This is a genomic window from Holdemania sp. 1001095H_141210_F2 (assembly GCF_015558105.1).
In the GTDB taxonomy this organism is placed as follows: Bacteria; Bacillota_I; Bacilli_A; order Erysipelotrichales; family Erysipelotrichaceae; genus Holdemania.
On record NZ_JADNPO010000003.1, the window covers coordinates 57,672 to 173,014 of the forward strand.

Genomic DNA, 115,343 nt, shown 5'->3' on the forward strand with positions numbered 1-115,343 from the left:
TTCGAAATGGTCAGCGAAGATCAGTCTTCGTTCTCCGCCGGTGCGAAGGACGAGGTGCTGCAGATGTTCGACTTGTTTGATCACATGCTCGCCCAGTCCGTAAGAGTTTATGAATCGCAGGATTACACACTGTATTCCGCGCTGCTGGAAGATGAGAATTACATGGACTTGCTGGAATACAAGGCCCGGCAGAATCACTTCGACCGGATGAGCCGCCAGGAGTGCAGTTCGGCTGTCGCGGGTTCCGTGTTCTGCGATATTCTGGGCAACCTGGAGCGAATGGCGGATCATACGTGCAATATCGCCCGCTGCGCGATTGAATCAACCGGCATGGAAGCGGCAGAGAAACATTAAAGAAGAAGCTGTCCGGATCGTTTGCGGGTTTGCGGCAGGGCGGCGCTTGTCTTGGGACTGAATGCGGAAAAGCACTACATCGGCGAGCTGGATGATTGACGTGCGCCAACCGCTCAGGTACAATGAAGCCAGAAAGAAGGTTTGGGCAATGGAAAAAGTAAAAGTTTGCTGGATCATTCCGACCGAGGCTTCCCTGCAAGAGACAATTCAGGCGGCTTGTCCGCAGGCGGAGATTGATTTCTGCGAACGCAACGAGCTGGATGAAGCGCGGCTTGCGGAAGCTGAAGTTGTGATCGGAAATCTTCCCAACCGCTGGCTGCCTCAGGCGAAGGCGCTGCGCTGGCTGCATCTGGAAAGCGCTGGCGCTGAGCAATATGTAAAGGAAGAAGGATTGGCCCAGGATGTCCTGCTGACCAATTCGACCGGTGCTTACGGACCGGCGATTGCGGAGCACATGCTGGCAGGAGTGCTGTCGATCTATAAAAAATTAAATCTCTACCGGGAAAATCAGAAGCTGCGGGTGTGGAAAAATGAAGGAAAGGTTCGTTCGTTGAAAGGATCGTCAGTGCTGATCGTCGGTTTGGGCGACATCGGCCGGGAATTTGGCTGGCGGATGAAGGCGTTAGGGTGTACTGTAACGGGCGTGAAGCGAACCCCGGGCGGTTGTCCGGATTATGTTGACCGGCTGGTGCTGATGGATCAGATCGAGGAAGAACTGCCGCAAGCAGATATCGTCGCGCTGTGTCTGCCAAGCACGCCGGAAACCCGGCACTTCTTCGATCAGCGGCGGCTGGCGCTGACGCGTCGGGATTGTGTTCTCGTCAACGTTGGCCGAGGCGTTACGGTGGATACGCCGGCGTTGTGCGCGCTGCTGGATCAGGGACACTTCGGCGGGCTGGTTCTGGACGTCGTGGATCCGGAGCCGCTGCCAATGAATAATCCGTTATGGGGTTATGACCGCGTGATTCTGACGCCGCATGTCTCAGGCAACTACAACCAACAGAGCACCTACGACACGGTGATCGCGATGGCGCTGGAAAATTTGCAGCGGTATCTGGACAGACAGCCGCTGAAATACCGGGTTGACCGTCAGAGCGGCTACCGAATTTCCAACAATGGCGAATAATTTGACGGAATGCGGTTTATGCTATATACTGTTATAGCATAACAACTGGGGTTGTCATGGTTTCGACAGGTCTAAGTTGGATTCAGACTGCAGTGGGGCGGCTGCCTAACAGCCAACAAAAAATAACTGGAAAATCTTTTTTAGCTAATCTGTTCGGTGGAAACCGTCAGGTTGCTTTCGCTGCTTAATATCTCGGCATAGAGATTGCAGCTGCTGCCGGTGATTCTTTCTTCAGGTTGCCGGACAGTATCAGAAATGAAGGATAAGGAGATTCGGCGTCTGGACGGATTTCCCGACAATCAACAGACAAACTCAGATCGTTTTGTCCGTTAACATATCTGTTTTATAAGCAAACGGAATAAACTGTAGATGTCTGAATGGGGACTATTCCTGGACCGGGGTTCGACTCCCCGCAGCTCCACCAAAAGTCGAACAGCCGAGCGCATGCGCCCGGTTTTTTATTTTTATCCCTACAATTCTAAAACCGGTGGTTTTATGGCGAAACACAGTTCCCAAAGAGGGAAGGGTGCCGGCTTGAGCTTATTTTTCAGAAGTGGTATACTATACTAAACCACTAGGAAAACGGTGAAATTATGAATGATGAAGTCTATGTCACACGCCAGCTGGATCAATTTGAATCAATTACTCAGGCTTTGGAAGCCCGAGGTTTTCATTACGTCTATCCGATTCTGGATCAGTCGGTGATCGAAGCAAATAAGCTGATCAGCGAACAGCTTCAGATCCCGATCGCCACCCGGATCTTCAGCTATCGAAAACTGCGGATCGTGGAAGGCAAACCGCGGTCAGTCGAACAGGTCTATATCGAATATGAAAAAGTCCGCGGAATCGAAACGCTGCCGCTGGAAAACCGGTCGCTGTACCGTGTCCTGCGCGAACAATTCGGCTATGATATTTGCCGGAATGAAGAGGAAATCCGGATCGTGCATGCCAGCGAGGAAGAAGCGCAGCTGCTGCAGGTGGAAGACGACGCCGAGATTCTGATGAGCACCGGTCTGACTTATCTGGATTCGATGAAACCGCTGGAATATTTTCAGATCGTTGCAATCCCCAGCTTTTTCAAGTTCAGGAGCGTGACGACGGTATGAGTATGGAAAAAGCAGTCTATGTGCAGCTGATGGAAAACATTCTGGAGAAAATCCGCACCGGCGAATACCGCGTGGGCGAGAAAATCATGTCGGAACGGCAGATGGCGCAGCAATACGGAATCAACCGCCTGACGGTGCGCAGCGCGATCAAAAAACTGGTGGAAGAAGGAACGCTGGTCTCGATCCAGGGCAAAGGCACCTTTGTCAGCCGGCTGCCAAAAAATGAAAAAAAAGTAACGTTCGGTGATAATGAAAACGTCAGCTTAAGCCGCAATCTGGTGCAGAGCGGTTTCCAGTCCACCCGGACGGTGCTGTCGTTTAAGCAAATTGAAAACCAGGGAGCAACCCGTGATTACTTTCCCGACAGTCCGCAGCTGTATGAATTGATCCGGCTTTCCCGGATCGACAATCAGCCCTATGCCCTGCAGATCTGTTACTTTCCCGTCTCGCTGTTTAAGCAGCCGGAGCGGTTTAACTTCGGAGAAGGTTCCTTATATACCTATATGGAGCTGCAGGGGCATATGCCCAAGACCATCATCTCGGATATGGAAGTCCAGGAAATCCCGGCCGCCTATCGGCAGGTGATGGAGGCGGATCCGAAAAAGCAGGTCTTCGCTTACCAATATTTCGGATTTGACGAACAGCATCGTTTAGTTGAGTTTACGAAAGCCTATTATATGCCGGAATATACGTCGTTTAAATATGTAACAAAGAAATAGTGTGAATTTCACACTTTTTTTATTGCAATCCGGGGATAGAAGGTGTATAAAATAATTAAGTGGTATAGTAACTATACCAGATGAATAAACTGGTATAGTTACAACAGTCTTGTAAGGAGGAGGAAAAATCATTATGTCTGCATTGCAAGCTGCTTTGATCGGCGTTGTCGCAGCCTTGTCCGTTTTGGAAGGCGGATGGCTGGGAGAATGCAAACTCCGCGAACCGGTGGTCACCGGTTTTCTGGTCGGTTTGATTTTAGGGAATGTGAAGGAAGGGCTGATCATCGGCGCTCAGCTGGAACTGATCTGGATGGGGACGGCTTCAATCGGTCCGACGGCCGGTTTGAGCATCGGCACCGGCGGGACGATCGGCACCGCAGTTGCGCTGTCAACCGGCTCGGGCATCGAAGTCGCGATGGCCTTCGGCGTTCCAGTTTCCATTCTGATGCAATTTTTACAAACGTTGGTGGATACGGCGTATTCCGGACCGATGCACACCGTCGATAAACTGATCGACGAGGGCGGCAAGGATAAGCAGATCATCTGGATTCACTGGTTATGCGGAATCCTGACCTTCCTGATCTATCTTAGTCTGACATTCGTGGCCTTATACTTCGGCAATGAAGCGATCAACGTGATCGTCAACAATCTGCCGGCCTGGATGACCAATGGTCTGAATGCGGTTGCCAAAGTTCTGCCGGCGCTGGGCTTCGCCTTGTTGATGAACCTGTTATTGGAACAGGACCTGATTCCTTATCTGATTATCGGCTTCGCGCTGACCGCCTGGTTAGGCATGTCGATGATCGGCGTGGCCGCGGTTTCCGTCGCGCTGGCCTGGATTATCTACCTGCTGAAACGGGATCAGCTCAATTCAGCATCTGAACCGGAAGAGGAGGAATTGTAAATGACAACGTCGATGCAGGACAATCCGCGCAAGCTGTCCAAAAAAGAATTCAATCAAATCTACTGGCGTTCCTTTACGCTGTTAGGCTCCTTCAACTACGAACGTATGGAAGGCTTGGGCTTCCTGTACGCGATGATGCCGAGCTTGAAGCGGATCTGGAAGGATGATCCGGAAGGCTACAAGGCCGCGCTTCATCGTCATATCGCTGCTTTCAATATGACGGTTGCCCCTTCGCCGTTTGTCATGGGCATCGCGGTCGCAATGGAAGAGCTGGCGCATGATAACGAGAACTTCGATGTCGAATCGATCAACGCCGTCAAGGTTTCCCTGATGGGACCGTTGTCCGGGATCGGCGATACGTTCTTCTGGGGAATTTTCAAAGTCATCGCCTGTTCATTAGGCGTCAGCTTCGCCAGTCAGGGCAGTATTCTCGGCCCGATCATTCTGCTTCTGGCCTTCAACATTCCGAACTTTCTGACCCGGTATTACTGCCTGAAGATCGGCTACAACAACGGCAGCAAGCTGCTTGAGAACCTGCAGCAATCCGGCAAGATGCAGCTGTTCACCTATTGCGCCGGAATTGTCGGCGTCGCTGCGATCGGCTGTATGATCGCCGCCTGGATTGGTCTGGAATGCCCGATCGCCTTCACGATCTCCGGCAGCGAAGTTGTCGTTCAGCAATATCTCGACGAAATCTGTCCGCAGCTGCTTTCGTTAGGCGCAACGCTGTTGATCTACCGGCTGCTGAAAAAGAAAATCAGCATCATGAAGCTGATCCTGATCATCGTCGTCGTGGCGTTTATCTGCGGCGTGTTCGGCATTTTGGCATAAGGAGGAAACTGCATGGCGATTGTTGAAGTAAGAATTGACGACCGGCTGATCCATGGGCAGGTCTGCGGCTACTGGGTACCGCATCACAGCGTGGAAAAAATCGTCGTGATCGACGATAAAATCGCAAAGGACGAAATGCGCAAGACAGCGCTGAAATTCGGCTGTCCGGCGAAAGTGAAGCTGTCGATTCTGGACGCGCTGACGGCTTCCGACAAGCTGAAGCGCAATCTTGACAAAGGCAGCCGCGTAATGCTGCTGGCGGCGGGGCCGGAACCGTTGTTAAAGATGGTGGAGGACGGTTATGCGATCAAACAGATCACCGTTGGCAATTTGTCCGGCAAGCCGGGTTATCAACATGTGAAAAAGACATTGTATCTCTCCGACGCCGATATTGACAACTTCAAACGGCTGGCGGATCACGGCGTTAAGCTGCTGGTTCAGATGGTGCCGGATGATGTGCCGGAGGATCTGGCGGAAATCGTTCGAAAACTGTAGAAAGGAACTGGGAAGAAACTATGGAAAAACCAACGGTATTAGGTTATATGAAAGATCAGCCGCGGGCGTTAAGAGCTGCCTTTGCACGCCGCGCGGAGTTTGTGGAGCCCTTCCGTCAGTTGTTTGTGCAGCTGCCGATCAAAAAAGTGCTGTTTTTCGGTTCCGGGACCTCCTATAACGCTTCGCAGATTGCCGCCTATGAATTTAAGCATCTGTGCAAACTGGAGGCGCAGGGTCATTATCCGACGGTGTTTGCCCATTATGAACAAGCCGATTGGACCGGCATGCTGAAAAAAGAAGAAATTCTGTTTGTCGGCATCAGCCAGTCCGGGACTTCGATTTCAACGATTGAGGTCATGGACAAGGCCCGCCGCGAAGGCTATCCGACCGTGGCGTTGACGGAGAACCTTGACAGCGAGATCACCCGGCATGTCGATCATGTCATCCATCTGTTATGCGGCAAGGAAGAAACGCCGCCGGAAACCCGCGGATATACGGTTACACTGCTGCAGCTGTATCTGTGGGCACTGGCCGCCGCCGAGGTTCGCGGCACGCTGACCGCTCAGAAAATCAGTCAGGCGCTGGCGGAAACCGAAACGTTTGTCAATCAGTTTGATCAGGTGATAACAGAGAGTGAAGCCTGGTATGACCGCAACGCGACGACGATTGTCAACAGCGACCGAATCTACGTGCTGGGCTATGGCATCGACTATGGTTCAGCTTTAGAGGGCATGCTGAAGATCGGCGAAATGCTGCGGCTGCCGACGATCGGCTATGAAATTGAGGAATATTCGCATGGACCGACGATGGCGATCACACCGAAACAGACCATCCTGATGCTGGGGTCGGATGAAGCAGAGTGGAACCGTTGTTTACAGTTCCGGGAAGCGTTTCGCAAATACACCGACCGCGTGCATCTGATCACGGTCAAGGAGGCCCCGTCGGATAAGCGGGATCTGGTATTCAGCGTCAAAGCAAACAAATATCTGGCGCCGATCATGCTGACAGTTCCTTTCCAGTTTGTCGCCGCCAAGGGGGCGAAGGATACCAACATTGATACGAATGTAAATCCGTTTAAAGAAGAGCTGGCGCATCTGCCTGAAGAATAAACCGGGAGAAAAAAATGAGCACAGGAATTATTGTGATGGGACATGGTCATTTCGCCACCGGCATCACCTCGGCGCTGGAATTGATCATGGGTTCTCAGCCGGCCTATGAAGCGCTTGATTTTCCGGCAGAATCGGATAAGGAAGATTTGAAAAAGCGGCTGAGTGCAGCGTTGGAAAGACTGGAAAAGCAGGATCAAATCATCATTCTGACCGATCTGTTCAGCGGCACGCCGTTTAACGTGGCGATGGAAGCCGTGGCTGAGAAGCCAGGTCTGAAATTGTATTATGGCTTAAATCTGGGAATGTTGATGGAACTGATTTCGCGCCGGATGTTTCAAGGCGATGCCAAACTGAGCGAAGGCCTGATCGAGATCGGCCGGCAGCAGGTCGGCTTGTTTGATCCGGAAGCGATGGAGGCTTATACGGAAACCGGCGAGGATGAATTATAGGAAAAAATGAGTCAGGATTCCGGCATCTTGTTAACAATGATCGGGATCATTGCTTTGAGCCGGAAAGGGTGAGGGAATCCACAGCCTGAAATTATCCACAAATAGAAAAATACCAGGATCTTCTTCCTTATCCAGGAAGGAGGCCCTGGTATTTTTTATGGAAACGGAAAGTTTCACTCAATTCCAGCCTGCTTTTGCAAGGCCTGAGTAACGATGGAATCACAGAGATTCTGAAGATCGGGGAACAGCCGCTGTTTGTTATAACCCATGTTGTCCAGGAAACCAAGCGTTTCCCGGCGTTCTTTATCCGACAGCTGGATCGAAATGCAGCGGGCGCGGCGGCGAATTTCTTCTGCGGCTTCATCACCTTCAATGGAAGAGGGGATGGAGAACAACCCGGCCTGGGCGATCAGCCGGGCATTGCTAAAGCTGCCGTTGTAGATGATCAAGCCTTGGGGATGAGGATCGTCAGCGGCGATCTTCAGTGCGTTTAACGCGGCGTTTCGTTTCTGAACTAAAGAAAGAAACCGGGCTTTATCGCGAAGCAGCTTCAGGAATGCGGCATATTCCTCAATAAACTCCGGATCTGCTTCCTTCATTGGCGAATAACAGCGGTGAATGATAATTTGTTCCCTGAGCGGCAGCACGAATAATTCATACTCCCCGTTGTCGGGCTGCTTATTTTCCGCCAGCGCAAAGTATAGCGCGGTAAAGGGATTACAGGTCCAGTCGATCAGCCGGGTCGGGATGCCGTAATGCTGGGCACAGGCAACATAATCGAGCGTTTCCATCGTGCCGGATAACAGGTTGGAGGCCTGCTGACGGAAAGCATGAAGCAGTGCGAATTCCTGATCTTTTAGATTGACAAGGGTCTGTGTTTCCCGGTCGTATTTGCGGCAGATCGAAGGATTTAATTCAATCCGCCGGCTGACGCCGCGGAAGATATACTGATCGCTGCGGGTAAGCCGGATCAGATCGTTAATGAGTGACTTTGAGCTCGTATATTGTTCTTTGATCGGCGATTCGTTCATAAACATGTCCCTCCTGACTGATCGGCGACGGGTTTTTGTTTTCTTTAAGTCTATCATAAAACGAAGCGAGAGCGCTGACAAGCAAAACTGCTGAAGGGGATAAGCGTAAGGAAAGAAACGAAGGCAGCCTTTGTTGAAATGCCTGCCGTTTCTGAACGGGGATTGCTTTTAAGAAGAAGGCGGTGGGGACAAGCGCTGCGAATGAAAGAGGCAAGGGGAAGCTGGAAAATCGGAAAACTGCGGGAAATCAGTCTCAGCGTCCGATTAAACGCTTGACGAAATGCGCTTCCCATTGTAAAATAATAACGTTACGTGCCCATGGCGCAATTGGATAGCGCATTTGATTCCGATTCAAAAGGTTGCAGGTTCGAGTCCTGTTGGGCGCACCATTCGAAAATCAAGTTGGAGAGCTGACCTTGATTCATGCGGGAAACCGAAATGAAAGAGGCTGGTTCTCCAATTTTTTATTTTGCGCTTTTCCTGGCATTTGAAACGTTTTTCCAGCGATCAAAAGGCAGCCGCGAATCAATCGGAACTGATGAAAATTGAACCATGGCCAAAGAGCGTGGAATAGCGCATTAATCAGTTCCCAATGGCGAAGAAACATCAACTTATCCCAAAGAGCGGCTGAATTTATGCTATACTAAGGCAGAAAGAGAAGAAGACGAGGTTGAATGATGGATCGAAATTACGCAAAAGTAATCATTTCGCAAGAGGGCGAAAAATGGCTGGATAAAGGACAGATGTGGATGTACCGCAATAACCTGATCAGAATTGAGGGACATCCGGAAAACGGAGCGCCGGTGGATATTGCAACGGAAGGCGGCCGCTATCTGGGAACTGGTTTTTACTCGGAAACCAGTCATATCGTCGTGCGGATTCTGACGAAAAATCCGCAGGCAGTGATCGACCGGGATTTTTTCAGACAGCGGATCCAGTTTGCTTATGCTTTCCGAAAAACGGTGGAAGCGGCGAATCTTACCAACTGCCGCCTGATTTTCGGCGAGGCAGATCAGCTGCCGGGTTTGACGGTGGATCGGTATAACGACATACTCGTCACACAGATCAGCGCTTACGGTATGGAAAAGATTAAACCGATGATCTACGACTTGTTGTTGGAGACGCTGCGTCAGGAGGGCCAGACGATTCAGGGAATCTATGAACGCAATGATATACAGGTTCGAAGCAAGGAAGGCTTACCGATGGAAAAGGGTTTCTGGGGCGGCGTGTCACTGCCGACGACGACGGTGATCCAGGAAAACGGCCTGAAATTAAATGTGGATATTGAAAACGGACAGAAGACCGGCTACTTCCTGGATCAAAAGTCAAATCGGATGCTGCTGCGGCAGATGGCGCATGATCAGCGGGTGCTGGACTGTTTCAGCCATACCGGCGGATTTGCCTTAAACGCGGCCTATGGCAAGGCTCAAAGCGTCGTCGCGGTCGACGTCTCCCAGACGGCGTTGGATCAGGGCCGGGCGAATGCTAAACTGAATCATCTGGAAGACCGGATTCAATTTGTGAAAGCCGACGTTTTTGAATATCTGGATCAATGTAAAATTGGGCAATACGATATCATCGTGCTGGATCCGCCGGCGTTCACCAAGTCCCGGAAAACGATCCATCAGGCGTATGCCGGATATAAACGGATCAATTATCAGGCGATGAAGCTGCTTCAAAACGGCGGCTATCTGATCACCTGCAGCTGTTCGCGGTTCATGGAAATCGACAATTTTGAAAAGATGCTGCGGGAAGCGGCGCAGGAAGCCGGCGTGACGCTGAAGCAGGTTTCTGTTACCCAGCAGAATCATGATCACCCGATTCTCTGGACGATGGAGGAGACCTCTTATCTTAAATTTTATATTTTTCAGATCGTTCAGGCTTAAGCGGGCAGGCGTGGAAAGAAAGGCTCAATGAAGCAGAGCGTGGGGAATATCGTAATGGAGCAAACCGCAGTTATGGAGCAGGAAAACTTACTTCTGCAAAATCTGGATCAGCTGCATACGACGGTGATGGGCGTCGAGCGGATCCGCAGAAACTTGCAAATCAATGAGGAAGATGTCGTCGTCTGGTGCCGCAAGTTGATCGCGTCGCCGCAGGCTGTGATTCAGCGCAGGGGGAAAAACTGGTATGTGTTGACGGGAGATTGCCGAATTACAATCAATGCGCACAGTTACACCATGATCACAGCCCATCGTGAGAAATTGGAATAATCGTTTTTTCCATGCAGGCAGGGTCAGCGTGAAATCCCTTGCCGGCGTTGTTTTTGTTCGCTATAATGAGGATAAAGCATGACGCTAAAGAAAGTTGGGGCATAATCCAGATGGCAGAGTTTATGGTGACGGTCAATATCGTTGTTCAATTTTTTTTGAAATACATTTTCGATATTGTAGAAATTGTTTTATTAATCATGATTTACCGCTTATTAAAAAAGAAATCAGGCTGACGCCGCAAACAGGCATTCGGATAACGTTGATGAACAGCATTCCGGATGCCTGTTTGAATATACGATATCCGCATTTCAGGAAAGGAGGGAACAAGCATGGAAAGACCTGTTTTAAATCGATCGCTGGACGCGGCGACGTTTAGGAATCATTATTATCTGAAAGAAGAATTAGTCCGTTTTTGCCGGGCATCGGGATTGCCAGCGGCGGGCGGAAAATCAGAACTGACGGAGAGAATTGCCTGTTTTTTAGAAGGCAAACCTGTTGAGATCATGAAGGTGAGGAAAATCAAGCCGAAGACCGCCGGCACACTGAGGGAAGAAATGTCAATCGAATCTCCGTTTGTCTGTTCCGAAAAACACCGGGCTTTTTTCAAAGCGAAGATCGGGCCGTCGTTTTCGTTTAACGTCGCGTTTCAGAAATGGCTGAAAAGTAATGCGGGCAAAACGTATGGCGACGCGATTCAAGCTTATGCCCAGATTCTTGTTGAGAAAAAAACAAAGCAAACTCCGATTGATCCGCAGTTCGAATACAATACCTATATCCGCACCTTCTTCGCCGAGAATCCGGGCTGCAGCTTGAATGAAGCCATTTGCTGCTGGAAATGGAAGAAAAGCAAAGCCGGCAGTCATCGTTATGATCCCGCGGATCTGATCGCACTGGAAGGGGAAAAGAGGTTAAAATAAGATGGGAGAAAAAACACTGGAAAGTGCGCTGAATGAGATCAATTCGATCCTGCGGCGGTGTGAGAAAATCCAGCCCCAATTTGCCAGGGGCAGCGCGCATTAAAGTTTATTGGAAAATCGAATAGCGGCGCTGCGGATTGCCAAGCTGCTGCTTCAACAGGAACAACAGAAGGAACAAGCGGATCAGCCGAGGCAGATCTCCTCAGAATTAACTGCCATAACCTGTCCATCTGTGGTATTGAGTTGGGAAGAGCTTGAAAAAGCATTGGCTCCAATCGGTTCCATCCTTCATAAATGCCGTGCGGCGCAGGTGAAGCACGAAGAAGCTTCCGCAACTTTTCGCCGGCTGCAAAAGCAGATTGACGTGATGGTTCTGGCGGAGGCGTTAATTCGCAAGGAACTCAACATGAAAATGACCGGCAAGCCAGCGAAAGGTTCATAAGTTAAATCATGAGCTTGTGCGGACTGAATCAGAATGAGTAAAGATTAGGGCTATCGCGTGAAGCAAAGCAGGCTGGATAAGCGGATTGCTTGAAAATCATCCTGTTTTGAAACAAAAATAATGTTTTTCAGAAAGGTTGATTGGAATTCGTTTTGAATCCGGTCTTTCCTTCACACTTTTTCTGAAATTCTGCTAGAATGTTAAAGAAGCTGTTTTTAGAAAATAGGAAATCAGGGAGCAGGGGGAGTACTACAATGATAGAAGACTTTCGTCTGGTAATTTGCGATATCGACAGCACGTTAATTACTTCTGATCGAATTTTAACAGAACATGCAAAGGACGTCATCAATCGGCTGCATGCCCATGGCGTTTATTTTGGCATTGCATCGGGACGATCCATTGATCAGCAGCTGCATAAGCAGGCGCGGGACTGGGGATTTGATTTCGATTTTGAAGTGTTGATCGGAATGAATGGCTCTGAATTGTGGGATGGAGTCCACCAGAAACGGCATGATTATTACAAATTGAAAAGGGAATGGATCAAGGAGATTCTGGAATTGATGGCCCCGTTTGATTTAAACCCATTTATGTATGTCAAAGATAAAATGATGTGTCTGCGGGTCGATGAAGCGACGGAGCGATCGTCGAAGAAAAACCGTACGGATCTGATCGTTGTGGACGATATTTCCGAGTTTTATGCGGAAGAAAATGCGAAGATCATGTTTCGAATGCCGGAGGAACTGATGGCGGAGGTCGTCGACTATGTCGGTAAGCATCCTTCATCGCACTTCAAGGCGTTTAAGACGCAGACGACAATGCTGGAATTTACTGATCAGCGGGTTTCCAAAGCGGTAGCGCTGGAACATTATTGCGAAATGAATCAGTTACCGTTAAGCAAAGTGATCGCATTTGGAGATATGAGCAATGATAACGAAATGCTGGAATGCAGCGGCTGGGGCGTATGTATGGCTAACGGCGGCGCGGATACCAAGGCGATTGCGGATGAGATAACGGAAAAAACAAACGATGAGGACGGGTTTGCGGAATATATGGAAAAGCATTTCTTGAGGCCGCGCGGCTGGTGAACGAGAAATGCACCGGGCAATCCGCAGCCGCGAAATTGCGAAGATTGCCGGAAAACAGCAGGCGAGCAGAAGAAAATCGGACGTTTCTGATCTGTACTGTCTCTTGGCTGGCGCTGTGAGTTCAGCGCGGCAAGAGAGGCGTGCAGAACAGGCGCCTGTTCTGCGGGCGGAGCTGTTTAAGAAGGAACATCATTTTGAGGGATGAAGGTGGGGCACGAGAGTTTATAAAATCGTTGGAAAGCAGGCGGAAAAAGAAATAAATCAAGCGCTGAATGCAACCTTTTTAAGATTAGGGCTTGAAATCTTTTTGTCAATTTGTTAATATTTATAAGCAATGGGGTTGTAGCTCACCTGGGAGAGCGCTACACTGGCAGTGTAGAGGTAGTCGGTTCGAGCCCGATCAGCTCCACCATGAAAAAAACAGAGATATCCGGACGATTGGGGAAGACCGAAGCGTAAGGATATCTTTTTTGTTGTCCTTTTCTTTTTCACGGCGAGTGATTGATTCGCTTCCCAGGCAACTGCCGGTGTTGACGGTTCAGGAAAACCGGTTTATTCTTAAATCAGAAGACGCAGAAGAGCGCAGGATAAGATCATTGGAAATGATGGAATATTGAACAGGGATGAAAGCCTGCATTGGACTGGACTGAAATAGTAGAGGAAATCCATCGGCGGGGATCGCGGCAGGAGTTGTATTTTTGTTCGGCAGAAAATTTCCCGATCTGTTCTCGCTGCCGCTTCTTAAAAAACGGGAGGTCTTGCCATGCAATCAAAATGGACTGAAAACGATCTGTTTCTTTTCCAACATCTGATTCCTGACGACGTAGATTTAGATTATGCCGTTTCACAAAGCCATGAGAATCAGTTCCCGGAACATGAAGTCTCCAAGACGCAGGGTATGTTCTTATCCCTGCTCATCAGGATAAGCCAATCGAAACGGGTTTTGGAATTGGGGACGCTTGCGGGATACAGCGCCATTTGGATGGCAAAGGCCGTTCCTGATGATGGAAAAGTGGTCAGTCTGGAATGTGATCGGGAGAAATTTGAATTAGCTTCCCGGAATATTGCGCACGCCGGGCTTCAGAATAAAGTAGAGCTGCTTTGCGGGCCGGCTGCTCAATCGCTGCAGAATTTGATCGACGAAGGGACAGAACCATTTGACTTCATTTTTATTGATGCGGACAAACCGAATAATCCGCTGTATTTGCAGCTTTGCCTGCAGCTGAGTCATCCGGGAACCGTTATTTTCGGAGATAATGTTATCCGTGATGGCAAACTGTGCGAAAAGACAAGCGAAGATCCGAAGGTGAAGGGTGTCAGACAGTATATTGAAGATTTGGGAATGTCAGACCGTCTGGATTCCACGGCGTTGCAAACAGTAGGCATTAAAGGATATGATGGTTTCACTCTGACATTGGTTAAGTCTTGATCGGAAAAGCGCTGGGATAAAGCGGAAAGGCAAGATTCTGTCCTGCCAGGAATACTTTATCAAAAAAGCGGATAAATTGAGAGGTAAAGGACAACGCTGAAAAGATAAATCAGAAGAAGGAAGCGAAGCTGTCGTGAATGCGGCAGCTTTTCTTTTAGGGGATCGGGATTGTGCAGCGTTCAAAATGAGGATGGGTCAACAATGATCAACGCATCCTTTAATAATCCAATACTCTCAGTACGTTTTTTCGCATTCCTTTTATCAAAGTAGAGTAACAAGTTTCCTTCCACCCCTGAAAAACAATCTCTTTGTTCAATAAAAAACCTCTTCCCCATAAATCTCAATGTGGGAAAAAGGTTCATTCGTCATTCCTTTTTTGTTAATCCATTTTTGCCTTATTAAAACAAGGGGCCGAGGATTCAGCGGATAGGAAAATCTTGAAGAAGCTTGCCTGCGACTTCTTTTTATTTTGAACTCAGAAGATGCCTTTCAACCCAATCTGCGACGCCGTCTTCATCGTTGGATAACGCAAGATCGTCGGCGCAGGATTTTAATTCATCAGCGGCATTGCCCATCACGACGGCATGGCCGGCAGCTTTCAGAATGTCCAGGTCATTGTAATCGTCGCCAAAGGCGATAACGTCGCAGAGCTCAATGTTGAGATGAGCGCATAAATCCATTAAGCCGGTGAGCTTGGATACCTTACTGTTGAGAATCGCAAAATAATTGGGATCCTTGGCGTTATCGACCAACTTGCAATGATAGGCTTCAAGATCCAGCTGCCTGATCATTTCCGGAAGTTGAGTAACAATGGAAATCTTGGCGATCTCAACGGTGTCGATCGTCGTATAATCGGTATATTCGTGGACATGATCGCCGGTGACCAGACTGCGGTTATTGGTCAGAATCACATCGGGATAAGTGACGTTGACATGGGTGTCAGGAAGGGTCAGCAGCTCGCGGATCAGTGCTTCCGCCTTGTCAGCTTCAACCCCGTATTTGCTGAGTGTCTGATCATGATAAATTGTCTTTGCGCCGTTTAATGAAATGATCCCGTCAGCTTCGATCGCCTCCATGTATTCTTTAGCGCGCATGACGGCTCGGCCGGTCGCCACAATCACCTGATGATCGGTTTCTGTTTTCAGTCTGTGGAAAATTTCCCGGGTCATTGCGGATACGGTCTTGTCGGTGTGAAGCAGTGTCTGATCTAAATCAATCGCCAGTAATTTCATCATTGAAGCCTCCTGTTTTCATTAATGATAGTATAGCACTAAAAAAGGAAAAGGGTTGATTGCGAACAAACAGAGGACAAATAAAGAACAATGGTCTCAGCATGGTTGCGGCAAACAAAGTTTTTTAGAGCGAACAGCCATAAAAAAACTGGAAGAAATGCGCTCAGGCACATCTTCCAGCTTTAGTGGACAGCGATTGTTTTTACGCAGCGTCGGATTGAAGGGTGCAATGCCCATAGAACGGCGTCAGGCCCCACATCTCAACACCCTGGACTGCAGTGCTCTTTAAGCCCGGCGTGTTGTAATTGAATAAGGGAATCAGGTAGACGTTCTCTTCGATCAGATAACGTTCAGCGTCATGCAAAGCGTTCATGTATTCCGTATGATCGACCAGATATCCCGCTTCATCAACCATTTTATCATAAATCGGATCGTCCACGGAGGCTACGATCTGCTGACCAGTCGTCCACAAATTGAGGAACTGGGAAGGATCATCCCCGGCGCTGTATCCATAACGGGAGGTTTCAAAATCGCCATTGTCAACCTGATTGTAGAAGACGCCGGATTCCACGACCTGCAGCTCACATTGAATCCCGGCTTTTTCCCACATCTGCTGCAGAATCTGCGCCACGTCAGCGTGCAGCTGGCTTTGCGAATACTTGTAAACAATTTTTAACGGATGACTTTCATCATAACCCGCTCTGGCTAATAAAGCTTTGGCTTCGTCCAGGTTGTATTCCAGATATTTTTCTCTGGCGTCCTGTTCCTTGCGGAAATCGCCCTCAGCCCCGGCTAAGCCTTCCGGAACATAACCATGCAGAACGCGGTAGTATTCCTCGCTGCCGACAGCGCTGACCAAGGCATCCTTGTCGATGGAAAGGGCTAAGGCCCGGCGGACGTCGACATTTTTTAAATAGTCAGGACCGGTAGAGCCGGAATTTAAAGCGATGAAATAACTGGAGATTTGTGGGATTTTCCAGATTTCTTCCGGATTTGGATACCCTTCGGCAATCGTCGCGGTTATGTTGAGCGCCATATCAATTTCGTTGTTTTTAAACGCCAGGGACTGCGCGTCGGAATCGGCCATGACCAGGAATGTGATCCGCGGCATCGTGATGCTATCAGCGTCATAGTAGTTGTCGTTCTTCACAACGACGGCTTTTTCATTTTCATTGCATTCTTCCAGCGTGTACGGACCGACAGTCGGATAACCGGGCTTGAAGGCCCATAGCGATTCGTGGGCGTCGGCGATGTCAGCGCGCAGCGGCCGCCAGACATAGTTTGTCAGCATTTGTGGGAACCAGGCGCAGGGCTTGATCAGTTTGAGAACCAATGTCTGATCATCAGGCGTGCTGACGCCTTCAATTTCAATCTGCGTCGGATCCAGATCCATGTTGCCGGCGATTTCTTCAGCGCCGGCCAGATAGGTCATTGGGTAGTAAATCGACCAGGAATTGTCGGCGCCGTAGGTGAGATTCCGCAGGATTCCATATTTGAAATCGGCGGATGTCAGCGGCTGACCGTCGCTCCACACAACGCCGTCGCGCAGAGTGAACGTGTAGGTCAGCCCATCGTCAGAAAGAGTATAATCCTGGCACAGATCGTTGATGATCTGATTGCTGTCGTCAGCTCGAAACAGACCGGCGGTCAAATGACGCAGTACGTAATCATTGACTGTTTCCTGGGTTAAGCCTGGATCTAAGGTTGTGATCTGACCTCCGATCGCGACGACCAGTCCCTCATCTGAAGCCCGGTTTCCCTGAGCGGCGTTTTGCGACGAACAGGCCGCGGTGAACAGCAGCATGATGGAGCATAGAAGGGTAAATACTTTCTTCATCTTTTCTTCCTCCTCAGAATTGACTCTGATAAACAAAAACCGCGTACTATTACATACGCGGTGAATTACCGTTTTCTATGCAATAGCGCCTCTTCATTGAATGAAGGAGTGCTGCGGGTATTTCCTGCAGCCCCATAACCAACTTCTGCCGAAGCCTGTTATTCGGCGGTGGTTGCCTTTCTGAAAAGATCATCGCCCGCCGGCTCCCCTTTCGTACTCATCTGCACCGCTACCTCTACATGTTTTTGTTGTATGTTATAAGTCTATCCGTTATTCGTGAAAAGTCAAGCGATTAAAAACGATTTCCAGAAATTAAAATGAAAATTTTGTTATTTTATGAAAATTAAAGAAAATTATTTTCATGGAATAAAATGCAAGGCGGGCAGGGATTGAAACGGCCGGGATGATAAAGAACCGGCACGAAGTTAAGCGTTCCTTTAGCACACAGGGGATAACGCAAGCTGAGCGGCGGGGATCAGCAAAATGGAAAAAATAAAAAAGCTCCGCAATCCGGAGCTTTGATGACCATGGAGCAGATGAGCGGAATTGAACCGCCGTGTCGACCTTGGCAAGGTCGCGTTCTACCATTGAACTACATCTGCACAACTTGTGGAGCGGGTGAGGAGAATCGAACTCCCGTAGCAACCTTGGGAAGGTTGTGTTCTGCCATTGAACTACACCCGCGCATTCTGATTTCCAAGTGCTCATTTATTATAGCATAATTTGAAAAAAATGAAGTCCTGAATTTAAAAAAAAATAAAAAAAATTTTGCCGCGGTCTGGCAGAACAGATCAACGCAGAAATGTGAATGAATCCTTGTTTATCACATTGTGAAGGCAAAAAACATAAAAAAAGGCAGATTTATGAAAATAAACAGAGATTTTCATAAAAATTCTAAAAAAAACGGAAAAAAGTAAAAATATTTTGATTTTTCGTGGGGCTTTTTTAAAAATACCGCAATATTACTAATGTAAGCGAAAGGAGAGTGTTTATGAAAGAGATATTTCAAGAATACGGAGGATTAATCATCGCGGTAATTCTGGTCGGCCTGTTGATAGCTTACATCACAATGGCCGACACTGGATTCGCGGCGCAGCTGACCAGCGGCATCAGTAAGACCGTCGGGAACTTGCTGGATTTAGGGCAGCACTACACACCGTCGGTATCGTAACCGACAGAAGGAAAGCGGCCGCGCTTTCCTTTCTTTTCATCAATGTGAAGGAGGAATATGAATGAGTCAATCCGTCAAGATTTACGGCCTGATTTTCCTGGCCTGTATCTGTCTGTTATTGTTTCTGGATTTTGACCGCAAGCTGATTATGGAAGATTCGCTGTTTGAGAGTGTGCGGACGACGCAGTTATCCGTGATGGACGAAGCGCTGAACCGCGGAGACCTGATCGTAAACAACCGTTTGTCGGTGAATAAAAACCGGGTGATGCGGTTGTGGAATGCAAAGATCGCGCAGAATCACAGCACGCTGTCGCAGCTGGAAGTTCGCTTTGTCGATATTCATGAAGATCCGGCCGCGATTGCCGTGGCGGTGCGGGAATCGGGGAAAGCAGCGATGAGCGCACAGATGGATTCGCAATATGACAACGTGGTGATCGTTGAAAGAAACGAGGAGACAGAATGAAAAAAATAAAGCTTTCCCCTTCTTTTCTTCAGCGCTACCGGCTGCTTTTAACGCTGATTCTGACGTTGGCGGTGGGCTTATGCGGTTATAAAGTGTATGAAACGACCGTACAGGCGGCCATTGATCCGATTTTGGTTCCCGTTGCGGCGCGATATCTGAAATCCGGCACGGTGATTCAACGGGAGGATATTCAGTTGATCGAGGTTCCGCGGCCGGTAGTGCTGGAAGGCGTTGAAAAAGATCCGGAACAATTAATCGGTCAGGCAGTCGACACCTATAATTCGGTTGCGGAAGGCGCCTTGTTCTATGAAGAACTGTTGATAGCGAAAGATGAGCTTCATGATGTGTCGGCGTTTCCGCTGCTGGAGAATGAAGCGGCGGTGACGATCGACGCGGACATCAAGACATCTTACGCCAATTCCATCCTGCCGGGACATCAGATTGATCTTTATTTTCAGGGCTACGCGACACAGGCAGACGAATCGGAAAAACGCGTGCTGTATGGGCAGCTGGTATCGCAGGCGCGGGTGATCGCGGTTCGCGACAGTACGGGTAAGAATATCGACGCCCAGTCGGATAAGGCCACCAGCGTCATCGTTGTCGCCCTCTCGTACGAAGACGCGGATCTGGTCCAGCGGGCAAAGTTTTTCGGCACGGTGCTGCCGATGGTAACCTATGGATCGCTGAATCCGGAAAGTCAGGCTGAGGATTTCTATGACATTGCGAAAATGCGTGAACTGCTTTATCAGAAAACGATTGACGTCAGTCTGGTCAAAGAGGTGAGGGAGGATGAATGATGCGCGGATCTTTGACAAAATTGACTTCGGTGTGCTCAGCGATCTTCTAATTCAGGAAGATATCCGCGATATCAACTGTCTGAATCACAACGAAATCTGGGTGACTTCCAATCATCATGGGCATTACCGTCTGATGGACCGATCGATTCAGGAAACGGAGATCAACCGCATTGCCAATCAGGTTGCCAATAAGATGGAAAAAGAATTCAACCCCGGCAGCCCCTGTCTGGAAGGCGATATTCATGACGCCGATCTCGATTTGCGCGTCAGCGCGATTCATGAGGAACTTTCGGTCAGCGGCGTGACGTTGGCGCTGCGCAAGGTATCCCGCGCCAGTATTCTGAGCGAGGACTATTTAGTGGAAAGCGGCTTTATCACCCGTTCGGCACTGCAGTTTCTGATCCGCTGTATCCGCTATCGGTGCAACATCATTTTTGTCGGTGAAACCGGCAGCGGCAAAACTGAATTCTTAAAATTTCTGGCGACCTATATTCCCGTCGATCAGAGAATTGTGACGATTGAAGATTCGCTGGAATTCAATATTAAGGAAATCCATCCTGAAGCTTCATGCAGCGCGTTCCGGGTGCGTCCGGGCTTTGATTATTCAGCGATCATCGCGATGGCGCTGCGTCAGAACGTCAACTGGATTCTGCTTCAGGAAGCCCGCGGAAAAGAAGTCGACGATTTGCTGGACGCGATGTCGACCGGACATACCGTGCTGACAACGATGCATACCCGCGGAGCGGATACCGTTACCACCCGCATCAAGCAGATGATGAAAAACGACGCGGAGTCGATGAGCTCGCTTGAAATGCGTGTGTATTCCCTGGTCGATCTGGTCGTTCATCTGAAAAAGGAAACGGGTAAGGACGGAATTGTCCGCAGCGTCGACGAAATCATCGAGTATCTCTATGACCCGAAAACCCGGCAATGTACCCAGCATGTTCTCTACCGGGCCCGCACCGGCCGGCTGAACCGCTGTTCACCCGAATTGCAGCGCCGTCTGGGAATGACGGAAAGCAGGGAGAAGAAATCATGCGCGGAATGAAAATTCTGTTTCTGACGCTGGGCTTTTGTTACAGTGCCCTCGCATTCAAACTGGACTGCCATGACTGGCAGGCTGTTTTGGACAGCCGGGTGATGCGGAAGCTGAACGATATTTCCTATTTTGGATTAATCCGCCGGATTGAAATCCTGGGCGGACATTATCCGGCTGGTCAATATGCAAGTCAGGCGGCAATTTTAGGAACTCTGTGCGGCTTGCTCTGCTACGCCACGACAGAGCACTGGGTCTATTCGGCGATCATCGCGTCCCTGGCGATCTTCTTTCTGCCTTCATTTTTCTATATGAATCTGAAGCGCTTAGCCCAGGAAAAAGAAGAAAAGGAAATGTTGACGTATGTATCGACCGCGATTCTTTACATCCGGGAAGATAAAAACAGTCTGCGGATTCTGAAAGACTGCGCGGCGTTGGTGGAAGCGCCGTTAAAAAAGGATCTTGAGCTTTGCGTGCGGCAGATCGAAGCCAATTCGGATTTTGCCCAGGCGCTGGATGATTTGGAAAAGAAGTACGAATATTCGCAGGTCCGTAATCTTCATTTATTGTTAAAAGGCAAAAAGATTGAAGGCGGACGCAACGAACAGCTTGTCGATTATCTGTTTGACAACACCGAGGAAAGTGAACTGCTGATCAACGATTACCGGCAGAAGAAAGCTGCCGGACGTTCCGTATTTTACTTTATGATGATTTTGAATCTGCTGGCGGCGCTGGTCATGAAAAAGATGTTTCATTCCTCCATGTATGTCAATCTGGCGACGGAGTCCTTTCGCTTCTGCATTTTTCTGTTTTACCTGCTGAACGCTGCGACGCTGTTTCTGTATGAATTCTGGTGCAGCCGCAACGACAAGCTGGAATAGAGGTGAGTTTATGGGATTGATGTTGGCGCTGATGCAGCTGAGTGCACTGAGCTTGTGGGGCCTGTGGGCCTATCAAGCGGGTCCGTTCGCTGCGGAAACAGCGGCGTTATTAGACCGCTGGATGGAATCCGACTACGCATTTTATTGTGAAAAAACAGGAAAGGGACAACCGCGCGCCCGCATGCTTAAACGGATATTGTACGCGTTTGCCGCCGGATTGTTCATGCTGGCGATCAAGAAAGGCACGCTGGATACATTTTCACTGATCTGCGCCGTTCTGGCGGCCACCGCCGTCTACCTTGGCGATCGCCTGCGGTTAAAGATGATCTATATCCAACTGCTGGGACAGGCTAAAAAAGAATTTCCTTACTATTTGAATCATCTGGCGATCCTGATTCAAAACAATCCGGTGCCCAACGCGATTGAAAAATCAATCCGTGAAGCGCCGGCGATCTTTCAGGAAGATCTGCGGGTTTTGGCGCGGGAAATCCATACCCAGGGATCTGATCTGAAGCCCTATTTGAAGTTTGCCCAGCGGTTTTCTCAAATTGACGATATCGGACGGATTATGCGGACGTTGTTCAGTCTGTCGATCACTTCCGAGAATCGTGAGCTGATCTTAACGGCGTTTTCTAAAATCGCGAATGAAAAGATCCAGGGCGCACGCCGCATTGAGCTGCAGCGCCGGATTGAAAAACAGAATATGATTCCTTACGTTCTGTTTCTGTGGCTGGGCTTTGTGATTTTGAATATGATCGCTTCGATCCGGTTTTTCTAAACAAAAAGGAGGAGAAATATGGGTAAGGGCGTGGAAATTTTCGGCGGCTTATTTGTGTTCACATTCTGCGTGTTGTTAATTCCGCAGATGCTGGCTTTTGCCGTCGGCTATAAAACAATCAATGAGCTGACAAGCTCAATGGTGGAAATCATTGAAGTCCACGAGGGTCTGACAGAACCGGCCAAACAGGAAATTGAAGTTTGGAAGCAGCGGGTTCCGGAAGTGACGGTGGAAACGGAAAGACAGCCGCAGAATGAGCGGTGTACCTACAAAGTAACGGGGAAGCTTCAGATTGAAATCGCCCTGATCGGTTTGAAAACCGAGCTGAAGGCGTCAAAAACAACGAAGCGGGTGATCTATTGAAAACGCGGAGATGTTTGTGCTTGCTGATGCTGATCAATCTGGTTTTAAGTATGGCAGCCATCCGGGCGGATTGTACAGTCATGTTATTTTATTCCGTAAAGGATTGGGTCGCCCATCAGGATTTCTGGGACAGCGAATTTACTGCCGATCAACAGATGACGATCAATTCCCAACAAATTACGGCGCAGTTTAACGCGCTGGGGACTTTTTCCTATCCCAAGCGAACAAGCTGGGAAGTGCTGGCCGGATTAAAAACGCTGACTGTCAGCGGAAATGAAAATCCGGACGATCCCAATTTTATCTCAGCCCATTTCGGGCGGCCAATAAAGATCGGCGACTTGCAGCTTGAGGTTCAGGGATGGAACGGCAGGGGCGAAGTCATGGAAAAGACAGTCTGGATCAACGCAGAAATGAACTGGGTTGACGGCCGGGCGGAGCTGACGGCTGGCGAAGAGGTGCTGAGCACGAAAGAGAAGCGGATTGCCTTAAATCTGGAAGACCGCGAGGTAAGCAATCTTTATGTCATGTTTAACGACAGCGGGCCGCAGTGTCACTATGAGTTAAACTATTTTCAGATTCCGGATTACGCCGTGCAGGAACATGTTCGCTGGACGCCGGAAAAAATTGAAAATACAGATATTCGTCAGGTCACGGTTTGTCTGGACGGCGGAACTTTCGAGCCTGATGGTACACAGGGGATATGGAAAAAAGAGAGTGCCGGTATTTTTACTCCGTCGACCTCATTGCTCGCACGGCAGGAAGCGGAAATTCAGAATCAATCTGATTTCTACGACTATGGCCGCGGGGGATCCATTCCAGCCTACGCCAATCCGGAGGTCGTAAAAGGGCTCGACAGCTACTCCAGCCAGATCAGCGGCTGGTATACTGAAGAACAGGGCGGCGGTTTTCGTTACCGCTATTACTCATACGGCTCAAAAGGAAAAGCCTGGCCCTGGATTGAAACCAGTCCGGGCTGGGGCGTTCAGTATGCAGCGAATCCGGTATATTGGGCTCAGCAGGGAAATTTGCCGCATCAGATCTGGTCGAGCGATGACGCCGGCTGGTGTCAGCATACAACCGGCAGCCGCAGCACGCCGTGTTACAAGTATGAAGGACACAGTACCAATGCCCGGCTGAATTCATACGACGTCACCGTCGTTACCTATAAAAATCTGTATGATCCGCAAGAACACTGGATTGCGGATGCCCGGTACACGCTGCTGAATGTTCTTACCCAACAGCGGCAGGATTTGGGAAACGGGGACGGTTCTGCGTTTTTCTATTCGCTGGATCAGTCCGGCCAGTGGCAGATCGAAGCGCAGTTACAGGATGAAGCTGGAAACAGGGCGACTGTGACGTCAAACGTTTTTTTGATTGACAATACCGCGCCATCCGCACACTTGGATCCCCAGGGTGATGAAACGTGGCATAACCAGCCGATGGCGGTTGAGGTTTCCCCTTATGATGAACATTCCGGCGTAAAACGCTGGCGCTGGGCTTTATCCGTTGACGGCGGTCTGCATTACGGCCGCTGCAGCGAATGGCTGCAGGCGCAGCCAGCGACGCTGACGCTGGGAGAAAATGGTCTGAACAGGATCAAAGTGGAAGTTGAAGACTTTGCGGGCAACCGCAGTGTAACCCTTTCGGATCTGTACAAAATTGATCGCCTGCCGCCCCAGAGTGAGCGCAGCTGGATTGAAGACGAAGCGGGAACGATTCTTGCGGATGGGGATCAGGTATATTCAAACTGGGTTAATGGAACGGCCCGACTTACAGTCCATACCGGTAAAGTCGAAGATCGGCCCGCGGTGTTTAACAGCGGTGTTCAAACGGTACAAGCCGCAACTTCGCAAGGTGAAATTGCATTGACTGAGCAGGACGAAATCTGGTCGGCGCCGTTGGCCAACGACAAAGAAGGACGTCAGACGCTGACGCTGGCCGCCTGCGATTATGCGGATAACTGCGCCGGGCTGGCAGAATTGGAATGGCGCGCGGATCTGCACGGCCCTGCGATCAGCTGGACGCTGACGCCGCAGGACTGGACGAATACAGATGTTTTGGTTCAGGTTCAGGCGAAGGACGAGCTGAGCGGAGTGAAGCACCTGAGCGTTCCGCAGAAAACTGGAGATGGGCCTGCCGCTCAGTTTACCGTCAGTGAAAATGGTACTTATTCCGTATCCTCGGAAGATCATGCGGGAAATAGCACGACGGTCGCTATTCCGGTCGGCAATATTGACAAGCAATCCCCATGGGCCTTGTTTGATCCGCCAGAAGCTGAAACCGAGGAAGATAAAATAGCTGTTTTGATTACGCCGCAGGACGATTTGAGCGGTGTTAAGCGCTGGCGTTACCGCCTCACCTATGACGAAGGTCAATCCTATATTAAAACTTCGTCCTGGTTTGATCACGATACTCCGCAGACAATCGAACTGACAATGGCGGGAAAATGCAAAATTGTCGTGGAACTCGTCGATCGGGCAGGCAATGAGGGGACCTCCGTTTCCGGTTACTTTCAGCTTAACGAAGGTGACTCGGCGGCCGGTCAGTTGTTTGTTCCCGCAGCGCATCCAGATGAAACTGAATACGCAATGCTGCATGCTCTTTGCGATGGCTGCAATCCCCAAAAGCAGCAGACGGTGACCGTCTGGCTGCAGGATGAGGTGATTTTTGAACAACAGCTGCCGGCGCTGCCGGAACAGACGATCAGAATTCCGTTTATGCTGAACGATGAAACGGCGATCATGCGGGCCCGGGTTGATTATGAACTGGACAAAGACCCGGACGATAATGAACTTCGTGTTAACATCGGCACAATATCCCGTCAGTTTCAACAAACCGGGGAAGAACAGCTTGAGTTTAACGGAGCGGTCATGTTCACCATAAATCAGAAGGAGGAACAGAAGAATTACGCGGAAACGTTGACATTGATCAGTCCTTTGCCCCAGTCAGACTATTTTGCGGGGGAAGGGATCGAAGCGGGGATTCAATATCATTATGTCAATGAATGCGCCGCGGTTGTAAACTGGGCCTGCAAAGCTGATACCACGCTGATCAATGCGAAAGCAAAGGCAATTTTTGATCAGGGCGCAGAGCCGGTACGCGAAAAATACGCGGTGGGCGCACATTACGAAATTCCGTTTGAAAGACAGGGCGACAGTCTGGTATTGCCGATGATGTGGGCAAGCCAGTATGAAGGCTGGATCAACGACGAACCCGTTTTCGAGAAGCTGGACGCTGACGATCAGATTCTGGAAGCCGGCCGGCGATGGTATACCGATCCGCTGAAGGAACCAGACGATTTGTTTTATACGCTGCAGGGTGAGAAAATGGCGGTCAATGAATTTTCGTTTAAAATGCTGCGAACCGCGGTTATTGACAGCCGGATGAAAGATCAGTATCGAATTAAATTTGCGAATCCGCAGGATGCGCAGACATTTGATACGCCGTTGTGGCGGCCGTATCTCGACTGGTTTGCTCAGCTGGCGGGAAAAACTGCGCTGGCCGCTGCTAATCTGAATGGAGCGGAGGCGGAAAGATCGCTGCCTGAAGAACAATGAAGCATGTACCCGATTTTGAAACAGAACGAATTAAAAGCGAGCCCAGCTCGCTTTTAATAGCGTTTAATAATTTTAATGGTGACGGAACATTTGCGATATGATCCGGTTTCGTCATTACATCCGGTCGGCTGTGTCCGTTCAATACACTCTTTGCGTTTTTGAAAGATAATCGTTCTTGGACGGCAGGTGGAATCACAATCATCCGGGCAGGAATCTCCGCCGTCGCCACAATCACAGTCGTTACCGCAATCGCAGTCATTACCACAATCACAGTCGCAATCACAGTCACAATCGCAATCACAGTCACAGTCGCAGTCACAATCATTCCCACCGCCGTTATCATCGTCGCCGCATCCCTTATCACAATCACATCCGCAGCCGCAGCCGCAACCCTGATTTCCGCATCCGCAGCCCTGATTCCCTCCGCAGTTGCCATTGTCGCATCGGCAGCCATCGTCGCAGTCGTCTTCGCAACAATGATATACGACTTCGTTTTCTGCCTGGATCTGATCTTCCGGCGTATCCCAGCCGTTGTCGTCGAATAGAATCCGCGGCTGTGTTCTTTCCTTTCGCTGATGCACTTTAATGTTGAGTTGTTCCATAGGCTAATCCTCCCTTGTTCAGTATCAGTGTATTCCGGCTTCGACAAGAAGTTCCAAAATAATCTTGAGAACAAAAAGAAGATTCAGAAACTCAGCGGATTTTAAGAGTTCTGCCGTTTAAAGCGGGGAAACACCCTGCCTGGATACCAGTGAAAAATCCGCACGGGGCGCTGAGAAAAAGATACAATCTGATTGCGGTTTTGCATTTAACTGAGCCGCTGGAATAAAATGAAAAGGAGATCTCAATCGTCTTGTCTGAATAAAAGAATGAGGAAACAAGATTACGGAAATGAAATGGTTTTGGGAATTTACAATTTATGAAAAAATATTTCATAATTTTTTCTTCCTGAGCAGGAAAAATCAGGGTAAGAAGTAAAAGCGGAGATGGGATCAGCAATGTTTCAAAATGGTAAAACTCGGAATAAAAAGGCAGAAATCCGTTGTCGTTGATATCTGTCTATTCATTATGAATAAAAATGAAAAAGTTTACAGAAAATGAAAATGTTTTGTTTTTTGCTTGACAACCCGTTCTCTGCGCTGTAAACTGAGGTTAATCAAAATCAATGAACAGAAGAGTAGTCATGAATGTGGCCGAAAGCGAGCGAACGAGGGTGGAAGGTTCGCGGCTAACGCATGATGAAGCGCATCTGGGAGATGGAATTCTGAATAAAATAGGAATTCACGTGTTTCCGCGTTAAGGATTGAGGGGGTTGGCTGTTGAAGCCGGCAACTAGAATGGTACCGCGATCAATCGTTTCTAGACATCTGGAAACGATTTTTTTATGATCACAGATTCAGTCTATTGCGGCAGTTATCAGCATACCCTGCTCCAGCGGAGATCAACTCCGCGGTTAAACCAGAAAAGGAAGGGAAAGTAAATGAAGAAGCTAGGAATTATTCTCTGTGCGGCTATGCTGATGCTGGTCAGCGCATGCTCCAGCGGCAACGGCGGCGGTTCGGCAACGACAAGCACAGGCGCCGATCCGGAGAATCTGAAAGTTGCAATCGGCGGCCAGATTACGACCTTGGACCCAGGTTTGAGTACCGAAACAGTCAACAACTACGTTCTGCGTCATACGACGGCAGGTCTGTTCCGTCAGGATGAGGAAAACAACATCGTCAACGATTTGTGCGACAGTTATACCGTTTCCGACGACGGTCTGACGTACACCTTCAAATTAAAGGAAGGCGTTGTCTGGAGCGACGATCAGCCGCTGTCGTCAAAAGATTTTGAATATGCCATTCTGCGCAATCTGACTTACGGAGCGGAGAATTCATGGGCAGTCTACTACCCGAGCTCTTATTTGAAAGGCGCGGAAGAAATTCTGGCCGACGACACCTTTGATCCGGAAAATGACACGATCGAAGGCATTGAAACGCCGGATGATCAGACGCTGGTTCTGAACTTGAAGAAACCGTGCGCCTGGTTCCCGCAGATGCTGACCAATAACGTGTGGAAGCCGCTGCGCGCTGATTTTGCAACCCAGCATGACTCCTTATGGGCATTGAAACCGGGTTATCCATCAGTCGGTGCTTATGTTTTGAAAGAATGCAATGAAAATGAAAAAGCAATCGTTGTGAAAAACGATAAATACTACGATGCGGATTCCGTAACAATGCCGCAGATCACATTCCTGGTCATGAGCGATACCGACGCGCAGGCGCTGGCGTTCAAGAACAATGAGATTGATATTGCCCTTTCTATCACTCCGACATTGGCAGAAACTTATTCCAATCCGGGCGAAATCTGGAATAAACCAGATGTTTCCAACTACTTCCTGGCGATCAATTCCGGCTCTACCGGTCCGGAAACAATGCAGAATGTCGATGTTCGCCGCGCATTAGCCCTGGCGATTGATAAAGACGCGCTGGTCAGCGCTGTCGGCAGTTCTGAATATTACAAAGTTCTTAACGGCTATATTCCGGAAGGTTTAGCCGGAGCAGAAGGGGATTTCCGTCTGGAAGAAGACGCAAAGGAAAAATATCTGGAATATGATCCGGAAGAAGCGAAAGCCCTGTTAGCCAAAGCTGGTTATGATGAAAGCAATCCGCTGAAGTTAACCTACAAATATTCGCAAACCCAGCTGCATGCCGATGTTGCGCAGATCCTGCAGCAGATGTGGCAGAACGTGGGCATTGATTGCGAACTGACCGTTGTTGAATCCGGCGTCTTCTATGATCAGATTGATAACGGCGACTTTGAAATCTGCCGTTATGGCTACAGCGCGGGCGATGATCCGTCGCAGTATCTGAGCTTGTGGACAACTGGTCAGCAGGTCGTTGCGGCCGTTGACGATCCGACGTATGACAAGATGGTCGATGAAGCGGGCTATCTGGTCGATCACACGGAATACATGAATGCCCTGCATGCCGCTGAGCATTATCTGGTTCAGGAAATGGTTTACGTTATTCCGCTGTTTAACTACAACACTCCGTGTCTGTTAAAAACAAACGTCAAGGGCGTTCAGATGTGGGGATTGAATCCGTATTTCGGCAGCGTAACTGTCGAAGCTGCGGCTGAGTAATCCAAAAAGAAGCGAGGATGGAGAGCTCCATCCTTCTTCTTTTTAACCGTTGGTCAACCTGCGGCTGAAACTGAATGCAGTATTGCAGGACAGGATAAGCGGCTGATCTAAAATCGCATCCTTGAAGTTCAGTTTTTCGTATAAGGTCAGTCAGAATCGGAAAAGAAAACGGAACCTCTCCCAAGTCTTTGAAAAATAAATGAAAATATTTTCATGAAAATTCACAAAATATTTCATGAAAGTGTTGACATTTATTCTCACGGGTGTAAAATTAAAAACAATCCAGAAAGAGAATGGGGGATTCTATATGAGAAAGTGGATAGCCTTAGTTTGTTCCTGTATGCTTCTGCTTGCGGGCTGCAGTACAAAGGAAGAGGGAACCGCAGGTTCCGGCCAGACGCCGACCAACGATTCGGCAGAAACCAACGAGCTGACCGTAGCGGTCGGCGCGCAGTTTACAACGTTGGATCCGGCGTTGAATTCCGAACTCATCAACGGGTATGTTATGCAGCATACTTACAGTACTTTGTTCACCAAGGACGAGGACAATAACCTGATTGAGGATTTAGCGGAAAGCTGTGATATCAGCGAAGATGGTCTGACCTACACCGTTAAATTGAAAGAAGGTATTCAATGGAGCGACGGGGTTCCATTAACCGCCGAGCATTTCCGTTACGGAATTGTCCGCGCGCTGACTTATGGCGCTGAAAACGCCTGGTCGATTTACAATCTGGTCACTTATCTGGACGGTGCCGCCGCTTATGAAAGCGACGATACTCAGGATGCGGAAACCTTGCAGATTCCGGGGGTTCAGGCCGTTGACGATACGACGCTGGTATTCCAGCTGACTAAACCATGCGCTTTCTTCAAAGCCCTGCTGAACTCATATGCCTTTATGCCGGTCCGCGCTGATTTCGCGCCGCAGCATGATTCCACCTGGTCCTTCGCGCCGGGCTATCCGAGCGTCGGTCCGTACATTCTGGAAGAATGCAATGAAAACGACAAGATTGTCGTTACAAAGAATGAAAACTATTACCGTGCTGATGAGATCACGCTGGATAAGATTACATTCCAGGTCATGACAGATATGGATGCTCAGGCGCTGGCGTTTAAGAACAATGATATCGACATCGCGCTGCGCGTCAATTCTTCTTTGCCGTTAACTTACGAAAATAAAGAAGAATTGTGGAAAGTTGAAAGTCCGTCCAACTATTTCCTGGTTATCAACAGCGGTCCGACAGGCCCGGAATGGATGAAAGATGTCCGAGTCCGCCGCGCACTGGCTTTAGCGATTGATAAAGAAGCGATGGTTACCGCGGTTGGCGATCCTTCCTATTACGTTCCGTTAGACGGCTATGTGCCAAACGGTTTGAAAGGGGCGGAAAAGGATTTCCGTACGGAAAGCGACGAGAAAGAAAAATTCCTGCAATACGACCCGGAAGAAGCCAGGAGACTGCTGAAAGAAGCAGGTTATGACGAAACAAATCCGCTGAAGATTACTTATAAGTATTCCCAGACGACGCTGCATGCTGACGTTGCGGCCGTTCTGCAGGGAATGTGGAAAGCGATCGGCGTTGAATGTGATTTGGAAGTTGTTGAATCCGGCGTTTATTACAATCAGATCTTCAACGGCGACTTTGAAATTGCCCGTTATGGTTATACAGCCAGTGACGATCCATCTCAGTTTCTGACGTTGTGGACGACGACGCAGCAGCAGACACCGGCGGTGGATGATCCGGAATATGACAAGATGATGGACGCCGCAACCTACATTGTCGATTATACAGAATATATGGAAGCGCTCCATGATATCGAACATTATTTGGTTCAGGAACAGGTTTATCTCATTCCGCTGTTCAATTACGGCGATCCGATGTTAAAGAAAACCTACGTTAAAAACACGACGCATGTCGGAGCAACGCCATTCTACGGCTATTGCACGATCGAAAAGTAACGACTCTTCAGAGGTCTGGCTGTCCAGACCTCTTCCCCTGTCGGGGGAAAAGAAAAGATGTAAAAAAGCAATGGAAAATGTTTCAGAAAACATTGTGAAACAAATTGACAAGAAGCCTAAAAGAAGATAGAATAAAACCATTACAAAAACTTTGGATTCAGTCTGTCCGGTCATGCTTGAATCGACAGTTTTTGCAGGAAAGGGGGCATTTTAATGTTTAAGTATGTATTAAAACGGATTGGCGTCGGAATTTTGACGTTGTTCATTCTGGCGACCGTAACCTTTTTTTTGATGAAGATTATACCGGGTTCTCCGTTTGCTGGTGAAAACACGAAAATTCCGGCTTCCGTTCAGGAAAAGCTGATGGCGAAGTACAATCTGGACAAACCGGTTCTGGAACAGTATGTCATTTATATGAAAAGCGCTGTCCAGGGAGATTTCGGCGTGTCGACCTTCCGTAAAGGCCGCAGCGTTAACGAAATTATTGCGATTGGCATGCCGGTTACGGCGAAGCTGGGCTTTGTCTCGTTTGTGATCGCGATGGTGGTCGGCATTACGCTGGGCACGATCGCAGCCTTTACCAAACATAAATGGGTCGACAACCTCGTCATTGCAATCGCGACTGCCGGCGTCAGTATTCCGGGATTCCTGTTGGCGCTGTTGTTGATGATTGTGTTCGGGGTCTGGCTGCACATGTTCCCGATCGTCGGCTTGTCAAGCTGGAAGCACTATGTGCTGCCGGCAGTATCTCTGGCGCTTTCGCCGATCGCGATGATCGCCCGACTGACCCGTTCCAGCATGATGGAAGTCATGCGTCAGGATTATATGGTTTTAGCCCGATCCAAGGGTTCCTCTCAGCTGAAGGTCATTGTGAAACATGGTTTGAAAAACGCGATGATTCCAGTCATCACTTATGCCGGACCGCTGATCGCCACGCTGATGACAGGCTCGTTCGTTATTGAAAGTCTGTTTTCGGTACCGGGGATCGGTGCGGAATACGTGACAAGTATTTCCAACCGTGACTATACGATGATTATGGGCCTGACGATTTTCTTCGGCGCTTTTATCATCATCGCCAACATCATCACCGATATTTTGAACGCTGTCGTTGATCCGCGGATCAAGCTGGACAGCTAGAAGGGAGCTAGCGATGGAAGAAAAAGAACTCGTGCTGGATGACAGTCTGTTTGAACCGCTGGACAGCAGCGAAAAAAACAACGAATTTATTGCCATTGAAAGCAAAACTTATCTCCAGGATGCCTGGCGGCGTTTCAAAAAGAATAAGCTGGCTCTGTTCGGATTGATCTTTTTGATTTTAATCACTCTGGCGGCGATCATCATTCCGATGGTTTCTCCGTTTACCTATGACGGTCAGGATCTGGCCAACCGCAATGCTTTGCCGAATATGGTGCATCTGATGGGCACGGACAAGCTGGGCCGCGATATCATGGTGCGCGTTATGTACGGCGCGCGGATTTCCCTAACGATCGGGTTTGTCGCCGCGTTTCTGAATCTGATCATCGGCGTTATTTACGGCGGGATCAGCGGCTTTGTCGGCGGCAAGGTTGATATGGTCATGATGCGGATCGTCGACTGCATCTATGCGATTCCGTCGATGCTGTACGTCATCCTGATCATGATGATTTTCGGATCGAATATGTTTTCGGTCTTGTTAGGCATTTCCATTTCCTCCTGGGTCGGCATGGCCCGGCAGGTCCGCTCGCAGATCCAGACACTGAAGCAGCAGGAATTCTCGATGGCGGCGTTTGTCATCGGCGCCAGTAAGAAAAGGATCCTGTTTAAACATCTGATTATCAACTGTATGGGACCGATCATCGTTTCCGCAACCTTAATGGTGCCGAACGCGATCTTTACCGAAGCGTTCCTGAGCTTCATCGGCATCGGCATCAGCGCGCCGCAGGCAAGCTGGGGCACTTTGGCTTCGGAAGCCCGCGGTCTGGTGCAGAGCTATCCAATTCAGATTATCTGGCCGGTCGCGGCGATCTGTCTGACGATGTTGTCGCTGAACTTCATTGGCGATGGTTTCGGCGAAGCGCTGGATCCGAAGAAGAGATAAGGAGGAGAAAACCATGAATGAACTGTTGAAAGTTGATCATCTGACCGTGGATTTCTCCACCGATCAGGGCACGGTGCACGCGGTCCGTGACGTCTCGTTCTGCGTTTATCCGCAGGAAGTGCTCGGCATCGTCGGTGAATCCGGTTCCGGCAAGAGCCAGACGATGTATTCCGTCATGGGTTTATTGGCGGATAACGGCAAGATCACTGCGGAAGATATTTTGTTTGACGGCAGGAAAATCCATGAATCCGCATTTAAGAATCATACGGAATATGAAAAGACGATGCAGCATATCCGCGGCAACGACATGGCGATGATTTTCCAGGATCCGATGACGTTTTTGAATCCGGTTTTGAAAATCGGCACACAGCTGATCGAACCGCTGCAGAATCATACGAAGATGTCGAAGAAAGAATGCGAACAGAAAGCGATTGAGCTGATGCGTCAGGTTGGCATACCTTCTCCGGAAAAGCGGATGAATCAATACCCTTACGAGTTTTCCGGCGGCATGCGGCAGCGGATTATCATTGCGATGGCGCTGGCCTGCAATCCAAAGCTGATCATTGCGGACGAACCGACAACTGCGCTGGACGTAACAATCCAGGCGCAGGTGCTGGAACTGATCCAGGATATGAAAGAAAAGCTTGGTTCCTCCGTCATTATGATTACCCACGATCTGGGCGTTGTCGCCAGTTTGTGCAACCGGATCGCGATTATGTACGGCGGCAAGATAGTTGAAATCGGCACGGACAAAGAAATTTTCTATGAGCCGAAGCATCCTTATACTCAAGGGCTGTTGAACTGCATCAACAATCCGGAGGACGACGACAAAGATCTTCAGCCGATCCCGGGCTCTCCGCCGGATTTATTAAATCCGCCGAAGGGCTGTCCGTTTGTCGACCGCTGTGAAAAGGCCATGCGGATCTGTAAGGAACAGATGCCTTCCGCCACGGCTTTTTCCAAAACGCACGAATGCGCCTGCTGGCTTAATGAATTGAAGAAAAGGGAGGGTAAAAAATGAACAGCGAAGTCATTTTAAAAGTTACCGACCTGAAGACCCATTTCGACGTCACCAAGGGCATGTTTTCGAAGAAGCAGATTGTCAAGGCTGTCGACGGTGTCAGCTTTGAAATTCATAAAGGCGAAACCTTTGGATTAGTCGGTGAATCCGGCTGTGGAAAATCCACGCTGGGCCGCACGATCGTGAAATTATACGAACCGACAGCCGGCACGATTGAATACAAAGGGCAGGATATCACCAAGCTGAAAGGCAAGGAGTTAAAAGAATTCCGAAAATCAGTCCAGATGATTTTCCAGGATCCGTATGCATCGCTGAACCCGCGGATGACCGTTGGCGAAATCATCCGGGAACCGATGGATATCCACAATATTTACAACAGTTCAAAAGAACGTGAAGACCGGGTCGTGGAGCTGTTGAAAATCGTCGGATTGAAACCGGACCACATTCGCCGCTATCCGCATGAATTCTCCGGCGGCCAGCGGCAGCGCATTTCGATCGCCAGAACGCTGGCGCTGAATCCGGATTTCATCATCTGCGACGAACCAATTTCCGCACTGGACGTTTCCATTCAGGCACAGATTATCAATCTGTTGAAGAACATTCAGAAGGAATTGGGCATTTCCTATCTGTTTGTGGCTCATGATCTGAGCATGGTCAAACATATTTCTGACCGAATCGGCGTCATGTATCTGGGCAACATGGTGGAGATCGGCGAAAGCAGCGATCTGTATCACAATCCGATGCATCCTTACACCAAAGCGCTGTTATCGGCTGTTCCGATTCCGGATCCGGAAATCGGCAAGTCCAAGAAGCGGATCGTTCTGCAGGGCGAGCTGCCGAGTCCGCTGGATCCGCCGTCAGGCTGCGCTTTCCGCACCCGCTGTCCGTATGCAACGGAGGAATGTGCCAAAGCCAAACCGCAGCCGTCGATCATCAACGGCCGCCAGGTTTCCTGCTTCCAGTTTCAAGCGGGATCAAAACGATAAGCTATATCACACGGGATTTCCTGGGAAGTTCCGTGTTTTTTTGTCTTTATAAACAAGTGAAGTTGATAGGCAAAAGCCGTAAAAAAGATTACAATGGAAACATAGAGGCTGGTTGAAAGGGATAATTTATGTTTAAAGATGATATGAATGAAATAAGACGTATTATGAAAACAGCGAACAAGCAGGTGTGTTGGAAAATATTTTTTCTTATCGGTCTGGGCTGCTGTTCCTGGCTGTTTGCGCGCAATCAACAAGTTGCGGAAACGGCGCTGATCTCGATGAAGCCGTTTGGCTGCGAAACCTATGAAATTACAAGGAAGACAGCCAGCGCACAAGCGGGCAATCAGCGTTATCAAATCGAAATGAACTGTAAGAAATATGGAAAAGTGGGAATGACTCTGCGTGCTTCGCTGTTCCGTTCTGACGAAACCGATTGGCTGGATCAACGAATTCGATCGGAATTGAGTACTTATTTCGAGAATGTAGTGCGCGGACATGCGGAAGATGTGATGCCAAACAAGGTAACGCAAGAACAAGTGGCTGCGATGAGCTTGACAGAAGCGGGGCTACATCAGCCGTTACAGCAACTCAAGACACAAATTGAAGCCTTTCAGCCGGAAGGGACAGAAGCGTTGTTCTTCATTCTGTGCAGAGACGGCCGGGCAGCGGCGATCACGATGAGTTCAGAGGAATTACTGACAAAGGAAGGTGTTGAAGAATTGCGGACCTTTCTTAATGCGGATCTATCGTTTATCATAGAACAATAAAACAATATGAATTTCTTTTTCCGCTGCGAAGATTAGACTTTTCAAGTAAAAAATTGAAATATACAAGGAGAAAACAAGATATTCCCAAGGTAAGCTTAAGGCTGTTCAGCTTGGAGGAAACTGAAGATGATCAAAAATGAAAATTCAACGTCGCTGGGGGATGAATTGAAATACGCATGGGAGCGCAGCCGAAAACATCGGAAATGGCGAAACCGATGTCTGCTGAGCATTATTGTCGTTGCCTTGGGCGCTGGTCTATATTTCAAACACCAGGAAAGGGTATCGCCGGTCTTGTTGTCGCTGAAACCTTTCGGCTGCGATCATTTCACAGCCAGCGGTCAGGATGCGCATCGCGATGCTCTGGGGGAACTCAATTACACGGTACAGCTGCGCTGTGAGGACGCAGGCAGTCTTTTGAAGGCAAGCGTATCGCTGATCGAGTCGGCACGGCCTTTGCAGCTTATGAATTTGATGAAGCAGGATCTGCGCGGCTATCTGAAAGGCCAGCGAAATGCGCAGACACGTTGTAAAACCAGCTGTCTGCGGCTGCCGGAGGAACTTGACGAAACTTGGCTTGCATCGCTGACGTTTGAAGAAAGTCAGGTCCTGAAGGATCCACAGGCGGCAATCCGACAGATCCGGCAGGCGCAGATTCCTGGCACACAGGACACCTGTTTTTTCCTGCGGCGGGAAAACCGTGTGATTTTTGTGCAGCTGACAGGGGAAGATTCGCTATCCGAATCTGCACTGAAAGAACTACTTTCCTTATTCGACGCCGATTTCTCCTTTTTAGATGCCTGAATAAGCTGATTGTCTCGAATGCCGCTGTTCATACGCTATAAACTTTCATCAAGATCGGCGTTTATCCACGCCGTTTTTCTTTTCCTGCATAGACATGAATGAGGAGGTGAGATCAATGGCAAAAATTATGGTTTATGATCCGGACACCAATCAGATTTATACGGAATGGCGGGCAGAAAACGACCCAATGCCGTATTCCTACGGCAGGACGTTATTAGTCCGGGAATTCCGTGGTTCCAGCCGGTCCACGGTTTTCTGGACGACGACGACGGCGATGGAAGCCTGGAACGCCACCCGGCGGACCTACGGCGCGGCGATTCCGGTCGGTTACGCGTTTAAGCGGATCTGGGAAGGCGGCCACGGCCTGCAGTCACAGCATTACGTCGGCGTCTCCTTTGACGTCGGCCAGCGGCTGTCGCAAAGTCAGCGTAATCAGATCTGGCGGACAGCGAACAACCTCGGCGTCTGGGGTTATGTCGAACCCCTGTCGATGACCCCGACCTGGGTTCACTTCGACCGCCGTTATGCCCGCGGCGCCTGCGGCGGCACATCGGGATTCCCGACGCTGCGTGAAGGTTCGGTGGGCTGCTACACGCTGGTGCTGCAGGACGCACTGAATGCCCTGGGCTATTCGACGCGCTGGCTGGATGGCAAATTCGGCAACGCGACCCGCACAGCGCTGATTCAGTATCAGCGCGATAACGGTTTGGGCGCAGACGGTATCGCCGGCTGTCAGACCTGGAGAAGAATTGCGGCGGAAGTCGTCGGCATCGGACGAACCCCGACGGTGATCGATCCATAAACAGACAAGGCAGGCTCAGCCTGCCTTACATACAGAATAGAAGTGAAAATTAAGAATGGAAAGAATTGGGGAATTCCATATGTTTAAAGGAAGGAAAAATTCGGTAATCCCCCTTTATGAAGGCTTTTTTTTAAGAAAAGAACGAAAAAAAACAAATGAAAGCAAATTTTCAACTTTGCAAAAAACATTTCTATGCTATAATCATTGAGTCTTATCGTATATCTTCACAGGGAACAGCGTGAAGAGTTTCTACCCAATGGCTATATATTGGACTACGATAGAATTCAAGGGACAACTCTGTCTGTGACTTCTATCGTGCCGGTAGAAGTTTTTTATTTGAAATCAGGAAGGGGAACTCATGAAAAAACAGTCAACAATCCTGCTGATCGCGCCGATCACGATCCTGCTTGTGGTCGTGCTGATCCTTCCGCTGCTGGCGGTTCTGTTACCGACCGTATTTGAAGGCGGAGCGGTGACGTTAAGCCGCTACATCGCCTTTTTCCAGGATCCTTATTACATCAAAATCTTTGTCCGGACGCTGCGGATTGCGTTAGTCTGCACGCTGGTCTGCATGATTCTGGGGATTCCGACGGCGTATTTTATTTCCCGGGTCTCAAAGAAATGGCGCGGTATTCTGATGTCCGTCGCACTGTTTCCGATGCTGACAAACTCGGTCATCCGAGCCTTTGCCTGGATCAACATTCTCGGCAAGAACGGCATCGTAAATCAGATTCTTTCCGCGCTGCATCTGGTCGATCAGCCGCTGTCGATGCTGTACACCGAATTCTCCGTTCTCGTTGGTACGATCTATCTGTTTCTGCCGCTAATGATCATCACGCTGGTCGGCGTCATGGAAAACATTGACAATGATATGATGGAAGCGGCGGAAAGTCTGGGCGCCAGCCGGCTGCTCTCCTTTGTCAAGGTTATTCTGCCAATGTCGATCCCGGGCATCATCACCGGGGCGGTGCTGGTGTTTACCGGCGCGATGACGGCGTACACGACGCCGCAGTTATTAGGCGGTCCGAAAAACATGCTGCTGTCGACGCTGATCTATCAGCGGGCGATGACGCTCAACGACTGGACCGGCGCGAGCGTGGTGGCGTTAGTCATGATCGTGACGACGCTGATCGTCATGAAGGGACTCAACGCCATTGCCGGCCGGCTGGATAAGCGGGGTGAAAACTGATGCGTAAAAATAAATTTCTGACCTTCTATGCCTGCCTTGTGTTCGGCTTTCTGTTTCTGCCGCTGGCGATCATTGCGGTGACGGCGTTCAACACGGCGCCGACGATCAGTTTCCCGATCTCCGGCTTTACCTTCAAATGGTTTGCCAACGTCTTCGCGACGAAATCCTTCCTCAGCGGCTTCCAGCTCAGCTTCATGCTGGCGATCGTGGCGACGCTGATCGCGCTGCTGGTCGGAGTCCCGGCCGCTTATGCGCTCAGCCGCAACAGCGTCAGAGGCAAAAAACTGCTGAAAAGCTTCTTCTTGTCTCCGACGATCATTCCGGGCATCGTCGTCGGTTATTCGTTATATCAGTTCATCGTTCTGAAGCTGAAGCTGCCGGTCATGCAGGGCTTACTGATCGGTCACTTCCTGGTTGTGCTGCCCTATGTCATCCGGGTTGTCGGCTCTGCACTGGAACAATTTGATTTTTCGATTGAGGAAATGGCCTGGACGCTGGGCTGCGGCAAGGCGCAGGCGTTCTTCAAGGTCGTGCTGCCGAATATTTCTTCAGGAATTGTCGCGGCGTTTATGCTGGCGTTCATCAATTCCTTCAACAACATTCCGGTTTCGATGTTCTTAAGCGGGCCGGGCGTGCGGACGCTGCCGACGGCATTGATGAATTACATCGAATATTTCTACGATCCGACCGTTTCGGCGGTCAGCGTGCTGCTGATGGCGGCGACGATCGCGATCATGTTTGTGGTCGAAAAGACACTGGGCATCGGGGCCCTGACGAAGTAGGAGGAAAAGCATGTCAAAGGTAACCTTAAACGATATCAACGTCAGCTATGACGGCAAAACCCAGATCCTCAAGGGCCTGAATTTAGAGATCGGCGAAGGCGAGCTGGTGTCCCTGTTAGGACCTTCCGGCTGCGGCAAGACGACGACACTGCGGGTCATTGCCGGATTCATCATTCCCAGCAGCGGTCAGCTGTTTGTCGATACGGAAGAAATGACGAAAGTGCCGGTGCATAAGCGCAACTTCGGTCTGGTTTTCCAGAGCTACGCGCTGTTTCCGCATTTAAGCGTCTATGAAAACGTCGCGTTCGGCTTAAAGCTGAGAAAGATGGAAAAGGCGGAAATGGACCGCAAGATCAAGGAAATTCTGGAGGTCTGCGATCTGACGGAGTACGCCCTGCGCTTTCCGAAGCAGCTCTCCGGCGGGCAGCGGCAGCGTGTCGCACTGGCCCGGGCGCTGGTCATTGAGCCGCGCTTACTGTTGTTGGACGAACCGTTGTCCAATCTGGACGCGAAGCTGCGTCTGAACATGCGCGTCGAGATCAAGCGGCTGCAGAAAAAGCTGGGCATCACGACGGTATTTGTCACTCACGATCAGGAAGAATGCTTCTCGATTTCGGATAAAGTCGCGGTCATGAACGGCGGCGTGATCGAACAGTTCGGCACACCGGAGGAAATCTACTCCCGGCCGAAAACGGAGTTTGTCGCACGGTTTATCGGCTTTGAAAATTTCATCCAGCTGCGCAAGACTCAAGAAAATACCTATCGGGCCAACGACGGTTCTCTCTTCACCGCTAAGATGGATTGTGGGAAAAGCGAATGTCTGGGCACGATCCGTCCGGACGATATCCAGATCGTCACGAATGAGGAGGCCGCTGGCAACACCGTCACAGCTAAAATTGAGGTCCGCACCTATTTGGGCAAGAGCTATCAATATGAGCTGAGCACACCGATCGGGCGGTTAGTCGTTAACGACGGCTCCGGCGCGCTTTACAAAGCCGGCGACACGATCAAAATCCAGCTGCCGGCCGCCAAGATCGTACTGGTTTAATCTAATTTCCGGCCGCGGCCATCCTGCGGGATGAGGCTGCAGGAAAGATGACGCACTCTGCTTCCGAGCAGAAACCGTCGGGTTTTCTGAGAAACATCTGGAAAATCCGCCGGACTTCCGTTTGGAATTTCCATAGAAGAACTAGCTGACATTTTAAGGAGGAAAGAAAATGAGAAAGCTGATGATTTCGCTCTGCGCTCTGGCCATGATTGCGGCTGTGAGCGGCTGTTCCAGCAAGCCGGAAGGCGAAGGCCAGACCGAAGGCCAGCGCACGCTGACCGTTTCGACCTGGGGGTTAAGCGAAGACGTGCTCGTTGAGGACGTGTATGGCCCGTTTGAGGAACTGTGCAACTGTAAGGTCATCCTGGAAACCGATACGACGGCCAACCGTTATACCAAGTTGTCTACCAACCCGGATTCCACCGTCGACGTCATCGAGCTGTCGCAGGCTGCGGCGGCCAACGGCTATGTCGCCGACCTGTTTGAAAAGATCGACACCACCCAGATTCCGAATCTGGACAACATCATTGAAGGCGCGAAATCGACGGTCGCCCAGGGATACGGTCCGGCTTATACGCTCAACAGCATCGGCATCATTTATGATAAGGAAGCCGTCGGCTTTGAAATTACCAGCTGGGCGGATTTGTGGAAACCAGAACTGGCAGGCAAGCTGTCGATTCCAGAGCTGTCGACGACCTTTGGCCCGGCGATGGTTTACCTGGCTTCCGACTACAAGGGCGTCGATATCACAACGGACGACGGAGCAGCGGCGTTTGAAGCGCTGAACGAGCTGAAATCCAATATCGTCAGAACCTATTCCAAGTCAAGCGATTTGGCAAATATGTTTGCGGCCGGGGAAATCGCGGTTGCGGTCGTCGGCGACTTCGGCGTGCCGGTTATCAAGAACGCGGCTCCGAATGTGGAATTTGTCGTCCCGGCCGATTACACCTACGCGAACTTCAACACGATTGATATCAACAAGAACTCCAAAAACAAAGATCTGGCTTACATGTATATCAACTGGCGGATTTCCCAGGAGCTGCAGTCCGTCACCGCGGTCACGCTGAACGAAGGCCCGGTTAACAAGAACGTGGAACTGACGCCGGAACAGTCCGCGAACATGACTTACGGCGACGTGGCGGAGCGTGCGAAGTCGATCGACTATTCGTTTGTCAACCCGCTGATGGCGCAGTGGACGGATCAGTGGAACCGCACGATCAACAACTAACATCTGGAAATTTTCCTGAAGGATCAGGAAGCAACGACAAGGCAGGGTCCAACACGGGTCCTGCCCTGTTTCAAATCAGAGGTGAAAGGAGAAAATCGCATGAGTACAATGAGAATCCGCAACGCCCGCGTGTTCAACAGCTATACGCAGACATTTGAGGAAAAAAGCGTGCTGATCCGTGACGGACAGTTCGCTCAGCTGCAGGAAACCGAAGAGGAACAACGCCGGCCCGCGGATCAGGAAATCGACGCTCAGGGGCGCTGGATGATTCCTGGCTTGATCGACATCCACATGCATGTTGAAAGCTCGATGACCATCCCGACCGAATTTTCCCGGCAGGCGCTGTCCTTCGGCGTCACGACGGTGGTCGCCGATCCGCATGAGATCGCCAATGTGTTTGGACTGGCGGGCATCGAAGCGTTCATGGCCAGCGAGCCGGTCATGGATATTTTCTATGGAATTCCCTCTTCCGTACCCTCCACCAATCTGGATTGCGAAACGACCGGCGGCGTGATCGGCTTAGAAGAAGTGGACAAGCTGCTGGACAATCCGCAGATCCGCTGCCTGGGTGAAGTCATGAACTTCAAGGAGCTGGTCAGTGAGGAAGACACGCTGATTCGTCAGATTGTCGCGCTGTGCAAAAAGAAACGGCCGCTGCTGCCGTTAGAGGGGCATTGCCCGAAGATCAGCGGGGCGGATCTGGCGAAGTTTATCGCTTCCGGCGTCAATGCCGATCATACTCAGCAAACTCCGGAAAGCATCGTTGAGAAAATCACCAACGGAATGTACTTGGAAATGCAGGGCAAATCGATCCATGAAGATACCATCCGCACATTGATGGAGCATCAGTTCTACGAATATTTCAGTCTGGTGACCGATGATGTGATGCCGGATCATTTTCTGCACGGCCATCTCAATCAGGTTTTGCTTTCCGCTGTCCGCTGCGGCCTGCCGATGGAAAAGGCCATTTACTGCAGTACCTTCACCTCTGCCCGGCGGATGCATCTGGACGACCGCGGCGTGATCGCTCCGGGGAAAATCGCGGATTTCGTGCTGCTGGATAGTCTGGAAGACTGGACCGTACATCAGGTTTATAAAAACGGCGTTCTGGTCAGCGAACCGCAAAGCGGCTATGCGATTGCGGAAAAACCGGTTTCCTTCCCGCCGGAATTTTACCATTCACTGCATCACCGGCCCTTGACGGAAGACGATTTACTCGTCCGGGTTTCCCCGACGGCGAAATCCGTGACCGCCCAGGTCATCGAAATTAATCCGCGGGCGACATTTACGCGGCTGACGACTGCGGAGCTGCCGGTGGAAAACGGCGTTGTTCAGTGGCAGAACCGCGGGTTGGCGTTAATGGCCTGCATCGAGCGCTATGGCAAGGGCGGACAGATCGCGCTGGCGTTTACGACTGGGGGAATTCAGAAAAACGGCGCGGTTGCGTCCTCCTGGGCGCATGATCATCACAATCTGATGGTCATGGGCTCCAATGTTCCGGATATGATCGCGGCGGCCAATCATCTGCTTGCGATCCAGGGCGGCTACTGTGTCTGCGTCGCTGAGAAGATCATAGCCTGCGCTTCATTACAGGTCGGGGGCATTGTTTCCGATCAGCCGCTGGCGGAACTGGCCGGGCAGATCGAGGCGGTGCGCGCGGCAATGGAGGATCAGCTGGGGTATGTTCACCACAATGCAGTGATGTCGTTTGCGACGCTGTCCTTGCCGGTATCGCCGGAGGTCAAGCTGACAGATAAAGGATTGTTGATCGGCAAAACGCTGGAATTCATTCCGCTGATCAAAGAGGAACACGCATGAGAGTCCGGATCGAGAATGTGACGTTGGTCACGACGGATGAGGCCAATCGTGTCTTTGAAAACGGCTGTCTGGTCTGGGAAGATGATACCATTTTGGCGCTGAATGATTTCAGCGTGCCTGTGGACGAAGTGATCGACGGGCAGGGGGGCCTGCTTCTGCCCGGGATGGTGAATACGCATTGTCATCTGGGGATGATCCCGTTCCGTTCGCTGGGCGACGATTGCCCGGACCGGCTGCGGCGGTTTCTGTTTCCGTTGGAAAACGCGGCGATGACGCGCGAGCTGGCGCAGGCTTCGGCCCGCTATGCAGCGGCGGAAATGATGCTGGGCGGCGTGACGACGGTGTTCGACATGTATTATTTTGAGGACGCGCTGGCAGAAGCCATGGTCGAGATGAACATGCGCGCGGTGCTGGCGGAAACGATTGTCGACTTTGCCAACTGTGACAGCGACGTACCGTATGGCGGACTGGCGAGCGGCGAGCGGTTTATTCAGGAATGGAAAGGCCGGCATCCGCTGATCACGCCGGCGATCGGTCCGCACGCGACCAATACCAACAGCGCTGAAGTCTTAAAGCAAGCTCAGGCGATCGCGGAGCACTACGATGTGCTGCTTTCGCTGCATACGGCGGAAATGGATTATGAGATGGAAACCTTCAGTCAAGAGCGGAATCAGACGCCGATCGAATATCTGGAGTCGATCGGTTTGTTAAGCCCGCATCTGGTTGCGGCGCACTGCATTCATGTCAACGATCAGGATCTGGCGCTGATGGCGAAGTATGGCTGCCGGATTGCGCACTGCATCGGTTCGAATATGAAAGCGGGCAAAGGAATTGCGCCCTTGAAGAAGATGGTTGCCCATCACATCCCGGTTGGATTAGGAACGGACGGCGCTTCCAGCGGCAACACGCTGGATTTATTTGCGCAGCTGCCATTAATCGGCAAAGCGCACAAGACGGCCAATCATGACCGGGCGTTGTTTCCGGCGAAGGAAATTCTGCCGCTGGCGACGATCGGCGGGGCCCGGGTATTGAATCTGGACGATAAGATCGGTTCGTTAATGCCGGGGAAAAAAGCGGATCTTGTGCTGGTGGAAACGCAGTCCGCCAACATGTTCCCGATCTACGATCCATTCTCTGCCCTGGTTTACAGCGCTCATGCGGGCAATGTGGATTCAGTTTGGGTCAACGGCGTGCAGACGGTGAAGCATAAACAGCTGGTCCGTCAGGATCTGCGGCGCCTGCGGGAAGATCTGGAAGCGAAGATGCAGTTCTTCAAGGCTGAAGCGCTGCGCCGGAGCGAGGGGCTGTAAAAAACGGTTGAACATGAGCTTGATTTATCAGGAAAGTTAATGAAGAATGAGAGCGCTGAAGCGCATGCATATTAAAAAGACCTCAGAGATTCCGGAAAAACGGATAATCTGAGGCTTTCTTATTTTGCCGCATTCCTCAAAGCCAAACTTTTTTATCATTGCTGGAAAGTAAAAACATACTCTCTCAAAGATTCGGTCAAATCGGTAAATGATTAAAATACTAGGGGATAATATTGAGAATTAAGGAGAAAATGGGAGTTTTCAGACTTTAAGTATGGGAGGTAAAAAACTTTTTGGCCATTATTAAGAAGAGTTTGGTTAAATAAGGATTTGTCTGATTTCAAAGCAGCGATTCAATTTGATATAGACTTCTTTTCAGAAATTACTGATACTTCGCCATATAACTGATCAACCAACTGAATTTTGGACTTTTTATAATTTCTGGCAGTCATGAAGGAAAAAGCAGATATATAATTTGTGGATCTACTTTTATTGTTATTGATCACAGGATAGATAACAGCCTTTGATTTCAGGTGATCAAACAATAAATTATGATCCTGATATAAATAATTATATGATAATTATAAAACATTTATAAGATAAGGAAATTTGAACTTTCGATACTTTTATTATTCATGAGTTTCGATTATTCTTTAATTAGAAATCATAAGTATATTCTTAGAGGTGATAGCAATGGACAAGTTAGAATGATCTAAAATGAGAATAGAAAAGAGGAGAGAAAAATGAAGAAATGCTTTGCATTTTTGCTGGGGTTAATGCTGGCAATGACAATTACTCCGGTTTCAGCAGCTAACGGTCCAGAAATTACTAATCCGCCAGATCCCAATGATGCGACGACTGCTACTGCCGATGTTCTTAATAAACGGCAAGTAAGAAATCCTGCAGAACTAGCTGCAAATCTGGGATCTGGCGCATTTGACGGTAGCTGCGATATGTTATGGGGTGTAGTAACAAACAAGGTTGGGAGAACACATCAATCCAAGAGTTTTGCTCTTCAGTATCTTGAAGCAGAAGGTTTAAAGGCAATCAGGGAGCAATTTGAATCAGGTAATGCTGTAATTGTTAAGGGACATAGAGTTAAGCATGGAACAGGGCTTTCTGATACACACTCTATAGTTTGCAACGGTTATGAAACATACTTGGAAAAGGGAAAGGATATATACGATCACTATATTACCAAATCAGGTTCGTTGCCTTACGGAACGATGGAAGAGTTTATGGTTGATTGGTATATTGAAGCGATTCATGTCTACTATTAAGCGATTGATCTCTGTATTTTGTTTGCTTATCTTGATTGCCGGATGTTCTGCTAAAGAAAATAATGGGGAACCAGCAGTTTCACCGCAAGCAGCATCAACAACAAAGCCAACTTCTGAACCAGGCATTCAGACTACAGTAGAGCCTGCGAAAGAACCGGAAGCTGCTCCAACTGCCACTAAGAAATCCGGATATAAAACTGAATCCCTTTTTAACGGAGTATTTGAATATTATGTAAAAAATCCATTGCCAGAACACATTGTTATTGAGAATAACGAATATGAAGATGGAATCGAAATACAAGTTAGCTATGAGAGAAACGATGGCGGTCATGAGTTAATTGTAACATACTATATACAAGATAATCTTATGGGATATTCCAGTGATGGAGCGCCGATCGAACGGTTGGAAAGTGAAGCTAAAATAAAAAAAGATGGATATTATGTTTTTGTAAATCCGGAAAATCCATATATTGAAGGAATTGATTTCTCTCAATATTCAGATGTCATTGTATTCGAGTAGATTTAAAGATGGTTTCTTGAAAAGAAACCATTTTTTATGAAGAATATCAGTTGGTTTTAATCAAAGAATTTATTATTTATTGGCGCGTAAACTAAATCCGAATTTCTCTCTTGAACTGTGAAGAAATTCAGTTGAAATTAGATCATAAGGATGAGGATAATTGTACTGACAGTATCTTTGTGCATAAGGGGGGACTTCTATTTCTGCGGATAATGAAATAAATGAACATGAAGACTGGTGCTTTACACGCAATGAAGGTACTGAATTGGGGAAATGTTTGAATGATTCGGACGTGACTTCTGGAATGAGATCCGGTTATATTTTGTGCGAACATTAAAGATTTTCAGGTGAAAACAATTTAAAATACAGCTTTATCGTACTAGCTAAGTTAAGCCTTCTTTGTTATATTAATTGAAAGAGGTGGGAGGAATATGGATGTAAGTAAATATCCAAGAGATAAAATTGGATTGCTTATTAAAATATCGCGCATGGAACAAGGCTTGGAAAGAGCGGAATTATCAGCAAGAACAGGCATCAATATCTCTCAATTATTTCGTATCGAAAATGGCCAGAGCGTTTTAAATAATTATGAAATAGCTATATTATTTGATGAACTACTTATTGACAAGAAGCATTTTTCACAAAAAGATTCTTATCTTAATATGATATTTGATCAATATGTCGATAATTATATCTATGGATTAAAGCTGGATAATGAAATCCTTATGAAACAGGCTTACGAATTGGAATCTGATTATGAATGCTCGATCAATTATTACAAATGGGTATGTTTAAAATATTTTGATGGTGTAATTAGTCGACAAAATGACGATAAATTTCTAAGCCTTGAATCCATCATCGTTAAGGTTAAAGGTGGTTTTTTACCGATTGAGCAACAGTTATGTGGAATATTTTTGTCTTTGCGAAAAAGCAGGGAGTATAAGTATAACGAAGCAATTTCTATTTTAAACAGTTGTTTAAATAGTAATGATAATAAATTATTAGGAATAATCTATTACTATTTATTCACTAATTATACTCAAAATAATGAAAACGACTTGGCCTATTCTTTTCTGACTAAAGCGTTAGAACAATTTAAATTGGAAAATAACTTTATCGGAATAACGGAATGTATTTGTCATTTTGGAGTTTATTCTTCAAGAAAAGGGGCATATAAATTAGCTGAATCTTATTTTTACGAAGCAATTAAATTAGCCCGAATTTTGAATAAAGAAAATCTTATGGGGATGAGCTACTATAATCTATCTTGGTGTAAAATATGTGAAAAAAAATATGATGATGTTTATCCTATGGCGGAGAAAGCAATGCAATATATTGATGATGGAGATTTATATTTCAATATTGCCTTCGCCTATTATAAATTGCGTAAAAGCAAAGATCTCATTATTGAATATATTAAGAAAGGTAAAACAAGAGTAAATAAAAAAAATATTCTATATGAAGAATTCAGTTATATAGAATATGCCTTAGATCATACAAAAGAAGAGACTGTAAGCTATTTGTATACCATGCTGCATAAGGTAGAGAAAAAGGCAAATCGTGATGATTGTTTCCTGTTATTTACGGAATTATTAGATTTGCTTGAAGAATTACACAGGACAGAAGAAGTTGTCATTATTCAGAAATCTCTAATGGAGTTATCATAAGTATAGGTTCTTCTCAAAAAAATTTCCCGGGAACTGCTTGGGAATAGTTTCTTTCTCTTCTTTTCATTGAATCGAAACAGAGGTTGTTACACTCTGTCTTATAAACTTAAAAACGCACTTAAATCAGGCATAATTTTCCTGAAACGCGTTTTTTTCTGCTTATTTTTGACGATTCCAAAACCCGGATTCGCGGAATAATGCAGGATCGATCAGCTTGGGATCGTACATCACCTTGGCATGGTTGACAATCAGTTCCTGATCAAACGCCACTTCCCCGCTGGCTTTGTTGATCGCTTTGCGCCGCACGATGTTATGCCGGTAAGCGCCGCCCTTTTCCCAGGTGAAGCCGCTGTCCTGTTCATAGATGTGATATTTCAGCGGCTGCGGATGATCGCAGCGCAGCTCGCCGCACAGATAGCGCTCGTTTGTTTCGATCACAAGCTGAAATGTATCGGAAGTTCGGTTTTCGACCCGGTAATCCAGATAGTTATAAACGATAGAAGTCCCCGTTCCAAACGGTACCTGCCGGCCGAAATCCGGAAACAGATCAAACCGGCCGTGGTGATGATGCTCGGTAATCGTCAGGGAGCTGTGCAGTACCATCCAGTGAATCAGATTGGTCATCTGGCACATGCCGCCGCCGATGCCGGAGGACGGATGATTGCCGGAGATCGTCAATCCTTCCCGATATCCTTTTTCCGCCGTGCACTCTCCGACGCAATGCCAGAACGAAAACGTTTCGCCGGGTCGGATCAGTAAATGTGTGAGTCTGGGCGCAGCCAGAGCCAGATTTACCGCCTTGTTTTCCTGCAGCTGCTGATCAACCTCGCCCAGCTTTCGTCGGATCAGCGAATTATGCTTGTTGACGACGACCGGCAGGCACGCTTCGCTGTACGTCTGGGCAAAGTGAATTCGATGCATCCGATCCTGAAAATTCCGCTTGAAGATTTCTTTTTTCCGCGAAAGCGCATAGGCCCGCGGACCCAACTGATATAGATGTAATCGCCGCATTTCCAATTTTTCCCCCATTCCGTCTGATTCTGATCAGAGATTACCCAGCTTTCTTTCGATCCCCGGGGAAAGATTTGTACAGATCTCTGAGTTTAGAATATCGTAACAGCTATATTTACAAATGTCAATGTAAGAAAACCCGGTTTTCCGCTTGTGTCCTGCGGGAGTTTGTTTATAATAATACACAGGAGGATTGTAATCGAATGAAAACAGTATGGAATAAAACGCAGGGTGAACAGCGTGAAGCCCTGTTTGCCTTCAACGAAGCGTATAAGCACTTTATTTCCGTATGCAAAACGGAACGGGAATGCGTGCGGGAAACGGTCCGGCTGGCAAAGGAAAACGGCTACCGGGATCTGAACGAGGTTCTGGCGGAAAACGCTAAAATCCAGGTCGGCGATAAGCTCTATGCCGTCAATAAAGATAAGGATATCGCACTGTTTGTGATCGGCAGTGAACCGCTGGAAGCGGGCATGAATATCGTCGGGGCGCACATCGACTCCCCGCGTCTGGATCTGAAGCAGCATCCGATCTATGAAGATCAGGGACTGACGCTGCTGGATACGCATTACTATGGCGGAATCAAAAAATACCAATGGGTCGCCCATCCGATGGCGCTGCACGGCGTCGTCTTCAAGAAAGACGGCACGCGGATTGAATTGAACATCGGCGAGGATGAAAACGATCCGGTTGTCGGCATCAGCGATCTGTTAGTGCATCTTTCCGCTGATCAGATGCAGAAGACCGGGGCGAAGGTCGTCGAAGGCGAAGACTTAAACGTATTGGTCGGAAGCATCCCGGCCGAGGGCGGCGAAGACGAAAAAGAGCCGGTCAAGAAAGCGATTCTGGCTCTGTTAAAAGAAAAATACAACATGGAGGAAGAAGATTTCCTGTCTGCGGAAATCGAAGTCGTTCCCGCGGGCAAAGCGCGCGATTACGGTCTGGACCGCAGCCTGATTTTAGGCTATGGCCATGACGACCGCGTCTGCGCCTATACCTCAGCGCTGGCAACCTTCGCGATGGAAAATCCGCAGCGCACCAGCGTTTGCCTGTTGGTTGACAAGGAAGAAGTCGGAAGCAATGGCGCCAGCGGCATGCATTCCCATTTCTTTGAGAACATTGTCGCGGAGATTCTCAACGCGATGGGCGATTACAGCGAGCTGAAAGTCCGCCGCGCTCTGCAGAACAGTAAGATGTTAAGCAGCGACGTCAGCGCCGGCTATGATCCTAATTATCCGTCGGTCAATGAAATGAAGAATACGGCGTTCTTGGGCAAGGGCATCGTCTTCAACAAATACACCGGATCCCGCGGCAAGAGCGGATGCAACGACGCCAATCCGGAATTCATCGCCGAGCTGCGTCGGATCATGGACGAGGAAGACGTCATGTTCCAGACCGCTGAGCTGGGCCGCGTCGATCAGGGCGGCGGGGGAACGATCGCCTATATCCTGGCGAATTACAACATGGAAGTCATTGACGCCGGCATCGCCGTGCAGAATATGCACGCCCCATGGGAAGTCGTTTCCAAAGCGGACGTCTATGAAGCCTACCGTGCTTATGTCGCATTCTTAAAGAAAGCATAAGCCTGAGATTACCTGAAAGCCAAATAAAACCGGTTTTCCAAGCTCCGCAAATTGAGCGGAACGAAGGGAAACCGGTTTTTTCTGAAGGTCAATAAGACATTTTATTTGCGAAATGAAATGAGAAGTTATTTTTCAGCCCACGACTTTCCCGGCGACAGGACGCCGCCCAGACCTTTGGCGATCAAGGTAAAATACCGCTCACGATCCTTGGAACTGTCTGGAAATTTACCGTCGGCAACATTGACGGCCAGGTTCAGCGTGGTGTCGATGACAAACTCCCAGAAAACCTCGGAGCGGATTAAAATTGCGCTTTTGTTTAACTCGACAAAATTGGTAAAAAAAGCGAAGGATTCAGTCTGGCCGCGCATGACGTCGTGAGTATAGAAGGAGGAATGGCGGAATTGTGAGTAGAATTTGGCGTGATCGCCATGCGACGCGAAATAACCGAAATACAAAAACCACAACTCGCGGATGCTCCGGCGCAGGGAAAACAACTTGACATCTGCCTGTTTCAGCTGCTCGTCAACCTGTCTGTCAACATGATAAAAACACGCTGTTAACAGCTCCGGTTTGCTGTGAAAGTAATGAAAGATGCTGCCCTCGCTGATTCCGCATTCCTTTGCAATTCTGCGTGTGGACAAGTTCACCAGTCCTTCCCGGGCGGCTTGGGCGATTGTAATTTCCAAAATCTGTCCTGCGTCTATCGTTTGTTTTCTCATGGTTTTAGTATAGATGATTTTACTGAAAAATGCGATTAAAAACTGTATTTTGTCATAAATTGGTTCTTTCGCTATGATAAACTCATTGTTAAGCGCATGCTTAATAATGATTGAGGAGAGAAATATGAGGAAGTTATTCCAGTTTTTATGCTGCATCGGACTTTGCGTGCTGCCTCTGGAAGCGATGATGCCGCCCACAGTATCCGCAGAGGCCGCAGGGGATGGCGCAAAGTTAATCGAAAAGGTTGAACTTTTATGCGGAGATTCCGCGTTAAACGACGGAGACAGCGTCGCCGCAGAAGACGCGTTAATTTTACGCTACACGCTGAAACCACTGGAGGAATCCATGAATCTGCCGGGCAGCGAGTGGGACATCGCGATCCCGGAATATATCGAAAACAGTCATCCGAATCTGAATCAGGAAATCAAGATTGACGGGCAGACGGTAGCGCACGTCACTGCCGGGGCGCAGAAGGATCAGATCAAGCTTGTCTTCGAAGAAGATCTGGGCGTCCTGCCAATTTATGCAATGAATTTTGAATTCAGCGCCAGATTGGACATGGATGAAATCGGCGGCCGGCAGGATGTGGAAATGAGTTTAGGGACAGACCGCTCCATTCGCCTGACCATTGCAGACAATGCCCTCAAGGATCCGGCCGTTACCGCAAAAAGCGGCGTCTATGAGAATTCCGGGACGATTGTCTGGACAGTTTCGTTAAGCAGGCAAATCGCGCCGTTTGATGAGGAACAGAATGCTCCGCAATATACGACGGGATTTCTGTTTTGCGATGAACTGACAGCGAAGCAGACCTATGTCGACAATTCGCTGACACTGAAAGTCGGTTCGCAGCAGACGCATCCTGCAGTTCAGGTCGACGGGCAGACGCTGCGGGTCACACTTGACCAGCCATTAAGTCAGGATGCAGTGATCACATACAAGACCATACCATCCCCCGCGGTGTTTATCGGCGACGATGGTCAGCTGGCAGATCCTTCCAAAGGGATGACCGTGACCAATACGGCCCAGCTCTGGCAGCCGGACGGCTCCGCAAAACTGTCCGAGGCGCAGGGGGAGGTGCGGGTCAAGGGCGACAGCTGGCTGATGAAAACCGGCGAAAGTTATGATCTTGTCAACAAGACGATGACCTGGAAGCTCGTCGTGCATACCCAGTCGCTGCCTTTTAACACGATTACCCTTTACGACGAACTGGAAGATCGCTTGAGCTTCAGCGCAGCGGACGCCAACGTTACGGTGAACGGAAATTCCGTTCCCTCTGAGGTTTTGTTAAATCCTGCCTTTGATGGGCGAAGCGGCGGTGATCAGAAACTGCTGACGATCAATCATCCGCAGGAAGCCGAATACGTGATCACCTATCTCACGCACTTTGATCTCGATCTGACAGCGCAGAACGTCAATACAAATCTGAACAACAAGGCGTGGCTGCAGATGAACTGGGATCCGGACGGCGCCGGTCCGGAACCAGCCCGCGATTACGGCACGCCGGTCATTGAAAAAAACCACAAGCTGCCGACCAGCGTTGTTGAAAAATCCGCGAGCTACAATGCTGCGACCCGCCGGATTACCTGGACAGTGACGCTGAATAAGAATCTTCTGGATGTTCAGGATGGAACGATTATGGATACCTTGACCACGGCCAATCAGAAATATATCGGCAACGCTCAGGTGATCACGCCGAAAACAGGGTATACGATCACAATCAATCCGCTGGCTGATAAGACAACTGAGACGACACAGGATTATGAGATTCTGATCGCCAACGCTGACGGTCAGACGAATACCTTTAACGAAATGATTGTGTTCCAGTATGAAACCGAAGCGACCGATCCGCTGTTCTATGCGGATAATGCGAAAATGAAATTTCATAACAAGGTGGCCTTCGGTTCCGATGCCATTCCGACGTTGACCGCCTCCGCCCAGCCGCAGTTTTCCAGCACAGTGCTTCAGAAGAGCGCTGAAGGTTATGATTATCAAACCCATGAACTTCGCTGGAAGATTGTCGTCAATCAAAACGGTACCGAGCTGACAGATGTTCGGGTTAAGGATGCGCTGCCGGAGTATCTGCGGTATGTGGAAAACAGTCTGACTGTCCGGTATGCTTCACAAAACAAAGACGTTCCGATGACGCCGGTGATTGTGAATAACGAGCTTCAGATCGATCTGGGCACGCTGCATGAACAGGTCACACTGACTTTTAACACGGTGTTGGACGTGAATGCGACGAATCTGCCCGAGGGGTTCCGGTTTGATCAATCCAATACATCCAGCGACGCGAACGCTTTGTTAAAGCTGACGAACACCGCTGTTCTGGAAAAGCAGGAAGGCGAGCCAGTCAGCCACGGGACCAAGCTTGAGATCGCCAATACGGCATTTGACAAATCGAGCGTCGTTCACAGCGATCAATACACCGTCGACTATACGATCAAAATCAACCAGGCCGGGGCAGATCTCAGCACGGTCTGCCCGGACGGTCTTGTCATCACCGATACAATGAGTGAGGAATTACTTCTGGATCCCGACAGCGTTGTTTTAAAGCAAGCTGAAATTCAAGCCAACGGCGATTTCAAGGAAACGGATACGATTGAAGGAACAGCCGTTCAGGTCAATGGCAATCAGGCGGTGTTTACGCTGCCTGCCGCGCTGGATCTCAACGGTTCCTATGTGCTGCACTATTCGGCCTTTGTCAACGTCGCCGCCAAAGGTGAGTTTGCGCTGTCCAACCTGGCCGGGATGGGAGATCAGAGCAGCGGTTTGGCCAACAGCGATGCAATCCAGTTCCAGTCGAAGTATTCCGCCGGTTCGGCGATGCGGATCCCCGGACGCGCCAGTCTGGAGCTGACGAAAACCGCAGCGGATGACAATACCCCGGTCACGGGGGCCGAATATGGTCTGTACGCAAAAAATGCCGCGGGCGAAACCTACCTGATGCAGAAGGCCGTCACCAACAGCGAGGGCAAAGCGCTGTTTACCGCGCTGAAAACAAAGGCGGGCGAGAACGAATATGTAGTGAAGGAATTGAACGCACCGCAGGGATTTGTGCTCGATACTACGGAATATCCAGTGACAATCACCGCGAAAGCGGGGACGATTCAGCTTTTGAAGGTCAGCGATGCACGGCTGCGTGGGGAGGTTGTCTTCCTGAAACAAGATCAGTATGGCAAGCCGGTCTCCGGCGCGCTCTTTGCGATTTATAAAACGGAAAGCGGCAGCTTTGATGAAACGACGCAGCTTTCCCAGGCTGCCAGCGACGATCACGGCCAGGTTCATTTCACGGATCTGGAACTAGGCCAGACCTATGTGATCGCAGAGCTGAGCGCTCCGCAGGGGTATGAGAAAACGGACGAATTGTTTGAGGTTACGGTCGACGCCGACGGTGTTGCCAGTGCGCTGAGAGGTCAGGAAAGCGGTTTGGAAATTCACGCTGTGATCAATCAGAAACATCCGGCCCCGCCAGCTCCAGAACAACCAGAATCTGAAACGCCGGCGTCTTCGGCCCCGGCAGCTGTTCTGCCTTATACCGGAGATCGGGAGTTTGTGCTGGCACTGGCCGGCGGCTTCATTCTGATTGCCGCGGGATTGGCGCTGACATTGAAAAAGCGCCGCCACGGATGAAAACGAAAATTTTCGGACTGATCCTGTTGGGCGCCGGGATTCTTCTGGTTTCCACGACGGTAGGCAGCCGGATTCTGGAACTGAAGCAACGGGAAGCGCTGATTGCGCAGACCCGCAGGACTCAGGGGATTCACGAAGAAGCGCAGACAACAGAATTCATGGATGACGATGCCCGATTCTCGTTCGCGGACGGCCCGGCGCTGCTGCGGATTCCGTCGCTGGATCTGGAGGAAGCGGTGTGCGAAGGCACCGCGGCGCAAACACTGAGGATAAGTCTGGGTCACATGGAAAATACCGGGGAACCGGGCGGTCCGGGCAACTGCGTAATCGCCGGTCACCGCAATGTCGTGGGTGGTTTCTTTCACGATCTGCCTTCAATCGCAATCGGCGCTGAAATCATCCTTCAACAAGGCAGCAGTTCGGTGGTTTATGAGGTCTATCAAACCCTGACCGTAACGCCGCAGGACAATTCTGTGCTGCTGAGCGATGGGACGGGTCAGCTGACGCTCATCACCTGCAGCTCGGCGATCGAACCGACGCATCGCTTCGTTGTCCAGGCCCGGCTGAAAACGACAGACTCATAAATTGCGAAAGCGATCCTCCTTCATTAACGATACTTAATAATGAAATGATTGACACAAAAAGCTCTTTTTCTTATGCCTGAGGAAAAAGAGCTTTTGTATTATTCCGAACCCGCGGCAGAAACCTGAAAAAAAACGAAACGCCGCAATCCTGCAGGATTATAACGTTTCGTTCTTCATGGGGTCTGGTTTAATTGTGTCTTGTTCAGATCATTCCATATCCGGATCGGTTTCGTCCAAATGGCCTTCATCCAGATAATACCGCGTATCTTTGACGATGACCTGGGTCAGAAGCAGCACCGCGATCAGATTCGGAATCGCCATCAGGCCATTCAGTGTGTCCGCGATCGTCCACACCAGATCAAGCTTCATCGTGCAGCCCAGATACAGCACGACGATCCACAAAACACGGTACGGCTTCAGGATCTTCTTGCCGAACAAATACTCCATGCACCGTTCGCCATAATAACTCCATCCCAGAATCGTCGAGTAGGCGAACGTCAGGATGCCGAAGATCAACAGCGGCGTGCCGATGACGGGAATCTGCGCGAAGCACAGCGTCGTCAGTTCGCCGCCCTCCAGGCCGATCGTGGAGATCGCCGGGTTGGCGAGGATGCTGGAAACGAGCACCAGGCCGGTGATCAGGCAGACGACGACAGTGTCCCAGAACGTGCCGGTCGAGGAGATCAATGCCTGACGGACCGGATTGCGCGACTGGGCTGCGGCGGCGACGATCGGCGCCGACCCCATCCCGGATTCATTGGAGAACAAACCGCGTGCGCAGCCATACCGGCAGGCCGTCATGATCGTGCTGCCGATAAACCCGCCGGCCATCGCCCGGGGCGTAAATGCCGCCTGCAGAATCAGCTCGATCGCCGGAAGCAGATACGCCCTGTTATAATACAGAATGTAGAAGCAGCCCAGCGTATAAAATAACGACATGAACGGAACCAGCTTCTCGCACACGTTGGCGATCGACTTGACGCCGCCGAAGATGACTAAGAACGTCACGGCCGCCAGCACCAGACCGACCAGCGAAGCGTTGAAATGAAAATTGGTAACCAGCGCGTCGGCAATCGCATTGGACTGTACGCTGCAGCCGATGCCAAACGCCGCCAGCCCGGTTAACAGCGCGAACGCCACGCCCAGCTTGGGATGGCCGATTTTTTCCAGCACGACCATCGCGCCGCCCAGATAGGTGCCGTCTTCCGTTTTGCGGCGGTATTTGACGGCGATCAGACTTTCCGCATACTTGGTGGCGATGCCGAACAACCCGGTCAGCCATGTCCACAGCACTGCGCCCGGCCCGCCGGAAACGATTGCGGTCGCCACGCCGATGATGTTGCCGGTGCCGATCGTGGACGCCAGCGCTGTCGTCAGCGCCGCGAATGGACTGATATCCCCCTCGGTTTTATCCGGCGTGACCGATAATTTGATTCCCTTGAAGACCCAGCGCTGCACGCCGCGGGTGCGGACGGTCATCCACAGATGCGTGCCCAAAAGCAGAAGAATCAACGGCGGCCCCCATAGTACCGCGTTGAACTGACTGAAAATCTCATTTAATAATTCCATAATTCTAATCCCTCACCGATCTATTTTACCTCGGCGCAGGGGAATCGAAAAGTAAAAGTTATCGGGAACAGATAATTTTCATCGCAAAACCTTTGTTCTTTCCCTTGGGATTGAGTAAAATGAAGATCAGAGAAGCCGGTTGAGATTGCGGCGGCAGAGTTTTTAAGTTCTGTTCGCCAAGCGCAAAACGGCGGCTTGCATTTGAGAAAAAAGGAGGTTTAAGTCTATGGAATTGATAAAACCTGATTACCGCAAAGGAATCTTGAGCGTGATCAACGCCTGGCGGCAGCAGCTTGGATTGAGCGTCCATCACCCGGCGGATCCGCAGGTGAGCGCCTGGCTGGCTGACCATCAGTGGAATCAGATCGTCGTGCTGTTGATCGACGGGATGGGCTCCCGGCTGTTGGAAGCCAAACTGGAAAAGGACAGCTTTCTGCGGACGCATCAGCTCAAGGAAGTGACGACGGTCTATCCTTCAACCACCTCGGCCGCGACGACCAGCGTGCTCAGCGGGAAATCCCCGGCGGAAAACGGCTGGATCGGCTGGCATCAATATTTTAAGGAACTGGATGATTCCTTGATTCTGTTCATGAACCGCAGCTATTACGGAGAGCGAAGCTATCCTGATTACTCGTATACGCATATCCCGTTTCTGAATCAGAAGGAAGAGCTGATCCGGCAGGGGAAAACGGCGCTGGAGCTGTATCCCGCTTTCCGCGAAGGCGGGGCGCATAGCTTCGATGAATTGTGCGATCAAATCGCCGCGCACAGCCAGGCTCAGGACGCGCAGTTCATCTATGCCTATTGGGATCATTTCGATTCCCTGATGCATGTGAAAGGTCCCTCGGATCCGGCGTGTACGGAGGAATTGAAGCAGATCGACGCGCGCTGCCGCAGGTTGGCCAGCGAGCTGGATCCGCGGACGGGCCTGATCATCATCGCTGATCATGGACAGGTCGACGTCGACAACATCAATCTGAAAGAGGATCCTGAGCTGCTGGACTGTCTGCGCTTTGGCCCGACGGTGGAGCCGCGCGGCACAGCGTTCTTTGTGAAGGATGGACGGCTGGCGGAGTTCAGGGAAAAGTTTGAACGGAAATATGGCGACCGGTTCGTATTGAAACCCTCGCAAACCTGGCTGGACGAAGGACTGTTCGGTCCGGGTCCGATCCATCCGCGGACGCGGGAATTCCTCGGCGATGTTTTCGCGGTTGCGATCGGTTCCAGCTGCCTTGGTCTGTGGGAAAACGGGAAGCCGCCGTTTAAGGGTCAGCACGCGGGACTGGGTGTGGAGGAAATGATGATTCCGGTGATTCTGGCCGCGCGGGAATCGGAGGATCCAGATGCGTTGGTTTGATCCGGAAGACCGCAGCGAAGCGGTGATCACGGCCCAGCGGCATGTGAAAAGCAGTCACGGTACCTCAGCGCCGCCAGTTCTGCCGGAGGTGTGCGTGTTGTTTGAAATGGGGCGGGCGCTCGATCAGCTACGTCAGGATTACCCCTGTGAGGTGATCAGCGAACATCTGCCCTGTTTTCTGGATAATCCGCCGTGTCTGAGATTGCGGGATGCTCCGCATGTTTGCTTTACGAAAGGCGGCTATGGCGCGCCTGCGGCGGTTGATACGCTGGAAACTGTGCTGGCGCTGGGCGTAAAGAAGGTGATCGTCGCCGGCTTGTGCGGTGTTTTCGATCCCCGGGCGCAGGTGGGGGACGTTCTGATTCCGGCGCGGATTTACAGTGAGGAAGGCACGTCCAGACATTATGCTGAAAACTGTGAATGGGCGGAGGCCGATCCTGCGCTGCGCGCTTTTCTGAATCAGGCGATGGCGAAGACGCTGCCGGTCAAGTCTCTGGATACCGTGACCACCGACGCAGTCTATCGTCAGACGATGAACAAGGAAGCGGCCTGGCGTGCGCTGGGCTGCGTCGGGGTCGACATGGAAACCGCCGCCCTGCTTCAGGTCTGCGCGGTTTACGGCATCCCGGCTGCGGCGATGTTGTTGGCGTCGGACGGTCATCCGCTGCCTGAGACCAACGCCGGCTGGCGCTGGGGCAGCGTGAACTTCGCCGAGGTCAGAAAACGCTACATCAATCAGGTCATTCAAGCCGGCATGCGGTTGGCTGAAGAATGCTGGACTGAGGAATTAACGGAAATTCCTGTCCTGTCAATACTGTGCTTCTTATCGCTTCGCTGCTTTTCCTGAAAAAACAGCGAAGCTTTTTACTTTTCCCGCTTGATTTCTGCTATACTGAAACTGGAAAAGAAAGCGGAGAAAGAGGCGCGGAAAGGGGCAGTCAAAATGATTCGCAAAGCGTTTAAAATGAAGTTGTACCCCGGCAAGGAAGCAGAATACAAACGGCGGCATGATCAGCTGTGGCCGCAGATGAAGCAGATGATCCACGACTACGGCGGGCATGAATATTCGATCTTTCTCGATCCCAAAACGCTGACGTTGTTCGCGGTGTTAGAGATTGAGGACGAGGAGCGCTGGGCGGCTTCGGAGCAAACGGAAATCTGCCAGAAGTGGTGGGATTCGATGGCGGAGCTGATGGAAACCAACCCGGACAACAGCCCGGTCAGCGTGGACTTAATCCCGGTGTTCTATTTGAAATAACAGGAATAAGGAGAGGATCAGATCATGACGCAACGTCCTGATGGCAGATCTCGATATTCTTCATAAGGAGGGAAAAAACATGACGGTTTCATCAGAAAAATTCCGGCTGGCCGCTGCGGATTATGCGCTTCTGGGAGTTGACGTGGAAGCGGCGCTGAACACGCTCGCCGGAATTCCCATCTCGATTCATTGTTGGCAAGGCGACGACGTGATCGGCTTCGACGGGGCCGGGGCGGTCTCCGGCGGCATTCAGGCGACCGGCAATTATCCCGGCCGCGCGCGGAATTTCACGCAGCTGAAGCAGGATATTGAAACGGCGCTGCACTTGCTCCCTGGAAAGCACCGGCTGAATCTGCATGCCAGCTATGCCGTGTTTGAGCCAGGACAAAAGGTAGACCGCGATCAGCTGAAGCCGGAGCATTTCCAGCCGTGGATCGCTTTCGCAAAGGAAAACGGACTGGGGCTGGACTTCAATCCGACGCTGTTTGGACATCCGCTGGCGGAGGCTGCGACCCTTTCCAGCGAAGATGAAGCAATCCGGCAGTTCTGGATCCGCCATTGTCAAACCTGCATCAAAATCGCTGAAGCTTCCGCGGATCAACTGGAAGACACAAGTCTGGTCAACATCTGGATTCCCGACGGATTAAAGGATATTCCAGCTGACCGGACTTCTCCGCGCGCCCGATTAAAAGCTTCGCTCGATCAGATTCTGACGTTGGATTATGACCGCTCGAAGGTGAAGATCGCCGTGGAATCGAAGGTATTCGGCATCGGGATCGAAAGCTACACCGTCGGCTCGCACGAATTTTACATGAATTATGCCGCACAGAATCAGCTGCTTTGTCTGTTGGATTCAGGGCATTACCATCCGACGGAAATGATCAGCGATAAAATTTCGTCGATGTTGTTGTTCAGCGACGAGCTGGCGCTGCACATCAGCCGGCCGGTGCGCTGGGACAGCGATCACGTCGTGCTGTACGACGATGAAACGCGGCAGATTGCTCAGGAAATCATCCGCAATGACGTTCGCCGGATCCGCATCGCAACCGATTATTTTGACGCCAGCATCAACCGGATCGCGGCGTGGGCAATCGGCGTGCGCAGTGTCCGCAAAGCGCTGCTCAACGCCCTGTTAACGCCGCAGGCAACGCTGGCTGAGCTGCAAAGACAGCGCCGTTTCACCGAACTGATGGCGCTGCAGGAACAGCTGAAAATGGCGCCGCTGGGGGCGGTTTGGGAGACTTTCTGTCAACGTCAGGGCGTACCGGGCGAGCAGGAATGGCTGAGAGTCGTACAGGACTATGAACGTCGTGTTCTGGCAAAACGGGAGGAAGAGGAACAAGGATGAAATGTTTGGAAACACCCTGGATGCAGGGAATGATTCGGATGTGCGGCGACGGCTTCCGGCAAGGATGGCACGAGCGCAACGGCGGCAATCTGTCGTACCGCATCCCGCAGACCGAGCTTGAGACGATTCACAATCAGCTGGATTTTGGCCAGCCCTGGCAGCCGATCACGGCCAAGGTGCCGGGGTTGGCCGGCGAGTTCTTCGCCGTGACGGGAAGCGGCAAATATATGCGCAACGTCGAGCTGAATCCGGCCGCCAATCTGGCGATCATCGAGATCAGCGCCGACGGCACGCAGTACCGGATTGTCTGGGGCTTGACCGAAGGCGGAAGACCGACCAGCGAGCTGCCGACGCATCTTATGAATCATGAGGTGAAAAAACGCGTCACGCAGGGGAAGCACCGTGTGATCTATCATGCCCATCCAGCCAACCTGATCGCCCTGACGTTTATCCTGCCTTTGGAACCTGCGGTCTTTACGCGGGAGCTGTGGGAAATGGCGACGGAATGTCCGGTCGTGTTTCCAGAGGGGGTCGGCGTGGTGAAATGGATGGTGCCGGGCGGCCGGGCGATCGCCGAGGTGACGAGTGTGCAGATGGAACAGGTGAACGCCGTCGTCTGGGCGCATCATGGATTGTTCTGTTCAGGAACAGATTTTGATGAAACGTTTGGCTTGATGCACACGATTGAGAAGTCTGCCGAGATTTTGATCAAGGTGCTTTCCGTGACTCCGCATAAGCGGCAGACGATCACAACGGAGGATTTCATTGCGCTGGCCGAGGATTTTCACGTCACGCTGAACCCTCAGGCGCTGCATCGAAACGACTGACTGAAAGATAAAAAAACCGAAGTATTAGAATTTTGGTCAAAAATAAAAAAGAAACAGTCGCTATTTTTTTACAGTCATATCTACCCTGCAACAAGCGCCGGCTTTCTTTCTGAAAATGATGAAGGGGTTAAAAATATTGAAGCAGTAGACTACCATTTCTGGATAATGCACGTTTGCTGAAGACAGAAGATATGATGCCTGTGTATACTATAATTATTTTTTCCTTTCCAAAAAAGCAGCGCTGATTTCATTGTTCGATTAAAGGAAAACAGAAGCCTTCTATTCAAAAAAGTTAAGAATATAGGGCAAATCGCAAAAAGCAGAAAAAGAAAGATAAGAATGAATATGTTCTTCCGAGAGCTGAACAGAAAAATCTATATCTCTGCTACTCGAGTAGAATTGCCCAGCCACTCCGGCTAATGTTTAACCTTAATCATCGTCTAGGGGATAAGCGAAGAAAAGCCAATGATGTTGCTTACAAATAAAAGGGTAAAAGGCAAAGACGATGTTATCTAAATTGTGAGAGACTACATGAGCTGCTGGCAAATTGAGGAGAATTTCAAATTCAAGAAACAACAGTATGGATTTGAAGGAGTGAGAGTCAGGACATGAAAAGCATTAAATAATCTGAATACGATGCTGATGGTTAGATAGGATATATCGGATTATTGGCTGAAAAAATAGATAAGAAATTATTGATAATCAAAATCATAGAAAGAAGCCGTTCCATAAAAAGTAATGCCTATTTCTGGTTCTACCAAATCAATAAAGGGAAAAAGAGTATATTGAGTTATGTACATACGGGGATAAAGAAATTTCAATTCATAGATTATCACAAAGATTTCGAGCAGCTAACGTTGAAGTTATAAGTAAAAATAAGAATATGAAATTTTTACTTTGACAAAGGATGGTTTTCTTATACTTAAAAGTGAAAATCTTTGGCAGAAGCAATAAATTTAGTGACTGGATACAAAGCGAGCTTTAAATTACGTCTGAAAAAATAGAGAAACACCGAAACTCAAAACCTTCCTAAATTGAAATATCCTGAAAAATTGGATATAATATCGCTTACTACTCATTGTCCAATCGCCCCGTGTAAAGGAGGCTTTTATGATAGAGAAACATATTGCTGAAGCAACTGAATGTGATTTCAAGGTTGCGTTGGAAATGAAGAAACCAAAAAGCTGGCTAAAAAGCGTCAGTGCATTTGCAAATAGCATCGGCGGTACGCTGTTCTTTGGTGTTGCCGATGACCGAAGCATTTATGGTCTTGAGAATGTTCAGACCGATGCCGAAACCATTAGCCGCCTGATTAAAGAGCGCATCACTCCGCTGCCGCAATTTGTACTTACACCGATGCAGGAAGATGGCAAAAACATTCTGGAGCTTACTGTAGCTGCCGGTCGTTCTACGCCTTACTATTACAAAGCAGACGGCATTATGGAAGCTTATATTCGTGTAGGAAACGAAAGCATTGCTGCCCCGGATTATGTGGTAAATGAGTTGATTTTGAAAGGCACAAATCGTTCCTTTGATGCGCTGGCTACCGATGCGAAAAAATCAGATTACAGCTTTACACTTTTGGAAGCCACCTATCTGGAACGGACAGGGCTTCACTTTGAGCCATCTGATTACATTTCCTTTGGTTTGGCAGATAAGAACGGTTTTTTGACAAATGCGGGAAAACTGCTTGCCGACCAGCATATCGTGTACAATTCCAGAGTGTTCTGCACTCATTGGAATGGACTTGAAAAAGGTTCCATCTATGATGATGCGTTGGATGATAAAGAGTTTGAGGGCAACCTGATTTATCTACTGCAAAATGGCGGCGATTTCGTCCGCAATAACTCCAAAGTACGATTTGCAAAGGAAGCACACTACCGGGTAGATAAGCCTGACTATGCAGACAGGGCAGTGACTGAAGCCTTGGTAAACGCCCTGATCCACCGGGACTACATCATCCTTGGCAGTGAAATACACATTGATATGTATGCTGACCGTCTGGAAATTCAATCGCCGGGTGGAATGTTTGAAGGAAAACCAATTCAGGAATATGACATTAATGCTATCGGTTCGGTGCGCCGCAACCCAATCATCGCCGACCTGTTCCACCGCATGAAATTCATGGAACGCCGTGGCAGCGGATTGAAAAAGATATTGAATGAAACAGCAAAGCTCCCAGGATATTCTGAACAGCTGAAGCCAGAGTTCTACTCTACGCCAACTGACTTTCGGGTGGTTTTGAAAAATGTGAATTACAACTTGTTGGCAACCCCACAAGATAACCAACAAGTCACCCCACAAGATAACCAACGAGTTAGCACAGAAGAAAAGATAATGATGTACTGTAAAGAGCCGCATAGCCGTAAAGAAATTGCTTTGCATTGTGGATATAAGGATGTCCGTTATTTTTCTTCCAGCTATTTGCATCCGCTTATGGCACAGGGAAAATTGCTAATGACTATTCCAGATAAACCGAACAGTAGAAATCAAAAATATATCGCAGCAACAAAAACTAAGTAATATAAAAATGCAGAGCGCTATCTAAAAGGTTCTTAATCGAATTTGGGTAAAGATAAAAAGGCAAGGTAGGATAAAGCTTCATTTAACGCTTTATCCAGCCTTTTTCTTTGTATGGACATTCTATGCCTACCCGAAACCAAGTAAGAATCGCATAAGAATGGTTATTATTTTTCAAAGGATTTTTTTGAAAAAACAGGGTGAAAGAATAATGCGGAATTTTGAAGAAGAAATCAGTAAACTGTTTTTGTGGTATAAAACAGAAGTGGAGAAATTGTTTGAGAAATATAAAGAAAGTATGCACGGTTTGGATGGCTGCTCGGATGAATATCGCTTTGAGCTTAAAGCGCTGCAAAATCAACTGGATAAAGAAGAATACATACAACTAAAAAACATGATAAGTAGCGCGAGCAATCGCGCTTTTATCATGTCCTTGTGTAATGTGTAAAAAGGCAGACGGTCAAGTGAAGCAACGCGTGAGAAAATAACAAGAGGGGCGCAGGATAAGAAAGGATTTAGAAGATTCAGGTTTCGTTTCGGATCTGATCGACAAGATCATCTATACCTGTAATCATAATTTCCCGGGGATCAAAAATGGCAAGACAACAGAAACATCCGCAGCGCTGATCCTGAAGTCACTGTGCTTTGTGATGCACGGAGAAAATACGCGCTTTTTCAAGATCATTCATAATTGGAATCCTCTGATATTTGTTTTTCTTCCTTCATCATCTGGCGGCATTGCTGGGGACTGAGACCGAAGCGGTTTTTGAATACCCGGCAGAAATAATGCTGCGACGTGAAGCCGCACTGTTCGGCGATTTCCCACATCAGATACGGCTCTGGACTTAGCAGCATCGTCCGCGCCTTCGTCAGCCGTTTTTCGTTGATCAGTTCGCTGAACGTACAGTTGACTTCTTCTTTGATGATCCGCGACAGATAGGAAGCGGAAACGTGAAATTGTTCAGAGAGCTGATTGAGCGAAAACTCGCTGTCCGTCGCCCGGCGATCAATTTCCTGCAGCACCTGTGTGATCATCCGGCGGTCCTGATGCTGCGGGACCACGATCCGGGAGGTTGTGATCTCCTGCTGGAGCATCGCCGCGCAGCGATCCAGCACGGCGCTGAGCTGTTCCTCGGTGACCGGCTTCAACAAGTAATCGACGACATGGTAGCGGCACGCTTTCTGCGCGTATTCAAAGTCGCTGTAGCCGGAGATGATCACAAACCGCAGCCGCGGATCCTCATGGTAGCGCTCAATGACTTCCAGTCCGCTGACTAACGGCATGTTGATATCCATGAAGACGATCGACGGCCGCAGCTGTTCGATCATCGCACACGCTTCCTCTCCCTGGGCCGCGGCGCCCACCACTTCCATATCCTTTCGGCAGTGGCCGATCATCCTGGTCAAGCCCCGCCGGGTCATCGCTTCATCGTCACAAATTAATACTTTCCACATCATGATCCTCCTCAATTGCCGGAATCCGCACTGTAACCACCGTGCCCTGTCCGCTCGCGCTGTCCAGCGTCAGTCCGTAGTCCTTGCCATAGGTTAAACGAATCCGCTGGTGGACGTTGACCAGGCCGAAGCCCAGACTGCTTTTTCCCGTGTCGAACGCCCGGCGCAGCTGGCCGAGCGTTTCGGAGTCCATTCCCACACCGTTGTCGCTGACCTTAATTTCCACGTCCGCACCGCGGCGGCGCGCCTGAATCGACAGCGTACACGGATGCGGGCACGGTTTGATGCCATGCGCAACCGCGTTTTCCGCCAGCGGCTGCAGCAGCAGCTTCAGCATTAACAACGATTGCGTTTCAGGCGAAGCTTCAATCGTGAAATCAAACTGATCCGCAAACCGCATTTTCTGTATTTCCAGATAATACCGGACGTGATCCAGCTCGCGCGGCAGGGGGATGAACTCGTCGCCGCGGCTCAGGGAAATCCGGTAAAAGCTGGATAACGTGCTGATCAGCTGAAGCATGTCTTCGTCGTTGTGATCGTAAGCCATCCAGTGCAGCATATCGAGCGTGTTGTAGAGAAAGTGCGGGTTGATCTGAGCTTGCAAGATCCGCAGCTCGGCCCGCCGTTTTGCTTTTTCCTGATCGATCAGCTGGTTCATCAGCCGCTGGATCTGGGCCGTCAGCTTGTTGAAGGAACGGGCCAGCGTTGCGATTTCATCACCGCCCCGTTCTTCTGCCCGGATGCTCAGATCGCCGGTTCCGGCCTGGTCCATGGTGGCGCACAGCTGAGCCAGCGGCCGGCTGATCGTGCGGGAAAGCAGGATCGCCGCGAAGATCGTCACGCCTAACAAGACGATCCATACCATCGCCAGCGTTCCCAATAAAGAATAGGTGTTCTGCATCAAGACGGAACGCGGCACCTGCGTACATAAAAACCAATCCTCCGTCATCGGGATCGGCGTAAAGTAGAAAAACGAACTGCCGTCCGAGACATAACGGGTGGATGTCGGCGGATCCACTTTCAGATGCTCGGCGAACTGCGCCAGCTTCGCGCTGCTCAGCGCTTCCGGCAGCACGGTGTAGTTGCGTCCCTCGCTGTCCATAATCCACGATATCCCGTTATAGAAATCAATCCCCTGCGCCAGCTCCGTCAGCCGGTTGAGCGCGATCGCACCGTTGATAAAACCATACGGCACACCGTCTTTGCGCAGCGGATAACAGATCAGGGCGATCGGGGCGTTGTCGGTCTTGGAAGTGACCGGTTCGCTCAGAATAAATGGTTCATCACCGGTCATTGCACGTTCAAAATAATCGCGACCGGATACGTCGATCGTCTTATCCTGGGCCACCCAGCCGATCCCATCGCGCATGCCGATGGCGAAGGTGCCCCATTGATTGCCATAGCGCTGCCCGACGTCGGCGTTGAGCGTTTCGACAAACGGCCGGATGCGGTCAAAATCCATCGACTGCACCGCCGGGCTGAGCGCGATGATTTCCAGTTCACTGACGCGCTGGGCCAGCCAGTCGCCGGCTTCGCGGGCTTTGGCGTCGAACAGCTGGACGCTGGTGGAGGAGACCAGCTGTTGATTGGCGTGGGAAACGGTCAGGTATACAAGGCTCATCAAAACCGCAAAGGCGGCGGTGATCAGCGCGCTGAATGTCACGATCATTCGGGTTTTAAATTTCATGGGGATCACCTCAGGTTGATAAAGTACAAATTTTCGAAAATTTGTGCAAATACAAACAAGTCCTGCCGGGCTATAATGCTAATGTAATCACAAATAAGTGATGTTGTCAAAGGGAGGAAAAAGAAATGAAGAAAGTAACTCTTCTGGCGTTAGCGGGCGTCATGGCGCTGAGCCTGACCGCCTGTTCGCAGAAGCCTGCGGAACAGCCGAAGACCAGCGACGAGCCGAAAACTGCGGACGTCAATACCGAAGCCGACGTAATCGTCTTAGGCGCAGGCGGAGCCGGTATGGCGGCGGCGATCACCGCAAAGGAAAACGGTGCGAGCGTTCTCGTGCTGGAAAAAATGCCGATGGTCGGCGGCAACACGCTGATCTCCGGCGCGGAAATGGCCGCTCCGGGCAACTGGCTGCAGGAAAAGGAAGGGATCGAGGATTCCGTCGATCTGTTCTATGAAGACATCATGAAGGGCGGCGACAATATCGCGGATCCGGAAGTGGTCCGGGTTCTGGCTGAAAATGCCCTGAGCGCTGCGGAATGGCTGCGCGACGACGTGCATGTTCAGTTTGAGGATAATATGTTATTCTTCGGCGGTCATTCTGTCAAGCGCAGTCTGGTACCGCTCAACGCCAGCGGCGTGGAACCTATCCAGAAGTTAAAGGCCAAATGCGACGAGCTGGGCATCGAAATCCAGACCGATACGCCGGCGACCAAATTGATCCAGGACGAAGCGGGCAAAGTGATCGGCGTCGAAGCCCAGCATGACGGTCAGACCCTGACCTACACCGCTCACAACGGCGTGATCATCGCGACCGGCGGCTTTGGCTCCAATCTGGAAATGCGCAAGCAGTACAACCCGATGATGGATGAAAAAATCCTGTCCACCAACAGCGTCGGATCGACCGGCGACGGCATCACGATGGCGGAAGCGATCGGCGCGAAGCTGGTCGACATGGAATGGATCCAGACTTATCCGACCTGCGATGCGGAAACCGGACGCTTACTGTATGTCGGCGACGTCCGTCTGGACGGCCGTGCGATCTTAGTCAACCTGGAAGGCAAGCGGTTCGTTGAGGAACTGGAACGCCGTGACGTCATCTCCAAAGCGGTCACGGAAACCACCGACGGCTTCTCGTATTTGTTCTGGGACGAAGCTTCGATGGTCGCTTCCGGCGTCCGCGAGCAGCATCAAAACGAATATGATGATCTGATTGAACGCGGCATGTTGGTAAAAGCCGACACGATCGAAGAAGCGGCAGCGCATTTCGGCATCGATGCGGAAAACCTGAAGGCCACCGTCGCGAAGTATAACGAATACTGCGAAAAGGGCAAGGATGAGGAATTCAACAAGCGCGGCGATCTGATCGCCTTCGGCGAAGGTCCTTACTATATCATGAAGTCGATTCCGGCAATCCACCACACGATGGGCGGCATCAAGATCAATCCGGAAGCTCAGGTGGTCAATGTTGACGGCAACGTCATTGAAAATCTGTATGCGGCTGGCGAAGTAACCGGCGGCATCCACGGCACCAACCGTTTAGGCTCCGACGCGATTGCGGATATCATGGTCTTCGGCCGGATCGCAGGCGCTAACGCGGCAGCGAACAAATAAGCAGAAATTTAGAATCCGTCGGTATTCCCTGTAACGAGAACCGGTACGGATCAAGAAAATCAAAATGAAAAGCCCCGTTCTTTCAGAAACGAAAGCCGCGGGGCTTTTATCTGTTTTTATCCCTTCCATTATCAAGGGATGCACAAAAACAAAGGCATCAAAGGCGTCCATGAAATAGAAAAGCACGGATCCCGGCGCTGTTCTCAGCCTTCATCCTGCGTCAGTCCTGCGCCGTCGTTTCCGCCAGTCTTATGCGTTTGAGCATCGCCGGGGTTTTGTATTTTTGTTTATGACAAAGCTGCGACAGAGAATTTTCTAAACGGAAATCACTGACGATCACGGGGGTGAAGCGCCGGGTTTCGATCTTCTGATGGGCCAGCGGCTGAGACAGGAGTGTGACCCCGAGGTTTTGCCGCGCGGCTTCCAACAGCGCTTCAAGCGAAGAACATTCCCACCCTGGGCACGCGTTGTTGATTGTCCATCTGGACGATCCCGGCGATTCCTCGGCGATTATGACCAGTTCTTCGAAGCAGCATTGAACGAAGGCACCGTTTGAATTCTGATGATTCTGACCGAACCAGACATTCTGGCTGGCAAAGGGGCTGTTGAAAACGGGGGGATCATCGCCGTGGACCTGACACCTCCCGACTTTTCCGATCTGTGACGAAACGAGACAGAGCGCAGTCTGCCGGAAATTTCACGCAGCGATACGATCCAGAGTCAGGCTGATCCACGTCATTGCATTGTCAGTGAATCCCATGCCCGGTTTCCCGGGCAGCACCTTCATGATGGAAGGAGATTTCATGAAATTGAACCGCTATTCCGGCTATAAACCGTTCAGCTCGTTAAGAATCCGGCTTAATGTCTTTTGAACATCCTGATCGCTTAACGGTCCTTCCGGCAGATTGAAGACATGATCAAAGCCCAGAATTTCAGCCTGAGCGGCGTTTGTCTTTGCCGGCGTCACTAAGATGGTCGTCATGTCTTCATGATGCGCGATTGCCGCAGCCTGAGGCAGGGAACTGGAGGAGGAAGGCGACAGGAATTTCTGGCGGAAGCAAAGCAAGGCGTCCGCATGGCGCAGCCGTTCTCGAAAACCGATCGTCGACATCAAGGCAGCGACGCCATCCTGACATTTCCCGCGCAGCAGCACCTGAATCGTATAGCCCAGCCCATAACCTGCGCCTGCACCCGGTTCGGCGGCGGACGAAGTTTGCTGCAGCCAGCGAATGAGCGGCGAAGCAGGTAGGGCATTGCGGTATAAATCCTTGGGATCGCACAGCGCGATGAACGTCAATCCGCGCAGCGTTTTCTTCAATTCCTGATCGTCTGCCCGGACGATTTCACCCAGATCGTCGTAAACAAACTTCATGCCCAGCACTTCCAGCATCCCCAAACCGCCATCCTGCGGTATGGCGTTGCTGAGCATCAGATAAAACCGGCGGCAGCCCTGGTTGAGGGCATGAAGGATCAGGTGACCGCCAAGCCGGGTACTGGTTTCATCAGCGAGCGCGGAAAGTTCCAGAATCGCGTTGTTGCCCCGCACGGCATAACTGATTTTTCGGGCAGGGAAAGCCGGATCAACGGGCAGGGTCACCCGCTGGCAGACCGACTGGCCAATCAGCGCGTCGACATATCCATGTTGTCCATCGCTTAGATTGCAGGAAACCGACTGGCATTGAGAAATCGGTACGAGCGCCTGCAGGCTCTCATTAAACGCCCGGGCGTCCCAGCCGTCGTCAAAGGGCTCCGCCGCCAGCACCAGCCGCGGCCGCAACGTTTGCCGCATGAAGAACCGTTCCTGCAGCTGGACCGGATGATGATCGCTGGACATCAGCGTAAATTCTTCTTTCAAAAAGAATGGCAGCGAGGGCATCAGGACGATCACCTGCAGCTCAAAATGATGATGTTTTTTCGCGAACCGGCGGGCCTGATGCAGCAGTTCGCTGGATAAGCCTTCGCCCTGATGGTGCTGCAGGACCGCTAACAAATCAATTTGCCAGCGGGTAGGATCCAGCGCCAAAGCTCCGATGATCTGACCGTCATCCTCCTCCGCGGCAAAAATTTCCCATGGCGGCAAGGGTTTGTTGGGGACAATTTCCGATACGTCCCAGCTGCACGCTTTAACGCAGGTCTGCCGCTGGGTGCGCAGCATCCGCCGGCTGAAGTCTAAAAGCGCTTGAATTTTCTGTCGCTGAGCGGCAGGGTAATGACGGATTTTCATGGTATACCTCTTTTGGCTCTTTTTCTTATTCTATCATAATCCAATGTCCGGGAAAATGTTCTTGACTGCGCTTATGACACACTGACGGATTTTTCAGCCAGTTCCTGCCGCGGTAAATTCTGTTTCAGCCAGAGTCTCCATTCTTCCTGCAGCCGCTGTGGGGCGTGCAGGATGCTTTCCTGCTCGCTCATGGACGGCTGCTGCAATACGAGCACATCGCAAAATCCAGCTTCCAGCAGCGTTGTTTTCGCCATACCGAGCTGACCGCATACCGCCAGAACCGGTACGTTTGCCTGCTGAGCATGACGAAGGATACCCAGCGGGACCTTGCCTTGTAAACTTTGCGCGTCGATCCGGCCTTCGCCGGTAACGATCAGATCCGCTTCCGCCAGCTGTTCGTCCAGCCGCATCCATTGTAAAAGCTGTTTTAGTCCGCTGCGGATTTCACAGTTGAACAACCCTTTCAACATCAGACCGCAGGCCCCGGCCGCGCCCAATCCCGGCAGATTTGCCAGGGAACAGGCCTGCCAGGCTTCCACTTTGCGCGTCAGCGCTTCCGTACTGCGGTCCAGCTGGCCGATCAGCCGTTCATCTGCGCCTTTCTGCCGGGCGAACACCCGGGCTGCCCCGGTACTGCCGAACAATGGATTTGCGACGTCGCACAGGCAGATCAGCTGTGCGTCAAAGTTTCGCAGTTCACAGCCGGAAACGTCGATCGCTTCGATTTGATCCAATGTCAAACCGGTAGGCAGAAAGGTTTTTCCCTGATGGGAAAAACGTACGCCCAGAGCCGCCGCGATTCCGCATCCCCCATCATGCGTGCCGCTGCCGCCCAGACCCAGATAAATCGTTTTGCATCCGGCGTTTAAAGCCGCTTTGATTTGCAGACCTGTGCCGTAGGTTGAAGCCAGAGCAGGATTGCGGGGCTGGCATAACCCCAGCCCGCTGCATTGAGCCAGTTCAATCACGGCTTCCGATCCCCTCCTGGCCCAGACTGCGCTCCATGGCTGGCGCTGAGGATCGCAGAACATCCCTTCCTGACGGAGAAAGCCACCGTTTTTAACGACAGCTTCAACTAAGCCTTCGCCTCCGTCGCTAATCGGCAGAACTGTGACTTCAGCCGCCGGAAGAAGTTCATGCGTCACAGTCTGAATGTGCGCTCCGATCTCGCTGCTGGACATACAACCTTTGAAGGAATCCGCAGCCACGATGATTTTTTTCATTGTTAACCTCCAGTTAGAGTGAAAGCTGTTACCGATCAACTCAGCCAGTAAGTAAAACTGGATTAGAGTTCAGCTTTTTATCGGCAGTCTTTTCAAGTTGATTATATCATCATCTTTTGTTTTCTTTTCGCAAAATTCAATGAAGTATTCGCTGTATATTCCTTTTCCTGATACCCATTCCTTTCTTTATCTTCAAAAGTTTACGTGGATATCCTCTGATTACGGTAAAGGAAGCAGAAAATCCGGGCGTCAGAGTAGGCAGAAACCGGAAAAACGGGTATGATAAAGCTGACAAAAATAAAAAAACAAAGAAAGGACGAACAATCATGGAAAAAGCATATAATTTCAAACTGAACGACAGCGAGGGCAACGAAGTAGCGCTGCATGACTTCCTGGGGCAGAAGGTCGTCGTCTATTTTTATCCCAAGGACAGCACGCCGGGCTGCACAAAGCAAGCTTGCAGCTATCGCGATCATTTTGCCGAACTGGCCGCGCGGAATCTCAAGGTGATCGGCATCTCCAAAGACTCCGCGTCATCCCATCAGAAATTCATCGCCAGGCAAAGCCTGAATTTTACGCTGCTTTCCGATCCTGAACGGATCGCGATCGAAGCTTATGGCGTCTGGCAGGAAAAGATGATGTATGGCAAAAAGGTGATGGGCGTGGCGCGTACGACGTTTGTGATCGACGAGCAGGGAAACATCTTAAAGCGTTTTGACAAAGTAAAGCCGGATCAGGACGTCGCGCAGGTGCTGGCGTTCATCGACGGATTGGAAGGACAGAATTAAATTTCCAATCTCGATTTCGGTCACTTTCATCAGGATAACCGGTCTGGAACGAGTTTGATTCCAGACTTTTTAAATCGCTGCGGGCATGAAAAAGGCACTCTTTTCAGCATAATTAAATAAGCAGGAAAATAACGGAAATGTAAGCGCTGTGATCATTTCTATGTCGAACATTGTCGAAATTAAAAAAATAAGGATATTATTCAATTCAGCATATTCACTTTTCCTAAAACATAGTATAATGATGATAAGTAAAGGAGCAGGATGGGTGAGCAGGATGAATAAGAAACAAACACAAATCATCGGCAACACGCTGGTGGAAGAATATGCCGTGCCGCTGATGGCGGAGGAAAACGCGACCTTACAGTTATTGGAGTACGCCGACCGGATTGCGAATTTAGACGCATTCGTCGTCGATTATATCCGTCTGGAAGAACTTCAGATGTATTCGGAAGATCGGGGAATTCCAGTCTATACTGATGTGGAAAGTCTGGCGATCGTCAAGCATGATCTGGCGAAGGATTCAATCCGCACATGTCTGGTCAAGGGTTTCTATATGAACGTGGATCTGTCGGTCATCGTCGATATGCAGTCGAAGACGATCCGGTTTAACCGCAGCCGGTTCAGCACGCTGGACACCGAGGAAATCATCGCTGCCGTCGGCGGTATGACGCAGCTGTAAAACGGGGAAGCAGGACATTTCAGAAACGAGATGTCTTTTCTTTTTGCGGAAAAAAAGGTAAACTAAGCCCAGGATAAAGGAGGAATCGCTCGTGGAAACGATCGAATTAAAAACCGCGATTCTGCACAGCCTGGATATGAATCTGGGGATGCCTGTGGTTTCGCAGGTGGAATTGGAACCGACGGACTTTTTAAATACCTATCTGGAAAAACGGCTGCAGCGTCTGACGGGCAGCGAACACTGCCGCACAAGCACAACGGCCAGCATCGGCGGGGTCCAGCTGGATGAGGTGCTGAAAGCCTCGGACTGGCAGGCGTTTTACCAGTTTACGCTGCAGCTGCTGGAAAAGCTGTTCAACTACCGCCAAAGCAACGGCGGCCAGAGCGCGGATGTTCTGTTCGCGCTGCTGGAGATCGACCGGCATTTAAGCTTATATGTCGGAATTCTGGATTACCGCAGCTCGCTGATTCACCATCTCAGCCAGGATGAACGCCAGACCCGGCTGGAGTTAGTCGAATACCAGACGACGCTGCCCGGCGCGTCGGCCGGGGTGAGCTTCGAGTTCTGCACCGATCTGTTCACCGGGCTGACACAGCTGATTGAAAAGAAGGAAAAAGGCTTTACGCCGCTTTCGGAACTGCTGCTAAATCAACAATTTGAAATGACGCCGAAGGAGAAGATCAAGGCGGCGCAGAAAATCGTGCAGGAAATTCATCCCAGCGACGATCTGACCGAAATGAACCGCCGTGTCGAGTTCAAGCAGAAAGTTGCAGAATCGCTGCAGGAAAAGGAAGAAGTCAACCTTGAGGAAGTCTTTGAGGAAATCTACGTCGACGATCCTTCGACGCTGTTTGAAGCGAAGGCGAAGCTGCAGGACCGTGGTCTGGATCAGCAGCGGATGGTTGTGACCAGCTCCGCCTACGACGCCAAGCTGAAAAAGCAGAAGCTGGTGACCGACAGCGGGATTTCGATCGTTTTGCCGATTGATTATATGCACGATCAGAGCCATGTGGAATTCATCACTAATCCTGACGGCAGTCTTTCCATCCTGTTGAAAAACATCACCCATATCTATGATAAATAAACGCAGCCGGACAAATAAAAAAAGAATGTAAGAAGTTACATGATTGATGTAAAATTTCTCTTTTTATCGCGAAGCAGTTCATTTCCGTCTTGACAACCGTCTCAGTTTCGCTTAAACTGAATCCATATTCAAAATTCAGTGAACAGGAGAGTAGCTTGAGATATCCATTAGCGAGCCAAAACAGAGTGAAAGTTTGGCGGCACTGTCAAAAGCGAAGCGCACCTGGGAGAAGTTCAGATGAAAGCAGTAGTCTGAAACGTGAGTCTGCGTTAACGAACGAGGGGGTCGGATGTTTTTGTTCCGGCAACTAGGGTGGTACCGCGATGTGAGTCGTTCCTAGATAGAGGAACGGCTTTTTTGTTTGGAAAAGAGGGGTAATATGAGAAAGATGAAGAACATGCTGATCCTGGCCGTTATGATTTTCTGCCTGTGGATCACAACCGGATTGTCGCTGGCGGCCGAGGAGGAACAGCCGGCTCAGGGCAATCCCGCCAACCGGCTGGAGGAAATCCTGCAGCGGGGTAAACTGATCGTCGCGACGTCGCCGGACTTTGCGCCGCAGGAGTTTATCGACGATTCCAGGAAAGGACAGGACCAGTATGTCGGCTCCGACATCATGATGGCGCAGTACATCGCTGATCAGCTGGGCGTCGAGCTGGAAATTCAGGCGATGGACTTCGCGATGGTGCTCAGCTCAGTCGATCTGGGCGAAAGCGACATGGCGATCAGCGGTTTCGGCTGGAAGGAAGACCGCGAGGATTCCTTTGAATTATCCGACGGGTTTAACAAAACCGGAGAAGCGGCCTGTCAGGGGCTGATGATCCGCCGCGTGGATGCGGAGAAGTATCCGGAGCTGGCCAGCTTCGATGGGAAACTGATCGCCGCGCAGGCCGGCTCATTGCAGGAAAACTATGTGCAGACCCAGCTGCCACAGGCGACGCTGGAAACGATCACGTCGATGGACATCGGCATCCTGAGCTTAACCACCAACAAGGTGGATGCGCTGGCTTCCGACTGCGACGTGGCCAAAGGCTATGTATCCAAGGACAATTCGCTGATCTTGGCGGATGCGCGCTTCGATACGACGTTGGAAGATCAGCATGCCGGCAACGTACTCGCCGTCAAAAAAGGCGAAACGGAGCTGATTGCCGCGATCAACAACATAATTGCGGACATCAACGAAAAGGGGCTGTATGAACAATGGAAAAACGAAGCCAAGACGCTGGCTTCCAAGCTGGGCATTGAATTCGATGGCTCCGAAGGCGTCGCAAAGAAGTCGCCGGGCGTCATCCAGGTCTTCCAGGAGAATTCCGGCATCTTCATGAGCGGCTTGTGGGAAACCTTGAAGCTGGCGGCAATCACGGTCTTCTTCGGCACGATCTTCGGCGCGCTGATCGCGATTATCAAGCTGTCGAAAAATCCGCTGCTGAAATTCATCACGGCGGTGTATGTCGAAGTGCTGCGCGGCACGCCGATTCTCGTGCAGCTGTATATCTTCCGCTTCTTTTTGCCAATGGCCTTCCCATGGCTGAACCTGTCCAAATATGCCTGCGTCGTCATCGCGCTGGTCTTCAACAGCTCGGCTTATGTCGCGGAAATTATCCGTTCCGGCATTCAGGCGGTCGACAAGGGCCAGAGTGAGGCGGCCAAGAGTCTGGGCATGTCCAACCGGCACATGATGATGAAAATCATTCTGCCGCAGGCGGTCAAGAATATCCTGCCGGCGCTGGGCAACGAGTTTGTCACGATGATCAAGGAAACCTCGCTGGCTTCCACCTTCTATATCGGCGAGCTGATGTATACGCGGACGCTGTTAATGAGCACGAAGTTCTATGCCTGGCAGCCGCTGATCATCATTGCCGCGATCTACTTCGTCGTGACCTTTGTCTTATCGAAGGGCATTCAATATATGGAAAAGAGGATGAGCGTCAGTGATTAATGCAGGAGAAAAATTAATTGAAGTCAAAGATCTGAAAAAGAATTTCGGATCGCTGGAAGTTTTAAAAGGAATCAACGAAACGATTCATAAGGGCGAGGTCGTCTCGATCATCGGCCCCTCCGGCAGCGGCAAGTCGACGTTTCTGCGGTGTCTGAACCTGCTGGAAAAGCCGACCAGCGGCCAGGTCATCTTTGAAGGCGTGGACATTGCCGACAAAAAGATCAATATCGACCACCACCGTCAGAAGATCGGCATGGTGTTCCAGCATTTCAACGTTTTCCCGCATTTAACCGTGCTGGAAAACATCACGATCACCCCGACGCTGGAAAAGAAGGTTCCGCAGAAGGAAGCGGAAGAGAAAGCGATGAAGCTGTTGAAGCAGGTCGGCCTGGAGGACAAGGCGCACGAATATCCGCGCAAGCTCTCCGGCGGTCAGAAGCAGCGGCTGGCGATCGTGCGGGCGATGGCGATGGAGCCGGACGTCATGTTGTTCGACGAACCGACCTCGGCGCTCGATCCGGAAATGGTCAAGGACGTTCTGGAGGTCATCCAGCAGCTGGCGGAAGGCGGCATGACGTGTGTGATCGTCACGCATGAAATGGGCTTTGCCCGGTCGGTCAGTGACCGCGTGTTGTTTATGGATGAAGGCGTGATCGCCGAACAGGGCAGTCCGGCGGAAATCTTCGATCATCCAACCCATCCGCGAACGATTGAATTCTTAAGCAAAGTGTTGTAAAAAAACAGGATTTTGGCGCATCATAGGATTACCGGCCGGCCTGAGCAAATCGTTGAATTCAAGCTGACTAAGCCAGGGCAGGACTGAATATAAAATAAAGATGGAGGTGTCCGAATGAAAACAACCTTTCAGTACGATCATTACTATGCTTATTCCGAGCTGACCGAAGCGCTGCAGACGCTGGTCAAAAACCATCCGGATTTACTTGCGATGGAATCGATCTGCAAGAGTGAAAAGGACCGCGACGTATGGGCGCTGACGCTGACCAATAAGCAGACGGGCGATCCGCTGGCGAAGCCGGCGTTCTATATCGACGCCAATACGCATGCCGGGGAAGTGACCGGTTCGATGGCGGCGCTGCATACGCTCGACGTCTTGTGCACAAACTATGGCGAGGATGCCCAGCTGACGCGGCTGGCGGACACCCTGACGTTCTATGTCATCCCGCGGATCAGCGTGGACGGCAGCGAGGTGTATCTGACTTCGCCGTATGACCTGCGTTCCGCTGACCGGCCGTATCTGACGCCGGTGCAGCAGCCGGGTTTAGTGCCGGAAGACATGGATCAGGACGGCGTGATCCGGATGATGCGGATCAAGGACAAGCACGGCGCCTGGAAGATCAGCAAGACGCACCCGCAGTTAATGGAAAAACGCAAGCCGGACGAGCGCGAAGGCGAGTTCTACACGGTCGTCAGTGAAGGCGTGCTGAAGGGCGCCAACGGCAATGAGATTCAGCCGGCTCCCACCTTATGGGGACTGGACTTCAACCGCAACTATCCGTTCGGCTGGTTCCATGAATCCCGCCAGGCCGGGGCCGGGGCTTACCCGTTAAGCAATCCGGAAAACAAAGCGGTAGTGGATTTTGTCCTGGCCCATCACAACATCGGCGCGGTCGCAACGCATCATACCAGCGGCGGCGTGATTCTGTATCCGCCGGGAACCCGCCCGGAAAAGAGCGCGGATCCCGACGATATGCGCCGGCTGCGCGAGATCGCGGCGATGGCGACGGAAGAAATGGGCTATCCGGCAATCAACATTTTCGATCATTTCATGACGGATCAGGAAAATTATTCCTCCGGCGCGTTTGACGACTGGTGCTTCCAGGATCAGGGCATTCCTGCCTATACGCTGGAACTGTGGAATCTGTTGGAACGGGCCGGCTGCAAGATCGACTGGGATCGCCGCGACGCCAAAAGCGAAGCGGAATGTCTGGACACGATGGCGAAGGTGCTGGCGTGGTGCGCGGAAAACGCCCCGGAAAGCATGGAAGCCTGGACGCCGTATCAACATCCGCAGCTGGGATTAGTGGAAATCGGCGGACTGAATCTGAAATTTACTGAGGAAAACTGTCCGAATGCGTTCTTATTGCAGGAAGTGGAAAAAACGACGAAGTTCTGCCTGCGCTACGCTCAGTCGCTGCCGCAGCTGGCGATCGACAAGACAAACGTGAACTGGCTGGGCGCGGATCTGGCGGAAGTGACCGTCACGATTTCCAACGATGGCTATCTGCCGACCTATTTGAGCCGGGAAGCGAAGCTTCTGGGGACGGCCAGACCGGTCAAGGTTTCGCTGCAGGGACAGATTGATAGCTTCATCGCCGGTCAGGCAATTACGGAAATCGGCGATCTGGAAGGCTATTCCGGCGTCAACGCCGAGTATCGTTCCTGTGAAGTCACCACCGGCGCGCACGCGCCGCTGACCCATACCCTGCGCTGGCTGGTGCAGGCGCGCAAGGGTGCGGAAATCACGATTACTGCGTTCCAGCCGAAAGCCGGCCGCGCGGTCGTAAAGCTTGTGTTATAAGGCTGGCGCTGATTTTCAAACGAAAGAAGAATAAACAAGAAACAGGAGAGACCGTGATCTTTCCTGTTTTATCATGTATTTGGGATTATTCGGCTTCGGAGAAATAGTAGACGACAAACGCATGTTCCCGATCGATGCAGATCGTATAGGTGACCCCGTCCTGCACCGCATTCCAGCTGTCGTAGTCGCCGCCGATCGTTTCCTGAATCCCGGCCGGTTCCCATGGAGGATTCTGATCCAGCTTGAGGAAATCCTGGGCGAAGGCTTCGGCCAGCGCCTGCCCCTGCGCCTGCGTCAGATTGACAAGCGGCCATTGCGAGGCGTCCGCACCGTAATCCCGGAAGTGCAGCGAGGTCATCCGGTCGGCGTCAACGGTGATCTGGAGATTATAGCGGTAGCTGTCAGCGATTCGGGTCTGCGGATCATCGTAGCTGGCGAGCAGATAGAAATGCGAAGAAGGGATTGTCCGGCTGTTGATGCCGTCCAGCACCGCCTGCGGGATATAAGCCCGCAGCCGATCGACGATATCGTTCAGCGGCATGAACGCGTCGGCGTCCGCGGGATCGAGATCAAAGGGGGCGGCTTCGCCGACCTGCACGCGTTCCAGAAATAAATCCTTATCCTGCGAGCGCATCATCAGACTGAGCGTTGCATCGCCGGAGGCATACAGAGTGCTGTCCTGGATCACGATGTCTGCCTGAACCCGGATCTGATCCCGGTAAACTGCCGGTTTTTCAGACCAGACCTGACATTCCGGAGTCGCGAAACGCAGCAGCTCCTGCCGGTCAGCGGTACTCTGATCTGACAGCAGTGACCGCAGCTCTGCGTCATCCTGCGCGACCAAGGCTGAACAGAATTGTTCAGCCAGCGTTTTTGCCTGCGCGTCGAAAGCGTTTTGTTGATGCGGACTGCACAGCGCCACGATCAGCACGACGACCAGTCCCATCGTCAGCAGACCGCCAGCCCAGCACGGTAGTTTTTTATAATTCAGGATGTTCTCAATTCGCCTGCGCAGCGACCCGCGCGCAAAGTTCAGCGGGTGCGGGAAGCGCTGCCAAGAGGCGGCAGCCAGTTCGACCAGGGCATGGGAATAGGCTTGTTTTCCCGGACTGTCCTGACGGCGGATTACCGCTTCATCGCAAGCCATTTCCATGTCCTGACTCATCAGGGCAAAGGCGGCCCAGACCAGCGGATGAAACCAATAGACGCAGACGAGCGCGTAAGCGGCCAGCTTGATCCACGGGTCTTTGCGCCGGGAATGCATCTGTTCATGAAGCAGTACGCTGGTTTCCTCTATTTCATTTAATCCCTCCGGAAGCAGAATCCGGGGATGAACCAGGCCGATCAGAACCGGCGAGTCCAGGTCGGAACACCGCCAGATTCCAGGCTGAATTTCAGTTCCCCGGACACAGCGGCGAAGAAACCGGCGGTATTGGAGCAGACTGCCGCTGACGATCACGGCCAGTCCGATCAGCCAGAACATTCCAAGTCCGGCGGCCGGTTGGGAAGCGGACATAGGGCGGGTTTCCGCAGCTGCGGCTGTTTCTGGCGGGATTAAGGACGTGCGAGGGGCATCGCTGCGCGGAAGCGAGAGCGCCTGCGCGGTCTGTTCGCTCAAGGCCATTGCGCCGGCGGGGACAAAGCTGACCGGCGCGCTGATCGATACCGGCAAAAGCAGCCGCAGAAACACCGCCGCCCATAAGGCATAGGCGTAGATTTTCGGCGTATGCCGCAGCAGCCATCGCAGAATCACGACAACGAGGAAGACGAAGCACACGGCGACGCTGTTGCCGATCAGAAAATTAAGCGCCGCGTTCATCATCATTCTCCTGACAGCGGTCAATCAACGCTTTCAGCGCTTCAGCCTCATCCTCGCTGATTTTCTTTCCGGCCATAAATGCGGTCAGAAACGCCGGAAGCGAGTTGTCGAAAAGATTTTCCAGCACCTTGCGGCTTTCATACTGCTGCACCTGTTCCTTCTTGATCAGCGCTGTTACGACGGCATTTTCATTTTTAAAGAACCCTTTTGTGCAAAGCTTTTTCAACACGGTATACGTCGTTGTACGCTGCCAGTTCAGCTGTTGGCGGCACAGCTGCGCCAGCTCGCCGGAGCTGAGTGGTTCGTGTTCCCAGATAATGCAGGCAAAACGGTATTCCGCTTCATGCAGTTTCAGTTCCTGTTCCATAAAGCACCTCCTGTCTATTGCAATAGACACATCTTCTGTCTTGAGTCTATCACGATAGACAAGGGCTGTCAACATTGGATTTCATTGCAAGAAACTGGATCTGTGATAAGATTAAAAGAATCAGGAAGGATGAGTTCATGAAACAAATCAAAAAAGAACTGCAAGCGCCGCGCCTGCCCCTGAAGCTGGATCCCGCTGTGCTGACGTCCGCGCTGGCGGCGCAGGAAAAACTGACCGGCTTGGAAATCAACGATGATTTATGGCCGGAAGAAAAAGCGCCGGGCAGGGAATTCAGCGAATGCCGGCTGACAAAGGTGACGATGGCGGCGATCAGCGAGAAAAATTATTTTATCGACGTGATTTTCGATCACTGCGATTTTTCCAACTGTCAGCTGAGTGAAAGCACGCTGCGGCGGGTTGTGTTCGATCATTGCCGCATGACCGGCGCGGATCTGTCGCGCTGCGTGCTGCAGGACGTGGTATTCCTCAACTGTGCGCTCGATTATTCCAACTTCGCGTTCTCCAGTTTTAAAAGCTGCCGCTTTGCGGACTGCATCTGCACGCAGTCTTCATTCAGCGAAGGAAAGTTTTCCAGCTTTGAAATTCAACGCTGCAAGCTGGATGAAAGTGAGTTTTTCCACAGTCATCTCAGCGGCGTCGATTTGTCCACCTGTTCGATCGAAGGAATTGCCTTGTGCGGCGACGAGCTGAGGGGCGTGATTGTGAATCCGGCGCAGGCGGTGGATCTGGCCCGGGTTTTGGGGATTATCATTAAGGAAGAATAAACTGCTTTTGACTTACACAAATATTTCACAATTCGACCATGTTTTTCACACAAGCGGAGGTTATAATGAAGACAATCAAATGAGAAGTTTGATTAATTTCTTTCCCCCGTTAAGCCAGACTCCCTGGCAATAGAAAAATCATTCCTGTTGGAATGGAAATAGAAAGGCGCCCGGTAAGCGAATTTCTATTTTTTTTATGAGAAAACTGCGATTTTCAAACTGGGGCAGGCCGCTCAGGCTTGATTTACTAAAATGAGGCTTCAGAAAATCATGTTTTTTACACGGGTGACGAAACTGTAAGCTGTCTGTAAGCTCAAACGATGGAGAGCGGCGGGAATATTTCTTATAATGAAGCCAGAAATCAAGGAGGAAAGGCTTCATGAAGAAAAAAACAGGATGGCTGCTCATCAGTTTAGGCGTGGCGGCAGGCTTGCTTTGGTGGATTAAAAAACAGAAGGAAGCGGAAGATGATGATTAAGAATCTGCGCTGGTTTGTCACGACGATGTTTGTTTTTGGAGGCATGAGTCTTTGCCTTCTGGATCAATACAATCCGGTGCTGAACCTGATCGCGGATATCCTGCATCAGGGCAGCCGGCTGATGCTTCGCTGATCCAGCTTTAAATCCAGCTTCGCCTGAAATGAAAAGATGTTTGAGTCAGGGACTGGCGTTCGCCAGCCCTTTTTCGTTGTTTTTCCTTTCGGGCAGGATCGGGGGAAATAGTTAGGGAAATGAAATAATTATCCAGGGTTAGATAGATCAATTCCATTTTATAATCAGTCAGGAATTCAATCCGGATTAATCTATGTTCAGGTTTGTCATTCAAAAGAAAACCGGATGAAATTAAACTTATTTACTGAAATTATTACCATATTCGAACGACTTTCACCCTGGAAAGAGATTGCGGTTCCCTTTACCCTATGCTAAAATTATTTCAATGGATATCAGGCAGAGATAAAAACACTCCCCTAATTCTTTAAGCAGTTCAGACAACTGGTTGGAAATCTGAAAATTAAAATCTTGTTTTTGATTTCCGGCGACAGTCCAAGCAAGGCGGATGAAGCGGGGTAATGAAGATGACTTCACAAAAAATAATCTTAATCGTGGAAGATAATGAGATCAACCGGATCATGCTGCGGGGAATTTTAGAGCCGCAGTATAAAGTTCTGGAAGCGCAGAACGGTTTGGAAGCGTTAAAAGTGCTGGGTGATCAGAAGGATAACGTTTCCCTGATCCTGCTGGATATTATGATGCCGGTGATGGATGGCTATACGTTTTTATCCATTCTGAAAAACGATCCGTCGATTGCTTCCATTCCGGTCATTGTGGCGACGCAGAACGACAACGAATCCGACGAGGTTGCGGCGCTTTCCCACGGCGCGACGGATTTTGTCGCCAAACCGTACCGGCCGCAGATTATCCTGCACCGCGTCGCCAGTATTATTAACCTGCGCGAAAACGCTGCGATGATCAATCAGTTCCGCTATGACCGGCTGACCGGCCTTTACAGTAAGGAATTCTTTTACCGGCGGGTGCGGGAGGAGCTGCAGGCGCATCCGGATCAGGAATATGACATGTTGTGCTCCAATATTGAGAATTTTAAACTGATCAACGATATTCTGGGTGTGCCGGCGGGCGATCAGCTGCTGATCAGCGTCGCTGAAATGATTCAGGAAAAAATCGGCGACCGCGGAATCTGCGGCCGGTTGAGCGCCGATCAGTTCGCCTGTCTGCTGCGCCGTCCGCAAGCGTATCCACAGGAATCTTTTATCAACGCCAACAGCGAGATCAACACGCTGGCGAACATGCAGAACGTCGTTGTGAAATGGGGCGTTTATGTCATCCGCGATAAACAGGTGTCGGTGGAACAGATGTGCGATCGGGCTTTGTTGGCGGTGCGCCGGATCAAGGGACAATATAATCACTACGTCGCTGCCTATGACGATACGCTGCGCAACAAGCTGCTGCGGGAACAGGCGATTACTGACAGTATGGAAGCTGCGCTGAAAGAACGGCAGTTTGTGATATATCTGCAGCCAAAGTTTCAGATTAAAGATGATCAGCTGGCAGGCGCCGAGGCGTTAGTGCGCTGGAATCATCCGCAATGGGGCTTTCAGTCGCCGGCCGAATTTATTCCACTGTTTGAACGCAACGGGTTTATCACCAAGCTGGATCAATATGTGTGGGAACAGACCTGCGCCAAGCTGCACCAATGGGATCAGGCAGGCTATCCGCCGATCTCGGTTTCCGTCAACGTCTCCCGGGCGGATATCTACAACAGCGATTTGATTGACTTTCTGACCCGGATTCTGAAAAAATATGAGCTGCAGCCAAGCCGGCTGCATCTGGAGATTACAGAAAGTGCCTATACCGAAAACCCGGGCCAGATCATCGCGACGGTCGAACAGCTGCGGACGCTGGGATTTGTCATTGAAATGGATGATTTCGGCAGCGGCTATTCTTCATTAAACATGCTGAACCAGCTGCCGCTGGATATTTTAAAGCTGGATATGAAATTTATTCAGAACGAAACAGCTAAGCCGACCAATCAGGGAATTCTGCGCTTCATCATGAGTCTGGCGCGGTGGATGAATTTAAGCGTCGTGGCGGAAGGCGTGGAAACCCGGGAACAGCTGGAACGGCTGCGGGAAACCGGCTGCGATTATGTGCAGGGATATTATTTTGCGCGGCCGATGCCTTGCGAGGAATTTGAAAAACTGCTTCAGAAACAGTGCGAACAGAAGGCGAATCAGGCGTTGGACAACGTGCAGCCGCTTCCTGATCAGCAGAAGCCGATGCTTTTGTTAGCGGATGGAGACGTTCGTTATTGCGAAGAAATGCGCCGCGTTTTAAGCCAGCAGTATCAGGTGCAATGCGTCGGCGATGGTCAGAGTGTTTACCAGTGCCTGGACCTCTATGCCAGCCAGATCCGGCTGATTGTTTTAAGTATGGATATAAAAAATCCGGACGGAGTCGAAGTGTTGAAAACGCTGCAGCACCGCATCGAAGTCCGCGATATTCCGATCATTGCGAGTGGATATTGGGACGACCGGTGGGAGGAAGCGGCGTTCAATATCGGAGCGGATGATTTTGCGGGCAAACCGCACACGCCGATGAGTCTGTGGAAACGCGTCCAGCGCACGCAGAGATTAAGTGTTCTGCGGCGGCAGGAACAAATCCTGCGCGAGGAAGCCTATCGTGATTATCTGACCGATCTGTTAAACCGCCGGGGGTTGTATGCGGTTTGTCAGTCGCTGCGTCAGGACGATGCCCCGCTGGCGTTGTTCCTGTTCGACCTTGACAATCTGAAAAAAGTCAACGACCAGCTTGGTCATGATTGCGGCGATCAGCGGATTCGTCAGTTCAGCCGTCTGCTGCGCTCACATTTCCGTCAGAGCGATATCTTCGCCCGATTAGGGCAGGATGAGTTTATTGTGGTCATGAAGAAGACGGCGCGGAAGGAAGCGGTTGTCCGAAAGGGCGAAGCGCTGGGCCAGGCGTTTGTCGAGGCCGGGTGGAATCAGGACGTGCCGCTGACAGTCTCCGCCGGGATTGCAATGTGGGATCTGAGCGAAACGCTGGATGAGGTGCTGTCCCGCGCGGACAGCGCGTTGAAATGCGCAAAGGTCGGCTGTCAGAGCCGTTGTCGTTTATGGGAGGAAGCGAATGTATGGGGGATCAGGAGCGAAATTGTGAAAAAATAGTCCGGCAGTTCTGCGAGGCCTGGTTTGAAGCACGGGATGTGGAGAAAACCGTCGGCTATCTGGATGAGGACCTTGATTTTATCGGAACTGGCGAACAGGAAGCCGCCAGCGGGCGGGAAGCGATGCGCGCGTATATCGTCGCGGATATTCAGGAATTGGCCGAACCGTTTTCGGCCGCTTTTCCTGTGATGAAAGTCCGTTTTTTACAAGCGGATCTGAGTTCTGTTTTTACTGAAATGATTCTTCAAAACTCCCAGTATGCCTGGCATCTTCGGGGGTTTTTTATCTTGCGGCGGCAGGCGGAGACCTGGAAAATCGTCAGTCTGCATTTTGCCGAACCGGGCCGCAGTCAGCAGGCGGGTGAGCACTACCCGCAGACGGTGGTTGTGGAACGGCTGCGCCGCCAGCGGGAAGAGCTGCTGAACGACACGCTCCCGGGCGGGATGATGGGCGGCTATATCGCCGAGGGCTTCCCGTTTTATTTCATCAATGATCAGATGCTGGCGTATCTGGGATATCGGGACGAAGCGGAATTCGTCGCGGACATCCAGGGCCGGATCATCAACTGCATGCATCCGGACGATCGGCAGCGGGTTGATGAGGAAGTCGCCGATCAGCTGAAAACCAGCGATGAATACACGGTGGAATATCGGATGAAGAAGCAGAACGGCAGTTATATCTGGGTTCATGATCTGGGTCGGCGGCTGCAGGCGGAGGACGGACGTCCGGCGATTTCGTCGGTGTGCTATGACATCACCGCACAGATTCAGGCGCAGGAGGAAGTGCTGCGGCTGTACAACAACATTCCCGGCGCGGTTTTCCGCTGCCGTTACGACGCCAGCCTGACCGTTGTCAGCGCCAACGACGGACTGTTTGAGTTCATCGGCTACACCCGCGCTGAATTTGCCGAGCTGGGCAATCAGCTGGCGCTGATCATCGCCCCGCAGGAACTGCAGGAAATCGCCCAACGATTGCGCGAACAGCTGCGTCAGGCGAAAACCGTCCACATTGAAAACCAGATTTGCTGCAAGGATGGCAGCGTGAAGTGGGTCTCGGTGAAAGCTCAGCTGTTTATGGAAAACAACGAACCGTATCTTGACTGTGTGTTTATTGATATTACTGAGGAAAAGCAGCTCCACCGGCGCGAGAAGGAACTGTACGAACGGGAACTGCGTTACTTTGTGGAGGCTGCCAGCGGCAATCAGAGCGGTCAGGGACGGCTGAATCTGACCCGCAATGTGCTGGAAAGCTATCTGACGACGGCCAACTTCGCCGTTGCTCAGATCGGCGAAAGCTATGACAAGGTGATCGCTCAGTTTGCGCATTCCTCCATCGACCCGCTGACCGGCTTGCGGATTGAAGAGCAAATGCGGCGCGAACAGGTCCAGGCCGATTACGCCGTCGGCAAGACGGAATATCATTTTGAATTTCTGCGCAGTACGCGCGAAGGCGCGTTCTGGAGTCATACAACGTTTCATTCCTGCCTGAATCCGGAAACCGGAGAACTCATCGTCTTTTTCTATACCCTTGACATCACGGAACAAAAGCTGCAGGAACAGCTGCTGGATCAGATCGTCAGTCTGAATTACGACATCATCGCGGAAATCGACGCGCTGTCCGGAAAACTGCGGATTCATGCTTCCAACGATCCGATGATTCCAAAGGAGGATCAATTTTCAAAAGCGATCGGACAATTTGCCCGGCGTTATGTCAAACCGGAGTTTGAAGCGGAATACCGCCGTCAGCTCGATTTGCCTTTTATGAAACAACAGCTGGCGGAAAAGGGATCCTATACCTTTTCCATTGAAATGCAGGACAAGCAGGGACAGACCCGTGTCAAACTGTATAAAGTTTTCTATCTCGACCGCCGGCTGGACCGGTTGTGCGTGACGCGCAGCGACGTGACCGAGGTCGTGCGTCAGGAACAGATTCAGAAAGCGGAGCTGGCTTCCGCACTGAACGCCGCGCAGCAGGCCAACGCCGCGAAGACGGATTTTCTCTCGCGGATGTCGCATGAGATTCGCACCCCGATGAACGCGATTCTGGGAATGAGCGCAATCGCCGCCCAGTCGCTGCACGATCCGGTCCGCATTGGCGACTGTATTGAAAAAATTCAGCTGTCTTCGCGGTTTCTGCTGGGACTGATCAACGATATCCTCGACATGAGCCGGATTGAAAGCGGCAAGCTGCTTTTAAATAACGGACCTTTATCCACGCGGAAACTGATCGAAGGAGTCAGCACGCTGTGCGCCGGTCAGGCCGCGAACAAAGGCGTGCGTTATCAATGCATCGTCGAACCTTCGCTGCAGGAGGAGTATATGGGCGATGCGATGAAGCTGCAGCAGGTGTTGGTCAATATCTTAAGCAACGCGGTGAAATTCACAGAGTCCGGCGGCGAGGTGGTGATGCACGTCAGCCAGCTTCAGGCAAAGAAAGACAACGCCGTCGTCCGGTTTGTGATTCGGGATACGGGCGTCGGCATCAGCCCGGAGTTTCTGCCGCATCTGTTTGAACCGTTCTCTCAGGAGTCAACCGGGACGACGGCGACATCCGGCGGCAGCGGGCTGGGGCTGGCAATTTCCAAAAGCGTCGTCGATCTGATGGATGGAAGAATCAGCGTCCGTTCGCAAAAGGGCCGGGGTACGGAATTTATCGTTGAGGTCAAGCTCGGTCTGGCAGCGGGCGTCCATGAAACTTTCGCCGGCATCGTTTCCGCCGGGGACGCCGGGGGTCTGGATCTGAAGACGCTGGACTTTACCGGCCGGCGGATTTTACTGGCCGAAGACAACGCCATCAATACCGAAGTCGCGGTTATGCTTTTACAGGACAGGGGCTTCAGCGTCGATACGGCGCAAAACGGCGAACAGGCGCTGCAGACTTATCAGGCTTCCGCCCTGAATTACTACGATGCAATCTTAATGGATATCCGGATGCCGGTCATGGACGGCTTAACTGCCGCGGCCAGGATCCGCACCAGTCCGCGCGCGGATGCCGGACAGATTCCGATCATCGCCATGACCGCCAACGCGTTTGACGACGATATCGCAAAAAGCATGGCGGCCGGGATGAACGCGCATCTGGCGAAGCCGATTGATCCGGACTTACTGATCCGGACGCTGAATGAATTTATCGGAAACAAGGAGGTTTTCGGATGTCAGACGTTAAAATGATTATGACGGCCTACGGCGTGGATTATGCGCTGACAATGGAACGGTTTATGCAGCAGGAACGCATGTATGTGCGGATTTTAGGCATGTTGTTCAAGGATGAGAGCTTGCCGGCGCTGCAGAAAGCGATAGAAGAAAAAAATCTGGAAGCTGCTTTTCAGGCGGCTCACACGCTCAAGGGCGTATCTGGCAATCTGGGATTAACGTCGTTGTACGAAGCGGTCTGCGAGATCGTGGAGCCTTTGCGGCGCTTGGAAGTTCGGGGCGATTATCCAGAAAAGCTGGAAAAGATCGGGCAGGAGTTTGAGAAGGTCAGAGGGATGTATGCCGAGCTGACCGCGTGTTCGTTATGAATTCCCATAAAACAATCTTGTTTGTCCGCGGTTCACAGATGAAATGGCAGCCGGCCAACGAAGCGGCGCAAAGCTGGAGTCAGGATCCCGACTTCAGCGGCTGGCTGGAGAACATCGGGGAAAACCAGAATCCGGCTGTCTGGCAAAATCCCCGCACGCAGGCGCGCTACACAACGGAAGTTCAGACGCTGAAGATTGCTGAGGAAACGGCGACGCTGTTGGTACTGACACCGGAAGTCCCGTCATTTTTCACAATGCTGGAAAATTTGGGGGACGCGCTTGCCTGCGGATTCGTGATTTATCAGCTTGCGGACAATGCATCGCCGCCATTGTATGCCAACGCTGCTTTTCGGCAGCACTTCGGCGAACCTGCAGAGGGACTTCTGGCGCAGACTGCCGTGCATCCACAAGATCGGCCAGCACTGCAGCGGGCTTTGCAACAGCTGAAAACAGAGCGCGGAACATTGCGGCACAGCTTGCGGGCGTGGGATAAAAAGCAGGGATGTTACTGTGCAATTCAGATTGAGGTTTCGATGGGCACGCTGCCTCAATGGGGAACGGTGCTGGTAAGCCTGTTTCAGGACGGCAGCGAACAGGCCGCGTTAAAAACACAGCTCAACACCGCCAATCAGAAAATGCAGCAGATCATCAACGCAATCCCGGGCGGTGTTGCCGTTTATAAAGTGACGGACAAGTTGGAGACCGTTTATTTCTCCGATGGCGTGCCTGCGCTCAGCGGATATACTTCTCAAGAATATTCTGCCCAGGCTGCCGCAGACGCCGGCAAGTTGATCTATGATCAGGACCGCGGCCGCGTCGAGGCCCAGGCTGTAGAAGTTGTGCGCACGCATGAGCCGGCGACGCTGGAATTCCGCATGGCTCACCGTGACGGTCACCTCGTCTGGGTGCGCGTACAGATCAGCTGGATCGGCGAGGAGGACGGCAGTTCGCTGCTTCACTGCGTGTTCCATAATATTTCCGATCTCAAGGAAGCGCAGCTCCAGATGAATCATCTGGTCAATTCAATCCCCGGCGGAATCGCCAGTTATAAAGTGGAAAACAAGGTCTTTATCCCGACGTATTTCTCCGCCGGCGTCGCAGAGCTGACCGGTTATGGAAAGCAGGAATTTCAGACTCTCGTCCATCAGGATGCGATGAACGCAATCTATCCGCCGGATCGCGAGCGGGTGCAGAAAGCGGCGTGGCAGGCATTAGTCAGCGGCGAGGTGCTGGACGTTTCCTACCGCAGTCCTCACCGCGATGGTTCGCTGGTCTGGATACACCTGAACGGCCGGCGAATGGGTCCCCTGTCGGAATCGACGCAGTTCTATGCGGTGTTTACCGGCATGTCGGCGGAAACCCGGTTGTACCAGAGTATCGCCGATGAATCCTCGGATGGGATTTATGTGATCGGCAAGCAGAACTATGAACTTTATTATGTCAACGATAACCATAAAATTTTTTCCAATGATCAACAATATGCCGGCCGGAAATGCTACGCAGTGCTGTTCGGCAAGTCGCAGCCCTGCGCCTTCTGCACGCTGAAAACACACGCGCCGGACAATGAAGAACATGAGATGTCCGTCGATCAGCCCGGCCGTTTTTATGCGACCCGCTTTCGTGAAACGGATTGGAACGGGATCGGGGCTTATATCAAGCATGTTCGTGAGATCACCGAGGAAGTCCGCGTCCGCAAGGAAAACGAACGGCTGGCGCAGTATTTTCAGACGGTCGTCCAGAATTTGCCGGGCGGCGTGACGGTGATCGAATGTACGCCAAAGGGGCAGCTGATTCCGGAATACATCTCGGAAGGATTTGCCGAAATGGCGGGGATGAGCTACGCTGCGATAAGTCAGGCGATCCGGCAGGATTTTACCGCGAACATTCATCCGGAAGATCAGGCAAGAGTCCGCCGCCAGCTGCTTCAGTTCATCGCCGACCGCCAACCTCAGGGCGAAATTGTTTTCCGCATGCTGACGGCAGACAAAGGTCAGATCTGGGTCAGCAGCAAGCTGGCGATGATCCCGGGTGAGGAAGGGGAAATCCGCGTCTATGCGCTGCATCACGATATCACCCGGGAACGGCTGGAACAGCAGCGGATTCGCCAGCAGTATAACGAACTGATTCTTGAACATTACCGCACACCGGGGGAAAATGCACTGGTAGCGGGACATTGCAACATCACTCAGGGCGTGATTCTGGACATCATGGATTACACGGATTCCGAATTGCTGGCGACTTTCGGCTACGACCGCGACGTGTTCTTTAAAGGATTGGCGTCGTTGATCGTCGAGCCGGATCAGCGCCGGTATTTCCTTGATCATTATTTAAACGAGCCGGCCCGGCGGGAATTCGCGGCTGGAGAAACTGTGCAGATTCAGGAATGTTTCGTGCAGCTGCCCAGGGAATCGCAGGGCCGCTATGTCGAAATCAAAATGAACATGGTAACGACGCCGGACAGCGGGGACGTTACGGGGATTCTGACTGTCACGGACATCACGGAAAAGACAATCGCCAACCTGATTCTGCAGCAGCTGTCAAAAATCAACTACGATTTTGTCGCCGATATCGACCTGGGTGCGGATACGTTTAAGATTCTGACCCAGAACGAACAGACGGCGCTGACCGCAAGGACGCATGGCCGCTATTCTCAATGGATTGATCAGCTGCTGGAAAGCCATGTGCTGCCCAAGGATAAGGAACGCTACGCCGGCAATTTGAAACCGGAATTCCTGAAACCCCGGCTGGCGAAAGAAAACTCGTTTACATTCACATTCTCAATGTGCGATCCACGCGGCGAATTGCGCATGAAAAACGTCACTGTGTCGGTCACGGACCGGCGGTTAAACCGGATCTGCCTGTCCCGGACCGACATCACCGATTCGGTGCGCGAGCAGCAGGGACTGCTGCGGGTAGCCGCCGTAACCTTTGAACTGGCCGGCTTCATTGATATCGCTTCGCAGCGGCTGACCATTCATACACGCCAGACTATCGTGGAGAATCTGCCGCCGTATATCGTTGAAAACTGCGACGAAGCGATTGACAAGTTTGCCCGCAGCCACAGTCAGAGCGGCAGCGCGGAGGAGAGCAGCCGGCAATTTGCCCTGGCGACGATGCTAAAGCGCCTGCAGCGTGAGCCGCAAGGCTATGATTTCCTGTTTCCTTATCAGAGCGAGGCTGGCGATCGGATAAAAAAAGTCAGCGTGCTGTGGGGGGACGCCGATCATCAGACTGTCTGTCTTGTGCGCGCGGACGTTACGGAGATGCTCGCCGCGGAACGTCAGACGAAAAAGACACTGGAAAATGCGCTGATCCAGGCCGAGGAAGCCAACCGGGCCAAGAGTGATTTCCTTTCGGCGATGAGTCATGATATCCGCACGCCGATGAACGCGATAATGGGGATGACCGCGCTGGCGAGAGCCCATCTGGATGATTCCCGGCGGGTGGCGGATTGTCTGAAAAAAATTACCTATTCGTCCAAACATCTGCTGAGTTTGATCAACGACGTTCTCGATATGAGCAAGATCGAGCGTTCGCAGATTACATTGAACCGCGCTGGTCTGCGGATGCCGGAGGTGATCGAACAGTTGTCGGCAATCATGGGACCGCAGGCGCGAGCCAAAGCGATTCGGCTGAATATCAATGCCGAGCGGATCGAACACACCCGGTTCTTTGGCGATGCGCTGCGGATCAATCAGATTCTGATCAACATTTTAAGCAACGCCGTCAAATTCACTCCGGAGGGAGGCCAGGTGGATTTCATCGTGGAGGAAATCGCCGGTTCATCCCCGGGACAGGTGAGATACCGTTTTACAATCCGCGACACCGGCATCGGCATCGAGCCGCAGTTTCTGGCCCATTTGTTCGATCCGTTTGCCCGCAGTCCGCAAGTCGGACAGATCGAGGGGACGGGATTGGGATTAAGCATCACGCGCGGTCTGATCGAACGGATGGGCGGCAGTCTCCAAGTGGAAAGTGAAGTCGGACACGGCTCTACGTTTATCGTCGAACTGGAATGTGAACAGGATTTCAGCGGAGAAACGGATAATCCGGATTCGTCAAAGACTTTGACCGTGAAGCCGCAGGTGGATCAAAATCTGGCGCGGCGGCGTTTTCTGATCGTGGAAGATAATCAGATCAATGCGGAAATTCTCAGCGGCATTCTGGAATTGGCCGGCGCCCGGTTTGAGGTCTGCTGTGATGGAAAACAGGCGGTCAGCAACTTCAGCGACAAGCCCGAGGGGTATTACGACGCGATATTAATGGATATCCAGATGCCGGTGATGAACGGTTATGAAGCGACCCGGGCAATCCGTCAATTACCTCGCCCGGACGCGCGGCAGATTCCGATCGTCGCGATGACGGCCAACGCGTTTGCGGAGGATGTGGAAGCGTCCATGGCGGCGGGAATGACTGCGCATGTCGCGAAACCGATTGATATTGATTTGCTTTATGCGGTGCTCAGCCGGGTGCTGCCGGAAAAAAACGGAAATCCCGATTGATTACAGGAAATCGCGGTCTGATTCAGCCGCGGTTTTTTCTGTTTTCTTTTTGAATGATTTCCCATTGTTTCTTCCTGCTCATGAAAAAGCGACGTGTGAATAAAAATTCTTCCTTTTTGAATGGAACTTTGCTATAATAATTAAGCAATGCACCGGTGGCGGAATCGGCAGACGCGCACGTTTGAGGGGCGTGTGATTTATTCGTACGGGTTCAAGTCCCGTTCGGTGCACCATTTGAAATCAAATTTCCCGGGAAACCGGGATTGAAAGTCCTGTAATCAGGACTTTTTTGTGATTTTCAAACCATGGAATCTAACAGTTTTGTTAGAGAGCGGAAAAGCCATGGCAGGAAGATTTTCTGTTAGTGTATAATAAGACCATACGAGGAGGGATTGGGAATGTTTAAAATCTTGATTGTCGAAGATGAAGAAAAAATCCGGGTGGAGCTGCAGAACCTGTTAAACCGCTATGGCTATGAGGCGCTGACGCTCTCCGATTTTCATGAGGTCGACCAACAGATCCTGCGGATTCAGCCGCATCTGGTCTTACTGGATATCAATCTGCCGGAAATGGACGGCTATATGATCTGCCGTTCGCTCCGCCAGCAATCTTCGATTCCCATCCTGATGGTGACCAGCCGCAGCAGCGATCTGGATGAGTTAATGAGCATGAGTTTAGGCGCCGACGACTTCATCACTAAGCCTTACAATGTCCAGATCCTTCTGGCGCATATTCAGGCAGTTTTAAAGCGCGCCTATCCGCAGGATCAGGGACGGCTGTTAGAGGTCAAAGGCGTGACGCTGGATTTAAGCAAGGGCTGCGTGATGCACGAAAATCAAAGCGTGGAGCTGACGAAAAACGAAATTCGAATCCTGTGGCTGTTGATGCGCAAGCAGGGCACGATCGTCAGCCGCGACGAAATCATGACTGATTTATGGCAGTCGGAGGAATTTGTCGACGACAACACGCTGACTGTCAATATCAACCGGCTGCGGCGAAAATTGGAAAGTATCGGCGTGAGCCCGGACTATCTGTCGACCAAACGCGGGCTGGGGTATCGCATATGACGTTCAAAGAATTCCTTCAGGACCGCTGGCTGTTTCTGTTGGGCCAGACGATTTTTCTGCTTTTTGCCGGGGTGCTGCTGCGGTTACTGCGCGTCAGCGGTTTCGCGCTGGGATTTCTGGCGTTTCTCTATCTGACGTTGACCAGCGTCACGCTGGGCGTGGAATTTTACCGCAAGAAAACCTTTTTCGATCAGACGTTCAACTTGCTTGACCAGCTGGAAGAAAAGTATTATCTTTCGGAGATCGTCGAGTCGCCCGGCTTTGTCGAAGGGCAGAAGCTGACGCAGCTGTTCCGGATCGTCAGTAAGTCGATGAACGATACGATCGCCGAATACCGCCGCCGCAACGAAGATTACAGCCGTTACATTGAAACCTGGGTGCATGAAGTCAAAACGCCGATCGCCTCGAGCAAGCTGATCATTGAGAATCATCCTGATCCGGTGACGCGCTCGCTGGAGGAGGAGATTGACCGGATCGATCAATATGTCGAACAGGCACTCTACTACACCCGTTCCTCCGTGGTGGAAAAAGACTACGTGATCCGCCGCTGTTCGTTGGATCACATCGTCAGTCAGGTGATCAAAAATCATGCGAAAATCCTGATCTCCCGGCAGTTTTCAATTCAGCGGGAGAATCTGGATCAGATCGTCTATACCGATGTGAAATGGATCGATTTCATCCTCGGCCAGATCGTGACCAACGCCGTCAAATATCGGGCGGCGGAGAAACCTCAGCTGCGGTTTGCTGCCGAAGCGCGGGACAGTCAGGTGGTGCTGACCATCGAAGACAATGGATGTGGGATCAGCGCCCGTGATCTGCCGCGAATTTTCGATAAAGGCTTTACCGGAGACAACGGCCGGCAGGTGGCCCGATCGACGGGGATGGGGCTGTATCTGGTTAAACAGCTGTGCGAGAAAATGAATATCGGCATTCAGGCTGAATCCCAGCCCGGCATGGGAACGATGATCAAGCTGAGCTTTCCGCTGTCCGGCTTTTTGCTTCCGGAATCAATGAGTGAATAAGGCTGTGCGCTGAAACGGAAAACTTTCAAAAAGATCGAAGTTCAGGGAAAAACGCTTGCTTTTCGATCGCCTCTGATTATAATAAGGGCGAAAAGAATGGGTGAACTATGATCGAAAACAACGATGAACAAACGGAGCTGGTAGAGCTTCTGAGAGTCTATGCGCAGGCGACGCTGAATACGGAAAAGGTGCAGTCGATGCGCGGCTATCTTCAGCATGGGGATACGACGACGCTGGATCATGCGATTGCCGTGGCGTATTACAGCCTGATGCTGGATCGAAAATGGAATCTGAACTGTGATAAAAGCAGTCTGGTGCGGGGAGCGCTGCTGCACGATTATTTTCTTTACGACTGGCATCAGCCGCATAAGGAATACGGGCTGCATGGGTTTACGCATCCCTTCACAGCGCTGTGCAATGCGGTGCAGGATTTTAATTTAAACGCCGTGGAACGCAACATCATCGCCCGTCACATGTTTCCGCTGGTGCCGATACCGCCGCGGTATCGGGAAAGCATGATCGTCTGTCTGGCCGACAAGTTCTGTTCGCTCAACGAAACGTTCAGCTCTCAGCGCTACTGCGCGCTGGTCAAGCTGCTTTCCACAGCGTTAATTTTCCATCAATGAAGCGTCCGCAAGGACGTTTTTCTTGTTTTGGATGAAGTGGGAGTCCCGGTGCAGACTAAGCAGAGAAGACGAAGCGAAGGGGAGAGAAACGCCGCAAAGACCGGAATTAAACTTGAAAATAATTCAATTAACAGGTATAATAAATTCAAAGTCAGCTGGATTAAGGAACGGGCATCGGATTCATCAGACGAAGGGTGAAAGGGGACTTGGGTATGCAGAAGGAACGTGTGATTCTGGCGATCGATCTCAAATCGTTTTATGCTTCAGTGGAGTGCGTCGATCGGGGACTGGATCCATTGACGACGCATCTGGCGGTTGCGGATGAAAGCCGCACGGAAAAGACAATCTGTCTGGCGGTTTCCCCCTCGTTAAAAAAGCTGGGATTGGCGGGGCGTCCGCGTTTATTTGAAGTCGTTGAGAAAATGGCGATCGTCAATGCCCAGCGCCTCCGGCATGCGCCGCATGGGAAGTTGATCGGTTCATCCTGGAACGCGGAGGAGCTGGCGCGTTCTTTGCAGCTTGCGGCTGCCTATATTGCCGCCCCGCCGCGGATGGCGCGGTATATTGAGGTCAGCCGCCAGATATACCAGCTGTATCTGAACTACGTTTCCCCGCAGGATATCCATGTGTATTCCATTGACGAGGTGTTCATGGACGTCAGCGCCTATTTGAATCCGTTGGGGATTTCCGGCAGGGAGCTAGCGAAGCGGATCGTTCAGGATGTGCTGCAAACGACAGGCATTACCGCGACCGTCGGGATTGGAACAAATTTGTATTTAGCCAAAGTGGCGATGGATATCGTCGCCAAGCATGTCGAAGCGGATCAGGACGGAACGCGGATCGCTGAACTGGATGAGATGAGCTATCGCCGGCAATGCTGGACACACCGGCCGCTGACTGATTTCTGGCGCATCGGCCGGGGCTATGCTAAAAAGCTGGAAGACCACGGCTTGATGACGATGGGCGATATCGCGCGCTGTTCGCTGGCCGATCCCGATCACTTCCGCAGCGAAACGCTGTTGTATAAATTGTTCGGCGTGAATGCCGAGCTGTTGATCGATCATGCGTGGGGCTGGGAACCTTGCACGATCGCGGATATCAAAGCTTATCAACCTGAATCCCGCAGTCTGGGCAGCGGTCAGGTGCTGCGTTGTCCATATCCGGCAAAGAAAGCCCGCCTGATCATCCGGGAAATGACGGATTTGTTAGCGCTGGATTTGGTGGAAAAGGGACTGGTTACCGATCAGCTGGGGCTGTATGTCAGTTATGCCGCCGAGAATCTGCGCGATCCAGAAGTGCGTCGACGGTATCAGGGGCCGGTGAAAAAGGACCGCAGCGGGCGTGAGGTTCCCCAATCCGCGCATGGAACAACGCGTCTGACCCGTCCCTGTGCTTCCGGCAAGCTGATCGTCGAGGCGATGCTGGCGCTGTTCGACCGGATTGTGGATCCCTCGCTGCTGGTTCACCGCGTCGGCGTGAATGCGCTGCATGTGCGGCCGGAAAGCGAGGCGGGGGGTGGACAAAGCGTCGAACAGTTCGATCTGTTCAGCGACGCCGAAGCGATTCTGCGCCAGCGGGAACAGGAAAATGCCGATCTGGAAAAAGAGAAGCAGGTGCAGCAGGCGATTTTGAAAATCAAGCGGAAATATGGCAAGAATGCCATTTTAAAAGGAACCAATCTGCTGGAGGGGGCGACGACGATCGAGCGCAACCGGCAGATCGGCGGACATAAGGCGTAAGGAGGCGGAGGATGCAGACGAAGAAAGCGGATTATTTTCCCTATGAAGACATCGTTGATCTTCCTCATCCCACCTCGAAAATCCACCAGCCGATGGCGCGGATGGACCGGGCGGCGCAGTTTAACCCGTTCGCCGCGTTGACCGGGTATGACGATGAAATCCGGGAAGCGGCCCGATTAACCAGCGAAAAAATTCTGTTAGCGGAGGATGAAAAGCGGGTGCTGGATAAAAAGCTGCAGGGACTCATGCTGCGGATCCATGAACATCCTGAACTGGAAGTGACTTACTTTATCGCTGATGAGAAAAAAACAGGCGGCGTTTACCAGACGCTTCAGGGAGTGTTAAAAAAGATCGACGCGATTCAGCGGACGCTCGTCTTGATGGACGGGACGCGGATTGAAATGCAGGATATTTTACGTTTAGAAAGCAGGATCTTTGACGGCTTGCCCGAGGCGGAGGGGTAGGCCGTCTGTTTTTGATCCGCATATTGATCATCTTTTTAAATGAGGAGTTCCTGCATCTGCGGCTTGCCTTTCCTTGTTCCTCTGGCGTACAATAAAGACATGATTCTTGAGGAGGGATTTTATGATCTGCATCACGGGCGGCACAATCCATACCGGCAAGGGGGAAGTGCTGGAAAACACCGATATTCTGATCGACAACGGAAAGATCGTTGAAGTGGGGAAGAATTTAAAAGGAAAAGCCGAAGGGTACATCGACGTTTCCGGCAAAGTCATTCTGCCGGGATTGATCGACGCGATGAGCGAGCTGGGCATGGCGATCCGGCGTGGGGAAGTGCGCGATAACGACGAAAAGAGCGATCCGCTTACGCCGCATTTAAAGGCGCTCTATGCTTATGATGGGGACTGCGTCAGCGAACAGGCGCCGTACACCTATGGAATAACCGCGTTGGCAGCCTCGCCGAGCAATTCCAATATTCTGGGCGGCCAGATGGCGGTTTTCAGAACGGCCGGCATCAATCCGTTTAAAATGTTGGTGAAGGATGAGGTGGGGATGAAAGGTTCCGTGACCGATCAGGTCAAGGAAGCCTATGGTTCCCGCAATGTAGCGCCGATGACGAAGATGGGAATTTTCAGCTTGCTGCGGGATGCGCTGCGGCAGGCGCAGGAGTATGACGAGAACAAGCCGGAAACCAAGCGGGATGAAAAAGCCAAGGCGCTGAAAAAGGTGCTGGCGAAGGAAATGCCGCTGGTGATCGCCGCCAACAACGCCGCCGAGCTGCGGGGCGTGCTGCGGGTTTGCGCCGATTACGATCTGAAACCAATTCTGGCGCTGGGCTATGATATCCATGCGGAAGACGTCGATCTGTTAGATAAGATTCAGGGCGTGATTCTGGGCAATCTGTCATATGGCTTTAATGCCTATTCGCAGAAAGCGGATCTGGAAGGATTATATGCGTTATATAAGAAGGGACTGCCAATCGCGATGGCGACGATCGGCAACAATCCCAACGGGAAGGAAGGGCTGATCTGGACGGCGGCGCGGATGATGCGCGCCTGTGAGGACAGCGAAGCCGTGTTAAGCATGCTGACAAGTCAGGCGGCGAAGCTGCTGGGCTGTGCGGATCAGATCGGTTCGATTGAAGCGGGCAAGGACGCGGACTTCGTCATTTGGAGCGCCAATCCGATCGAAACCTATGAAGGCCGGGTTGAAAAGGTCTTCATGCAGGGCAAGGTCGTCTATGTTCAGGGAGGTTATCAACAATGAAGCTGATTAAAAATGGAACCGTCATGACGATGGGGCCGCAGGGAACGCTGCAGGCCGATATTCTGATTGAGAACGGGAAGATCGCTGAAATTGCGGAAAACATCACGGCGGAAGGCGCGGAAATCATCGACGCTTCCGGGCTGCTCGTCTTGCCGGGGCTGGTCGACGCGCACAGCCACATCGGCGGCTTCGACACCAGGACCGGCGCGCAGGATCTCAACGAAAGTGTCAATCCGGTTACGGCGCAGCTGAACGCCTATGACGGCGTGGATCCGTTATCGCCGCAGTTTGCCTCCGCTTTGGAAACCGGCATCACCGCCAGCGGGATCGTGCCGGGCAGCGCCAATGTGATCTGCGGTCTGGGCTGCGTGATCAAATCTGCCGGGGCCAGTCTGGCAGAGCGCTGCGTGAAGCAGCCGTTTGCGCTGAAGGCTGCGGTCGGCGGCAATCCGAAGGGCGTCTACGGCAAACGCAATCAAAGTCCGATGACGCGCATGGCGATCGCCGAAACAATCCGCGAATACTTCCATCAGGTTCAGGACTACCGCAAGAAGAAGCAGGAAGCCGGGGACGATCCGGCCAAAATGCCGAAGTTCGATCAGGGGTTGGAAAACGGCGAGCTGGTGCTTGATAAAACGATCCCGTTAAAAATCCATGTCTATCAGCACGATATCCTGACGTGCATCGAGCTGGCGAAGGAATTCGACATCCGGATCACGATCGACCATGCTTTAGGATCCAGTGATTTTCTTGATGAAATCGAAGCGGAAAAAGACCGGCTGGCGATTATCTACGGTCCGATCGGGGCACAGAAGGGGCAAAACGAGCTGCATTTGGTCGATACCGGCTGCTTGAAAGATCTGGATGAGCGCGGCGTTTTGTGCGCGATCATGACTGACGGTCCGGCCCGCAATCCATGGATGATTCTGGCTCAGGCGGGGGAAGCGGTACGCTTCGGCTGTCCGGCGGAGCGCGTGCTGCGGATGATCACGATCAATGCGGCGACGATCCTGGGCTGCGAAGACCGGATCGGTTCGCTGGAAGTTGGCAAGGATGCCGATCTTGTCCTGTTTGATCATAACCCGGTCGTCTCCACTGCAGCCAAAGCGCTGCTGACCATGGTTGACGGCAAGGTCGTTTACCGCCGGTAAGTGGATTCCCTTTGCCTGCGTTATTGTGGAAGCGTGCCTCTGTGTCTCTTTGAAAGAAAACAGGGAAGATCGCGATTTATGACATGTTTTTGCGATCTTGGTAAAAAAGACTGGCCGGTCAAAGCGTTTGGATAAGCTTTGGACGGCCAGTTTTCTGTATTGGAAAAATTAAGCATACCGCAAGTGGAGGATGCACCTGTCGCATGGCAGGCTGTGCTAATCCCGCTTTTCAATCGTGAGCGAAGCGATGATTGAGGGATTCGGCTCGCCGGTGCTCAGGTTCTGTGCGCCGGGCATTAACAACATATATCCCGCTTTCCCGCATCGGCTTTCCGGGGACAGATCGGAGTCGATCCAACAATGCCGCACCTGGCCCACAACCATTGCGGTGATTCCAGCCCCGCTGAGATCCTCCATGGATTTCAGCGAACATTCCAACGTGAGAAAACTCTCCTGAATGATCGGCGCGGAAATCGTGCGGGCGTTTTCCAGCGTGAAGCCGCCGGCGGAAAACTCATCGGCGTCCAGTTCGTTTTGACGGATGGTTTCGATCAGCGCGTCATAATAGTGCACCGGCAGAAAATTGATTGCAAAGCCGCGGGTCCGTTTGATATTGGCATAGGTGTGCGTGTGCTGATACAGATTGCCGAGCACGGCGAAGAACGCCGTTCTGTCGCCATGGAAGCAGCTCCAGCTGTGAAAACAAATATTCGGCTTGCCATTTTCCTTCCACGTCGTCACGGCAAATAAGACCTGTGGGATCGCTGCGGCCAGCTCCAGATGGGAAAACAGATCAAATTCCTCCGGATAGGCAGGCTGGAAACAGGCTGGTCGTTCGATTCCGATTTCAATTTTCATAGTTTTCCTTTCAGCAGGCTTGCATGGTCCTGCGGATTCCCGGATTTTTAGTCCCGAATCCTTCTGCCTTGATTATACACCCTCTTTGTTTATTCGCGGCGCAATAACCCGACGTGCGAAGAAAAATAGGAAACGATATCGCTGAATGATGAATCTTACAATTCTGTTAGCGAGCTGTAAGTCCCTTCTAAGGTACAATAGACAGGACAAGCTTATAATAAAGCCGTAATCAAGGAGGAATCATAAAATGAAAACATTCAATAAGATTCTGATTGTATGCCAGGTTTTATTTCAGGTCATTGTGTTGGGCCAGGACGGCCTTGGCGATATTCATTAATAAAGGAAGGGAAAACTTATGGAAACGATATTACAGGTAAAACAAATTGAAAAGATTTACGGCAATAAAGGAAGCATCACCCGGGCGATCGAGGATATCAGCTTCGAGGTGAAGAAAGGGGAGTTCGTCGGGATCATGGGACCCTCTGGTTCCGGCAAAACGACGCTGCTCAACTGCATCTCGACGATCGACACCGTGACCAGCGGCCACATATTGATCGGAAAGGACGACATCACCAAGATGAAAAGCAGCCAGCTGTCCAAGTTCCGGCGCGAACAGCTCGGCTTTATCTTCCAGGATTTCAATCTGCTGGATACGCTGACGGCGTATGAAAACATCGCGCTGCCGTTGACGATTCAGCGGGTCAATCCGAAGAAGATCGACAGCCGTATTAAGAAACTGTCGGGACAGCTGGGAATTGAGGAAGTTTTGAAAAAATATCCGTATCAGATGTCCGGCGGCCAGCAGCAGCGCGTCGCCTGCGCCCGCGCGATGATCTGCCATCCGTCGCTGATTCTGGCTGACGAGCCGACCGGAGCGTTGGATTCCAAAGCGTCAAGAATGCTGCTGAACAGCTTTGAGGTGCTCAACAAATCGCTGGAAGCCACGATCTTGATGGTTACCCACGACGCCTTTACCGCCAGCTTCGCCCACCGCATTTTGTTCATCAAGGACGGCCGGATTTTCAATGAATTAGTCCGCGGCGGCGACGACCGCAAGACGTTCTTCAACCGCATCATCGAGGTCGTCAGTTTGTTGGGAGGGGACACCAACAATGTACTTTAAAATCGCGCTTGGCAATGTCCGCCGCAGTATCCGGGATTATGGCGTTTACTTTCTGACCCTGACCTTCGGCGTCTGCCTGTTCTATGTCTTCAATTCCATCCAGTCCCAATCCGTCATGCTGGCGCTGAGCCAGTCGCAGGCGAAAATGCTGGTATTGTTAAACAATCTGATGCAGATTTTCTCGGTGTTTGTCTGTATCGTTCTGGGCTTTCTGATCGTTTACGCCAATAACTTTCTGATCCGGCGGCGTAAAAAAGAACTTGGCCTGTATCTGGTGATGGGGATGAACAAAGGCACTGTGGCCCGGATCCTGATGATCGAAACCGTGATGATCGGCTTGTTGGCCTTCGCGGTCGGTCTGGGCTTGGGGATTCTGGTCTCGCAGGCGCTGACGGTCGTCACTGCCAATCTGTTCATGGTTCAGCTCAAAGCCTTTGAGTTTATCGTTTCCTTGAAAGCGATTCTGTTGTCGGCGCTGTTTTTCGGCGGGTTGTATCTGATCGTGCTGATCTTCAACAGCGTGGTCGTCAGCCGGTATAAACTGATCGACCTGCTTCAGGGGGATCGGCATAACGAAACGCTGAAGCTGCACTCGATCGGCTTGTCCGTCGTGCTGTTCATCGCCAGTCTGATCATTCTGGGCTGTGCTTACGCGCTGATCCTGGACAATGGCTTTGTGATGTTCACGCTGGAGTTCACCGCCTCGATCGTGCTTGGTTCGATCGGGACCTTCCTGTTTTTCTTCTCGCTGTCCGGCTTCCTGTTAAAGTTTGTGCAAAGCCGCAAGAGTTTCTATTACCGTAATCTGAACATGTTTATCATGCGTCAGCTGAACAGCCGGATCAATTCGGCGTTCGTGTCAATGACCGTCATCTGCATCATGCTTTTGTTGACGATCGGCGCGTTGTGCACCGGATTGTCCTTTGGTCAGGTCCTGGCGGGCGACGTTGAAAAGACTTCGCCCTATGACGCGACCGTGTATGTCTATGATACGCAGACGCTGGGGTTTAGCTTATCTCAGGACTATCGCGAGCGGGGTCTGGATCTGGATGGCCTGGCCCGTGAAGCCGCCGATCTGGATCTGTACGATCTGGCTGTGAAAATCAAGGATTTCAGCAGTCCGGAAGTCATCGCGACGATGCAGAACAGCACGTCCCATGATGTCGGGGAAATGGCGATTGATTTCCTGCCGCTGTCCCAGCTCAACGCCGCCCTGGCGATGCAGTCAAAACCGCAGGTCACGCTGGCGGAGAACGAATATTTGATCACCTATTCGATGAACGCCGCGGAATCGGATATCTTCAAGGCGGTGAAGGAGCACCGCGAGCTGACGGTCGATGGCAGAACGCTGACGGTGAGCCAGCCGGCGATGTTCTTGCAGCTGCAGAATTTCAGCGCTTACGGCAACTTCTTAACGATCGTGCTGCCGGATTCGTTTTTCGTCAATAAAATTCCGGCCAGCCAGTCTTTTAATGTAAATTACAAGGTTTCAGCCGAGGAAGGCGACGTGTTGTTGAATGAAATGGCGAAAACGTATGGAAAGCAGACCGGTCTGGCCTACAACGCGGTTACCCGCGGGGAAATGTTTGAGGCCTCCGGGGGCATGAAGCTGATTCTGTCCTATATCGCCGTCTATCTGGGCCTGGTTTTCCTGATCGCTTCGGCCGCGATACTGGCTTTGCAGCAGCTATCGGAATCCGCCGATAACGTGGAGCGTTACGCTTTGCTGCGCAAGATCGGCGTCGAAGAGAAGATGATCCGCCGCTCGCTGTTCACTCAGATCGCAATCTATTTCCTGTTCCCGTTGGCATTGGCCATCGTTCATTCCATCGTCGGCGTCAGCGCGGTGATTCAGTCGCTGGTGGCGCTGGTCAAAATTGATATCGGCAGCCAGGTATTGCTTGTCGGCGGGTTCCTGGCCCTGATCTACGGCGGTTACTTCCTGATCACTTACTCAAGCAGTCTGAGCGTGATCCGTGACCGCGCGCAATCCCGCCGTTTGGAATAAGTTTGGCATTACCCCCTGATGAAGGCTGGCGGAAGATTGGATTCGCCAGCTTCCTTTTTTATTCTGAAAGGGGACTGAAACAGAACGCATCCTTTTCAGGAAAGTCCGCAGCCTGTGTGCGGCTGATTAGAGTTTCGTATTCAATCGGGAATAAAACGTAAGAAGTTTGAGAAAAATGAAAGAAAATCGCAAGGAAGATCACCGAAAGGTTTGTTATAATAAGAAGGAATTCAGCGAGGAGTTTTGTTACGTGAAAAAAGGAATGATTCAATTATGCTTACTGGCGCTGTGTTTGTCGCTGACGCCGGTTTTTGCGGAAGCGCCCGCCCGCGATTTGATCACGGTGGATTCTCAAAACGGGGAAATCGTGCGCCGGCAGGCCCCGCGTTTTGAGGATGGGATATCTTATTTGGAAGAGGATGTGGATTTCCCGTCGGTCAAAAGCGATTTTATCTACATGATTGATATGGACACCGGCCAGGTGATGATTGACAAGGGCAGCGAGGATCAGATTTATCCCGCTTCCATGACCAAGATGATGACGTTGTTGGTGGCGATTGAAAACGCCCCGGCGCTGGACAGCACGATGACGCTGGGGCCGGAGGTGTTCGCCGGACTGGCAGAGGCGCACGCTTCGGTCGCCGGGTTCAAGCCGGGGGAAATCGTATCGGTCAAGGATCTGCTTTACGGTTTGTTTCTGCCTTCGGGCGCGGATGCCGCCCAGGCGCTGGCGCTGGAGGAAGCTGGCAGCGAAGCGGCGTTTGTCGATTTGATGAATGAAAAAGCCGCGGAGTTGGGGATGTCGGGAACGCATTTTGTCAATACGTCCGGGCTGCATGATCCGGATCACTACACGACGCTGCGTGATTTGGAAAAGCTGATGCGCTACGCTTTGGAAAACCCGACGTTTAACGAGATTTTCCAGACCCGCCGCTACACCGCCACCCCGTCGCTGCACCCCGGCGGGCTGGTGTGGGAAAGCACGCTGTTCGCGAAGATCTCATCGACCGATCCTGCCAAGATTGCCAATGATTCGATTCTTGGCGGCAAAACCGGGTATACCAATCCGGCCGGTCTGTGTCTGGCTTCGATCGCGGAGAAAAACGGCACGCGGTATCTGTTGATCACCGCGCATGCCCCGGTATCCAATACGCCGTATCACATTCTTGACGCCGCTCACCTCTATGATTATTTCTATGACCATTACAGCAAGCAAACGGTTTTAACGGCGGATCAGACGTTGTTGGAAACCAAGGTTCCGTTTGTCCTGTTCAACGACAAGCTGACATTGAAGGCCGGGACCGACGTTGTGCTGAACCTTCCCAACGGCGATGATCGGTCTGCGCTGCAGATCGAAACCCAGCTGGACGGGGAGCTTCAAGCTCCGATTGAGGAAGGCCAGCGCTTGGGCACGGTGACAATCACCCGCACCGACACGGAAACCCCGCAGGAATTGGCTCGGATTGAGCTGACCAGTCCGCGCAGTTACAAACGCAGCGCGCTGCTCTACGGCTTCCATCAATTTCAGCTGTGGGTAAAAGCGCATACCGTCTTTTTCGGGTTAACCGTGCTGGGTTTGGTTCTGTGTCTGATCTTGATTCGCGATTACCGGCGGGAACAGCGCCGCTACAAATCGGCCAGGAAGAAACGCAAGCGCCGTCCGCATCTGTGATTCAATAATGAACTGACAGGAGATTCGATTCCTGTCTTTTTATATGGAAATAACGGAGGGAGATAACTGCTGAATAAGAATTTTGTGAATATATTTACAAAATGGAAAATCTATGCTAAACTAAGATCAACAATTTGATAAGATAAATAAGAGAAATAAATTATCGAAGCAAATTGCCGGAAAGAGGTGAGGAATCGGCAAACAGAAAGCAAGCAAGGCGCCACCACAAGTGAAGGAGGGATGTTTGTGTTGGAAGCAGTAATGGCTTATCAGAGTTTGATCATCGTGCTCGTCATTGCTGTGCTCGTCATCGTAATTTTGACGACCGGCTACATCAAAGCGCCGCCCGATACGGCGTATATCATTTCCGGCCTGCGGAAGAAAATTATCATCGGCAAGGCCAGTATTAAAATTCCTTTCTTTGAACGGATGGACCGGCTGAGTCTGAAGCTGATTCCGATCGACGTCAAGACGTCTACTGCCGTGCCGACCGCGGATTACATCAATATCCAAGTCGACGCCGCCGTCAATATCAAGATCAGCAGCGACAGCGAACGGTTGTCCGTCGCCGCGGAAAACTTCCTGAATCAGGATACGGATTACATCGCCCGCGTCGCGCGCGAAGTGCTGGAAGGCAACATGCGCGAGATCGTCGGCCGCATGAAGTTAGAGGAAATGGTCAGCGACCGGCAGAAATTTGCGGAGCTGGTCAAGGAAAACGCGATGCCGGATCTGGCGGCGATGGGACTGGACATCATCAGCTTCAACGTCCAGAACTTCTCCGACTCCAACGGCGTGATCGACGATCTGGGCATCGACAATATCTCGCAGATCAAGAAGAAGGCCGCGATCGCCAAAGCGGAAGCCGACAAGGAAATCGCCGTGGCGAAGGCCGAGGCCGACCGGCAGGCCAGCGATGCGCGGATCAATGCCGAGCGCGAGATCGCGATCAAGAACAACGAGCTGGAAATCCAGAAGGCTGAACTGAAAAAGGAAGCGGATCTCAAACAGGCGGAAGCCGACGCTGCATATCAGATCGAACAGGAAACCCAGCGCAAAACGATTGAAATCACATCGGCCAACGCCAATATTGCCAAGCAGGAACGCGAGGTTCTGTTGAAGGAAAAAGAAGCGGAGGTCAAGGAAAAAGCACTGGACGCGCAGATCCGCAAGCAGGCGGAAGCGGAGAAATACGCGCAGCAGCAGCGTTCCGACGCCCAGCTGTACGCCCGCCAGAAAGAAGCGGAAGCGCGTAAATTTGAAATCCAGCAGGAAGCGGAGGCGCAGAAAGCCAAGGCCGACGCGGAGCGGTATACGAAGGAACGCGAAGCGCAGGGCATCCAGATGGTCGGCGAAGCGGAAGCGGAAGCCGCCCGGGCCAAGGGCATTGCCGAGGCGGAAGCGATGGAAAAGAAAGCGCTGGCCTATCAGAAATACAACGACGCCGCAATGGCGGAAATGTTGATCCAGATTTTGCCGGAGGTTGCCGGCAAGATTGCCGAACCGTTAAGCCAGATTGACAAGATCACGATTATCGGCGGCGAAGGCAGCGGATTGGACGGGGTGTCCAATAACGTGCCGGCCGTCATGGCGAAATTATTTGAGTCGATGAAGGAAACCACCGGCATCGACCTGAAGGAAATCGTCCGGGCTGGCTCCTATGACGCCAAGGTTAACCGCAATCTCAACGTCCGCGGCCTGACGCTGCCGTCTTCAGCGGAAGTGTCCCAGCCGGAAACAGAAGCCGAGCCCGCTGCAACGGTGCAGGAGGAAAACGAACCGGTCGCTGACTGACCGGTTTTCGTTTGCTTGAAATTCATGGATTCTCACAAGCTGCAAGGCGTCCGGGATTGTCCCAATCGGGAAGAAACGGGAGAAAACCGGGTGCTCAGCAAGACGTGAGAAAGTCGTTCCATCGCGTTTTTCAAAATTTGTCAATCTTCGATTTATCGCTTTGTTATGCGGTTTTTGTTGTAATTTAATGATAATGCGTCTATAATAAATCACTGTGTAAAGGAATGGTACTTTTATGGCATATCAGAAGATTATTAACATCGCGGTCATTGCCCACGTCGACGCCGGTAAGTCGACGCTGGTAGATGCGTTTTTAAATCAGAGTCACGTTTTCCGGGATAACGAGGAGACGGTCGACTGCGTTATGGACAGCAACGATCTGGAACGGGAACGGGGAATTACGATTTATTCCAAGAACTGTTCCGTGACGTACAAGGATTACAAAATCAATATTGTCGATACTCCGGGCCACGCGGATTTTTCCTCCGAGGTTGAACGGATTATCAAGACGGTCGACACCGTCATCCTGCTGGTGGACTCCAGCGAAGGACCGATGCCGCAGACCCGCTTCGTGCTTCAGAAAAGTCTGGAATGCGGTCTGCGTCCGATCCTTCTGATCAACAAGATCGACAAGAAGGATGAACGGGCTGATCAGGTTATCGACGAGGTTTACGATTTGTTCCTCGATCTGAACGCGACCGATGAGCAGCTGGATTTCCCGATTCTCTACGGCATCGCCCGTCAGGGAATTGTGCGCTATCAGCCAAATGATGAAAACGAGGATATCATCCCGTTGTTTGAAACGATCCTGAAGCATTGCGAAGCGTATCCGGATTTTACGGAAGAACCGGTGCAGATGCAGGTTTCCGCTCTGGCTTACGACGATTACATCGGTCGTTTGGGCATCGGCCGGGTTTATGAAGGAACGCTGAAAGAGGGCAGCACAGTGATTCTGTGCAATGACGAAGGCCGTCAGGAACGCCGTAAAATCAATCAGGTGTTCGTGTATAAGGGCTTGAGCCGGATTGCGGTTTCGGAAGCCCAGTGCGGTGAGATCGTCATGATCTCCGGCGTGGCTGATATCTCGATCGGCGATACGCTGTGCGATCCGGAAAGCATCCGGCCGCTGCCGATGATCCGGATCGAAGAACCGACCCTGTCGATGAACTTCATGGTCAACACCTCGCCATTTGCCGGACAGTCCGGAAAATATGTCACCTCCCGCAACATCCGCGAACGGCTGGAAAAGGAACTGGAAGTCAACGTCGGCCTGAAGGTCGAAGAAACCGATACGACCGACTGCTTCAAGGTTTCCGGCCGCGGCGAGCTGCATCTGTCGGTCCTGTTGGAAAACATGCGCCGGGAAGGCTATGAAGTGGCGGTCTCCAAGCCGGAGGTCATCATGCACAAGGTCGACGGCGCGCTGTACGAGCCGGTTGAGGAAGTCGTGTGCAGCGTCCCTAACGAATATTCAGGCACGGTCATTTCCAAACTGAATCTGCGTAAGGGAATCATGGTCGATATTCAGGATGAAGGCAGTTATACGCGAATTTTATACACGGTTCCGACGCGCGGCTTATTGGGCTACCGTTCGGAATTCATCAACGATACGCGCGGGGAAGGCACGATGGTTCGCCGTCTGGCCGGCTATGAAGCCTACAAGGGCGATATCCCGCAGCGGGCCAACGGCGCGCTGATCTCTACGGAAACCGGCAAGGCGATGACCTACGCGCTGTGGAATATCCAGGAACGCGGCCAGCTGTTTGTATCCCCGCAGACCGAGGTCTACGAAGGCATGATCATCGGGATGGCGGCCCGGAATATGGACATGGACGTCAATCCGCTGAAAAACAAGAAGATGACGGCCGTTCGTTCCACCGGCAACGATGAAGCGATGAAGCTGGTTCCGCCGAAGATCATGTCGCTGGAAGAAGCACTGGAATTCATCAACGACGACGAACTGGTCGAGCTGACGCCGACCGATATCCGGATCCGCAAGAAATATCTGACCGCGCTGGAACGCCGGCAGCACATGCGCGAGCTGAACAAGGCCGCGGCGGAGCTGGAAGAAGAATAAACCCTGAAACATTCGTTTGATCGCGGATGTTTTTTCTTTCGCGCGCCAGAGTGGATCCGTCAGACGAATGCCCGTTGTTTTTCACCGAATCCGCCGGTATAATGAAGTTAAAGAAAAAGTCAGCCTTGCGCGCCGGAATGGATCCGCAAAGCGATAAAATCGAACAGGAGAAATTGATGATGGATCAGAATCATGTTCAAACTCACGCCGGCCCCTACTCTCTCAGCGTATTCTACAAACTTTCCACGCGCTCTGATTATGCTTTATTAAAATGGAATTATCTGATCATCTGCTGGGGCGAAGCGCTTTTATTGATGGGACTGGGAGTTTTATTTATCTTGCGGGGGACGGACTTCGCATTAGCCTGTTTTCTTATCTTTGGCGGAAGTTTCTTTTTCGTCAGGGCGTGTGCTACACCCAAAATCATCAAATCCATGGTTCAGCATGCGATCAATGAAATAATCGAAGAAAATTTCAGATCGAAGACCGGTTATACAATCCGCTTTTCCTTTGGCGAGGATGCATTTGAAGTCAGCACGGAAAACAGCTGGAGCCGATTGAACTATGCCGAATGTTACGGTTATCTGGAAGATCCGGAATTTCTTTTTGTCCAACCGCAGAAGAATAAAGGATACCCGTTAGAAAAAAAGCATTGTGATCCCGAGCTTCTGGATTTTTTGAAGCAGAAGCTGACAAACAGAGAGCCTGTTAAGCCTTCTGTAAAGGCTTTCCTGAAGGAAACGTTTAAGTTGGCAACAAGTAAAATCTAAGAAGGAGAGAGCTGGAAGAACGACTTTTCCATCATTCGCGGCGATCACTCTTGAATTGTAATTGCTTTCAGAAATGGTTATAATGAAAGTGATTGAATAACGAACTAATTCAAAGAAAAGAGGGAGCGTATGTCCTGGAATATCGCGGCGGAGTGCATCTCCATTGTTTTCTTATCGATCATTCTGGTGTATGCCCACAAAGGCACGCTGCTGCCGTCGTGGAAAAACCGGATGTTTCAGTGCTGTCTGGGGGCGACCTTTGCCGCGATGGTATCGAACGTCCTTTCAACGCTTATGCTGGCCAGTCCGCATTGGGTTGAATCGTGGCTGTGCTGGGGCGTGACGGAAATCTATTTTTTAGCGACGCCGTTAATGGGGCTGGCGTATTATTGCTACACGGCAGCGACGATTTTCGAGGAACACGCGGGGGGACGGCTGGCGTTAATACTCGGCGTTTTGCCCGGCATTTTCTATGCCGCGCTGGTGCTGCTGAACCCCTTCACCGGCGCGTTGTTTTCAATTCGCGCGGGGATGTATCTGCGCGGCCCGCTGATCATTGCAACGTATCTTATTTTTTATTTCTACTGCCTGATTTCGGTGCTGCTGGTGCGGCGGTACCGCCGCTGGCTTCAGCCGCAGATTTATCGCATTCTATTTGTTTTCCCGCTGATCGCCTGCAGCGTCATCGTAGTCCAGCAGCTGTTTCCCCACGTCGTCTTAAGTGGTTCGGCGGCGACGACGGCGATCCTGTTGATTTATCTCTATCTGCAGAACAAGCAGATCTCTCTGGATCCGTTGACCGGGTTGGGCAACCGCCTTGAATTTCAGAAGCTGATCAACCTGTCGATGCAGCGCGGCCGTTCGCTGTTTTCAGTCATGGTGATTTCGCTGCGCGACTTCAAGCAGATCAACGATCACTTCGGCCAGCGAACCGGCGATCACTTCCTCAAGCAGATCGCGGCGACGTTGAAAACGATGGCGGCGCCGTATCCGGTATACCGGTTTTCCGGCGATGAATTCGCGCTGCTGATCCACAACCGCACGCCGGAAGAAATGGAAAAACTCCAGCAGGACATTCTGGCCCTGTTTAACAAGCCGTTTCACGTCGACGGATATGAGTACCGGCTGCATGCGGTGATCGGGCTGGCAGCTTATCCCGACAGTGCGGAAAATCTTGAATGCTTGATCAACGGACTGGAATACGCGGTCAATCAGGCGAAGCTGCATCACTGGCCGACATGCTATTGCGATCCGGCGATGCTGGAAGGGATGCGGCGGCGCACGGAGATCATTGAAATCTTAAAACAAAAGCTGCAGGAAGCGGCGCTGGTTATGGTTTATCAGCCGATTGTGGCGGTGAAGACCGGACGCATCAGCGCGGTCGAATCACTGATGCGGATTCCCGAAAGCCCGTTGGGAGCGCTGTCTCCGGCTGAATTTATACCGATCGCTGAGGAAACCGGTTTGATCATCCCGATGACCTGGCAGATTCTGCGGCAGATCTGCGCGATGATCGCCCGGCTGCAGGATCAGGGAATTCCGCTGCCGGCGGTTCACGTCAATTTCTCGGCCGTCCAGCTGGTTCAGCCGGAGCTGGCGGAAACCGTCTTGCAAACGTTGAAGGAATGCCGGACCGATCCCAAACAGATCATCATTGAAATCACCGAAACAGCTCTGGCGGAAAATCCGGAGGAAACGATCCGCTTTGCCCGGGCGATGATGGAACATGGCGTGAAGATGGAGATGGATGATTTTGGCACCGGCTATTCCAACATTGATTCAGTCATGCACATGCCGCTGAGCACAGTGAAGCTGGACCGCAGTCTGGTCGTGTCGGCGGTGGAAAACAAGCGCAGCGCGACGATGCTCGGATATTTGATCCGGGTCTTTCATGAATTGGGGTATGAAGTACTGGCGGAAGGGGTGGAAACATCCCGACAGGATCAGTTTGTGCGAGCGGAAGGCGTCGATCTGATTCAGGGGTTTTATTATTCCCGGCCGCTGACGGAAGCGCAGCTGGCCGATTTCCTGACGCATTTTCATGATCGTCAGCCAGCCGGCGCTTGACGGACGCGGTATAATGGAGACAAAAAGGAGGGTCATTGAAATGTCAGAAGCTACGATCAAAGATCTTCAAACACGCCGGGCAATCCGTCGTTTTCACTCCAAAGCCCCATCTGCCGAACTGCTGGATATCGTCTTGAAAACAGGAACCTATGCGCCAAGTGGTCAGGGAAAACAATCGCCGGTGATCATCGCCGTTCAAGATCCCCAGCTGCGCGCGCAGCTGACGCGCATGAACGCCGAGTATGCCAATCCGGGCACCGATCCTTACTATGGCGCGCCGGTGATCATTCTGGTGCTGGCCGACAGCACGGTCAGCACCTGGGTTGAAGACGGCAGCTGCGTGCTGTGCACGATGATGCAGGCGGCGCATGCGCTGGGATTGGGCAGCGTGTGGATTCACCGCGAACGCCAGATGTTTGACAGCGAGGAAGGCAAGGCGCTGTTAAAGGCCTGGGGATTAAGCGGGAACCTGCGCGGCGTCGGTGCGCTGGCGCTGGGAATTCCGGAAGGCGAAGCGCCGCAGCCCAAGCCGCGCAAAGCCGATTATATCCTGAAGCTGTAAACGCAGAAAACGCTGGTTCGCCGGCGTTTTTTGTACTTTCAGCCAG

The 115,343-nt window shown here is 51.2% G+C and carries 95 protein-coding genes, 5 tRNA genes, 1 other RNA gene, 2 riboswitches and 2 other annotated features (1 of these 105 only partly in view); of the genes, 84 read left to right on the plus strand and 17 right to left on the minus strand.

All coding sequences use genetic code 11. From position 1 onward, the window contains the following. From I2G61_RS02795 to I2G61_RS02840, 10 genes are all read left to right on the plus strand, one after another. A protein-coding gene (locus I2G61_RS02795) for a Na/Pi cotransporter family protein (protein WP_072685691.1) crosses the window boundary here: on the plus strand, positions 1-354 show its final stretch. Its footprint begins 1,305 nt before the window's first position; only the last 354 of its 1,659 coding nucleotides appear in the window; its start codon lies off the left edge, out of view; its stop codon occupies positions 352-354. Positions 355-502: 148 nt separating this feature from the next. Next, positions 503-1,480 (plus strand): D-2-hydroxyacid dehydrogenase, encoded by a 978-nt coding sequence (locus I2G61_RS02800; RefSeq protein WP_195547874.1) that lies wholly within the window; start codon positions 503-505, stop codon positions 1,478-1,480. A 47-nt stretch (positions 1,481-1,527) separates the two neighbouring features. Continuing rightward, positions 1,528-1,904: a transfer-messenger RNA gene (gene ssrA / locus I2G61_RS02805) on the plus strand. Between the two features lie 169 nt (positions 1,905-2,073). Further along, positions 2,074-2,586 (plus strand): GntR family transcriptional regulator, encoded by a 513-nt coding sequence (locus I2G61_RS02810; protein WP_072685693.1) that lies wholly within the window; start codon positions 2,074-2,076, stop codon positions 2,584-2,586. Further along, a complete protein-coding gene (locus I2G61_RS02815; RefSeq protein ID WP_072685694.1) occupies positions 2,583-3,305 on the plus strand; it encodes a GntR family transcriptional regulator in 723 nt (240 codons plus the stop codon). The genes I2G61_RS02810 and I2G61_RS02815 overlap by 4 nt, the downstream gene beginning before the upstream one ends. 133 nt (positions 3,306-3,438) lie before the next feature. After that, positions 3,439-4,209, plus strand: coding sequence for a PTS sugar transporter subunit IIC (locus tag I2G61_RS02820; RefSeq protein WP_083538667.1), 771 nt, complete (start codon positions 3,439-3,441; stop codon positions 4,207-4,209). Then, positions 4,210-5,040 (plus strand): PTS system mannose/fructose/sorbose family transporter subunit IID, encoded by an 831-nt coding sequence (locus tag I2G61_RS02825; RefSeq protein WP_072685696.1) that lies wholly within the window; start codon positions 4,210-4,212, stop codon positions 5,038-5,040. A 12-nt stretch (positions 5,041-5,052) separates the two neighbouring features. Beyond that, a complete protein-coding gene (locus I2G61_RS02830; protein WP_072685697.1) occupies positions 5,053-5,535 on the plus strand; it encodes a PTS sugar transporter subunit IIB in 483 nt (160 codons plus the stop codon). A gap of 20 nt (positions 5,536-5,555) precedes the next feature. Next, on the plus strand, positions 5,556-6,644 hold the full coding sequence (locus I2G61_RS02835) for an SIS domain-containing protein (RefSeq protein ID WP_072685698.1): 1,089 nt from the start codon (positions 5,556-5,558) through the stop codon (positions 6,642-6,644). Between the two features lie 14 nt (positions 6,645-6,658). After that, positions 6,659-7,093, plus strand: coding sequence for a PTS sugar transporter subunit IIA (locus I2G61_RS02840; RefSeq protein WP_072685699.1), 435 nt, complete (start codon positions 6,659-6,661; stop codon positions 7,091-7,093). Positions 7,094-7,266: 173 nt separating this feature from the next. Here the strand turns inward: I2G61_RS02840 and I2G61_RS02845 are convergent, their stop codons facing one another. Further along, positions 7,267-8,124 (minus strand): FRG domain-containing protein, encoded by an 858-nt coding sequence (locus I2G61_RS02845; RefSeq protein WP_072685700.1) that lies wholly within the window; start codon positions 8,122-8,124, stop codon positions 7,267-7,269. 312 nt (positions 8,125-8,436) lie between these two features. On the opposite strand from I2G61_RS02845, the gene I2G61_RS02850 reads away from it, so the two are divergent. From I2G61_RS02850 to I2G61_RS02885, 9 genes are all read left to right on the plus strand, one after another. Beyond that, positions 8,437-8,513, plus strand: a tRNA-Arg gene (locus I2G61_RS02850). 34 nt (positions 8,514-8,547) lie between these two features. Then, on the plus strand, positions 8,548-8,673 hold the full coding sequence (locus tag I2G61_RS16625; RefSeq protein ID WP_255370404.1) for a hypothetical protein: 126 nt from the start codon (positions 8,548-8,550) through the stop codon (positions 8,671-8,673). Positions 8,674-8,801: 128 nt separating this feature from the next. Beyond that, entirely contained in the window at positions 8,802-10,010 is a 1,209-nt protein-coding gene (locus I2G61_RS02855) for a class I SAM-dependent rRNA methyltransferase (RefSeq protein ID WP_072685701.1), read from the plus strand. A gap of 54 nt (positions 10,011-10,064) precedes the next feature. Continuing rightward, positions 10,065-10,337 carry a DUF3781 domain-containing protein gene (locus I2G61_RS02860; RefSeq protein ID WP_229100655.1) on the plus strand — a complete coding sequence of 91 codons (273 nt, stop codon included), beginning with the start codon at positions 10,065-10,067 and terminating at the stop codon, positions 10,335-10,337. A gap of 329 nt (positions 10,338-10,666) precedes the next feature. Further along, positions 10,667-11,254 carry a DUF6434 domain-containing protein gene (locus I2G61_RS02865; protein WP_072685702.1) on the plus strand — a complete coding sequence of 196 codons (588 nt, stop codon included), beginning with the start codon at positions 10,667-10,669 and terminating at the stop codon, positions 11,252-11,254. Positions 11,255-11,363: 109 nt separating this feature from the next. Beyond that, entirely contained in the window at positions 11,364-11,696 is a 333-nt protein-coding gene (locus I2G61_RS02870; RefSeq protein ID WP_072685703.1) for a hypothetical protein, read from the plus strand. Between the two features lie 254 nt (positions 11,697-11,950). Continuing rightward, on the plus strand, positions 11,951-12,781 hold the full coding sequence (locus I2G61_RS02875; RefSeq protein WP_072685704.1) for an HAD family hydrolase: 831 nt from the start codon (positions 11,951-11,953) through the stop codon (positions 12,779-12,781). 336 nt (positions 12,782-13,117) lie between these two features. After that, positions 13,118-13,193 (plus strand) — tRNA-Ala (locus I2G61_RS02880). Between the two features lie 351 nt (positions 13,194-13,544). After that, a complete protein-coding gene (locus I2G61_RS02885; RefSeq protein WP_072685706.1) occupies positions 13,545-14,210 on the plus strand; it encodes an O-methyltransferase in 666 nt (221 codons plus the stop codon). Positions 14,211-14,674: 464 nt separating this feature from the next. Here I2G61_RS02885 and I2G61_RS02890 read toward each other — a convergent pair whose 3' ends face one another. From I2G61_RS02890 to I2G61_RS02905, 4 genes are all read right to left on the minus strand, one after another. Beyond that, on the minus strand, positions 14,675-15,445 hold the full coding sequence (locus I2G61_RS02890; protein ID WP_083538669.1) for a Cof-type HAD-IIB family hydrolase: 771 nt from the start codon (positions 15,443-15,445) through the stop codon (positions 14,675-14,677). A gap of 199 nt (positions 15,446-15,644) precedes the next feature. Next, the gene (locus I2G61_RS02895) at positions 15,645-17,279 is read right to left on the minus strand and encodes a peptide ABC transporter substrate-binding protein (RefSeq protein ID WP_195547875.1); all 1,635 of its coding nucleotides are present in this window, start codon (positions 17,277-17,279) and stop codon (positions 15,645-15,647) included. A 75-nt stretch (positions 17,280-17,354) separates the two neighbouring features. Next, positions 17,355-17,525: riboswitch (Lysine riboswitch) on the minus strand. A 282-nt stretch (positions 17,526-17,807) separates the two neighbouring features. After that, positions 17,808-17,881, minus strand: a tRNA-Gly gene (locus I2G61_RS02900). 8 nt (positions 17,882-17,889) lie between these two features. Further along, positions 17,890-17,963, minus strand: a tRNA-Gly gene (locus tag I2G61_RS02905). Positions 17,964-18,270: 307 nt separating this feature from the next. Here I2G61_RS02905 and I2G61_RS02910 point away from each other — a divergent pair. From I2G61_RS02910 to I2G61_RS02945, 8 genes are all read left to right on the plus strand, one after another. Beyond that, complete coding sequence (locus tag I2G61_RS02910) at positions 18,271-18,450, plus strand: hypothetical protein (protein WP_072682898.1); 180 nt, start codon at positions 18,271-18,273, stop codon at positions 18,448-18,450. Between the two features lie 61 nt (positions 18,451-18,511). Further along, entirely contained in the window at positions 18,512-18,913 is a 402-nt protein-coding gene (locus I2G61_RS02915) for a DUF5411 family protein (protein WP_072682897.1), read from the plus strand. Next, on the plus strand, positions 18,910-19,710 hold the full coding sequence (locus I2G61_RS02920) for an RcpC/CpaB family pilus assembly protein (protein WP_072682896.1): 801 nt from the start codon (positions 18,910-18,912) through the stop codon (positions 19,708-19,710). The genes I2G61_RS02915 and I2G61_RS02920 overlap by 4 nt, the downstream gene beginning before the upstream one ends. Beyond that, a complete protein-coding gene (locus I2G61_RS02925) occupies positions 19,703-20,758 on the plus strand; it encodes a CpaF/VirB11 family protein (RefSeq protein WP_072682895.1) in 1,056 nt (351 codons plus the stop codon). Before I2G61_RS02920 ends, I2G61_RS02925 begins: the two co-directional genes overlap by 8 nt. Continuing rightward, the gene (locus I2G61_RS02930) at positions 20,746-21,627 is read left to right on the plus strand and encodes a type II secretion system F family protein (protein WP_072682894.1); all 882 of its coding nucleotides are present in this window, start codon (positions 20,746-20,748) and stop codon (positions 21,625-21,627) included. The genes I2G61_RS02925 and I2G61_RS02930 overlap by 13 nt, the downstream gene beginning before the upstream one ends. Positions 21,628-21,637: 10 nt before the next feature. Next, positions 21,638-22,405 (plus strand): hypothetical protein, encoded by a 768-nt coding sequence (locus I2G61_RS02935; protein ID WP_072682893.1) that lies wholly within the window; start codon positions 21,638-21,640, stop codon positions 22,403-22,405. 18 nt (positions 22,406-22,423) lie between these two features. After that, on the plus strand, positions 22,424-22,768 hold the full coding sequence (locus tag I2G61_RS02940) for a hypothetical protein (RefSeq protein ID WP_072682892.1): 345 nt from the start codon (positions 22,424-22,426) through the stop codon (positions 22,766-22,768). A gap of 20 nt (positions 22,769-22,788) precedes the next feature. Further along, positions 22,789-26,325 carry a hypothetical protein gene (locus I2G61_RS02945; RefSeq protein ID WP_195547876.1) on the plus strand — a complete coding sequence of 1,179 codons (3,537 nt, stop codon included), beginning with the start codon at positions 22,789-22,791 and terminating at the stop codon, positions 26,323-26,325. A gap of 53 nt (positions 26,326-26,378) precedes the next feature. Here I2G61_RS02945 and I2G61_RS02950 read toward each other — a convergent pair whose 3' ends face one another. Beyond that, the gene (locus tag I2G61_RS02950; protein ID WP_195547877.1) at positions 26,379-26,927 is read right to left on the minus strand and encodes a hypothetical protein; all 549 of its coding nucleotides are present in this window, start codon (positions 26,925-26,927) and stop codon (positions 26,379-26,381) included. A gap of 554 nt (positions 26,928-27,481) precedes the next feature. Continuing rightward, positions 27,482-27,689: a binding site (T-box leader), on the plus strand. A 116-nt stretch (positions 27,690-27,805) separates the two neighbouring features. On the opposite strand from I2G61_RS02950, the gene I2G61_RS02955 reads away from it, so the two are divergent. The 18 genes from I2G61_RS02955 (at position 27,806) to I2G61_RS03040 (ending at position 48,702) form a co-directional block, all read left to right on the plus strand. Next, positions 27,806-29,452, plus strand: coding sequence for a peptide ABC transporter substrate-binding protein (locus I2G61_RS02955; RefSeq protein WP_195396307.1), 1,647 nt, complete (start codon positions 27,806-27,808; stop codon positions 29,450-29,452). A gap of 307 nt (positions 29,453-29,759) precedes the next feature. Next, positions 29,760-31,406 (plus strand): peptide ABC transporter substrate-binding protein, encoded by a 1,647-nt coding sequence (locus I2G61_RS02960; protein WP_229100656.1) that lies wholly within the window; start codon positions 29,760-29,762, stop codon positions 31,404-31,406. Positions 31,407-31,619: 213 nt separating this feature from the next. Beyond that, positions 31,620-32,543, plus strand: a complete 924-nt coding sequence (locus I2G61_RS02965) for an ABC transporter permease (protein WP_072682887.1) — start codon at positions 31,620-31,622, stop codon at positions 32,541-32,543. 13 nt (positions 32,544-32,556) lie between these two features. Continuing rightward, the gene (locus tag I2G61_RS02970; RefSeq protein WP_072682886.1) at positions 32,557-33,483 is read left to right on the plus strand and encodes an ABC transporter permease; all 927 of its coding nucleotides are present in this window, start codon (positions 32,557-32,559) and stop codon (positions 33,481-33,483) included. 13 nt (positions 33,484-33,496) lie between these two features. Continuing rightward, a complete protein-coding gene (locus I2G61_RS02975; RefSeq protein ID WP_072682885.1) occupies positions 33,497-34,504 on the plus strand; it encodes an ABC transporter ATP-binding protein in 1,008 nt (335 codons plus the stop codon). Next, complete coding sequence (locus I2G61_RS02980; protein WP_072682884.1) at positions 34,501-35,490, plus strand: ABC transporter ATP-binding protein; 990 nt, start codon at positions 34,501-34,503, stop codon at positions 35,488-35,490. The genes I2G61_RS02975 and I2G61_RS02980 overlap by 4 nt, the downstream gene beginning before the upstream one ends. Before the next feature lie 128 nt (positions 35,491-35,618). Next, complete coding sequence (locus I2G61_RS02985; protein ID WP_229100657.1) at positions 35,619-36,257, plus strand: hypothetical protein; 639 nt, start codon at positions 35,619-35,621, stop codon at positions 36,255-36,257. 126 nt (positions 36,258-36,383) lie between these two features. Next, on the plus strand, positions 36,384-37,058 hold the full coding sequence (locus I2G61_RS02990; protein ID WP_195547880.1) for a hypothetical protein: 675 nt from the start codon (positions 36,384-36,386) through the stop codon (positions 37,056-37,058). A 115-nt stretch (positions 37,059-37,173) separates the two neighbouring features. Beyond that, positions 37,174-37,860, plus strand: a complete 687-nt coding sequence (locus I2G61_RS02995; RefSeq protein ID WP_072682881.1) for a peptidoglycan-binding protein — start codon at positions 37,174-37,176, stop codon at positions 37,858-37,860. A 194-nt stretch (positions 37,861-38,054) separates the two neighbouring features. Continuing rightward, positions 38,055-38,155, plus strand: a riboswitch (purine riboswitch). 63 nt (positions 38,156-38,218) lie between these two features. Next, positions 38,219-39,049 carry an ABC transporter permease gene (locus I2G61_RS03000; RefSeq protein WP_072682880.1) on the plus strand — a complete coding sequence of 277 codons (831 nt, stop codon included), beginning with the start codon at positions 38,219-38,221 and terminating at the stop codon, positions 39,047-39,049. Beyond that, complete coding sequence (locus I2G61_RS03005; RefSeq protein ID WP_072682879.1) at positions 39,049-39,831, plus strand: ABC transporter permease; 783 nt, start codon at positions 39,049-39,051, stop codon at positions 39,829-39,831. Before I2G61_RS03000 ends, I2G61_RS03005 begins: the two co-directional genes overlap by 1 nt. A gap of 10 nt (positions 39,832-39,841) precedes the next feature. After that, on the plus strand, positions 39,842-40,879 hold the full coding sequence (locus tag I2G61_RS03010) for an ABC transporter ATP-binding protein (protein WP_072682878.1): 1,038 nt from the start codon (positions 39,842-39,844) through the stop codon (positions 40,877-40,879). Positions 40,880-41,048: 169 nt separating this feature from the next. Next, positions 41,049-42,107, plus strand: a complete 1,059-nt coding sequence (locus tag I2G61_RS03015) for an ABC transporter substrate-binding protein (RefSeq protein ID WP_072682877.1) — start codon at positions 41,049-41,051, stop codon at positions 42,105-42,107. Between the two features lie 99 nt (positions 42,108-42,206). Next, complete coding sequence (locus I2G61_RS03020; protein WP_229100658.1) at positions 42,207-43,925, plus strand: adenine deaminase C-terminal domain-containing protein; 1,719 nt, start codon at positions 42,207-42,209, stop codon at positions 43,923-43,925. Next, positions 43,922-45,235 (plus strand): amidohydrolase, encoded by a 1,314-nt coding sequence (locus I2G61_RS03025; protein WP_195547881.1) that lies wholly within the window; start codon positions 43,922-43,924, stop codon positions 45,233-45,235. Before I2G61_RS03020 ends, I2G61_RS03025 begins: the two co-directional genes overlap by 4 nt. Positions 45,236-45,978: 743 nt before the next feature. Beyond that, complete coding sequence (locus I2G61_RS03030) at positions 45,979-46,515, plus strand: hypothetical protein (protein ID WP_195547882.1); 537 nt, start codon at positions 45,979-45,981, stop codon at positions 46,513-46,515. Next, the gene (locus I2G61_RS03035) at positions 46,502-47,035 is read left to right on the plus strand and encodes a hypothetical protein (RefSeq protein ID WP_072682873.1); all 534 of its coding nucleotides are present in this window, start codon (positions 46,502-46,504) and stop codon (positions 47,033-47,035) included. The genes I2G61_RS03030 and I2G61_RS03035 overlap by 14 nt, the downstream gene beginning before the upstream one ends. A gap of 431 nt (positions 47,036-47,466) precedes the next feature. Next, positions 47,467-48,702, plus strand: coding sequence for a helix-turn-helix transcriptional regulator (locus I2G61_RS03040; protein WP_195547883.1), 1,236 nt, complete (start codon positions 47,467-47,469; stop codon positions 48,700-48,702). A 159-nt stretch (positions 48,703-48,861) separates the two neighbouring features. Here I2G61_RS03040 and I2G61_RS03045 read toward each other — a convergent pair whose 3' ends face one another. Further along, positions 48,862-49,713, minus strand: coding sequence for a VanW family protein (locus I2G61_RS03045; protein ID WP_195547884.1), 852 nt, complete (start codon positions 49,711-49,713; stop codon positions 48,862-48,864). Between the two features lie 203 nt (positions 49,714-49,916). Between I2G61_RS03045 and I2G61_RS03050 the strand changes: the two genes are divergently transcribed. After that, positions 49,917-51,296 (plus strand): aminopeptidase, encoded by a 1,380-nt coding sequence (locus tag I2G61_RS03050; protein WP_072682871.1) that lies wholly within the window; start codon positions 49,917-49,919, stop codon positions 51,294-51,296. A gap of 125 nt (positions 51,297-51,421) precedes the next feature. Here I2G61_RS03050 and I2G61_RS03055 read toward each other — a convergent pair whose 3' ends face one another. Continuing rightward, positions 51,422-51,982: a TetR/AcrR family transcriptional regulator gene (locus tag I2G61_RS03055; RefSeq protein WP_195547885.1), complete on the minus strand. Its 561-nt coding sequence runs from the start codon at positions 51,980-51,982 to the stop codon at positions 51,422-51,424. A gap of 157 nt (positions 51,983-52,139) precedes the next feature. Here I2G61_RS03055 and I2G61_RS03060 point away from each other — a divergent pair, with 157 nt between their 5' ends. Together I2G61_RS03060 and I2G61_RS03065 are read left to right on the plus strand one after the other, a co-directional pair. After that, positions 52,140-55,646: an LPXTG cell wall anchor domain-containing protein gene (locus tag I2G61_RS03060; protein ID WP_195547886.1), complete on the plus strand. Its 3,507-nt coding sequence runs from the start codon at positions 52,140-52,142 to the stop codon at positions 55,644-55,646. Then, positions 55,643-56,230: a class D sortase gene (locus I2G61_RS03065; RefSeq protein WP_195547887.1), complete on the plus strand. Its 588-nt coding sequence runs from the start codon at positions 55,643-55,645 to the stop codon at positions 56,228-56,230. Before I2G61_RS03060 ends, I2G61_RS03065 begins: the two co-directional genes overlap by 4 nt. 207 nt (positions 56,231-56,437) lie before the next feature. On the opposite strand, the gene I2G61_RS03070 is transcribed toward I2G61_RS03065, so the two are convergent. Further along, on the minus strand, positions 56,438-57,799 hold the full coding sequence (locus tag I2G61_RS03070; protein ID WP_072682867.1) for a sodium:alanine symporter family protein: 1,362 nt from the start codon (positions 57,797-57,799) through the stop codon (positions 56,438-56,440). 226 nt (positions 57,800-58,025) lie between these two features. Between I2G61_RS03070 and I2G61_RS03075 the strand changes: the two genes are divergently transcribed. The 7 genes from I2G61_RS03075 to I2G61_RS03105 all read left to right on the plus strand — a co-directional run bounded on the left by I2G61_RS03075 (position 58,026) and on the right by I2G61_RS03105 (position 65,557). Beyond that, complete coding sequence (locus I2G61_RS03075; RefSeq protein ID WP_195547888.1) at positions 58,026-59,156, plus strand: alkaline phosphatase family protein; 1,131 nt, start codon at positions 58,026-58,028, stop codon at positions 59,154-59,156. Beyond that, positions 59,143-60,003, plus strand: a complete 861-nt coding sequence (locus tag I2G61_RS03080; protein ID WP_072682866.1) for a nucleoside phosphorylase — start codon at positions 59,143-59,145, stop codon at positions 60,001-60,003. Before I2G61_RS03075 ends, I2G61_RS03080 begins: the two co-directional genes overlap by 14 nt. Before the next feature lie 96 nt (positions 60,004-60,099). Beyond that, a complete protein-coding gene (rhaM, locus tag I2G61_RS03085; RefSeq protein ID WP_072682865.1) occupies positions 60,100-60,414 on the plus strand; it encodes an L-rhamnose mutarotase in 315 nt (104 codons plus the stop codon). A gap of 79 nt (positions 60,415-60,493) precedes the next feature. Further along, complete coding sequence (locus I2G61_RS03090) at positions 60,494-61,762, plus strand: L-rhamnose isomerase (protein ID WP_072682864.1); 1,269 nt, start codon at positions 60,494-60,496, stop codon at positions 61,760-61,762. Beyond that, positions 61,759-62,589, plus strand: a complete 831-nt coding sequence (gene rhaD, locus I2G61_RS03095) for a rhamnulose-1-phosphate aldolase (RefSeq protein WP_072682863.1) — start codon at positions 61,759-61,761, stop codon at positions 62,587-62,589. The genes I2G61_RS03090 and rhaD overlap by 4 nt, the downstream gene beginning before the upstream one ends. 1,110 nt (positions 62,590-63,699) lie before the next feature. Continuing rightward, the gene (locus I2G61_RS03100; RefSeq protein WP_072682861.1) at positions 63,700-65,112 is read left to right on the plus strand and encodes an ATP-binding protein; all 1,413 of its coding nucleotides are present in this window, start codon (positions 63,700-63,702) and stop codon (positions 65,110-65,112) included. A gap of 208 nt (positions 65,113-65,320) precedes the next feature. Beyond that, complete coding sequence (locus I2G61_RS03105) at positions 65,321-65,557, plus strand: hypothetical protein (protein ID WP_139248513.1); 237 nt, start codon at positions 65,321-65,323, stop codon at positions 65,555-65,557. 233 nt (positions 65,558-65,790) lie between these two features. On the opposite strand, the gene I2G61_RS03110 is transcribed toward I2G61_RS03105, so the two are convergent. Next, positions 65,791-66,564 carry a response regulator gene (locus I2G61_RS03110; protein WP_072682859.1) on the minus strand — a complete coding sequence of 258 codons (774 nt, stop codon included), beginning with the start codon at positions 66,562-66,564 and terminating at the stop codon, positions 65,791-65,793. Beyond that, on the minus strand, positions 66,542-68,251 hold the full coding sequence (locus I2G61_RS03115; RefSeq protein ID WP_072682858.1) for a sensor histidine kinase: 1,710 nt from the start codon (positions 68,249-68,251) through the stop codon (positions 66,542-66,544). The genes I2G61_RS03110 and I2G61_RS03115 overlap by 23 nt, the downstream gene beginning before the upstream one ends. Before the next feature lie 125 nt (positions 68,252-68,376). Between I2G61_RS03115 and I2G61_RS03120 the strand changes: the two genes are divergently transcribed. Further along, the gene (locus tag I2G61_RS03120; protein WP_006057698.1) at positions 68,377-69,861 is read left to right on the plus strand and encodes a flavocytochrome c; all 1,485 of its coding nucleotides are present in this window, start codon (positions 68,377-68,379) and stop codon (positions 69,859-69,861) included. Positions 69,862-70,081: 220 nt separating this feature from the next. On the opposite strand, the gene I2G61_RS03125 is transcribed toward I2G61_RS03120, so the two are convergent. From I2G61_RS03125 to I2G61_RS03135, 3 genes are all read right to left on the minus strand, one after another. Continuing rightward, on the minus strand, positions 70,082-70,519 hold the full coding sequence (locus I2G61_RS03125; RefSeq protein WP_083538309.1) for a LysR substrate-binding domain-containing protein: 438 nt from the start codon (positions 70,517-70,519) through the stop codon (positions 70,082-70,084). Positions 70,520-70,687: 168 nt separating this feature from the next. Continuing rightward, a complete protein-coding gene (locus I2G61_RS03130) occupies positions 70,688-72,085 on the minus strand; it encodes a GNAT family N-acetyltransferase (protein WP_072682856.1) in 1,398 nt (465 codons plus the stop codon). 71 nt (positions 72,086-72,156) lie between these two features. After that, positions 72,157-73,308, minus strand: a complete 1,152-nt coding sequence (locus I2G61_RS03135; protein WP_072682855.1) for a glycerate kinase — start codon at positions 73,306-73,308, stop codon at positions 72,157-72,159. A gap of 326 nt (positions 73,309-73,634) precedes the next feature. Between I2G61_RS03135 and bcp the strand changes: the two genes are divergently transcribed. The 6 genes from bcp (at position 73,635) to I2G61_RS03165 (ending at position 80,337) form a co-directional block, all read left to right on the plus strand. Then, a complete protein-coding gene (gene bcp, locus I2G61_RS03140) occupies positions 73,635-74,096 on the plus strand; it encodes a thioredoxin-dependent thiol peroxidase (protein WP_072682854.1) in 462 nt (153 codons plus the stop codon). Between the two features lie 274 nt (positions 74,097-74,370). Continuing rightward, entirely contained in the window at positions 74,371-74,775 is a 405-nt protein-coding gene (locus I2G61_RS03145) for a hypothetical protein (RefSeq protein WP_072682853.1), read from the plus strand. A 91-nt stretch (positions 74,776-74,866) separates the two neighbouring features. Continuing rightward, on the plus strand, positions 74,867-75,859 hold the full coding sequence (locus I2G61_RS03150; RefSeq protein ID WP_072682852.1) for a nucleoid-associated protein: 993 nt from the start codon (positions 74,867-74,869) through the stop codon (positions 75,857-75,859). Between the two features lie 129 nt (positions 75,860-75,988). Beyond that, positions 75,989-76,200: a binding site (T-box leader), on the plus strand. Positions 76,201-76,238: 38 nt separating this feature from the next. Continuing rightward, complete coding sequence (locus I2G61_RS03155) at positions 76,239-77,798, plus strand: ABC transporter substrate-binding protein/permease (RefSeq protein WP_195547889.1); 1,560 nt, start codon at positions 76,239-76,241, stop codon at positions 77,796-77,798. Beyond that, on the plus strand, positions 77,791-78,534 hold the full coding sequence (locus I2G61_RS03160; protein ID WP_370544611.1) for an amino acid ABC transporter ATP-binding protein: 744 nt from the start codon (positions 77,791-77,793) through the stop codon (positions 78,532-78,534). Before I2G61_RS03155 ends, I2G61_RS03160 begins: the two co-directional genes overlap by 8 nt. 114 nt (positions 78,535-78,648) lie before the next feature. Then, positions 78,649-80,337 (plus strand): M14 family metallopeptidase, encoded by a 1,689-nt coding sequence (locus tag I2G61_RS03165; protein WP_195547890.1) that lies wholly within the window; start codon positions 78,649-78,651, stop codon positions 80,335-80,337. An 85-nt stretch (positions 80,338-80,422) separates the two neighbouring features. Here the strand turns inward: I2G61_RS03165 and I2G61_RS03170 are convergent, their stop codons facing one another. Together I2G61_RS03170 and I2G61_RS03175 are read right to left on the minus strand one after the other, a co-directional pair. Then, positions 80,423-82,156, minus strand: a complete 1,734-nt coding sequence (locus tag I2G61_RS03170; RefSeq protein ID WP_195547891.1) for a M56 family metallopeptidase — start codon at positions 82,154-82,156, stop codon at positions 80,423-80,425. Beyond that, positions 82,140-82,523 carry a BlaI/MecI/CopY family transcriptional regulator gene (locus I2G61_RS03175; RefSeq protein ID WP_072682847.1) on the minus strand — a complete coding sequence of 128 codons (384 nt, stop codon included), beginning with the start codon at positions 82,521-82,523 and terminating at the stop codon, positions 82,140-82,142. The genes I2G61_RS03170 and I2G61_RS03175 overlap by 17 nt, the downstream gene beginning before the upstream one ends. 137 nt (positions 82,524-82,660) lie before the next feature. Between I2G61_RS03175 and I2G61_RS03180 the strand changes: the two genes are divergently transcribed. From I2G61_RS03180 to I2G61_RS03245, 14 genes are all read left to right on the plus strand, one after another. Next, complete coding sequence (locus I2G61_RS03180; RefSeq protein ID WP_072682846.1) at positions 82,661-83,308, plus strand: pentapeptide repeat-containing protein; 648 nt, start codon at positions 82,661-82,663, stop codon at positions 83,306-83,308. Positions 83,309-83,775: 467 nt separating this feature from the next. Continuing rightward, positions 83,776-83,919, plus strand: coding sequence for a hypothetical protein (locus I2G61_RS03185; protein WP_159432732.1), 144 nt, complete (start codon positions 83,776-83,778; stop codon positions 83,917-83,919). A gap of 464 nt (positions 83,920-84,383) precedes the next feature. Then, the gene (locus I2G61_RS03190) at positions 84,384-87,011 is read left to right on the plus strand and encodes an EAL domain-containing protein (RefSeq protein ID WP_195547929.1); all 2,628 of its coding nucleotides are present in this window, start codon (positions 84,384-84,386) and stop codon (positions 87,009-87,011) included. Beyond that, the gene (locus I2G61_RS03195; RefSeq protein ID WP_195547892.1) at positions 86,978-90,181 is read left to right on the plus strand and encodes a PAS domain-containing protein; all 3,204 of its coding nucleotides are present in this window, start codon (positions 86,978-86,980) and stop codon (positions 90,179-90,181) included. Before I2G61_RS03190 ends, I2G61_RS03195 begins: the two co-directional genes overlap by 34 nt. Further along, positions 90,163-90,531, plus strand: coding sequence for an Hpt domain-containing protein (locus tag I2G61_RS03200; protein ID WP_195547893.1), 369 nt, complete (start codon positions 90,163-90,165; stop codon positions 90,529-90,531). Before I2G61_RS03195 ends, I2G61_RS03200 begins: the two co-directional genes overlap by 19 nt. Further along, entirely contained in the window at positions 90,528-95,033 is a 4,506-nt protein-coding gene (locus tag I2G61_RS03205) for a PAS domain-containing protein (protein ID WP_195547894.1), read from the plus strand. The genes I2G61_RS03200 and I2G61_RS03205 overlap by 4 nt, the downstream gene beginning before the upstream one ends. Before the next feature lie 149 nt (positions 95,034-95,182). Then, positions 95,183-95,266: transfer RNA gene (locus I2G61_RS03210), tRNA-Leu, on the plus strand. A gap of 165 nt (positions 95,267-95,431) precedes the next feature. After that, entirely contained in the window at positions 95,432-96,100 is a 669-nt protein-coding gene (locus I2G61_RS03215) for a response regulator transcription factor (protein ID WP_072685775.1), read from the plus strand. Further along, entirely contained in the window at positions 96,097-97,122 is a 1,026-nt protein-coding gene (locus tag I2G61_RS03220; protein ID WP_072685777.1) for a HAMP domain-containing sensor histidine kinase, read from the plus strand. Before I2G61_RS03215 ends, I2G61_RS03220 begins: the two co-directional genes overlap by 4 nt. 107 nt (positions 97,123-97,229) lie before the next feature. Beyond that, positions 97,230-97,748 (plus strand): HD domain-containing protein, encoded by a 519-nt coding sequence (locus tag I2G61_RS03225; RefSeq protein ID WP_195547895.1) that lies wholly within the window; start codon positions 97,230-97,232, stop codon positions 97,746-97,748. Positions 97,749-97,960: 212 nt separating this feature from the next. Further along, positions 97,961-99,487, plus strand: coding sequence for a DNA methylase (locus I2G61_RS03230; protein ID WP_195547896.1), 1,527 nt, complete (start codon positions 97,961-97,963; stop codon positions 99,485-99,487). A gap of 11 nt (positions 99,488-99,498) precedes the next feature. Next, positions 99,499-99,951 carry a hypothetical protein gene (locus tag I2G61_RS03235; protein WP_195547897.1) on the plus strand — a complete coding sequence of 151 codons (453 nt, stop codon included), beginning with the start codon at positions 99,499-99,501 and terminating at the stop codon, positions 99,949-99,951. A gap of 121 nt (positions 99,952-100,072) precedes the next feature. Further along, the gene (locus I2G61_RS03240) at positions 100,073-101,215 is read left to right on the plus strand and encodes an amidohydrolase family protein (protein WP_195547898.1); all 1,143 of its coding nucleotides are present in this window, start codon (positions 100,073-100,075) and stop codon (positions 101,213-101,215) included. Continuing rightward, the gene (locus I2G61_RS03245) at positions 101,212-102,366 is read left to right on the plus strand and encodes an amidohydrolase family protein (protein ID WP_195547899.1); all 1,155 of its coding nucleotides are present in this window, start codon (positions 101,212-101,214) and stop codon (positions 102,364-102,366) included. Before I2G61_RS03240 ends, I2G61_RS03245 begins: the two co-directional genes overlap by 4 nt. A 216-nt stretch (positions 102,367-102,582) precedes the next feature. Here the strand turns inward: I2G61_RS03245 and I2G61_RS03250 are convergent, their stop codons facing one another. Further along, on the minus strand, positions 102,583-103,224 hold the full coding sequence (locus tag I2G61_RS03250; protein WP_195547900.1) for a flavin reductase family protein: 642 nt from the start codon (positions 103,222-103,224) through the stop codon (positions 102,583-102,585). Between the two features lie 355 nt (positions 103,225-103,579). Here I2G61_RS03250 and I2G61_RS03255 point away from each other — a divergent pair, with 355 nt between their 5' ends. The 8 genes from I2G61_RS03255 (at position 103,580) to I2G61_RS03290 (ending at position 115,297) form a co-directional block, all read left to right on the plus strand. After that, positions 103,580-104,347, plus strand: coding sequence for an ABC transporter ATP-binding protein (locus tag I2G61_RS03255; protein WP_195547901.1), 768 nt, complete (start codon positions 103,580-103,582; stop codon positions 104,345-104,347). Next, positions 104,337-106,355: an ABC transporter permease gene (locus I2G61_RS03260; protein ID WP_195547902.1), complete on the plus strand. Its 2,019-nt coding sequence runs from the start codon at positions 104,337-104,339 to the stop codon at positions 106,353-106,355. The genes I2G61_RS03255 and I2G61_RS03260 overlap by 11 nt, the downstream gene beginning before the upstream one ends. Before the next feature lie 250 nt (positions 106,356-106,605). After that, the gene (locus I2G61_RS03265) at positions 106,606-108,027 is read left to right on the plus strand and encodes a D-alanyl-D-alanine carboxypeptidase family protein (RefSeq protein ID WP_159432836.1); all 1,422 of its coding nucleotides are present in this window, start codon (positions 106,606-106,608) and stop codon (positions 108,025-108,027) included. Between the two features lie 261 nt (positions 108,028-108,288). After that, positions 108,289-109,821 (plus strand): flotillin family protein, encoded by a 1,533-nt coding sequence (locus I2G61_RS03270; RefSeq protein ID WP_229100665.1) that lies wholly within the window; start codon positions 108,289-108,291, stop codon positions 109,819-109,821. Between the two features lie 235 nt (positions 109,822-110,056). Next, the gene (typA, locus tag I2G61_RS03275) at positions 110,057-111,898 is read left to right on the plus strand and encodes a translational GTPase TypA (RefSeq protein ID WP_195395935.1); all 1,842 of its coding nucleotides are present in this window, start codon (positions 110,057-110,059) and stop codon (positions 111,896-111,898) included. Between the two features lie 176 nt (positions 111,899-112,074). Continuing rightward, positions 112,075-112,668: a YcxB family protein gene (locus I2G61_RS03280; protein WP_195395936.1), complete on the plus strand. Its 594-nt coding sequence runs from the start codon at positions 112,075-112,077 to the stop codon at positions 112,666-112,668. Positions 112,669-112,797: 129 nt separating this feature from the next. Beyond that, on the plus strand, positions 112,798-114,735 hold the full coding sequence (locus tag I2G61_RS03285) for a bifunctional diguanylate cyclase/phosphodiesterase (protein WP_072685802.1): 1,938 nt from the start codon (positions 112,798-112,800) through the stop codon (positions 114,733-114,735). Positions 114,736-114,775: 40 nt separating this feature from the next. After that, positions 114,776-115,297 carry a nitroreductase family protein gene (locus I2G61_RS03290; protein WP_195547904.1) on the plus strand — a complete coding sequence of 174 codons (522 nt, stop codon included), beginning with the start codon at positions 114,776-114,778 and terminating at the stop codon, positions 115,295-115,297. Positions 115,298-115,343: the final 46 nt, after the last annotated feature.

Bases quoted from the DNA above. Each gene is read 5' to 3' on its own strand.
- I2G61_RS03290 (WP_195547904.1), top strand. From the start codon at position 114,776: ATGTCAGAAGCTACGATCAAAGATCTTCAAACACGCCGGGCAATCCGT.
- I2G61_RS02960 (WP_229100656.1), top strand. From the start codon at position 29,760: ATGAGAAAGTGGATAGCCTTAGTTTGTTCCTGTATGCTTCTGCTTGCG.
- I2G61_RS03170 (WP_195547891.1), bottom strand. From the start codon at position 82,156: ATGAACGCGGCGCTTAATTTTCTGATCGGCAACAGCGTCGCCGTGTGC.
- I2G61_RS02920 (WP_072682896.1), top strand. From the start codon at position 18,910: ATGAAAAAAATAAAGCTTTCCCCTTCTTTTCTTCAGCGCTACCGGCTG.
- I2G61_RS02915 (WP_072682897.1), top strand. From the start codon at position 18,512: ATGAGTCAATCCGTCAAGATTTACGGCCTGATTTTCCTGGCCTGTATC.
- I2G61_RS03005 (WP_072682879.1), top strand. From the start codon at position 39,049: ATGCGTAAAAATAAATTTCTGACCTTCTATGCCTGCCTTGTGTTCGGC.
- I2G61_RS03260 (WP_195547902.1), top strand. From the start codon at position 104,337: ATGTACTTTAAAATCGCGCTTGGCAATGTCCGCCGCAGTATCCGGGAT.
- I2G61_RS03285 (WP_072685802.1), top strand. From the start codon at position 112,798: ATGTCCTGGAATATCGCGGCGGAGTGCATCTCCATTGTTTTCTTATCG.
- typA (WP_195395935.1), top strand. From the start codon at position 110,057: ATGGCATATCAGAAGATTATTAACATCGCGGTCATTGCCCACGTCGAC.
- I2G61_RS03100 (WP_072682861.1), top strand. From the start codon at position 63,700: ATGATAGAGAAACATATTGCTGAAGCAACTGAATGTGATTTCAAGGTT.
- I2G61_RS02975 (WP_072682885.1), top strand. From the start codon at position 33,497: ATGAATGAACTGTTGAAAGTTGATCATCTGACCGTGGATTTCTCCACC.
- I2G61_RS02840 (WP_072685699.1), top strand. From the start codon at position 6,659: ATGAGCACAGGAATTATTGTGATGGGACATGGTCATTTCGCCACCGGC.
- I2G61_RS03030 (WP_195547882.1), top strand. From the start codon at position 45,979: ATGAAGAAATGCTTTGCATTTTTGCTGGGGTTAATGCTGGCAATGACA.
- I2G61_RS03175 (WP_072682847.1), bottom strand. From the start codon at position 82,523: ATGGAACAGGAACTGAAACTGCATGAAGCGGAATACCGTTTTGCCTGC.
- I2G61_RS03195 (WP_195547892.1), top strand. From the start codon at position 86,978: ATGGGGGATCAGGAGCGAAATTGTGAAAAAATAGTCCGGCAGTTCTGC.
- I2G61_RS03120 (WP_006057698.1), top strand. From the start codon at position 68,377: ATGAAGAAAGTAACTCTTCTGGCGTTAGCGGGCGTCATGGCGCTGAGC.
- I2G61_RS03200 (WP_195547893.1), top strand. From the start codon at position 90,163: ATGTCAGACGTTAAAATGATTATGACGGCCTACGGCGTGGATTATGCG.
- I2G61_RS02940 (WP_072682892.1), top strand. From the start codon at position 22,424: ATGGGTAAGGGCGTGGAAATTTTCGGCGGCTTATTTGTGTTCACATTC.
- I2G61_RS03110 (WP_072682859.1), bottom strand. From the start codon at position 66,564: ATGTGGAAAGTATTAATTTGTGACGATGAAGCGATGACCCGGCGGGGC.
- I2G61_RS02995 (WP_072682881.1), top strand. From the start codon at position 37,174: ATGGCAAAAATTATGGTTTATGATCCGGACACCAATCAGATTTATACG.
- I2G61_RS02885 (WP_072685706.1), top strand. From the start codon at position 13,545: ATGCAATCAAAATGGACTGAAAACGATCTGTTTCTTTTCCAACATCTG.
- I2G61_RS03240 (WP_195547898.1), top strand. From the start codon at position 100,073: ATGATCTGCATCACGGGCGGCACAATCCATACCGGCAAGGGGGAAGTG.
- I2G61_RS03000 (WP_072682880.1), top strand. From the start codon at position 38,219: ATGAAAAAACAGTCAACAATCCTGCTGATCGCGCCGATCACGATCCTG.
- I2G61_RS02895 (WP_195547875.1), bottom strand. From the start codon at position 17,279: ATGAAGAAAGTATTTACCCTTCTATGCTCCATCATGCTGCTGTTCACC.
- I2G61_RS03020 (WP_229100658.1), top strand. From the start codon at position 42,207: ATGAGTACAATGAGAATCCGCAACGCCCGCGTGTTCAACAGCTATACG.
- I2G61_RS03045 (WP_195547884.1), bottom strand. From the start codon at position 49,713: ATGCGGCGATTACATCTATATCAGTTGGGTCCGCGGGCCTATGCGCTT.
- rhaM (WP_072682865.1), top strand. From the start codon at position 60,100: ATGATTCGCAAAGCGTTTAAAATGAAGTTGTACCCCGGCAAGGAAGCA.
- I2G61_RS03015 (WP_072682877.1), top strand. From the start codon at position 41,049: ATGAGAAAGCTGATGATTTCGCTCTGCGCTCTGGCCATGATTGCGGCT.
- I2G61_RS02890 (WP_083538669.1), bottom strand. From the start codon at position 15,445: ATGATGAAATTACTGGCGATTGATTTAGATCAGACACTGCTTCACACC.
- I2G61_RS02935 (WP_072682893.1), top strand. From the start codon at position 21,638: ATGGGATTGATGTTGGCGCTGATGCAGCTGAGTGCACTGAGCTTGTGG.
- I2G61_RS03205 (WP_195547894.1), top strand. From the start codon at position 90,528: ATGAATTCCCATAAAACAATCTTGTTTGTCCGCGGTTCACAGATGAAA.
- I2G61_RS02930 (WP_072682894.1), top strand. From the start codon at position 20,746: ATGCGCGGAATGAAAATTCTGTTTCTGACGCTGGGCTTTTGTTACAGT.
- I2G61_RS03115 (WP_072682858.1), bottom strand. From the start codon at position 68,251: ATGAAATTTAAAACCCGAATGATCGTGACATTCAGCGCGCTGATCACC.
- I2G61_RS03135 (WP_072682855.1), bottom strand. From the start codon at position 73,308: ATGAAAAAAATCATCGTGGCTGCGGATTCCTTCAAAGGTTGTATGTCC.
- I2G61_RS02865 (WP_072685702.1), top strand. From the start codon at position 10,667: ATGGAAAGACCTGTTTTAAATCGATCGCTGGACGCGGCGACGTTTAGG.
- I2G61_RS03230 (WP_195547896.1), top strand. From the start codon at position 97,961: ATGCAGAAGGAACGTGTGATTCTGGCGATCGATCTCAAATCGTTTTAT.
- I2G61_RS02970 (WP_072682886.1), top strand. From the start codon at position 32,557: ATGGAAGAAAAAGAACTCGTGCTGGATGACAGTCTGTTTGAACCGCTG.
- I2G61_RS02985 (WP_229100657.1), top strand. From the start codon at position 35,619: ATGTTTAAAGATGATATGAATGAAATAAGACGTATTATGAAAACAGCG.
- I2G61_RS03075 (WP_195547888.1), top strand. From the start codon at position 58,026: ATGGAATTGATAAAACCTGATTACCGCAAAGGAATCTTGAGCGTGATC.
- I2G61_RS02825 (WP_072685696.1), top strand. From the start codon at position 4,210: ATGACAACGTCGATGCAGGACAATCCGCGCAAGCTGTCCAAAAAAGAA.
- I2G61_RS03255 (WP_195547901.1), top strand. From the start codon at position 103,580: ATGGAAACGATATTACAGGTAAAACAAATTGAAAAGATTTACGGCAAT.
- I2G61_RS03130 (WP_072682856.1), bottom strand. From the start codon at position 72,085: ATGAAAATCCGTCATTACCCTGCCGCTCAGCGACAGAAAATTCAAGCG.
- I2G61_RS03080 (WP_072682866.1), top strand. From the start codon at position 59,143: ATGCGTTGGTTTGATCCGGAAGACCGCAGCGAAGCGGTGATCACGGCC.
- I2G61_RS03025 (WP_195547881.1), top strand. From the start codon at position 43,922: ATGAGAGTCCGGATCGAGAATGTGACGTTGGTCACGACGGATGAGGCC.
- I2G61_RS03090 (WP_072682864.1), top strand. From the start codon at position 60,494: ATGACGGTTTCATCAGAAAAATTCCGGCTGGCCGCTGCGGATTATGCG.
- I2G61_RS02810 (WP_072685693.1), top strand. From the start codon at position 2,074: ATGAATGATGAAGTCTATGTCACACGCCAGCTGGATCAATTTGAATCA.
- I2G61_RS02845 (WP_072685700.1), bottom strand. From the start codon at position 8,124: ATGAACGAATCGCCGATCAAAGAACAATATACGAGCTCAAAGTCACTC.
- I2G61_RS03245 (WP_195547899.1), top strand. From the start codon at position 101,212: ATGAAGCTGATTAAAAATGGAACCGTCATGACGATGGGGCCGCAGGGA.
- I2G61_RS02830 (WP_072685697.1), top strand. From the start codon at position 5,053: ATGGCGATTGTTGAAGTAAGAATTGACGACCGGCTGATCCATGGGCAG.
- bcp (WP_072682854.1), top strand. From the start codon at position 73,635: ATGGAAAAAGCATATAATTTCAAACTGAACGACAGCGAGGGCAACGAA.
- I2G61_RS02820 (WP_083538667.1), top strand. From the start codon at position 3,439: ATGTCTGCATTGCAAGCTGCTTTGATCGGCGTTGTCGCAGCCTTGTCC.
- I2G61_RS03155 (WP_195547889.1), top strand. From the start codon at position 76,239: ATGAGAAAGATGAAGAACATGCTGATCCTGGCCGTTATGATTTTCTGC.
- I2G61_RS03220 (WP_072685777.1), top strand. From the start codon at position 96,097: ATGACGTTCAAAGAATTCCTTCAGGACCGCTGGCTGTTTCTGTTGGGC.
- I2G61_RS03250 (WP_195547900.1), bottom strand. From the start codon at position 103,224: ATGAAAATTGAAATCGGAATCGAACGACCAGCCTGTTTCCAGCCTGCC.
- I2G61_RS03280 (WP_195395936.1), top strand. From the start codon at position 112,075: ATGATGGATCAGAATCATGTTCAAACTCACGCCGGCCCCTACTCTCTC.
- I2G61_RS03165 (WP_195547890.1), top strand. From the start codon at position 78,649: ATGAAAACAACCTTTCAGTACGATCATTACTATGCTTATTCCGAGCTG.
- I2G61_RS02965 (WP_072682887.1), top strand. From the start codon at position 31,620: ATGTTTAAGTATGTATTAAAACGGATTGGCGTCGGAATTTTGACGTTG.
- I2G61_RS03270 (WP_229100665.1), top strand. From the start codon at position 108,289: ATGGCTTATCAGAGTTTGATCATCGTGCTCGTCATTGCTGTGCTCGTC.
- I2G61_RS02860 (WP_229100655.1), top strand. From the start codon at position 10,065: ATGGAGCAAACCGCAGTTATGGAGCAGGAAAACTTACTTCTGCAAAAT.
- I2G61_RS02815 (WP_072685694.1), top strand. From the start codon at position 2,583: ATGAGTATGGAAAAAGCAGTCTATGTGCAGCTGATGGAAAACATTCTG.
- I2G61_RS02990 (WP_195547880.1), top strand. From the start codon at position 36,384: ATGATCAAAAATGAAAATTCAACGTCGCTGGGGGATGAATTGAAATAC.
- I2G61_RS03180 (WP_072682846.1), top strand. From the start codon at position 82,661: ATGAAACAAATCAAAAAAGAACTGCAAGCGCCGCGCCTGCCCCTGAAG.
- I2G61_RS02910 (WP_072682898.1), top strand. From the start codon at position 18,271: ATGAAAGAGATATTTCAAGAATACGGAGGATTAATCATCGCGGTAATT.
- I2G61_RS02875 (WP_072685704.1), top strand. From the start codon at position 11,951: ATGATAGAAGACTTTCGTCTGGTAATTTGCGATATCGACAGCACGTTA.
- I2G61_RS03225 (WP_195547895.1), top strand. From the start codon at position 97,230: ATGATCGAAAACAACGATGAACAAACGGAGCTGGTAGAGCTTCTGAGA.
- I2G61_RS03190 (WP_195547929.1), top strand. From the start codon at position 84,384: ATGACTTCACAAAAAATAATCTTAATCGTGGAAGATAATGAGATCAAC.
- I2G61_RS03145 (WP_072682853.1), top strand. From the start codon at position 74,371: ATGAATAAGAAACAAACACAAATCATCGGCAACACGCTGGTGGAAGAA.
- I2G61_RS03060 (WP_195547886.1), top strand. From the start codon at position 52,140: ATGAGGAAGTTATTCCAGTTTTTATGCTGCATCGGACTTTGCGTGCTG.
- rhaD (WP_072682863.1), top strand. From the start codon at position 61,759: ATGAAATGTTTGGAAACACCCTGGATGCAGGGAATGATTCGGATGTGC.
- I2G61_RS03050 (WP_072682871.1), top strand. From the start codon at position 49,917: ATGAAAACAGTATGGAATAAAACGCAGGGTGAACAGCGTGAAGCCCTG.
- I2G61_RS02855 (WP_072685701.1), top strand. From the start codon at position 8,802: ATGGATCGAAATTACGCAAAAGTAATCATTTCGCAAGAGGGCGAAAAA.
- I2G61_RS03065 (WP_195547887.1), top strand. From the start codon at position 55,643: ATGAAAACGAAAATTTTCGGACTGATCCTGTTGGGCGCCGGGATTCTT.
- I2G61_RS03035 (WP_072682873.1), top strand. From the start codon at position 46,502: ATGTCTACTATTAAGCGATTGATCTCTGTATTTTGTTTGCTTATCTTG.
- I2G61_RS03215 (WP_072685775.1), top strand. From the start codon at position 95,432: ATGTTTAAAATCTTGATTGTCGAAGATGAAGAAAAAATCCGGGTGGAG.
- I2G61_RS02950 (WP_195547877.1), bottom strand. From the start codon at position 26,927: ATGGAACAACTCAACATTAAAGTGCATCAGCGAAAGGAAAGAACACAG.
- I2G61_RS02835 (WP_072685698.1), top strand. From the start codon at position 5,556: ATGGAAAAACCAACGGTATTAGGTTATATGAAAGATCAGCCGCGGGCG.
- I2G61_RS16625 (WP_255370404.1), top strand. From the start codon at position 8,548: ATGCGGGAAACCGAAATGAAAGAGGCTGGTTCTCCAATTTTTTATTTT.
- I2G61_RS02980 (WP_072682884.1), top strand. From the start codon at position 34,501: ATGAACAGCGAAGTCATTTTAAAAGTTACCGACCTGAAGACCCATTTC.
- I2G61_RS03070 (WP_072682867.1), bottom strand. From the start codon at position 57,799: ATGGAATTATTAAATGAGATTTTCAGTCAGTTCAACGCGGTACTATGG.
- I2G61_RS03185 (WP_159432732.1), top strand. From the start codon at position 83,776: ATGATGATTAAGAATCTGCGCTGGTTTGTCACGACGATGTTTGTTTTT.
- I2G61_RS02925 (WP_072682895.1), top strand. From the start codon at position 19,703: ATGAATGATGCGCGGATCTTTGACAAAATTGACTTCGGTGTGCTCAGC.
- I2G61_RS03105 (WP_139248513.1), top strand. From the start codon at position 65,321: ATGCGGAATTTTGAAGAAGAAATCAGTAAACTGTTTTTGTGGTATAAA.
- I2G61_RS03010 (WP_072682878.1), top strand. From the start codon at position 39,842: ATGTCAAAGGTAACCTTAAACGATATCAACGTCAGCTATGACGGCAAA.
- I2G61_RS03040 (WP_195547883.1), top strand. From the start codon at position 47,467: ATGGATGTAAGTAAATATCCAAGAGATAAAATTGGATTGCTTATTAAA.
- I2G61_RS02955 (WP_195396307.1), top strand. From the start codon at position 27,806: ATGAAGAAGCTAGGAATTATTCTCTGTGCGGCTATGCTGATGCTGGTC.
- I2G61_RS02800 (WP_195547874.1), top strand. From the start codon at position 503: ATGGAAAAAGTAAAAGTTTGCTGGATCATTCCGACCGAGGCTTCCCTG.
- I2G61_RS03235 (WP_195547897.1), top strand. From the start codon at position 99,499: ATGCAGACGAAGAAAGCGGATTATTTTCCCTATGAAGACATCGTTGAT.